This is a genomic window from Microbispora cellulosiformans (assembly GCF_008728085.1).
Classification (GTDB): domain Bacteria; phylum Actinomycetota; class Actinomycetes; order Streptosporangiales; family Streptosporangiaceae; genus Microbispora; species Microbispora amethystogenes.
Genome location: NZ_VYTZ01000008.1, coordinates 341,128 through 421,897, shown reverse-complemented (window position 1 = coordinate 421,897; position 80,770 = coordinate 341,128). Strand labels below are relative to the sequence as shown.

The 80,770-nt window shown below is 72.2% G+C and carries 80 protein-coding genes (1 of these 80 cut by a window edge); 40 read left to right on the top strand and 40 right to left on the bottom strand.

The features are described from left to right. The first annotated feature begins 310 nt into the window (after positions 1–310). The gene (locus tag F5972_RS24530; RefSeq protein ID WP_150936233.1) at positions 311–1,051 is read left to right on the top strand and encodes a hypothetical protein; all 741 of its coding nucleotides are present in this window, start codon (positions 311–313) and stop codon (positions 1,049–1,051) included. A 14-nt stretch (positions 1,052–1,065) separates the two neighbouring features. On the opposite strand, the gene F5972_RS24525 is transcribed toward F5972_RS24530, so the two are convergent. Next, positions 1,066–2,292 (bottom strand): glycoside hydrolase family 16 protein, encoded by a 1,227-nt coding sequence (locus F5972_RS24525; protein WP_150936231.1) that lies wholly within the window; start codon positions 2,290–2,292, stop codon positions 1,066–1,068. Between the two features lie 83 nt (positions 2,293–2,375). Beyond that, complete coding sequence (locus tag F5972_RS24520) at positions 2,376–3,152, bottom strand: NAD(P)H-binding protein (RefSeq protein WP_191910298.1); 777 nt, start codon at positions 3,150–3,152, stop codon at positions 2,376–2,378. Positions 3,153–3,225: 73 nt separating this feature from the next. Between F5972_RS24520 and F5972_RS24515 the strand changes: the two genes are divergently transcribed. The 4 genes from F5972_RS24515 (at position 3,226) to F5972_RS24500 (ending at position 7,134) form a co-directional block, all read left to right on the top strand. Continuing rightward, entirely contained in the window at positions 3,226–3,996 is a 771-nt protein-coding gene (locus tag F5972_RS24515) for an aminoglycoside 3'-phosphotransferase (RefSeq protein WP_150936229.1), read from the top strand. Positions 3,997–4,113: 117 nt separating this feature from the next. Further along, complete coding sequence (locus F5972_RS24510) at positions 4,114–5,841, top strand: PHP domain-containing protein (RefSeq protein WP_150936227.1); 1,728 nt, start codon at positions 4,114–4,116, stop codon at positions 5,839–5,841. Beyond that, positions 5,838–6,401, top strand: coding sequence for a hypothetical protein (locus F5972_RS24505; RefSeq protein ID WP_150936226.1), 564 nt, complete (start codon positions 5,838–5,840; stop codon positions 6,399–6,401). The genes F5972_RS24510 and F5972_RS24505 overlap by 4 nt, the downstream gene beginning before the upstream one ends. Before the next feature lie 88 nt (positions 6,402–6,489). Then, positions 6,490–7,134: a hypothetical protein gene (locus tag F5972_RS24500; protein WP_150936223.1), complete on the top strand. Its 645-nt coding sequence runs from the start codon at positions 6,490–6,492 to the stop codon at positions 7,132–7,134. 80 nt (positions 7,135–7,214) lie between these two features. Here the strand turns inward: F5972_RS24500 and F5972_RS24495 are convergent, their stop codons facing one another. From F5972_RS24495 to F5972_RS37455, 4 genes are all read right to left on the bottom strand, one after another. After that, complete coding sequence (locus tag F5972_RS24495) at positions 7,215–7,868, bottom strand: hypothetical protein (RefSeq protein ID WP_150936221.1); 654 nt, start codon at positions 7,866–7,868, stop codon at positions 7,215–7,217. 185 nt (positions 7,869–8,053) lie between these two features. After that, complete coding sequence (locus tag F5972_RS24490) at positions 8,054–10,618, bottom strand: ABC transporter permease (RefSeq protein ID WP_150936220.1); 2,565 nt, start codon at positions 10,616–10,618, stop codon at positions 8,054–8,056. A 30-nt stretch (positions 10,619–10,648) separates the two neighbouring features. Beyond that, positions 10,649–11,449 carry an ABC transporter ATP-binding protein gene (locus tag F5972_RS24485; protein WP_150936218.1) on the bottom strand — a complete coding sequence of 267 codons (801 nt, stop codon included), beginning with the start codon at positions 11,447–11,449 and terminating at the stop codon, positions 10,649–10,651. Between the two features lie 46 nt (positions 11,450–11,495). After that, positions 11,496–11,651 carry a hypothetical protein gene (locus F5972_RS37455; RefSeq protein ID WP_191910297.1) on the bottom strand — a complete coding sequence of 52 codons (156 nt, stop codon included), beginning with the start codon at positions 11,649–11,651 and terminating at the stop codon, positions 11,496–11,498. A gap of 203 nt (positions 11,652–11,854) precedes the next feature. Here F5972_RS37455 and F5972_RS24480 point away from each other — a divergent pair, with 203 nt between their 5' ends. Then, on the top strand, positions 11,855–12,109 hold the full coding sequence (locus tag F5972_RS24480) for a heavy-metal-associated domain-containing protein (protein ID WP_191910296.1): 255 nt from the start codon (positions 11,855–11,857) through the stop codon (positions 12,107–12,109). A gap of 16 nt (positions 12,110–12,125) precedes the next feature. Here F5972_RS24480 and F5972_RS24475 read toward each other — a convergent pair whose 3' ends face one another. Genes F5972_RS24475 through F5972_RS24465 form a run of 3 tightly spaced genes read right to left on the bottom strand, consistent with a single transcriptional unit; the run spans position 12,126 to position 16,507 of the window. Further along, positions 12,126–15,137, bottom strand: coding sequence for an AfsR/SARP family transcriptional regulator (locus F5972_RS24475; RefSeq protein ID WP_150936214.1), 3,012 nt, complete (start codon positions 15,135–15,137; stop codon positions 12,126–12,128). 42 nt (positions 15,138–15,179) lie between these two features. Next, positions 15,180–16,295, bottom strand: a complete 1,116-nt coding sequence (locus tag F5972_RS24470) for a flavin-containing monooxygenase (RefSeq protein ID WP_150936212.1) — start codon at positions 16,293–16,295, stop codon at positions 15,180–15,182. After that, a complete protein-coding gene (locus tag F5972_RS24465; RefSeq protein ID WP_150936210.1) occupies positions 16,292–16,507 on the bottom strand; it encodes a heavy-metal-associated domain-containing protein in 216 nt (71 codons plus the stop codon). Before F5972_RS24465 ends, F5972_RS24470 begins: the two co-directional genes overlap by 4 nt. A 227-nt stretch (positions 16,508–16,734) precedes the next feature. Here F5972_RS24465 and F5972_RS24460 point away from each other — a divergent pair, with 227 nt between their 5' ends. Then, a complete protein-coding gene (locus tag F5972_RS24460; protein ID WP_150936208.1) occupies positions 16,735–20,007 on the top strand; it encodes a heavy metal translocating P-type ATPase in 3,273 nt (1,090 codons plus the stop codon). Between the two features lie 213 nt (positions 20,008–20,220). On the opposite strand, the gene F5972_RS24455 is transcribed toward F5972_RS24460, so the two are convergent. The 5 genes from F5972_RS24455 to F5972_RS24435 all read right to left on the bottom strand — a co-directional run bounded on the left by F5972_RS24455 (position 20,221) and on the right by F5972_RS24435 (position 26,492). Next, on the bottom strand, positions 20,221–21,945 hold the full coding sequence (locus F5972_RS24455) for an HNH endonuclease signature motif containing protein (protein WP_191910295.1): 1,725 nt from the start codon (positions 21,943–21,945) through the stop codon (positions 20,221–20,223). A gap of 612 nt (positions 21,946–22,557) precedes the next feature. After that, positions 22,558–23,247 (bottom strand): hypothetical protein, encoded by a 690-nt coding sequence (locus F5972_RS24450; RefSeq protein ID WP_150936204.1) that lies wholly within the window; start codon positions 23,245–23,247, stop codon positions 22,558–22,560. 357 nt (positions 23,248–23,604) lie between these two features. Further along, positions 23,605–24,822: an AI-2E family transporter gene (locus tag F5972_RS24445; protein WP_225311810.1), complete on the bottom strand. Its 1,218-nt coding sequence runs from the start codon at positions 24,820–24,822 to the stop codon at positions 23,605–23,607. Between the two features lie 204 nt (positions 24,823–25,026). Continuing rightward, on the bottom strand, positions 25,027–25,992 hold the full coding sequence (locus tag F5972_RS24440; protein WP_191910294.1) for a YihY/virulence factor BrkB family protein: 966 nt from the start codon (positions 25,990–25,992) through the stop codon (positions 25,027–25,029). Positions 25,993–26,060: 68 nt separating this feature from the next. Then, complete coding sequence (locus F5972_RS24435) at positions 26,061–26,492, bottom strand: CBS domain-containing protein (protein ID WP_150936200.1); 432 nt, start codon at positions 26,490–26,492, stop codon at positions 26,061–26,063. A gap of 142 nt (positions 26,493–26,634) precedes the next feature. Here F5972_RS24435 and fbp point away from each other — a divergent pair, with 142 nt between their 5' ends. Together fbp and F5972_RS24425 are read left to right on the top strand one after the other, a co-directional pair. After that, positions 26,635–27,756, top strand: coding sequence for a fructose-1,6-bisphosphate aldolase/phosphatase (fbp, locus tag F5972_RS24430; RefSeq protein WP_150936198.1), 1,122 nt, complete (start codon positions 26,635–26,637; stop codon positions 27,754–27,756). A gap of 13 nt (positions 27,757–27,769) precedes the next feature. Further along, the gene (locus F5972_RS24425) at positions 27,770–27,988 is read left to right on the top strand and encodes a DUF1918 domain-containing protein (protein WP_225311815.1); all 219 of its coding nucleotides are present in this window, start codon (positions 27,770–27,772) and stop codon (positions 27,986–27,988) included. A 21-nt stretch (positions 27,989–28,009) separates the two neighbouring features. Here F5972_RS24425 and F5972_RS24420 read toward each other — a convergent pair whose 3' ends face one another. After that, positions 28,010–28,645: a phosphoribosyltransferase gene (locus F5972_RS24420; protein WP_225311809.1), complete on the bottom strand. Its 636-nt coding sequence runs from the start codon at positions 28,643–28,645 to the stop codon at positions 28,010–28,012. Positions 28,646–28,742: 97 nt separating this feature from the next. Here F5972_RS24420 and F5972_RS24415 point away from each other — a divergent pair, with 97 nt between their 5' ends. After that, positions 28,743–29,777: a LacI family DNA-binding transcriptional regulator gene (locus F5972_RS24415; protein ID WP_150936196.1), complete on the top strand. Its 1,035-nt coding sequence runs from the start codon at positions 28,743–28,745 to the stop codon at positions 29,775–29,777. Positions 29,778–29,782: 5 nt separating this feature from the next. Here the strand turns inward: F5972_RS24415 and F5972_RS24410 are convergent, their stop codons facing one another. After that, positions 29,783–30,781: a DUF418 domain-containing protein gene (locus tag F5972_RS24410; protein WP_150936194.1), complete on the bottom strand. Its 999-nt coding sequence runs from the start codon at positions 30,779–30,781 to the stop codon at positions 29,783–29,785. A 122-nt stretch (positions 30,782–30,903) separates the two neighbouring features. Between F5972_RS24410 and F5972_RS24405 the strand changes: the two genes are divergently transcribed. The 9 genes from F5972_RS24405 (at position 30,904) to hypE (ending at position 37,036) form a co-directional block, all read left to right on the top strand. After that, positions 30,904–32,133, top strand: coding sequence for a sensor histidine kinase (locus F5972_RS24405; protein ID WP_150936193.1), 1,230 nt, complete (start codon positions 30,904–30,906; stop codon positions 32,131–32,133). 35 nt (positions 32,134–32,168) lie between these two features. Beyond that, complete coding sequence (locus tag F5972_RS24400) at positions 32,169–32,792, top strand: response regulator (RefSeq protein ID WP_150936313.1); 624 nt, start codon at positions 32,169–32,171, stop codon at positions 32,790–32,792. A gap of 75 nt (positions 32,793–32,867) precedes the next feature. Continuing rightward, complete coding sequence (locus F5972_RS24395; RefSeq protein ID WP_150936191.1) at positions 32,868–33,140, top strand: GlsB/YeaQ/YmgE family stress response membrane protein; 273 nt, start codon at positions 32,868–32,870, stop codon at positions 33,138–33,140. A 145-nt stretch (positions 33,141–33,285) separates the two neighbouring features. Beyond that, positions 33,286–33,531 (top strand): HypC/HybG/HupF family hydrogenase formation chaperone, encoded by a 246-nt coding sequence (locus F5972_RS24390; RefSeq protein WP_150936189.1) that lies wholly within the window; start codon positions 33,286–33,288, stop codon positions 33,529–33,531. Next, positions 33,528–34,163 (top strand): hypothetical protein, encoded by a 636-nt coding sequence (locus F5972_RS24385; RefSeq protein ID WP_150936187.1) that lies wholly within the window; start codon positions 33,528–33,530, stop codon positions 34,161–34,163. Before F5972_RS24390 ends, F5972_RS24385 begins: the two co-directional genes overlap by 4 nt. A 5-nt stretch (positions 34,164–34,168) precedes the next feature. Further along, a complete protein-coding gene (locus F5972_RS24380; RefSeq protein ID WP_150936311.1) occupies positions 34,169–34,561 on the top strand; it encodes a hydrogenase maturation nickel metallochaperone HypA/HybF in 393 nt (130 codons plus the stop codon). Beyond that, entirely contained in the window at positions 34,509–34,790 is a 282-nt protein-coding gene (locus tag F5972_RS24375; RefSeq protein ID WP_150936185.1) for a HypC/HybG/HupF family hydrogenase formation chaperone, read from the top strand. The genes F5972_RS24380 and F5972_RS24375 overlap by 53 nt, the downstream gene beginning before the upstream one ends. After that, positions 34,791–35,942, top strand: coding sequence for a hydrogenase formation protein HypD (hypD, locus tag F5972_RS24370; protein ID WP_263641858.1), 1,152 nt, complete (start codon positions 34,791–34,793; stop codon positions 35,940–35,942). Next, entirely contained in the window at positions 35,939–37,036 is a 1,098-nt protein-coding gene (gene hypE, locus F5972_RS24365) for a hydrogenase expression/formation protein HypE (protein ID WP_318527628.1), read from the top strand. Before hypD ends, hypE begins: the two co-directional genes overlap by 4 nt. Before the next feature lie 10 nt (positions 37,037–37,046). On the opposite strand, the gene hypF is transcribed toward hypE, so the two are convergent. The 6 genes from hypF to F5972_RS24335 form a co-directional block, all read right to left on the bottom strand. Next, positions 37,047–39,410, bottom strand: a complete 2,364-nt coding sequence (gene hypF, locus F5972_RS24360) for a carbamoyltransferase HypF (protein ID WP_150936183.1) — start codon at positions 39,408–39,410, stop codon at positions 37,047–37,049. Positions 39,411–39,456: 46 nt separating this feature from the next. Continuing rightward, entirely contained in the window at positions 39,457–39,795 is a 339-nt protein-coding gene (locus F5972_RS24355; RefSeq protein WP_150936180.1) for an STAS domain-containing protein, read from the bottom strand. Beyond that, positions 39,795–40,907, bottom strand: a complete 1,113-nt coding sequence (locus F5972_RS24350; RefSeq protein WP_225311806.1) for a cobalamin B12-binding domain-containing protein — start codon at positions 40,905–40,907, stop codon at positions 39,795–39,797. Before F5972_RS24350 ends, F5972_RS24355 begins: the two co-directional genes overlap by 1 nt. 37 nt (positions 40,908–40,944) lie before the next feature. After that, on the bottom strand, positions 40,945–41,994 hold the full coding sequence (locus F5972_RS24345; RefSeq protein WP_150936178.1) for a cobalamin B12-binding domain-containing protein: 1,050 nt from the start codon (positions 41,992–41,994) through the stop codon (positions 40,945–40,947). Next, entirely contained in the window at positions 41,991–43,637 is a 1,647-nt protein-coding gene (locus F5972_RS24340) for a PP2C family protein-serine/threonine phosphatase (protein WP_150936176.1), read from the bottom strand. Before F5972_RS24340 ends, F5972_RS24345 begins: the two co-directional genes overlap by 4 nt. An 83-nt stretch (positions 43,638–43,720) precedes the next feature. Continuing rightward, the gene (locus F5972_RS24335; protein WP_150936174.1) at positions 43,721–44,635 is read right to left on the bottom strand and encodes an ROK family protein; all 915 of its coding nucleotides are present in this window, start codon (positions 44,633–44,635) and stop codon (positions 43,721–43,723) included. Between the two features lie 282 nt (positions 44,636–44,917). Here F5972_RS24335 and F5972_RS24330 point away from each other — a divergent pair, with 282 nt between their 5' ends. After that, on the top strand, positions 44,918–45,895 hold the full coding sequence (locus F5972_RS24330) for a sulfite exporter TauE/SafE family protein (protein ID WP_150936302.1): 978 nt from the start codon (positions 44,918–44,920) through the stop codon (positions 45,893–45,895). Between the two features lie 10 nt (positions 45,896–45,905). Here the strand turns inward: F5972_RS24330 and F5972_RS24325 are convergent, their stop codons facing one another. From F5972_RS24325 to F5972_RS24310, 4 genes are read right to left on the bottom strand one after another with little or no spacing between them, the layout of a single operon-like run. Then, positions 45,906–46,538 (bottom strand): TetR/AcrR family transcriptional regulator, encoded by a 633-nt coding sequence (locus tag F5972_RS24325; RefSeq protein ID WP_225311803.1) that lies wholly within the window; start codon positions 46,536–46,538, stop codon positions 45,906–45,908. Continuing rightward, complete coding sequence (locus tag F5972_RS24320; protein ID WP_150936172.1) at positions 46,502–47,311, bottom strand: SDR family NAD(P)-dependent oxidoreductase; 810 nt, start codon at positions 47,309–47,311, stop codon at positions 46,502–46,504. The genes F5972_RS24325 and F5972_RS24320 overlap by 37 nt, the downstream gene beginning before the upstream one ends. Positions 47,312–47,356: 45 nt before the next feature. Continuing rightward, positions 47,357–48,322: an LLM class F420-dependent oxidoreductase gene (locus tag F5972_RS24315; RefSeq protein ID WP_150936170.1), complete on the bottom strand. Its 966-nt coding sequence runs from the start codon at positions 48,320–48,322 to the stop codon at positions 47,357–47,359. A gap of 54 nt (positions 48,323–48,376) precedes the next feature. Then, positions 48,377–49,474 carry an NADH:flavin oxidoreductase/NADH oxidase gene (locus F5972_RS24310; protein ID WP_150936168.1) on the bottom strand — a complete coding sequence of 366 codons (1,098 nt, stop codon included), beginning with the start codon at positions 49,472–49,474 and terminating at the stop codon, positions 48,377–48,379. A 113-nt stretch (positions 49,475–49,587) separates the two neighbouring features. Here F5972_RS24310 and F5972_RS24305 point away from each other — a divergent pair, with 113 nt between their 5' ends. The 4 genes from F5972_RS24305 (at position 49,588) to F5972_RS24295 (ending at position 54,284) form a co-directional block, all read left to right on the top strand. Then, the gene (locus tag F5972_RS24305; protein WP_150936166.1) at positions 49,588–49,932 is read left to right on the top strand and encodes an ArsR/SmtB family transcription factor; all 345 of its coding nucleotides are present in this window, start codon (positions 49,588–49,590) and stop codon (positions 49,930–49,932) included. A gap of 92 nt (positions 49,933–50,024) precedes the next feature. Continuing rightward, on the top strand, positions 50,025–50,186 hold the full coding sequence (locus F5972_RS37450; protein ID WP_165900421.1) for a hypothetical protein: 162 nt from the start codon (positions 50,025–50,027) through the stop codon (positions 50,184–50,186). Positions 50,187–50,234: 48 nt separating this feature from the next. After that, a complete protein-coding gene (locus tag F5972_RS24300; protein WP_150936165.1) occupies positions 50,235–51,293 on the top strand; it encodes a sulfite oxidase in 1,059 nt (352 codons plus the stop codon). A 114-nt stretch (positions 51,294–51,407) separates the two neighbouring features. Next, a complete protein-coding gene (locus F5972_RS24295; RefSeq protein ID WP_150936163.1) occupies positions 51,408–54,284 on the top strand; it encodes a hypothetical protein in 2,877 nt (958 codons plus the stop codon). Between the two features lie 51 nt (positions 54,285–54,335). Here the strand turns inward: F5972_RS24295 and F5972_RS24290 are convergent, their stop codons facing one another. Further along, positions 54,336–55,325, bottom strand: a complete 990-nt coding sequence (locus tag F5972_RS24290; protein WP_150936161.1) for a zinc-binding dehydrogenase — start codon at positions 55,323–55,325, stop codon at positions 54,336–54,338. A 133-nt stretch (positions 55,326–55,458) separates the two neighbouring features. Between F5972_RS24290 and F5972_RS24285 the strand changes: the two genes are divergently transcribed. From F5972_RS24285 to F5972_RS24250, 8 genes are all read left to right on the top strand, one after another. Then, positions 55,459–56,049 carry an RNA polymerase sigma factor gene (locus F5972_RS24285; RefSeq protein WP_150936159.1) on the top strand — a complete coding sequence of 197 codons (591 nt, stop codon included), beginning with the start codon at positions 55,459–55,461 and terminating at the stop codon, positions 56,047–56,049. Then, the gene (locus F5972_RS24280) at positions 56,046–56,855 is read left to right on the top strand and encodes a zf-HC2 domain-containing protein (RefSeq protein ID WP_150936157.1); all 810 of its coding nucleotides are present in this window, start codon (positions 56,046–56,048) and stop codon (positions 56,853–56,855) included. The genes F5972_RS24285 and F5972_RS24280 overlap by 4 nt, the downstream gene beginning before the upstream one ends. Then, positions 56,852–57,739, top strand: coding sequence for an ATP-binding cassette domain-containing protein (locus F5972_RS24275; protein WP_150936154.1), 888 nt, complete (start codon positions 56,852–56,854; stop codon positions 57,737–57,739). The genes F5972_RS24280 and F5972_RS24275 overlap by 4 nt, the downstream gene beginning before the upstream one ends. Beyond that, positions 57,736–59,196, top strand: coding sequence for a hypothetical protein (locus tag F5972_RS24270; protein WP_150936152.1), 1,461 nt, complete (start codon positions 57,736–57,738; stop codon positions 59,194–59,196). The genes F5972_RS24275 and F5972_RS24270 overlap by 4 nt, the downstream gene beginning before the upstream one ends. Then, complete coding sequence (locus tag F5972_RS24265; RefSeq protein WP_150936150.1) at positions 59,193–59,897, top strand: hypothetical protein; 705 nt, start codon at positions 59,193–59,195, stop codon at positions 59,895–59,897. The genes F5972_RS24270 and F5972_RS24265 overlap by 4 nt, the downstream gene beginning before the upstream one ends. 46 nt (positions 59,898–59,943) lie before the next feature. Then, a complete protein-coding gene (locus F5972_RS24260) occupies positions 59,944–60,759 on the top strand; it encodes an SAM-dependent methyltransferase (protein WP_225311801.1) in 816 nt (271 codons plus the stop codon). A gap of 100 nt (positions 60,760–60,859) precedes the next feature. Beyond that, entirely contained in the window at positions 60,860–61,135 is a 276-nt protein-coding gene (locus F5972_RS24255) for an isoamylase early set domain-containing protein (RefSeq protein WP_150936145.1), read from the top strand. Positions 61,136–61,212: 77 nt separating this feature from the next. Beyond that, positions 61,213–62,394 carry a zinc-dependent alcohol dehydrogenase gene (locus F5972_RS24250; protein WP_150936143.1) on the top strand — a complete coding sequence of 394 codons (1,182 nt, stop codon included), beginning with the start codon at positions 61,213–61,215 and terminating at the stop codon, positions 62,392–62,394. Here the strand turns inward: F5972_RS24250 and F5972_RS24245 are convergent. The 6 genes from F5972_RS24245 to glnII form a co-directional block, all read right to left on the bottom strand. Continuing rightward, positions 62,384–63,211 carry a metal ABC transporter permease gene (locus F5972_RS24245; protein ID WP_150936141.1) on the bottom strand — a complete coding sequence of 276 codons (828 nt, stop codon included), beginning with the start codon at positions 63,209–63,211 and terminating at the stop codon, positions 62,384–62,386. The genes F5972_RS24250 and F5972_RS24245 overlap by 11 nt on opposite strands. Positions 63,212–63,287: 76 nt before the next feature. Further along, on the bottom strand, positions 63,288–64,187 hold the full coding sequence (locus F5972_RS24240) for a metal ABC transporter permease (protein ID WP_150936139.1): 900 nt from the start codon (positions 64,185–64,187) through the stop codon (positions 63,288–63,290). Between the two features lie 13 nt (positions 64,188–64,200). Further along, positions 64,201–64,962 carry a metal ABC transporter ATP-binding protein gene (locus F5972_RS24235; RefSeq protein WP_111697344.1) on the bottom strand — a complete coding sequence of 254 codons (762 nt, stop codon included), beginning with the start codon at positions 64,960–64,962 and terminating at the stop codon, positions 64,201–64,203. Continuing rightward, positions 64,959–65,900, bottom strand: a complete 942-nt coding sequence (locus tag F5972_RS24230) for a metal ABC transporter substrate-binding protein (RefSeq protein WP_150936137.1) — start codon at positions 65,898–65,900, stop codon at positions 64,959–64,961. Before F5972_RS24230 ends, F5972_RS24235 begins: the two co-directional genes overlap by 4 nt. 226 nt (positions 65,901–66,126) lie before the next feature. Then, on the bottom strand, positions 66,127–67,233 hold the full coding sequence (locus tag F5972_RS24225) for a glycerophosphodiester phosphodiesterase (protein ID WP_225311799.1): 1,107 nt from the start codon (positions 67,231–67,233) through the stop codon (positions 66,127–66,129). A 117-nt stretch (positions 67,234–67,350) separates the two neighbouring features. Further along, positions 67,351–68,364, bottom strand: a complete 1,014-nt coding sequence (gene glnII, locus F5972_RS24220) for a glutamine synthetase (protein ID WP_150936136.1) — start codon at positions 68,362–68,364, stop codon at positions 67,351–67,353. A gap of 222 nt (positions 68,365–68,586) precedes the next feature. Between glnII and F5972_RS24215 the strand changes: the two genes are divergently transcribed. Then, on the top strand, positions 68,587–69,168 hold the full coding sequence (locus tag F5972_RS24215) for a hypothetical protein (protein WP_150936134.1): 582 nt from the start codon (positions 68,587–68,589) through the stop codon (positions 69,166–69,168). A gap of 112 nt (positions 69,169–69,280) precedes the next feature. Here F5972_RS24215 and F5972_RS24210 read toward each other — a convergent pair whose 3' ends face one another. Beyond that, on the bottom strand, positions 69,281–70,081 hold the full coding sequence (locus F5972_RS24210; protein WP_150936132.1) for a DUF72 domain-containing protein: 801 nt from the start codon (positions 70,079–70,081) through the stop codon (positions 69,281–69,283). 318 nt (positions 70,082–70,399) lie between these two features. Between F5972_RS24210 and F5972_RS24205 the strand changes: the two genes are divergently transcribed. The 5 genes from F5972_RS24205 (at position 70,400) to F5972_RS24185 (ending at position 75,370) form a co-directional block, all read left to right on the top strand. Further along, complete coding sequence (locus tag F5972_RS24205; RefSeq protein ID WP_150936130.1) at positions 70,400–70,945, top strand: type 1 glutamine amidotransferase domain-containing protein; 546 nt, start codon at positions 70,400–70,402, stop codon at positions 70,943–70,945. Positions 70,946–71,036: 91 nt separating this feature from the next. After that, positions 71,037–71,915 carry a sugar kinase gene (locus tag F5972_RS24200; RefSeq protein WP_150936128.1) on the top strand — a complete coding sequence of 293 codons (879 nt, stop codon included), beginning with the start codon at positions 71,037–71,039 and terminating at the stop codon, positions 71,913–71,915. A 61-nt stretch (positions 71,916–71,976) separates the two neighbouring features. Next, complete coding sequence (locus tag F5972_RS24195) at positions 71,977–72,783, top strand: SAM-dependent methyltransferase (protein WP_225311797.1); 807 nt, start codon at positions 71,977–71,979, stop codon at positions 72,781–72,783. Between the two features lie 105 nt (positions 72,784–72,888). Next, positions 72,889–73,812, top strand: a complete 924-nt coding sequence (locus F5972_RS24190) for a phosphotransferase (RefSeq protein WP_150936126.1) — start codon at positions 72,889–72,891, stop codon at positions 73,810–73,812. 10 nt (positions 73,813–73,822) lie between these two features. Further along, positions 73,823–75,370 carry an amino acid permease gene (locus tag F5972_RS24185; RefSeq protein WP_150936124.1) on the top strand — a complete coding sequence of 516 codons (1,548 nt, stop codon included), beginning with the start codon at positions 73,823–73,825 and terminating at the stop codon, positions 75,368–75,370. A gap of 9 nt (positions 75,371–75,379) precedes the next feature. Here the strand turns inward: F5972_RS24185 and F5972_RS24180 are convergent, their stop codons facing one another. The 3 genes from F5972_RS24180 to F5972_RS24170 form a co-directional block, all read right to left on the bottom strand. Next, positions 75,380–75,844, bottom strand: a complete 465-nt coding sequence (locus F5972_RS24180) for a tetratricopeptide repeat protein (protein WP_150936121.1) — start codon at positions 75,842–75,844, stop codon at positions 75,380–75,382. Positions 75,845–75,926: 82 nt separating this feature from the next. Further along, the gene (gene lipB / locus F5972_RS24175) at positions 75,927–76,562 is read right to left on the bottom strand and encodes a lipoyl(octanoyl) transferase LipB (RefSeq protein WP_225311795.1); all 636 of its coding nucleotides are present in this window, start codon (positions 76,560–76,562) and stop codon (positions 75,927–75,929) included. 89 nt (positions 76,563–76,651) lie between these two features. Next, positions 76,652–76,867 (bottom strand): PspC domain-containing protein, encoded by a 216-nt coding sequence (locus tag F5972_RS24170; RefSeq protein ID WP_150936118.1) that lies wholly within the window; start codon positions 76,865–76,867, stop codon positions 76,652–76,654. Positions 76,868–77,050: 183 nt separating this feature from the next. Here F5972_RS24170 and F5972_RS24165 point away from each other — a divergent pair, with 183 nt between their 5' ends. Together F5972_RS24165 and rho are read left to right on the top strand one after the other, a co-directional pair. Then, positions 77,051–77,629, top strand: coding sequence for an LURP-one-related/scramblase family protein (locus F5972_RS24165; protein ID WP_150936117.1), 579 nt, complete (start codon positions 77,051–77,053; stop codon positions 77,627–77,629). A 259-nt stretch (positions 77,630–77,888) separates the two neighbouring features. Beyond that, positions 77,889–79,046 (top strand): transcription termination factor Rho, encoded by a 1,158-nt coding sequence (gene rho / locus F5972_RS24160; protein WP_404803077.1) that lies wholly within the window; start codon positions 77,889–77,891, stop codon positions 79,044–79,046. Here rho and F5972_RS24155 read toward each other — a convergent pair. The 3 genes in view from F5972_RS24155 to F5972_RS24145 are tightly spaced (each overlapping or abutting the next) and all read right to left on the bottom strand, a layout consistent with a single transcriptional unit that may run on beyond the window. Next, a complete protein-coding gene (locus F5972_RS24155) occupies positions 79,043–79,918 on the bottom strand; it encodes an aldehyde dehydrogenase family protein (RefSeq protein WP_150936113.1) in 876 nt (291 codons plus the stop codon). The genes rho and F5972_RS24155 overlap by 4 nt on opposite strands. Next, positions 79,911–80,150: a hypothetical protein gene (locus tag F5972_RS24150; protein WP_150936111.1), complete on the bottom strand. Its 240-nt coding sequence runs from the start codon at positions 80,148–80,150 to the stop codon at positions 79,911–79,913. The genes F5972_RS24155 and F5972_RS24150 overlap by 8 nt, the downstream gene beginning before the upstream one ends. After that, on the bottom strand, positions 80,140–80,770 hold the 3' portion of the coding sequence (locus F5972_RS24145; protein ID WP_150936109.1) for an aldehyde dehydrogenase family protein. Its footprint extends 797 nt past the window's final position; only the last 631 of its 1,428 coding nucleotides appear in the window; its start codon lies off the right edge, out of view; its stop codon occupies positions 80,140–80,142. The genes F5972_RS24150 and F5972_RS24145 overlap by 11 nt, the downstream gene beginning before the upstream one ends.

The window sequence follows — 80,770 nt, the reverse complement described above, 5'->3', positions numbered from 1 at the left end:
AACTCCTCGTCTCCACCGCCGACTCCGCCACCGAGATCGGCACCTCGAAGGTCAACGCCGACCTCGCCCTGCGCACCCCCGTCGACGTCGCCGCCGGCGAATACCACTCCACCCTCACCCTCTCCCTGTTCAACCAGACCTGACCCACCGCACGCCGTGGACGTCCGGAACGTGTGCGAGTCTGACTCCACGTTCCGGACGTCCATTTCTGCTCCCGGTGTCGCTTCCGGGTGGCGCTCCCCATTACGCTCCGCCTATTACTCCCCGCCTATTACTCTCAGCGGAGAACTTCGACCAGGAGGTGGCAGCAATGAGCCGGCGTAGCGAACCGACGGTGATCCGGCAGCCGGCCAGGAGCAACCGGGTGCTCGCGCCGGTGGCCGCGTTCGTGATCGGCGCTGTGGTGGCCGGTGGCGTGGTGTTCGCCGCGACCCGGCCCGACGCGACCGAGCAGGCGGTGAACCGGATCCGCGCCGAGGACGCCGTCCGCGACAAGGCGCAGATCAAGGAGCTGACCGAACTGGCCCGCACCACCCGCGACAAGCTCGTGCCCGTGCTGGAGGGGCTGGAGCGCGTGATGCCCGTGGAGGGCGACACCGCCTTCCCCGCCGCTGCCCCCTCTTCTGCCGCCCCTTCTGCCGCCGCCTCTGGCTCCGCCGAGGGCGGGAAACCCGAGAAGGCGACCGGCGCCGACATCGCGAACTGGCGGCAGGCGACCGCCGCCGCCGTCCAGTCGTTCGCCGACCCGCCCTCGGGCGAGACGTACACCAACCTGGCGAGGTCGGGCCTCGCCTCCGGCGTACGGCAGCTCGCCACCACCGTCGACAGCTACGTGGCCGCGCAGGCGCTCACGGGTCCGGCCCGTACGAACATGCTGGCCCTCGCCGCCCGGCAGCGCATGGATGCGATCTTCACCTGGTCGGTCGGCGCCACCGCCCTCGACGCGGTCAGCGTCGACGCGGGCAGCGGGCACCAGCACGTCTACCTGCCGGCCGCACCCGGCAGCGGGGCGCTCACGGCCGACGACGAGGAAGAGGGCCACGGGCACTGACGAGCCACTGACGCTCAGCCGCGGGTCCACTTCTGGTTGGACCCGCCGGTGCAGTCCCAGAGCTGCAGAAGGGCGCCGTTCGCGCTGCCCCGGTCCACGATGTCCACGCACCGGTTGGCCTGGATGTTGACGAGGTCTCCGGCCGGCGTGAGGGTGAAGCGCTGGGCTCCGGTGCCGTTGCACGTGTAGAGCTGGATCGGCGTGCCGTTGGCGGTGCCCGCCGCCGCGGCGTCCATGCACTTGCCCATCGCGCGCACGGTGCCGTCGCCGCCCACCGTCCACTGCTGCGCGACGGTGCCGTTGCAGTCGTACATCTGCAGCCGGGCGCCGTCGGCGGGATTGGCGCTCGGGATGTCCACGCAGCGGCCGTTCATGGCGGACCTGAGCGCGGTGCCGGTGCCGCTCCCGTCGTTGTTCCAGGCGGACACGCGGACGTAGTCGACCAGCATGGTCTGCGGGAACGCGGTGGTCGCGTCGGGGTTGCCCGGCCAGTAGCCGCCGACCGCGACGTTCAGGATCATGAAGAAGGGGTGGTCGAACACCCACTGGTTGCCGCGGATGTCGGCCGGTGTGACGCGGAAGTACTCCGCGCCGTCGAGGTACCAGACGATGAGGCCGGGCGACCAGTCGACCCGGTAGTTGTGGAAGCCGTCGCCCAGGGGCGCGCCGATCGTGCGGTTGCCCCCGACGCCGCCGCTGCCCGAGTAGCCGGGGCCGTGCACGGTGCCGTAGACCGTGTTCGGCGCGTTGCCGACGTTCTCCATGATGTCGATCTCACCGGTGTTCGGCCAGTTGCCGCCGCCGAGCATCCAGAAGGCCGGCCAGATGCCCTGACCCTTGGGAATCTTGATGCTCGCCTCGAAGCGGCCGTACGCCTGGCTGAACTTGTCTGCCGTCAGGATGCGGCCGGAGGTGTACTGGCAGGTGCCGTAGTGGCACTGGTAGCCGGCGGGGTTCTCCTTGCGGGCGGTGATGGCCAGGTGACCCTGCCCGTCCTGGTACACGTTCCGGGTGGAGTCGGTGTAGTACTCCAGCTCGTTGTTGCCCCAGCCGCCACCGCCGATGTCGAACTTCCACTTCGCCGGGTCGACGGCGCTGCCCGCCGCGCCGTTGAACTCGTCCGACCAGGTGACGGGGCCGATGGCGGCCTCGGCCCGCTCGGCGCCGGGAACGCCGCCCAGGGCGCCGGACAGGCCGGCGGCCAGGGCCGCCGCGATCAGGAGTAACCGGGGTCTGCGCATGGGGGTCTCCGGTCCGGGGGGTAGAGATTCGGAGCGTGGTTGCCGATGCAACACCCACTTCACAGCGCTGTCAATAGTAAAGTTTACTTTTTGTTGCGCTCGGTCAGGCTCTTCGCGGCGCGCGCGGCGACCGTCTCCGCGGGCCTGCCGAGCAGCCGTACGAGATCGCCGGTCTGCACTTCCAGCGCTCCCGCGCGTACCTGCGCGTTGATCCAGCTCATCGGCCCCGGACCGGCGTCGGGCACTTCCCGGTAGGGCACGCCGAGCGCCTCCGCGACCTCCGGATAGCTCCACAGCGGCCCGGTGAGGTCGTACGCCCGGCCGAGATGCCCCTCGCCGGTCAGGACGTTCGCCGCCGCCTCGGCGAGATCCGACCGGAACGCCGTGTTCAGCCCGCGGCCTCCGGTGCTGCTGGTGATCTCGCCGTCGTCGGCCCGCGGCACGAACGCGTCACTGTAGAAGGGGTGACGCAGGATCGTGTACGGCAGGCCGCTGCTGAGTATCGCCTGCTCGGTGGCGTGGTAGGCCTCCGTCATGCCGGTGGCGGCGACGCCGGCCCCGAGGAAGCTCGTGAACACGACGGCGCCGACCCCCACCTCCTTGGCCGCGGCCACGGCGTTCAGGTGCTGTCCGATCCTGCGCGCGGTGTCGAGTTCCGGCGAGGAGACGAGCAGCAGACGCGTGGCCCCGTCGAACGCCTCACGCAGGCTCGCCGGGTCGTCGTAGTCACCACGCCGGACCGGCACGCCCTCGGGTGCCCGGCCGGGGTCGCGTACCGCGGCCACCACCTCCGCACGGGTACGCAGGTGGTCGACGACGAGGCGGCCGAGCGCGCCGGAGGCAGCGGAGATCACGATCATGGGATGAGTCAACCGCTCGCCGGGACGAGGCCGCCACTGCTTTATGACCGATTCATGACCGAGAATGGCGGTCGTGAGCCGTCCCCCCATCGCCTCGGTTCCGGCCGGGCCCGTCGACGTGCCGCGCGTCGTCGCCGAACTCGCCGGGAGCGACGCCGTCACCCCCGTCTGGCGCAACGAGGTCGGCGGCCTCACGTTCCGGCTCGGCGGCACAGGCGAAGGCACGGGCGGCACGAGGTACGTCAAGTGGGCCGCCGCCGGCACACCCGAGATCGACCTGGCCGGCGAGGCGGAACGCCTGACCTGGGCACGACAGTGGACCGCCGTCCCGAAGGTGCTCGCGTACGGATCGGACGCGGACGGCGCCTGGCTCGTCACCGCCGCGCTTCCCGGCCGTTCGGCGGTGGATCCGCGCTGGACCGCCGATCCCGCCACCGCGGCGGCCGCGATCGGCCGGGGCCTGCGCCTGCTGCACGACGCGCTGCCGGTGGCCCGGTGCCCGTACGACTGGGGAGTGGAGCGCCGGCTCCGCCGAGCCGGCGAGCGCATCGGCCCGGCGGAGGCGCGGCGTCTCGGCCGCCCGCCCGCCCCCGACCGGCTCGTCGTCTGTCATGGAGACGCCTGCGCGCCCAACACCCTCCTGCACGACGACGGGACGTTCGCCGGGCACGTCGACCTCGGCTCGCTGGGCGTGGCCGACCGGTGGGCCGACCTCGCGGTCGCCGCCTGGAGCACCGAGTGGAACTACGGCCCGGGCCACGACGGCGAGGTGTACGACGCGTACGGCGTCGCCCCCGATCCGGAGCGCATCGCCTACTACCGCCTGCTGTGGGACCTCACCTGACCGGTAAAGCCGCGGCTCCCTGGACGGTCTCCGATGTTCACGCGAGGTTCAGCCGTTGCCGCGAGGGTGCATTCGGAGCCGGAGCGATCCCCCCGGCGGAACGAAAGGGCACCGCACATGAGCGAGGGGCACCCTCACCCCCATCCCCATCCCCACAGCCACGGGCACGACCACGGGCACGGGCACGATGCCGGGGAGATGGCGACGGTCGTGGACATGGACATCCCCGACGAGGCGCTTTCGCCGGGTGAGCTCTCGCGCCGTCAGATGTTCCGGCGGGCCGGACTGCTCGGCGCCGGCCTGACCGCCGCGACCGTGCTCGGCGCCCCCGGCACGGCCGCCGCGACCGGCGCCGGCCGTGACGACCGTGACGACCGGGAGCCGAAGGACGGCTTCCTGTGGCTCGCGGGTGACCACCACATCCACACGCAGTACAGCTCCGACGCCATGTACCGGGTCGTCGACCAGGTGCGGCACGCCAACGCGTACGGGCTCGACTGGATGGTCATCACCGACCACGGCAGCGTCACCCACGCCAAGATCGGCGTGGAGAAGGTCAACCCCGACATCGTCGCGGCGCGTCAGGCGGTCAGGGACACCCTCGTCTTCCAGGGCCTGGAGTGGAACATCCCGGCCGCCGAGCACGGCACGGTGTTCGTCGCCCCGGGACGTGGCGAGGTGGAGACCCTGAAGGAGTTCGAGAACTCCTTCGACGGCGCGGTGAAGGGCGCCACGGCGAGCACGCCGCAGAACGAGGCTCTCGCCGTCGCGGGGCTGAACTTCCTGTCCCAGGCCGTGAAGCGCCGCCGCGTGCCGGACGCGCTGTTCCTGGCCAACCACCCCGCGCGCAAGGGCATCGACTCGCCGCACGAGATCCGCGCCTGGCGCGACACGGCGCCGGAGATCGCGGTCGGCATGGAGGGCGCGCCGGGCCACCAGGCCGCCGGCATCCCCAAGCCCAACGGGCCCGGCTCCGGGCGGGGCTACTACGACAACAGCCCGAGCGCCGACTCCTTCCCCGGCTATCCGGCGGAGAGCTACAAGACCTTCGGCGGCTTCGACTGGATGACCGCGACCGTCGGCGGCCTGTGGGACAGCCTGCTCGCCGAGGGCAGGCCATGGTGGATCACCGCCAACTCGGACTCGCACACCGTCTACGGCGACGCCGGCGACCGCGGGCCGAACAGCGACTTCAACGCCAACGGCCGATACGAGGACCCGGTCTACAAGGGCGTGCCGAACCTGTCCAACGGCGACTTCTGGCCCGGCTACTACAGCCGCACCCACGTCGGCGCGACCTCCTTCGCGTACGGCGCGGTCATGGACGGCATCCGCCGGGGCCGCGTCTGGGTGGACCACGGCGGGCTGATCAGCGGCCTCGTCGTCCGCGCCCGGGCGCGCGGCAACGGCGGCGGCGTCACGCTCGGCGACACGCTGTCCGTCCGCCCCGGCACCAAGGTCGAGGTGTCCATCCAGATCACGCTGGCGAACCAGCCCAACTGGGCGCAGTTCATCCCCACGCTGGCCCGGGTGGACGTCATCCAGGGCGACGTGACCGGCCCGGTCTCCGACAAGGACGTCTTCACCACCCCGAAGACCAAGGTCGTCACGTCGTACGAGGTCGGGAAGAACAGCGGAACCGTCACCTTCACCTACCAGGTGGGGGCCGTCGACCACCCGGTCTACGTGCGGCTGCGCGGCACCGACGGCAACCGCGTCGCCCCCGGCCTCCTCGGCCCGTCGGTGGACCCGCACGGCCCGGCGATGGACGTGCTCGGCGACGCCGACCCCTGGAAGGACCTGTGGTTCTACAGCAACCCCGTCTGGATCGTGCCGCGCCGATGATCGTCGGTCTGGACAACGGCTCCCGTACGGTGGCACAGGCCGAGCATCTCCTCCACCAGGTGGTGGAGGCGCTCGGCCTGTCGTCCGGGATCGTCGGCTGCACCCACTTCGTCCGCACCGGTGACCTGCCGCACGTCGCCTGCTCGCTGACGCTGGCCGGGCACCTGGAGAGGTCCCGGCTCCCCGAGGGGGTGTCGGCCGCCCTCGGCGACAGCCGTACGGGGCCGGACGCGGAGGGCGCGGCGGTGGCGGCGGCCGAGCACGCGGCCCGTACGAGCGGGCGGGTCGTGCTGTTCCCCGGCGGCGACGACCTGCCGGGGACGCTCACGGTCGGCGAGCTGCTGGACCGGACGGCGATCGACCGGGTGGTCGTGCTCGCCCAGCCCGAGCCTCCGGCCGACGACGTGGTCCTGGTCACCAACGGCCATGTCCGCCCGGTCTGGCGGGACGGCCTGATGACCCTGCTCGCCATGCCTGCTTCGGGGCCGGTTCCGGGCGCCCGGATCGCGCCGGCCGAGGTGCCGGACCCGACCCCCTGCTGCGCCGACCACGTGTCGTGATCGGTTCGGTATCGAACCTCTAGTGGATTTTGGGCCGATTACGGTCAATGATCACTTGTACTCTTTTTCCTCGCTCTTTGAGGTACATGTGAGAAAGATCTTGCGAGTGGTCGCGGCCCAGATGTTCGCCGCCGCCTTCGTCGTCACCAGCCTGACCACCCCCGCGCACGCCGACACGACCGAGAGCGACGCCGACATCGCCCTCGAATGGCAGAGCGTGTACGACACCTACCACTTCACCGACGCCACCCCGCCCGCGTCCGGTTCCGGCCGGAGCCGGGTCGTCAACAGCATCTCCGTCGACATCGACTCGCCGATGCCGGCGACGTTCTACAAGTACTCGGACTTCAACAACCACATCGGCAAGAACCCGTTCCTGAAGCGTGTCGTCACGCACAAGGAGTGGAAGGCGACTTCCACGCTCTACCGCAACCTCACGGCGATCGAGGAGATCCCGTACGAGGGCATGATCGTGGTGAGCAAGACGCACGCGCAGCAGCGCCTCCACGCGGACGGGTTCTACTACGAGACCGACAGCTGGTCGCAGCCCAACGTGGTCACGCACCAGAAGATCGAGTTCACCCCGCTGCCCGGTGGGAAGACCCGGGTGACGGAGAACCTCGCCTTCGAGGCGGACGACTCGCTGATCGACTTCGTCGCGCTGAACGGCACCGCGGCTCACCAGCAGCTCCAGACGGCCCTGAAGCAGGCGATTGAGAGCGGCGAGCTCTGATCCGCCCCTGATCCGGCTCTGAACTGCGAGAACGGGTGTCCTCCCCGGTGGGAGGACGCCCGTTCCATGCCGTTCTGTACTCAGCGCCCGCTGTAGCCCCTGTCCTCGGCGCTCTGGAGGTTCTGGTTGATGGAGCAGCTGCGGGCCCCGCTTCCGCAGTTGCCGTTGATCGTGTTGGTGTAGACGCTGACGCTCGACACCTGCTGGACGCCGGAGTAGTCGACGGCGCTGTTGCCCGCCGGGGCGTTCACGTTGTGCCGTCCCGTGCTCAGCTGGTAGGGCGGGCTGTCCATCGTGGGGGCGCCGGCCGAGTTGACTCCGCCCGTCTGCTGACCACCACCGCCGTACCCCCTGCTGTAGCCGCCGCCGTGCGCTCCACCGTGCCCTTTTCCGTGCCTCATGCCGTGCTTCTTGGGATGCCCCTTGATGTGGCCGGGTTCCTCGGCATGTGGCACGCCGTCCGGATGAGCGGCCGGATGAGCGGCCGGATGAGCCGCGGCGGCCGCGCCGGCCGGGCGGCCCGCACCGGTCGGATGGGCCGAGCCGGACGAATGGCCGTCGTGACCAGGGCCGGGGCCGGGACCGGGATCGGCCGGGGCCACGAGAGCCGTTCGCGAGACCGGCTCCACGAGCTCGGGGACCAGGTGGCCGGAGCCGGTGACACCGGACATCGCGACACCGGACACTGCGACGAAGAGCACGGCGAGGGCGAGGGACCGGGCGTACTCCGCCACCGCCCGGAGCCTCCCTTTCCCTGCCCTCCCTCTGTCTGCCCTCCCTTTGCCTGCTCTGGCGTCGCCCATCCGGTCCACCCCCGCTCCGGCCGCTCCTGGGTACAAGCAGCGCATCCCGCTCATACCCTTCGCTCCCCGCCTGTTTCCCTCTCCGCGTAGCCAAGCGGCGGTCAGGATGTGGCGGGTCAGGATGCGGCGACCGCGGCGAGCACGTCGAGCCGGGCGGCGCGGCGGGCCGGCAGCAGCCCCGCCAGCAGCCCCGCCAAGGCGGCCACGGCCACAACGAGCAGAAGCTGACCGGCCGGCAGCATGAGCGTGGCCTCGCTGGTGCGGCCCAGCGCGGCGACCGTACCGGCCGCGAAGGCGACACCCAGGGCGACACCGGCGACGATCGCCAGCGCCGCGACGAGGACCGCCTCACCGCGGATCATCCAGCGGAGCTGGGCGCCGGTCATGCCGACCGCCCGCAGCAGCCCGATCTCCCGGGTCCGCTCGATGATCGACAGGGCGAGCGTGTTCGTGATGCCCATCAGCGCGATGAGGACGGTGAGCATCAGCAGCACGGTCACCAGCCCCAGAACCTGATCGATCATGAGAGTCCGCCCGGCCACCGCCGCCGCCTGGTCGCGCACCTGCGCGGTCGGCGAGTCCGCGAGGGCGCCCTCGATCGCCTTCCTGGCCTCGGCGTCGCTCACTCCGTCGGCCACCTTGACGAAGACGCTCGCGTCGACGTGCTCCTTGTAGTTCCGCTGGTAGGTGTCGAGCGAGACGATGTAACTGGTGGACAGGGCCTGGGCGTCGCGGTCCCGCAGCAGCCCGACGACCCGGAGACGCTGCGTCCCCGTACGGGAGAACGTCATCGCGATGCTGTCGCCGACCGTGAGGTTCCGCTCCTTGGCGACGTTCGCGGCCAGGACGATCCCGCCGCCCGCCGTGTTGTCCGAAAGGGCGTCCAGCCGTCCGGCGACCATGTGCAGCGAGGTGACGCGGGGCAGCGTGACCGGGTCGACCGCCGTCAGCGCCTCGGTCGTCTGCCCGTCCTTCCAGTGCCCGTAACGGATCCGCGAGGCCACCGCGACCTGCGGCAACTCACTCACGTGGTGGTAGGCGTGCTCGGGCAGGCCGCCGAGCATCTCGTTGCGCGCGCTCTCCACCACGTAGTCGGCGGAGACCGCCTCGGTGTACGACCGCGCGGCCGACTCCCTGATCGAGGCGCCCAGCACGGTGGTGAAGCTGATCAGCGCGAGACCGAACGCGAGGGCCAGGGCGGTCGCGGAGGTGCGCCGGGGCGCCCGCGCGGCCGACTCGCGCGCCAGCCGTCCGGGGACGCCGGTCACGGCGAGCGGCCGTCCGAGCAGCCGGACCATGCCCGGGGTGACCGCCGGCCCGAGCAGGGCCAGCCCCACGACGGCGCACACCGCCGCCCCGCCGAGCACGACGACCGAGCCCGGCCCGGCCAGGACGATCGCCGGCCCCGCCAGGCCGAGTGTGGTGAGGACCGCGCCGGCCACGGTGCGGATCGTGGTGCGGCCCCAGCCGGACCGCCCGGCGACGCCCTCGGCCGCCGTACGCCGCATGGCCTCGACCGGGGCCACCCGGGCGGCGCGGCGGGCCGGCCCCAGGGCCGACAGGACGGTGACGCCGACGCCGACCACGAGCGAGACGACCAGGGTCCGCGCGGTGACGTCGAGCCCGCCGCCCGGCAGCGTCATCCCGAACGCTCCGGCGAGGCGGCGCAGCCCGCTCGCCACGGCGATGCCGAGGCCGGTGCCCGCGACGGAGGCGAGCACGCCCACGAACAACGCCTCGCCCAGCACCGAGCGCATGACCTGGGCGCCGGTCGCCCCGGCCGCGCGCAGCACGGCGAGCTCCCGGGTGCGCTGGGTGACGACGATCGAGAAGGTGTTGGCGATGAGGAACGCGCCGACGAGCAGGGCCGCCGCCGCGAGGGCCAGCAGCATCACCTGCAGGTAGGAGACCTGGTTCTGCGCCGCGGCGGCGCTGCTCGCCGCGATGTCGCGGCTGGAGGAGACCTCGTACCGCGAGCCGAGCGCGGCGCTCACGGCGCCGCGCACCCGCTGGACGTCGGCGCCGTCGGCGGCGACGACGGCGACCTCGGAGACGTCCGTGCCGAGGGCGAGCAGCCGCTGCGCGGCCGGCCGTGCCACCAGCGCCACCGTGCTGTTCGGCAGCCCGTCGGCCTGCGCGAACCCGGCCAGTCCCACGACGCGCAGCCGGGCCGTCCGCTCGGCCCGCACGGTGACCTCGGCACCGATGCCGATGCGGTGCTGCCGGGCGGTCGCGGCGTCGACCACGACCTCTCCGTCGGCGGCCGGCGCACGCCCGGACCGCAGGGTGAACGGCCCGACGGGAGCGGGCTCCCAGGAGGCGAGCAGCGACGGCCCCGAGGGCACGATGGCCTTCCCCCCGGCTTCGAGCAGCCCCTGACCGCGTACGACGGGGGTGGCGGCGGCCACGCCGGGCACGGCCCTGATCCTCTCGACGATCTCGGCCGGCAGCGGGTCGCGTTCCACCTCCACGCCCATCGCCGAGTCGAACGCGACGGCCTCCCGGATCGTCAGGTCGACTCCCGCGGTGGCCGTACGGAACTGCTCGTCGAGCAGCCGCTGGGAGGTGTCGGTCAGCACCAGGCTGCCGGTGACGAAGGTGACGCCGAGCAGGACGGCGAGGAGGGTCAGCGCGAGCCTGCCCCGGCGTGCGAGGGTGTTGCGGATGATCAGACGCCACATGGCGATCACTTCTCCTTCACTTCTCCTTGTTCACTTCTCCGTGCCGGACCGCGCGGAGGAGCCGAGGCCGGCCATGCGCGAGAGGATCTCGGGGACGGTGGGGTCGGGCAGCTCGCCGACGACGCGGCCGTCGGCGAGGAAGACCACCCGGTCGGCGTACGCCGCGGCGGTCGCGTCGTGGGTGACCATGACGATGGTCTGGCCCAGCTCGTGGGCGGCGTGGCGAAGGAAGCCGAGCAGCGCCTCGCCCGCCCGCGAGTCGAGGTTGCCGGTCGGCTCGTCGGCGAACACGATCCGCGGCCGCGCGGCCAGCGCCCGCGCCACGGCGACCCGCTGCTGCTGCCCGCCGGACAGCTCGGCCGGGCGATGCAGCAGCCGGTCCGCCAGCCCGAGCATCTCGACCAGCTCGTCGATCCAGGCCTGGTCGGCGCGCCGCCCGGCGAGGGTCAGCGGCAGTTCGATGTTCTCGGCGGCGGTCAGCGTGGGCACCAGGTTGAAACTTTGGAACACGAAGCCGACATGCTCGCGGCGCAGCAGCGTGCGCTGCCGCTCGCTCAGCCCGGCCAGGTCGGTGTCCCCGATCAGCACCTGGCCCTCGTCCACGGTGTCGAGGCCCGCCAGGGCGTGCATCAGGGTCGACTTGCCCGACCCGGACGGCCCCATCACGGCGGTGAACCGCCCGGCGGGGATCGACAGGGTGGCGCCGTCGAGGGCGCGGACGGCGGTGTCGCCGCGGCCGTAGATCTTCACGACGTCCCGGGCCAGCGCGGCGACCGCGGTACGCGGGGATCTGTCGGTGAGAGTCTCGGTGAGAGTCTCGGTGAGGGTCATGGAAAGCTCCTGGGGTCTCAGGGTTCGCGGGGTCGGAGTGCGCGGGTCAGAGGAGGGTGAGCCAGCGGCGCCGGGCCCGGCGCGTGCCGGCGGGGACGGGCCTGGTGGCGGGGAAGGTTCTCCGGTGCTGTTCCGCCTCCTGCAGCAGCTCGTGGTGCCGCAGGTGGATCAGCTCGGGAAGGACGGGAAGAAGGGGGTTCACGGTGACCTCCGGTTCGGGCTGTTGTGCCGGGCTGTGTCCGGCTTCGGGGTGACAGCACGACAGTCCCGGTCCGGGCTGTCCGCGGGCTGGCCATGCGCTGGCCCGCGCCGGCCCGCGCCGGCCCTGCCGGACAGGCCGGAACGGAAAGGGCCGGACAGCGGGCGGACAGCGGACCGCCAGAGAAGGACGGCACGCTTTCCGGCATGGCAGACGAAAGCCGTCAGGGGGCGGCGGAGACGACGAGCATTCGGGTGCCGGCCCTGCTGTGCCGGACGTGTGTTCGCCTGCTCAGCAGGCACGTACGGGACGTTCCCGGCATCGCCTCGTTCGAGATCGACGCCGCCGGAGGGCTTCTGCGCGTACGCGGGTCAGTGGACTCCGGAGAGCTCCTGGCGACGCTCGCCTCGGCGGGGTTCGCGGGCGACCGGTGCCGTCACCTCCCGCCGGACGCGGGTTGACCGGAGTTAGCGCCGCTCAGGTCGTGAGCGCGGCGGCCGTAGACCGGGCGCGGGCGGCCTCGTCCGGCAGGCCCGCCGTCTCGGCGCAGGCGGCCAGGAACGACCACAGCCGGGCCCTGGCCCAGGGGAACTCGCCGTCCTTCAGCAGCGCCAGCGCGTCCCGGCACTCGCGGACGGCGGCCCCGGCGTCGCCGCGGGCGTACGCCATGCGAGCGCGGCCCCACGCCGCCCACGCCTGGCAGCGGGGGTTGTACGCCCGGCGCGCCACGTCCTGAGCCTGGGCGAGCAGCGCCGCGACGTCGTCGCCCTCGTCCAGGTCGAGCCGGGTGTGGGCGGTGTGCACGAGGGCGAAGGCCAGCCCGTGGAGAGACCCCTGGCCCCGCACCCAGTCGACCGACTCGCCGAGGACCGTCAGGGCCTCCTCCCGCCGCCCGGACTCACGCAGCGCGATGCCGAGATGCGCCAGGATCGCGCTGCCCATGATGCGGTCGCCGGCCGAATGGGACAGCTCGAGACAGAACCTCCACTCCCTGACCGCGGCCTCGAAGTCGCCCAGGCGCAGGGTCAGCAGCGAGTCGAGATACTGGGTCATGAACCGCCACCAGCCGTCGTCGGAGTCGCCGAGGTCGCGGCGGCTCTGCGCGACCATCGCGCGGCAGCGCTCGGGGTCCCCGCCGTACTGGCCGGCCCAGGCCACCACGAGCCGGGAGATCGCGGCGTTGGGCACGTCGCCGATCTCCTCGAAGACGGCGAGGCTCTTCTCCGCGGCGGCCACCGAGTGGGGCGTCGGATAGTAGACGTGGAGGAGGCCGATGCCCTGCAGCGCGCGGGCCCGTGCGCCGGTGGAGCCGCCGCCGGTCTCCAGCAGCGCGGTCAGCGCCCGCGTGCCCTCGTGACGCAGCCCGTAGTTCCAGAACCACAGGAGCGCGCAGGCCAGGCGGAACCCGCTCTCGGCGTCGCCGCTGTCGACGGCGTGGTCGACGGCGGCGCGGAAGTTGTCGTGCTCGTCGCTCAGGCGCGCGAAGACCGCGATGTCCCTGACCCGCCTGCCGTGCTCCTCGGCGTAGCGGGCGAAACAGGCGAGATGACGGTCGCGGCAGGTCCCGGTCTCACCGGCCTCCTCGAGACGGGCCCACGCGTAGTCGCGTACGGTGACGAGCAGCCGGAACCGCCCGGTGGCCGGCTCGGGCACCACGAGAGACCGGTCGACCAGCCGGAACAGCAGGTCGAGCACCTCGCCCCGGACGATGCCGTCGAAGGCGCACACCTCCTCGGCGGCGGCCGGCGTCCAGCCGCCCCGGAACACCGCGAGGCGGCGCAGCAGCCGCCGCTCGGCCTCCGGCAGCAGGTCGTGACTCCAGTCGAGCGTGGCGCGCAGCGTGCGGTGCCGGGCCTCGCCCGTACGCGGTCCCGCCGTCAGCAGGGAGAACCTGTCGGCCAGGCGGGCTTCGATGTCGGCCGGAGACAGCGCCTTCACCCGGGCGGCGGCCAGTTCGATGGCGAGCGGCATGCCGTCGAGGCGACGGCAGATGGACGCGACGACGGGCGCCGTCTCGGCGTCGAGGGTGAACGAGGGCCGTACGGCGCGGGCCCGCTCCACGAAGAGCCGCACCGCCGGCCCGGCGTTCTCCGGTTCGTCGGTGATCGGACCGGAGGGGACGGCGAGCGGACCCACCGCGACCTGGACCTCACCGGGGATCGCCAGCGCCTCCCGGCTGGTGGCCAGCACGCGCAGCCCGGGGCAGGCCGCGGCCAGCCGCTCCACGAGGGCGGCCACCTCGTCCACCACGTGCTCGCAGTTGTCGACCACCAGGAGCGGACGGCCGTCCCGCAGGTGCTCCTCCAGAGCGTCGGCCGGCGCCGCGCCCTGCGGTGCGACGCCCAGTTCGGCGGCGAATGCGCCGGCGACGTCCGTCCCGGGCTCCAGCGCCGCGAGGCGGACCAGCACCACCCGGTCGGCGAGCGTCTCGTCCACGTGGCGGGCGATCTCGTACGCGAGGGTCGTCTTGCCCATCCCGCCCGGGCCGGTCAGCGTCACGACCCGTGCCTCCGCCAGGCGTTCCAGCGTCGTCGCGATGTCGTCCTGACGGCCGATCACCGACGTCAACCGTCGTGTCAGTCGCTGCGGCAGCCGCTGGGTGAGCTGCGCGGGCGGTGGGCCGGCCGGTGAAGTGGCCGGGGGGACGGATGGCGGCATGGATGGCGGAGCGGCGGCGGACGGCACCTGCTGGCGGAGGATGGCCTCGGCGAGCGCCTGGAGCTCCGGCGACGGATCGATCCCGAGTTCGTCGGCGAGCCCCCGCCGCAGCGCCTGGTAGGCGGCCAGCGCCTCCGCCTGCCGCCCGCCGCGATAGAGCGCGAGCATCAGCAGGCGGTGCAGCCGTTCCCGCAGCGGGTGCCGCGCGACCAGGCGTTCGATGTCGGCGACGGCCTCGTTGTGGCCGCCGGACTCCAGCAGGAGCTCGTAACGGTCCTCGACCGCGCCCAGCCGCAGCTCCTCCAGCCGGGCGCTCTCGGTCGTCGCCCACGCGGTGGCGCCCACGTCGGCCAGCGCGGGCCCCCGCCACAGCCGCAGCGCCTCGTCCAGGCGGCCCAGGGCCGCGGTGACGTTCCCGGCGGCCGTCTCCTCACGGGCCGAGACGAGCAGCCGCTCGAACACGTGGACGTCGACGGACTCCGGCGGCACCGCCAGCCGGTATCCGGGCGCCTGCGTGACCAGGACGTCCCCGCCCAGGCCGGCGGCTGCGAGAGCGCGGCGCAGCTTCGACACCCGGATCTGCAGCGCGTTCGCCGCGTCCGCCGGCAGGTCCTCGCCCCACAACGCGTCGGTCAGGCTGTCCACCGGCACCACCCGGCCGCAGGACAGCGCCAGCCGGGCGAGCAGGGCCCGTACGGACGGCGGCAGCGCCGCTGTACTTGACTTGGGACCCGCCGCTGAACCCGCCGCGAGACTTGCCGTGGGACCTGCGCCGCCCACCCGCACCTCGGTCGGCCCGAGGACCGCGAACGTCACAGCCGTGTCCCGCATGTCACTCCTCTTGCCTCCCCGGACGGCGGAGATTGCCCAATATTACGGGGCGATGAGTGATTTGCCGGGTTGACCGGCCGACGTGGTCAGGCGGCCGGCCAGGGCGGCCGCGTCGCGGCCGATCCAGCCGAGGACGGACGAGCCGCGGGCGCTCTGCCAGGGCAGCCCGAGGAAGTGCAGCCCGGGCCATTCGGTGACGCCCTCCTGGTGCATCGGGGCGCCGCGCTCGTCCAGCACCGGCACGTGCAGCCAGGGATAGTGCGGGCGGAATCCGGTCGCCCACACGACCGCGCCCGGACGGAGGCGCCTCCCGCCCGCGAGGAGCACCTCCGGCCCTTCGGCCCCCACGACGCGCTCCATCCGTTCCACCCGGCGCATCAGCCGCTTCACGTCCGTACCGATGATCATGTCCGGCCGGCCTCTGAGGCGCCGCCCGAGCCGGCTGCCGGCGCGGACGTCCATGAACCCGAGCCGGGAGAACCACCAGAACAGGTCCCGGCCGAGCATCCGCTGGGGCAACGCCAGGCCCAGCGACGGCGCGGACAGCCGGACCCGCCGCCCGCTGCCGGCCAGTTCCTCGGCGATCTGCACGCCCGTATTGCCCGCCCCGACGACCAGGACCTCCCCCATGGGAAGCTGCTCCGGGCGGCGATAGGCGCTGCTGTGCAGCTGGACCACCTCCGGAGCGAGGCCGGAGGCGAAGGCGGGCGTCCGGGGCGTGTGGAACGCGCCCGCCGCGACCACCACCCGGGCCGCCGTGCAGGACCCGGCCGTGGTCTCGACCCGGAACCCGTCCCCGTGTCCTTCCCCGTGCCTTTCCCGGTGTCTTTCCCCGTACGGCCGTACGGCGGTGACCTGGTGTTCCAGACGGACCGGGAGGTCGAAGCGCCGCACGTACTCCTCCAGGTAGGCGGCGACCTCGTCCTTGCCGGGATGGCCGTCCGGGTCGCCCGGGAAGGGGAGACCCGGCAGCGCGTCGTACCGGCGCGGGGTGAACAGAGTGAGCGAGTCCCATCGGTGCCGCCAGGCGTCACCCACCCGCTTGTTCGCGTCGAGGATGGCGAACCGCAGGCCGGCCCGGCGCAGGTGGTAGCCCAGCGCCAGCCCGGCCTGCCCGCCGCCGACGATCAGCGTGTCGTACTCCGGGCGGGGGCTCATCGTGCCACCTCGCAATCCGCCACCTCGTACCCGGCCTCGGCGATGGCCTCGCGAACGGCGGCCGGGTCGGCGGCGCCCGTCACCAGCACGGTCTTGGCGGTGAAGTCGACGGCCACCGAGCCGACGCCCGGCACCTCGCCGACGGACTCCGCGATCGCCTTCACGCAGTGACCGCAACTGATGGTGGGGACGGACAACACAAGCTGGTTCATCGTTCACTCCTTCGGGTTCCGCGCCGCCGAGTGCGACCCGGACGTTTCGCACCCTCCCGTACGCCGCTGTCCGTCTCCTGTCCCCCGCTGCTGTCCTCCACTGTCCCCCGGTGCCGCCCGCGGACAGCGGCGGGAAAGCGCCGCGCGGGAGCGTACGAGTCGTTCACCCGAACTCACTCAGACTCACCCGAACTTCACTCGGACTCACTAATGGGAGGTGGGGAGCGATGACGACCGCGACGAGCGTCACGGTCTCCCGCGCGCTGGAGATCGGCGGGATGACATGCGCGTCCTGCGTACGCAGGGTGGAAAAGGCCCTCACACGCGTCGACGGCGTGACGACGGCCGAGGTGAACCTCGCCACCGAGGTCGCCACGGTCGCCTTCGACCCGGCGCGCGTCACGGTCGAGATGCTCGCGGAGTCGGTGGGCCGGGCCGGATACACGGCCGCCCCCGTACGCGAGACCCCGGAGCCGGGCGGGCGTGAGCCGGAACCGGAGGACGAACAGGACGCGGACGGGGAGGTCACCCGGCTGAAGCGCACCTGGCAGGTCACCCTCGCCGCCGGGCTGTCGATGATGGTGCTGATGTACGTGCCGCTGCCCATCGACGCGATGGACTGGCTGATGCCGCTGCTGCTGGTCGTCGCGACGATCGTGCAGTTCTGGGCGGGCCGCCCCTTCTACCGCGCCGCCTGGGCGGCGGGCCGGCACGGCGCGGTCAACATGCACACGCTCGTCGCCATGGGCACGACCGTGGCGTACGGCTACAGCGCGTTCGTCACCCTCTGGCCGGCCGCGGCGGAGCGGGCCGGGCTACCCCTGCACGTGTACTTCGAGATCTCCGTCGTCGTCATCGCACTCGTCCTCATGGGCCGGTGGATGGAGGCGCGGGCCAAGAAGCGGACCACCTCCGCCATCAGGGAGCTGCTCGGGCTGCGGCCGAAGACGGCGCGCGTCCTGCGCGGAGACGCCGAGGTCGAGGTGCCGGTCGAGGAGGTCGCCGTCGGCGACCTGATCCGGGTGCGCCCCGGCGACAAGATCGCCGTCGACGGCGTGGTGACCGCCGGCTCCACCACCGTGGACGAGAGCATGATCACCGGCGAGAGCATGCCCGTGCGCAGGGGCGAGGGCGACCCGCTGATCGGGTCCACCGTCAACCGCACCGGCTCGGTGGTGATGCGGGCCACCGCCGTGGGGCAGGATACGACGCTGGCACAGATCGTCCGGCTGGTGGAGGAGGCGCAGGGGTCCAAGGCGCCCCTGCAGCGGCTCGCCGACACCGTGTCCGGCTGGTTCGTGCCGGCCGTGATCGGCGTCGCCGTGCTCACCTTCGGCGTCTGGGCGCTCTTCGGCCCCGACCAGGGACGGCTCGCGTTCGGCATCGGCACCGCCATCGCCGTGCTCATCATCGCCTGCCCGTGCGCGCTCGGCCTGGCCACCCCCACCGCGATCATGGTGGGCACCGGCAAGGCCGCCGAGCTGGGCATCCTGATCTCCGGCGGCGACGCGCTCGAACAGGCCCGCCGCCTCACCACCGTCGTACTCGACAAGACCGGCACGCTCACCCGGGGCCGTCCGGGCGTGACCCACCTGGCCCCCGCGCTCGGATTCGACGCCGACGAGCTTCTGGCGTACGTCGCCGCGGCGGAGACCGGGTCCGAGCATCCCCTTGGCGAGGCGATCGTCTCCCGGGCCCGGGAGGCCGGGCTCAGCCTGCCGCAGGTGGAGCGTTTCGAGGCCGTGCCCGGCCACGGCGTGGAGGCCCGCGTGGGCGGCCGGAACGTGCTTGCGGGCAACATCGCGCTGATGCGGCGTCACGGCGTGCCGGCCGCCGAACCGGAGCCGGTCGCCGCCGAGACGGCTGCAGTGGTCGCCGCAGAGATCGCCGCGGAGGGCGCCACTCCCGTGCACGTCGCGCTCGACGGCCGCCTCGCCGGGGTGATCGGGGTGGCCGACACGATCCGGCCTGAGTCCCGTGAGGCCGTCGAACGGCTGCGCGCGCTCGGACTGGACGTGTGGATGCTGACCGGCGACAACCAGGTGACCGCCGACGTCGTCGCCCGGCAGGTCGGGATCGACCACGTCATCGCCGACGTACGGCCCGAGGACAAGGCCGCCCGCGTGGCCGCCCTGCGCGAGAGCGGCGCGGTCGTCGCGATGGTCGGCGACGGGATCAACGACGCCCCGGCGCTCGCGACGGCCGACCTCGGCATCGCCATCGGCACCGGCACCGACGTCGCCATCGCCGCCTCCGACATCACCCTCGTCGGCGGCGACCTGCGCGGGATCGTCTCGGCCATCGACTTGTCGCGCCGCACCGTGTCCACCATCAAGCAAGGGCTGACCTGGGCGTTCGCCTACAACGTGCTGCTGATCCCGGTCGCCGCCGGGGTGCTGTATCCCTTCAACGGGGTGCTCCTCGACCCCTCCCTCGCCGCCGCCGCGATGGCCATGAGCTCGGTCAGCGTGGTCACCAACGCCCTGCGCCTGCGCCGCTTCCGGCCCGGCATGTCCCGGTCGTGGGTTTCGCGGCTCGCCGACTGGAGCTACCTCCTGGGCATCGCCGCACTCGCCGTCGCCGTGGGTGCCGGCTTCACCGCCCTCAGCCGTACGGAGGCGGCGCAGCGCGGGATGAACGGCGTGCTCGCCTGGGTGCAGGACACCGGTATGCCGATGCGCCCGACCATGAGCGTGATGATGACGGCCGAGACCGAACCCGTTCCCGCGGAGGACGCCGGCGTCCGGATGGACGTCCAGGTCCCCCGTGACGTCGTGCCCGGCGTCCCCACCACCGTGCGCATCCGCGTCACGGACCCCGCCACCGGCCGCCCCGTCGACGACGTCGTACGCAGCCACGAGGCGTGGATCCACTTCGTCGTCACCCGGGCCGACCTGGGCACCTTCGCCCACGTCCACCCCGAGCCCACCGGCCGGGCCGGCGAGTTCTCCGTCCGGCTGACCTTCCCGACCGCCGGACGCTACCTCGTCAACGCCGAGTTCCGGCGTCAGGGCGAGATGACCGACGTCCTCAACCACCACGAGCTCACGATCGGCGACCCGGAGACCGCCCCGGCCGTACGGACCACCTCCCCGTCGCCGTCGCCGTCGCCGTCGCCTCGCGAGCAGGTCGTCGGCGGCCTGCGGGTCGCCCTGACCGGTGACGCCGAGGTAGGCGGCAGAAGCGACTTCACGTTCCGCTTCTCCGACGCCGTCACCGGCAGGCCCGTCTCCGGCCTGCGCCCCTACCTGGCCGCCGCCGGGCACATCGTGGTCATGCCGCTCGACGGCAGCGGCTTCGCCCACGAGCACGCCGAGGCCGAGGACGACCAGGGCCGCCCGGTCTTCGCCCTGCCGGGGCAGACCTTCGGGCCCGAGCTCGGCCTGCACGCCGAGTTCCCCCGCCCCGGCCTCTACCGCCTGTGGGGACAGTTCCGCGACGCGACCGGCCAAGTGCTCACCACCACCTTCACGGTCGAGGCCACGGTCGAGGCCCACTGAATCGACCGGCACAGACTCCAGCGCAGATCCCAGGAGAGAGCCCGAGGCAGGGCCGGGGCGACGACAGTTCGCCGTCCCGGCCCTGCCGCATGTCCCCTGCCGTATGAGCCCCTGCCGCATCTCCCCGCACGCCACGCTGAGCCGGCAGGGCGTCGCCGGGGTCTTCACCCCACGTTCGGCATCTGCGCGGTGTCCGCTCCTCACGCCCCGCCCCTACACCCGCAGCCGGGTGCTGTTGGGATTGCGGTAGGTGAAGGCCCAGCGGTCATCGGCGATCTTTCGGCGGGTGTAGCGGGTGGGGTGGCGGTAGCGGTCACGGTTGTGGAACTGACACGCCGGCCCCAGCAGCTTCAGATCAGTCAGCCCGCCGCTGCACCAGTCGTCGGCGTGATCGATCTGGCACATCGTCGCGGGCAACGGGCAGCCGTCCACCCAGCAGGTGGCGTACCGGGTGAAGATCGCCCGGCGCTGTGCGGGGGTGGCCAGGCGGACCTTGCGGCCCATGTCCAGGACCTGCCCGGCGGCGTCCATGACGATCCTCACCAAAGTGCTGGTGCGGGCCAGCCGGTGCACGCTGGAGACGGGCAGCAACTGCCCGGTCGCCAGGATCAGCCCCGGCAACCCCCGCAACCACACCCCCGGCGGACTGTTCACCCCCACCCCCGACCGAGCACCAGCGCTGCCGCCCCACGACGAACCACCGTCTTCAGCACCCGGCGAAGCATCGACTCCCACCCCCGCCCAGGCCTCACCTCCGAGCCGGGCGCCACCTCCCGGCCAAGCGCTGCCACCCGCCCATCGCGGGGTTTCGGCTCCCGCCTCCCGTGGGCTGCAGCATCCCCCATCTGGCGGGCCGTCGCCCTCTCCATCCAGCGGGGCGGTGCGCTCCGCTCGTGGCCAAGCATCGGTATCCGCTTGTGGCGGAACGTCGGCTCCCGCACCCGGCCAGGCGCTGCCGCCGTGCTCGGCAACCGGCGGAGCGTCCGGGTCCGTGCCCCACGGGGCATCGGTTCCCGCACCAGTCGTCCCGCCCTGCGTCTCAGCCGACGCGGAGGCATGTGGGTAGTCCCCCTCCTCACTGTCACGAGTAGGACAGCCGCCGCCAGAGCGGTCCCGGCCAGGGCGGCCGGGAGCACGGCGCTCCCCCGGGCGGTCCCCGCCGGGGCGGCCGTGGGCACGGCGGTCCCCGGGACAGTCCTCGCTGTCGGTGCTCGTGGAGTCGATGTCTGGCGGGTCGGCGGGGAGGGATTCGGCGTTGACGAGCACCAGAAGCTCGGTGGCGATCCTGTTCTCCAGGAACGCGATCAGCGCGTCCGCGTTCCGCACGCTCAGGGTGCGGTCATCGCCCTCAGCTTTCGGCTTGGCGTAGACGTCGAGCCAGTGCTGCAGCCGCGCGGCGGCCTCCACCGGCAGGTAGAACTCCCCCTCCACAGCGCCGTTCCTGCGCCGGCGTACCCGGAAGAACCGGCGGTCGAAGTCGGCCTGCTCATCCTTCTCATGCCCATCGGGGTCCAGCACCGCCCGCAGATATCTCCCCGCCTTGGCCACCTCCGCCGCACCCGCCGATCTCGCCAGCTCCAGCAAGATCCCCTCAGCCGTCTTCGCCTGGTCGTCGGTCAACCCGGAAGTGGCCGTGCAGATCGCCTCCACAATGCCCTCGGGCAAGCTGCCCTCCGCGAACAGGCGGCGCACCTCGTGCAGGCGGACCAGCTCCATGCCCATCGTCAGCAACCGGCCGGCTCCCGCAGGCGTCATCCCCCCAGCGGAACGCAGCCACAGCTTGGTGGAGGCATGCCCATGGCTCTTCGCCTCCCCAGCCCGGTGGACACGGCCGACCCGGGCGGCCAACGCCGAAGTGATGCGGTCGCGGGCCGACAGCAACTCCTCGGCCTCGGCCAGACACACCTCAGGTGCCTCGGGCACTGGAACGAGCGCCACCGCCCGCGCCGCCTCAGCAACCGCCGCCACCGCCACCCACGACGACCCTGTGCCGAAAGCACCACCACAAGCACCGCTGAATGCATCTCCGGTGTGATGGGCGGCGGCGGGAGAACCGGCTCCGGGGTCGGGAACATCGGCATCGCCAAGAGCCCCATCAGAGGAAGGGTCGCTTGTGATTCCGTCGCTGATGGGGTCATCAACGGCAGCGGTACCGGCACGAGACGTGAATGCCCGAACGAAAGTGAGATGCGCCGGGGTGCCGAATCGAATCGCGTCCTCTCGTGCGTCGGGATCGACGATCGGCACGTATTCACGGGCAAGCGCACCCTCAGGAGACCAAAGGGGCGAGCGGGAGATAAGCCGTTCCCACCAGCCGCCATCGCCGTCATCGTTCGAACGATGAGGGTGTGCAGGGTAAGAGTTGAACAGATCCATCACACCTCCCCATCAATTCGAAAGCCTGTATTAATTCTCCCATGGCAACACGCCGTGAACACCCTCGCGCCGGGAATAGTTGGGGCTACAGCGCGAATTTCCTATTCGCCACTTATGTGAAATTCACCCCCTCACCCCTTATGTACAAATGGGGAAGAGACTGCGAACTCAGGCTCAGGGGACGGTGGCCAGGAGATCGGCCAGGGCGTGGACCGCTCTGGAGATGCCGACGGCGGCGAGGCCGGCACCCACGAGGTTGAGGCAGATGGACAGCACACAGCCCTGGCCCCCGCGCAGCGGGCGGGGAATCGGGTTCTGCGGCTCCAGGCCGTACCACAGGGACCGCGGCTCCAGCAGGAGGAACAGGATCGCGCCCACCCCACCCACCCAGAAGAGCCAGAACCAGGCCCATCTGTTGCCCCAGCGCGGCTGACCCGCGCCGAGCATGGTGAGGAGAGTGACGAGCCACGCTGCGCCGACGATCCAGGGCGCGCCGGGGAACGGCACCTGGAAGGCCCATGGTGAGCGCGAGTTGTTCTGGTCGCCGGCCCAGCGCCAGACGACTGACACGCGCTGGTCGCCGGTCTCGGTTTCGCGCGCGAGATCACGGCGGACGCGGGCCGCGTCCGTGCCCCGATCGACCTCGTACCACAGCAGAGGGCCGACCGACCACCGTAACCGCAGCGGACCGCCGTTGATAACGATCACGGAGGTGACCTGATCCGCACGCAACGCCGCCTCGAACTCGGCGGCCGTGCTCTCGCGCGGGAAAGTGCTCAGAACGGTCAGAAAAGCGCCCCAGAGCAGGATGACAAGCAGTACGACGCGTATCCACAGGCCCGCGATCCGGAAGGGAACCCGCATGACCGGCGCTCTTTCCTACGGATGCACGTCCCTCCGATCGTCGAGACCCGTACGGACGTCACTACCGGACTACAGCGGCCGTTTCACCCACTGTGGGACGCGGCCCGACGCGGAGGGTGGCGACGGCGCCACGGCGACGTGCCGTCGAATGTCCGCCCATGCGCTGTTCACAGACACCGGCTCGCGAACGCGACGTGCCACCACCGGCGCGTACCCCTGACAGTCCGAAACGACAGTCGCGAAATCCGCCCATGCCGACCCATGCCGACCCATGCCGAAAGCGTACGTGTTCATCGCCCGGAGCGCGTACGCCCGTTCGGAGCAGATATGAAACGAAGACAAAGCAGATATGACTCGCTACAGCCGATCCTGGCGGGGCATCACGACCTCGCGGGCGATAAGAAGCAGTGCGGCCGCCAGGGGGATTCCGAGCAGCGCGCCGACGATGCCGAGCAACGCGCCGCCGAGCAGCGCCCCGACGATGGTCGCCACGGGCGGTACGTCGACCGACGACTTGAACACCTTCGGGGAGATCCAGTAGTTCTCCACCTGCTGGTAGATGATGAAGAACACGGTGCAGGCGACGCCCACCTGGACCGACACGAGGAAGCCCACCCCCGAGGCCACCACCGCGCCGATGACCGCGCCGGCCAGCGGGATCAGGTCGGTGACCGCGACGAAGATGGCCAGCGCCAGCGCGTACGGCACCTTCAACATGGACAGGAACAGGAACGTCACCACTCCGGCGATCAACGAGATGATCAGGTTCCCGGCGACGTAGCCGCCGATCTGGTTGATGATCTCGTCGCCGAGCAGCCGGACCCGCGTACGGCGCGAGCGCGGCACGAACCGGTAGGCCGTCTCCTTGATGGAGTTGAGGGACCCGAGGAAGTAGAGCGTCAGTATCAGCAGGGTGAACCCGCTGAACAGGGCGCTGATCAGGATGCTCGCCACCCCGAGGAGGCCGCCGAACATCTGGGTGGCCAGCTTGTCGCCGGTCACGTACTGCTGGAGTTTGGCCAGGACCTGGTAACGCTCGTCCACCGAGCGGATCAGCGGGTGGTTCTGCAGTTGCTGCACATACTCCGGCAGGTGACCGAAGAACCCGGTGGTCTGCTCGGTCAGCGGCGGCACGACCGCAAGGCCGAAGGCGACGAAGAACGCGATCACCGACCCGAACACGATCGTGATCGCGACGCGGCGGGACAGGTTCCGGCGCTGGAGGGCCTCGACCGCGGGATTGAGGCCGATGGCCAGGAACAACGAGACCACGATCAGCACGAGCGCCGAGCCCGCGCTGGCGATCGCCTGCACCAGCAGCCAGGCGGTGAGCACGCCGAGGGCGCCGGTCAGGCCGAACATGAACGGGTTGCTCCGCAGCGGGCGCCCGGGCATGCCGAACGGCCGGTCGAGGGGCGTCATCGCGACCCCGTCACCCGCCCGGTCGTCCGTACCCGTCTCCGGACCCGCGTCGGTAGCGACGCCTGCACGCGTGTCCCGGACCGTCTCGCCGCCGGTCCCGCCACCGGCGTCGGCATCGGTGTCGGCATCGGTGTCGGCATCTGTGCCAGCCACCGGCCGGTCGGGAGACGTCGGAGAGTCGGCCGGCTCCAGTGTCCCTTCACTCTGACCAGGGAGTGAGGGGAAGACGCTGGAGATGCCGCTGGAGATGTCACTGCCTGGGGAACGACCGGTGTCGGACACGCCTCCCCTACTGCCCAAACAATCTACGATTTATCGTGACAAATGCCGTGCAGCGCACCCTCATCCCGGCGCGCGTCAGGGACGGTCAAGGGGCGATCCGGGAGCGTCTGGGGTGCTGGGGCTCTCGGGGGCACTGCGGGTCTCGGGGGCACTGGGGGTCTCGGGGGCACTGGGGGCACGGCCCGGGGCACGCGCGGCGTTCGCCTCTCGCGCGTGGCGTGCGATGGCGCCGTTGATCTCCGCGCCGAACAGCACGACCAGCGAGGAGAGATACAGCCAGAGCATGAGCACGACCACCGCACCCAGGGCGCCGTACGTCTGGTCGAAGCGGCCGAAGCCGCCGACGAAGACCGACAGGCCCACCGAGACCAGCAGCAGGGCCGGTATGGCGAGTCCCAGGCCCCACCCGACCGACCGCCACCCGGGTTCGAGCCGGGCGCCGGGGACGTACCGGTAGAGCAGCGCCAGCCCCGCGCCGAAGAGCAGGACGAGCGTCACCCAGCGCCCGGCCGAAACGGCCGCGCGAGCCGCCGCGCCGAGCCCCAGGTGACCCAGCACCACCGGGAACGCGGCCACGAGCGCCAGCAGGACGGAGGTCCCCGCGATGGCGGCGACCGTGAGCAGCAGGGCCGTCAGCCGGGTACGGAGGAAGCCGCGGTCCCGCCGGCTGCCGTAGACCGCGTCGACGGCCCGGACGAGCGCCTGTACGGCACGGGACGACGCCCACAGCAGCGCGACCAGGCTGAGCGCCAGTGGCGCGCCGAAACCCCGGTGCCCGGCGCGCACCGCGTTGGTGAGCTGGGAGACGAGCAGCCGGGCGACGTCCGGGGGCAGCGGCCGGGTGAACGACGCCAGTTGCCCGGCCACCTGCCGGGGGTCGGCCACCAGTCCGTAGACCGCCACCACGACCATCAGCATCGGAAAGATCGACAGCGTTCCCCAGAACGCGATGCCGGCGGCCAGCAGGGACAGGCGCTCGCGGGACGCCTCCTCCCGAACCCGCCGGATGATCGCCGGCCACTGCCCGGTCGGCGGCCGCACCCGTCCCATGATCACGGCGCCCCGGCGAGATCCCGGCCGAACGGAGCGAACTCCGCCACAAGCCGCATCTAGTCGCTCTGCCGCTGCGGCTCGCTGATCTCCTTGACCACGGGCGTGAGCAGGTCGGCGGTGAGCTGGTGCATCTGGAGGAGCAGGTCGTCGATGGTCAGCATGCCGACCACCCCCGCCTCGTCCGCCACCGGCAGCCTGCGGAAGGAGTGACGACGGAAGGTGTCGAACGCCACCTCCACCTCGTCGCCGGGCCGCACCACGACGGGACGCTCCGACATCACCCGGCCGACGGGCGTGTCCCCGTCCCCGTCGCGGGCGAGCACGCGAAGGGTGAGGTCGCGGTCGGTCACGACGCCCGTGACGCCCTGTCCCTCCGAGACGACGACGCACCCGACGCCCGAATAGTCCATGTGCCGCGCGACGTCCCGCACCGGGGTGACCGGCGGGACGACCACCACGGGCGTGGACATCACATCTCTGATCTTCATGGCCGGCACTCCCCCCGCGCCCGCCCAGGGCCCTGTCTTCAGCTCACTCCTACCCGCCGTACGGAAGTCCCGTCCTATTTGTGACCTAGTGCTCTTTTTATTCCCAAAAATCCAGATAAGGGTGTATTTGGAGGTGATGACCATGATCACGCTGAGCGTCATCAAGGCCGACACCGGAGGCTTCGTCGGCCACTCCGCCGTGCATCCCCGGTTGGTCGCCGAGGCCAGGCGGGAGATCGAGCGGGCCAAGTCCTCCGGGCTGCTCGTCGACGGCGCCGTCGAAAGCTGCGGCGACGACATCTCGCTCATCATGACCCACACGTACGGCCCGGAGGCGGGGCTGATCCACTCCTTCGCCTGGGACACCTTCCAGGCGACCACCCACATCGCCAAGGATCTCGGCCTGTACGGCGCCGGGCAGGACCTGCTGTCGGACGCCTTCTCCGGCAACCTGCGCGGCATGGGCCCGGGCTACGCGGAGCTGGAGTTCGAGGAGCGGCCGTCCGAGCCCGTGTTGTGCTTCCTCGCGGACAAGACCGAGCCGGGGGCGTGGAACCTGCCGCTCTACAAGATGTTCGCCGATCCGTCCAACACCGCCGGCCTGGTGATCGACGAGAAGATGCACGCCGGGTTCGCGTTCGAGGTGTTCGACCTGTACGAGGACCGCCGCATCGTCTTCGACTGCCCGGCCGACCTGTACGACATGCTCATGTACATCGGCGCCCCGGCCCGCTACGTGGTCCACGGCGTACGGTCCAAGACGCTGGGCACGACCGCGGCGGCGACCAGCACCCAGCGGCTGTCGCTGATCGCGGGGAAGTACGTCGGCAAGGACGATCCGGTCATGATCGTACGCTGCCAGTCGGGCCTGCCGGCCGTCGGCGAGGCGCTGGAGCCGTTCGCGTTCGCGTACTCGGTGGCGGGGTGCATGCGCGGCTCGCACCACGCGCCGTTCATGCCGGTGCCCGTCGGGCAGGCGCACCCGTCCCGCTTCGACGGCCCACCCCGGGTGGTCGCGCTGGGCTTCCAGATCAAGGACGGCAGGCTGGTCGGCCCGCGCGACATGTTCGACGACCCGGCCTTCGACGGCGCGCGGCGGCAGGCGAACGAGGTGATGGACTACCTGCGCCGCCACGGCCCCTTCGAGCCGCACCGGCTGCCGCTGGAAGACCTGGAATACACCACGATGGCCTCTCTCACCAAGCGCCTGGCGCACCGCTGGACGCCGATCACGACGGAGGTCGCCACACCGGCAGGGTTGTGATGAGAGGGTCGTGATGAACATGAAGGCGGCGGTCGGCGACCGGCTGGTCGTCGAAAGCGTCCAGCGGGGCGGGACGGGCCGCGTGGGGATCGTGATGGCGCTCTACCACACCGACGGCTCGCCGCCCTACCTCGTGCGCTGGCTGGACGAGGAGCGGGAGACGCTGTGCTTCTACCCGGGCCCCGACGCCCGGATCGAGCACTTCCTGGAGTGGCGCCCGGAGAGCCCATAAGAGCACTGAGCCCGTGAAGCATCACGTCCGGTGCAGGCACTCCATGACGTCCTCGTCGCTCGTCTGGGTGAAGTCCTCGTACCACGCGCCGATGGCGTAGAAGTGGTCCGGGGTGTCCAGGCAGACGATCTCGTCGGCGTCCCCGCGCAGGCTCGCGATCGTCTCGGGCGCGCCCACCGGCACCGCCAGCACCACCCTGGACGCGCCGTGCGCGCGGGCGACCTGGCAGGCGGCGCGGGCCGTCCCGCCCGTCGCGATCCCGTCGTCCACCACGATCACCGTACGGCCGGCCAGGTCGACGGGCTCGCGGCCGCGCCGGAACCGGCCGGCCCGGCGCTCCAGTTCGGCCCGCTCCCGGCGTTCCACGGCCGCCATCTCGTCGTCGGTGAGCCGGGCGAGCCGTACGACGTCGGGGTTGACCACCCGCACGCCGCCCTCGCCGATGGCGCCGAACCCCAGCTCGGGCTGGTACGGCACACCCAGCTTGCGGACGAGGATCACGTCCAGGGGCGCGTCGAGGGCCCGGGCTACCTGGAGCGCCACGGGCACCCCGCCGCGGGGCAGCCCGACGACGACCACGTCACCCTGGATGTCACCGGAGTCACGGAGCTCACGCAGGCGCTCGCCGAGGAGGAGCCCGGCGTCACGACGATCCACGAACACGACATTCACCCCCAAAGCCGACGGTACGCGTCCACGACGGGCAGGGAGAGCCCCGGGTGAGACCTGATCGCCTGTCCTGCATACTGGGGCGGTGACCGCGACCGACCGGGCCCCCGGCGGGGAGCTTCCCCGGCACCGGCCGACTCTGGCCGAGATCGCCAATCTGGCGGGAGTGTCTCCGCCGACCGTGTCGAGGGTGCTCAACGGGCAGGCCGGGGTTGCCCTGGCCACCCGGCAGCGGGTGGAGGCGGTGCTGCGGGAGCACGGCTACCGGCGGCGCGACAGCGAGCCCGCCGCGATCCTGGAACTGGTCTTCCACGCCCTGGAGAGCCTGTGGGCGCTGGAGATCATTCAGGGTGTCGAGCAGGTCGCACGGGAGCGCGGGCTGGCCGTGGTGCTGACCGAGATGCAGGGCAGGCTCACCCCCGGCAGGGCCTGGACCGAACAGGTGCTCGCCCGCCGTCCCACCGGGGTCGTGGCGGTCTTCTCCGAGCTCACCGTGCAGCAGCAGTCCCAGCTCGCCACCCGTTCGATCCCCCTGGTCGTGCTGGACCCGACCGGCGAGCCGCTGCACCAGACGCCGTCCGTCGGGGCCACCAACTGGAGCGGCGGGATGGCCGCCACCCGGCACCTGCTCGACCTCGGCCATCACCGCGTCGCCATGCTGAGCGGGCCCACCCAGTGGCCGTGCTGCCGGGCCCGGCTCGACGGTTTCCGGGCCGCGATGGACGCGGCGGGCGTGTACGTGGACCCCGCCCTCGTGCGGATCAGCACCCTCTATGTGGAGGGCGGCTTACGCGACGGCGCCGAACTGCTGCGCCTGCCCGACCCGCCGACCGCCGTCTTCTGCTCCAACGACCTGCAGGCCCTCGGCGTGTACGAGGCCGCCAGGCGGGCCGGGCTGCGCGTCCCCGAGGACCTCAGCGTGATCGGGTTCGACGACCTGTCGTTCACCCAGTGGGCCGGGCCGCCCATGACGACCGTACGGCAGCCGCTCGTGCAGATGGGGGCCACCGCCGCGCGGATGGTCCTCCGGCTCGCCGACGGCGAGCCGCTCGAACAGCACCGCGTCGAACTCGCCACCACCCTCGTCGTACGGGAGAGCACCGCGCCGCCGCGCACCTGATTCCTTCACGGCCGGCGGCCCCAGGTGGCCCACCGCCACAGCCACTCCAGCGGGCCGTACCGGTGTGTGCGCAGCCAGAGCACGGACCACAGCCACTGGACAGCGAGGATGACGGCCGAGGTCGCCACAACTCTGGCCGAGGACCAGGCCTCCGGCGAGCACCCGCAGAGGCGGGCGGCCAGCAGGACGAGGACGGTCGCGGTCAGGTAGTTGGTCAGCGCCATCCGGCCGAGTGGCGCGAAGACGGCCCGCAGCGCCGGCCGGAGCGGCGTCCGCAGCAGCACGAGCAGGGCGCAGACGTAGACCCCCGCGAGCAGCAGCCCGGAGAGGGCGAGTGCCCGCCCGAAGCCGGGGTCGCCGCCCTCCTGACCGGTCGACCACCACAGCGCGGGCGCCGCCGCGACCGCGAAGGCCGGCCCGAGCAGCGCCGGAACCCGGGTGGACCGCTCGATCCGGGCCGTGACGCCGTATCGGGTCAGTGCGGAGCCCAGCAGGAACAACCCGGCGACCAGGGTGAACCTCTCCCCGCCGAGAAAGAGCGACACCGCGACGAGCACGGGGGCGAGCCCGGCGACCACCCGGCGCGGGAGCCAGGTCGAGGGCAGCAGGATCACCAGGCCGACGACGGCGTACGTGCTCAGGATGTCACCGGGCCAGAGCAGGAGGAAATGCGCCAGCCCGGCCGCGAGCAGCACGAGGAGCCTGCGCAGCAGGATCACCCTCGGCCGTGCCACCCGGGCGGCGGCCGACTCCAGCAGCAGCGAGAAGCCGACGCCGAACAGCAGCGAGAAGATCGGGAAGAAGCGCTGCTCGACGAGCAGGCCCATCCAGGCGTCGTCGGGGGTCGCCGGCTCGGCCGCCCGCCAGAGGTCCCCGGTGTGGGCGATGGGTTTGACGTTGGCGAGCAGGATCCCGCACAGCGCGAAGCCGCGCACCACGTCGAGCGCCGTGATGCGCTCACGTCCCGTGGCGTGTTCCGTGGGAGTTGTCGTAGGAGCTTCCATGAAAGCCGCATCCTGCGCGGCCCCGTACGGCTCCGGCATCGGCCGCAAGCGGGAATCGGGCGGCACGGGACCATACTTTCGGCCGGTTCTGCGCGGGCCGCCGATCTCATAGCCTCGGGCCTGTGTTCTTCCAACCCGGGGAGTACGAAGCCGGAAGGTACGGAGGCGGCGGGCGTGCCTGGAGATGGGCGGCCGACGCCCTGCTGGCCGCCGTGTTCGTCGTGGTCCTGGTCTTCTGGGCCTCCCTTATCGCCGGCAGCTGGGGTGGCGGCTACTGGCGGTTCGACTGCGCCGCGGGCGCCGCGGTCTGCGCCGTCGCCCTGGCCCGGCGGCGCGACCGGGCGTGGGCGGCGGTGGCGGGCCTGGCCGTGGCGGCGACCGCCGTCCTGGCCGCCAGGTTCGCCGGCCTGCCCGCCGAGCCCGGCCCCGGGATGGCCCTCGGCCTGGCCGTGCTGGTCGCCTCGGCGGTCAGGAACCTGCCGGTCCGTACGGCCTGCGGCGTGGCGGCCGGTGGCCTGGCCGTGGCCGTCGGCAGCCTGCTGACCGCGCACACGTTCGCCGCCGGGGTGCCGTCGGTCACCGCGATGAACCTCGCGACCTGGGCCGCCGGCGTCGCGGCCGGGCTGTCCCCGCGCCTGCTCGACGCCCGCAGGCGAGCCGTCGCGGAGGCGGTGCGCCAGGCCGAACGGCTGGCGCTGGCCCGGGAGTTGCACGACGTCGTCGCCCACCACGTCACCGGCATCGTGGTGCAGGCGCAGGCCGCCCGGCTCGTCGCGAGCCGGAGCCCCGAGAAGGCGGGCGACGCCCTGGGCCAGATCGAGACGGCCGGGTCCGACGCGCTGGCCGCGATGCGACGCGTCGTCGGCCTGCTGCGCGTCGCCGAGGGTGGGGCGGGCGGCTCCCGCGACGGCGCGGCCCTCACCGGGCCCGAAAGGCTCGGCGACCTGGTCGGGCGGTTCGAGGCCGGGGGCCGCCCGGTGCGCCTGCGACTGCCGCGCGAGGAGGAGACGGCGGCGTGGCCGCCCGAGGTGGCCTCCACGGTCTACCGGGTGGTGCAGGAGGCGCTGACCAACATCGCTCGCCACGCGCCGCGGGCCCGTGCGGTCACGGTCAGCGTCGAACGGGACCGGGACGTCGTCGTCGTGGAGGTCGCCGACGACGCGCCAGGGCCAGGCGGAGCGTCTCTTGGGGGATCGCGGAGTGGATACGGCCTGCTCGGGATGCGCGAGCGGGTCGAGGCGCTCGGCGGCACGCTGCGGGCCGGGCCGCGCCCCGGATCCGGCTGGTCGGTGCTCGCCACCCTGCCCGTACCCCACCATGAACCCCGCCCGGAACCCCGGCGCGACCGGTGAAGACGATCAAAGTCCTGCTGGCCGACGACCAGGCGATGGTCCGCGGCGGCCTGCGGCTGATCCTGGAGGACCAGCCCGACATCGAGGTGGTCGCCGAGGCGGCCGACGGCGCCGAGGCCGTCGAACTGGCCCGGCGGCTGCGACCGGATGTGTGCCTGGTCGACGTGCGGATGCCCCGGCTCGACGGCATCGAGGTCACCCGCCTCCTGGCCGGCCCGGGAGTCCCCGAGCCGTTCAAGGTGGTCGTGGTCACGACCTTCGACCTGGACGAGTACGTGTACGGCGCGCTGCGGGCGGGCGCGGTGGGCTTCGTGCTGAAGGACTGCGGCCCCGCCCTGCTGGTGGAGGCCGTGCGGGCCGCGCGGGCCGGGGACGCCCTCGTCTCCCCCTCCGTCACCCTGCGGCTGCTGCGCCACCTCACCACCCACTGGACCACTCATCCGGCCGCCCGGCTGGATCACCCCCTCTCGAACCGGGAGATCGAGGTCGTCCGGGCCGTCGCGCGGGGCCGTACCAACCAGGAGATCGCCGCTGAGCTGTTCATCTCGCTCAGCACGGTCAAGACCCACGTGTCGGGCATCCAGGCCAAGCTCGGGGTGCGCAACCGCGTCCAGATCGCCGCATGGGCCTGGGAGAACCACTTTATGGGTCGCACGTGACACAACCACCCAAAATGTGTCAAATCACCTGAAACGGGCAGAAGGGGGACAGCAGAACTAGAGGAGGGTGGCAGCATGGCCGTAAGCGGCATCATCTCCGCCATAATCATCGGACTCATCATCGGCGCCCTCGGCCGGCTGGTCGTGCCCGGGCGTCAGGCCATCCCGATCTGGCTGACCATGGTGATCGGCATTATCGCCGCCCTCATCGGCACGGCGATAGCCCGAGGTCTCGGAGTGGCGACCACCCCCGGCATCGACTGGCTGGAACTGATCATCCAGGTGGCCCTGGCGGCTCTGGGGGTCGCCGCCGCCGTGGCCGTCTTCCGCCGCAGAAGCGTCGGATAGGCTCACCCGGCGTCTTCTCCGACGGCCCCGGCACACGCCGGGGCCGTCGGCGCGTTCCGGGACTTCACCGACCTTTACGCAATCACCGACTTCCTTTGATTTCCCCCGCCCCTGGGCGGCGTACGGTCGTTTCTCGGGGGTCGACATGAACTGCGGTGAAGAGACGTGTGTCACCTGCTCGGACGAGGCGGTCGCGGTCACCGTCGTACGACTCCTCGACGCCGGCCTCGCACTCGCCGACACCGGCCGCGGCCGGGAGGTGGTGAGCGTCGCCCTGGTGGACGTCCGGCCGGGCGACGTCGTGCTGGTCCACGCCAAGGAGGCCATCGCCGTGGTCCCCGGTGGTCTGGAGTCCGGTGGTCTGGTCTCCGGTGAATGGAGGCGCTCGTGAAAGAGGCGGGCCCGATGACGGCGCCGGTGGAGCACCGCATGCGCTGGGAGTTCGGCGTGCTCGTGCCGCCGGGCTTCCCCGGCGAGCCGTCGGCCGGTGTGACCGAGTGCCTCCTCGAGGCGGACCCGGACGCGACGATCGACCTGCGCCTGCGGTTCCTGCACGTCAGGTGCAGGACGGTGGAGCGGGAGGAGGACGACGGCTACTGGCCGGTGCCAAAGCTCACCGTCGCCGGGCACGACTACCTCGGCTTCGACGAGGCCGTCGAGCGGGAGACCCGGGCCGTCCTGCCCCTGACGGGCGGGCGGCGCACAGTCGAGGTTCACGTGCCCGGAGGCCGGGAGATCGAGCCGATCATCGCCGCGAGCGGTGAGCGTACGGGCCGCGTCATCTGCGAGCACCAGCCGATCCACGCGGAGATGCGGGTCTCCGCCGAGTGGCTGCCCGGCCCGTACGGTCTGGTCAGGCTGAGGGTCGAGGTGCACAACACGGCCCGCTGGGAGCGTGCGGACGCGCCGCGCGAGGAGGCCCTGCGGCACTCGCTGGTCGCGGCCCACCTGCTGATCGGCGTCAGCGGAGGAGCGTTCGGCGCGGCCCCCGCCGGCGAAGGCCCGCAGGTTCGGGGGACGTGACGGCGATGCACGAGTTCGGGATCGCCGAGGCCGTTCTCGACGCCGTGGAGCACCGCGCGAAGGGCAGGCGGGTGCGCCGGGCCCGGGTGCGGGCGGGCGCCCTGCTCCGCATCTCCCCCAACGTCCTGGCGCAGGCGTTCAGCCTCGCCGCCACCGGCACGGTGGCCGAGGGGGCGAGGCTCGACCTGGTCGTCGAGCCCGTCCGGCTCATCTGCCGGGGCTGCGGGCACTCCGCCCTGTGCGACGACCCGATGACGATCTGCGGCAGGTGCGGGGGCATCGACATCGACACCGAGGGCGGGGACCGCCTCGTCCTGGAGTCCGTCCACGTCGTGGAGGCGGCCCATGTGCCTGGGAATTCCGGGCGAGATCGTGGAGATCCCGTCCGATCGGACTGACCTCGCCAAGGTCGACGTGAGCGGGGTCCGCCGGGCCGTCAACATCGACCTGCTCGACGGTCAGCCGCTGCGGCCCGGCGACTGGGTCCTCATCCACGTCGGTTTCGCCCTGTCGAAGATCGACGAGGACGAGGCCAGGGCCGCGCTGGAGTTCCTGGAGGGCATCGGCCAGGCGTACGAGGACGAACTCGCGGCGCTGCGCGACTCGGGCCCAGAGCCGGAGGGGTGAATGATGCGCTTCGTCGACGAGTACCGCGACGCGGACAAGGCACGGGCGCTGTCCGCGGCGATCGCGGGCCTGTGCGAGCCGGGGCGGACCTACACGTTCATGGAGGTGTGCGGCGGCCACACGCACACCATCTACAAGCACGGACTGGAGGACCACCTGCCCGAGTCGGTCACGCTGGTGCACGGCCCCGGCTGCCCGGTGTGCGTGATCCCGATGGGCCGGGTGGACGACGCGATCCACATCGCCGAGCGGCCCGGCGTCGTCATGACCTCGTTCGGGGACATGACGCGGGTGCCCGGCGGCCGGGGGTCGTTCCTCGACGCCGCCGCCCGGGGCGCCGACATCCGCATGGTCTATTCCCCGCTGGACGCGCTGAAGATCGCCCGGCGCAACCCGGACCGGCAGGTGGTCTTCATGGCCATCGGGTTCGAGACCACCACGCCGTCGACCGCCGTGACCGTGCTGCGGGCGGCGGCCGAGGGCCTGCGCAACTTCTCGGTCATGTGCAACCACGTCATGATCATCCCGGCGATCACGGCGATCCTGGACTCCCCCGGCCTCCGTCTCGACGGGTTCGTCGGGCCCGGCCACGTGTCCACGGTCATCGGCTGCCGGCCGTACGGATTCGTCGCCCGCGACTACGGCAAGCCGCTGGTGGTGGCGGGCTTCGAGCCGCTCGACATCCTCCAGGCGATCCACATGCTGCTGCTCCAGATCGCCGAAGGGAGGTCGGAGGTCGAGAACCAGTACGCCAGGGTCGTGCCGTGGGCGGGCAACCCCAGGGCGCTGAGGGCTATCGACGAGGTGATGGAGCCGCGGCCTCGCTTCGAGTGGCGCGGCCTCGGGTTCATCCCCCGCTCCGCCCTGCGCATCCGGGAGAAGTACGCGGCGTACGACGCGGAGCGGCGGTTCGACGTGCCCGGCGGCCGGGTGGCCGACCCCAAGGCGTGCCAGTGCGGCGAGGTCCTCAAGGGCGCGCTCAAGCCGTGGGAGTGCAAGGTGTTCGGCACGGCCTGCACCCCCGAGACGCCGATCGGCACCTGCATGGTGTCGTCCGAGGGCGCCTGCGCGGCCTACTACAACTTCGGCCGCTTCTCGCGGCGGCGGGTGCGGGAGGCGTCGAGGGAGGCACCGAGGGAGGCACCGAGGTGACGAGCCGTGAGGAGCAGGTGCTCGAACGCATCGACCGGGCGCGGCGGCGGAAGGCCCGGGTGCGTGAGGAGCACATCACGATGGCCCACGGCGCGGGCGGCAGGGCGACGCAGACCCTGATCGAGGCGGTCTTCCTCGACGCGTTCCGCAACCCGCTGCTTGAACCGCTGGAGGACGGCGCGGTGATCCAGGTGCCGGCCTTCACGGCACCGGGCGGGGCCTGCGCCCGGCTCGCGTTCACCACCGACTCCTACGTGGTCTCGCCGCTGTTCTTCCCCGGCGGCGACATCGGCGACCTCGCGGTCAACGGGACGGTCAACGACCTGGCCGTGTGCGGGGCGAGGCCGCTGTATCTCTCCGCCGGGTTCGTACTGGAGGAGGGTTTCCCGGTCGAGGACCTGCGGCGGGTCGCCGCCTCGATGGCCCGGGCCGCCGCCGCGGCGGGCGTGGCGATCGTGACCGGGGACACCAAGGTGGTGCAGCGCGGCAAGGCCGACGGCTGCTACGTCACCACCGCCGGAGTGGGCCTGCTGGACCGGGACACGCGACTCGGCGTCGCGCGCGCCCGTCCCGGCGACGCCGTGCTCGTGTCCGGCCCGATCGGGGAACACGGCGTGACGATCATGCTGGCCCGGGGCGAGCTGGACATCGAGGCCGACGTCACGTCGGACACCGCCCCCCTGAACGGGCTGATCACCGCACTTCTCCAGGCCACGGGGGCCGTACGGTGCCTGCGGGACGCGACCCGGGGCGGCGTCGCGACGATCCTCAACGAGATCGCGCGCGCCTCGGGCGTCGCCGTCGTGGTCGACGAGGACGCCGTTCCGGTCCGCCCGGACGTACGCGGGGCCTGCGAACTGCTCGGGATCGACCCGCTCTACGTCGCCTGCGAGGGCCGGGTCGTCGTGGTCGTGGCCGGGGAGGCGGCGGAGGAGGCGCTCGCCGCCCTGCGCGGCCATCCGCTCGGCGCGGGCGCCGCGATCATCGGCCGCGTCGCGGCCGATCCCCCGGGCCTGGTGCTGCTCAGGACCGCCTTCGGCGGCACCCGAATCGTCGACGTACTGGTCGGCGACCCACTGCCGAGGATCTGCTAGCCGGAATCTGTTAGCCGGGATTTGCCAGCCGGTCGCGGGCGGCGGCGACTGCGGCCTGGCCGAGGCTGACGCCGCCGTCGTTCGGGGGGACGCGATGGTGGGTCAGCACGGTGAAGCGGCGTTCCTCCAGCAGGGTGACGGCCCGGTCGAGCAGGAGCAGGTTCTGGAAGACGCCGCCGGAGAGCGCCACCGCCGACAGGCCGGTGATCTCCCGCAGGTGGTCGCAGCCGTCGGCGACGACGTGGGCCAGCGTGTTGTGGAAGCGCGCGGCCACCACCTCACGCGGGGTGCCCGACCGAAGGTCGTCGGCCGCCGCGCGGACCAGGTCCACGCCCGGCACCGTGAACGACGCCGTGAACGACGCCGTGAACGGCCCTTCACCTGAGGTGAGGCGGCACGCGTAGGCGTCGTCCACCCGGAGATCGGCGATCTGCTCCAGTTCGACGGCCGCCTGACCCTCGTAGGTGATCTCGTCGCGCGTGCCCACGAGCGCGGCGACCGCGTCGAACAACCGGCCCGCGCTGGACGTGCGCGGCGCGTTCACGCCGCGCCGGGCCATCGCGGTCACCACCGCCCACCGGCCGGCGTTCCGGCGTACGACGCCGAGGTCGCCGGGGACGTCGCCCTCGTAGGCGAGGTCGAGGTAGGCCGCCGCCATCCGCCAGGGCTGCCGGATCGCCGCCGCGCCTCCCGGCATCGGCACCGTCGCGAGGTGACCGGCCCGCTCGAACCCGGCGAGATCGGCGACGAGGAACTCCCCGCCCCACAGCGTGCCGTCGAGGCCGTACCCGAGGCCGTCGAAGGCCACCCCGATCACCGGCCCGGCGACGCCGTTGTCGGCCAGGCAGGACGCGACGTGGGCGTGGTGGTGCTGCACGCCGACCAGGTCCGCGTCCCGTTCGAGGATCCAGTCGAGGGCGTACTTCGTGGACAGGTAGTCGGGGTGCAGGTCGTGGGCGATCACCTCGGGCGCGACGTCGAACAGCCGCATGAAGTGGGCGACGCCCTCGGTGAACGACCTGAGGGTCTCGTGGTTCTCCAGGTCGCCGATGTGCTGGGACACGAAGGCCCGGTCGTCCCTGGCCAGGCAGAAGGTGTGCTTGAGCTCCGCGCCGCAGGCGAGCACTGGCCGTGGCGCGCCCCCGGCGAGCGGCAGCGGGTGGGGCGCGTAGCCCCGGGAACGCCTGATCGGCAGCGCCCGCCCCCGGAAGACGCGCACGACCGAGTCGTCCGTACGGACGTGGATGGGCCGGTCGTGGGTCAGGAAGGCGTCGGCGACGCCGCCGAGCCGTTCCCGGACCTCCTCGTCCCGGTGGACGATCGGCTCGTCGGAGACGTTTCCGCTGGTCAGCACGATCGGCTCGGCCAGCGCACGGAGCAGCAGGTGGTGCAGCGGGGTGTAGGGCAGCAGCACGCCCAGCCACCGGTTCCCCGGGGCCACAGAAGGGGCCACAGACGGTGATATAGACGGCGCCACCTCGGCGGCCGGCAGGCGGCGCAGCAGCACGACGGGGCGGGCGGGGCCGGTGAGCAGGCGTTCCTCGGCGGCGCTCACCTCGCACAGCTGCCGCGCCTCGGCGAGGCCGCCCGCCATCACCGCGAAGGGCTTGTCCTCGCGGTGCTTGCGCGCCCGCAGCGCCGCGACCGCGGTCTCGTCCCCCGCGAGCGCCGCCAGGTGGAAGCCGCCGAGTCCCTTCACCGCCAGCACCCGGCCGCGCCGGAGCAGCCGTACGGCCTCCTCCAGCGGGTCTCCCCTCTCCTCTCCGCCGCCGGGGAGCAGCAGCCGCAGCCGGGGCCCGCAGACTGGGCAGCACACCGGCTGGGCGTGGAAGCGCCGGTCGGCGGGGTCGTGGTACTCCCGGGCGCAGTCCGGGCACATGCGGAAGCCCGCCATCGTGGTGTTCGCCCGGTCGTAGGGCACCTCGCGGACGATCGTGAAGCGCGGGCCGCAGCAGGTGCAGTTGGTAAAGGCGTAGCCGTACCGGCGGCCGGCCGGGTCGGCGACGTCGCGCAGGCACGCGTCACAGGTCGCCACGTCGGGAGAGACGAGCGCGCGCCGGTCCGCCCAAGTGAGACCCCGGGTGAGCTCCGGGGCGGGACTCGGCGCGATGACGAAGTCACGACGGCCGGTCACAGAGGCCGGGCCGGTACTGATCCGCTCGATCACCGCGAGCGGCGGCGGATCCGAGGCCAGCGCGGCCAGGAACGCCTCGACGAGCGCGCCGCCGCCCTCGACCTCGATGAACACCCCGCGTTCGTCGTTGCCGACCAGCCCGGCGAGGCCCAGCCGCGTGGCGAGGCCGTACACGAAGGGCCGGAAGCCGACCCCCTGCACGACCCCCTCGACCCGGACGGCGACGGCACGCCTGCTCACGGGCCCATTGTCTCAGGCCGCTGTCTCAGGACACGGCTGACACTGCTCAGTCGGAAGCCTGCTCCGGCAGGTCGAAGACGTCGTCGAGGGAGATGACCTGCAGCAGATGGCGCAGGTAGGTGGTCAGCGCGACGATCCGGAAGGCCGCCCCGCGTTCCTCGGCCCCCCGGTAGAGGTTCATCACGACCGCGATGCCCGAGGAGTCGACGAACCTCAGCCCGGCCAGGTCGAGCTCGATCACCCGCGGGTTGTCCGCGAGCACCTTGTCCGCCTCTTCGGCCGCCTCGTCCACGGTGGTGTAGTCGAGCTCGCCGGTCAGCACCAGGCGCGCGGTGCCGGGCTCGGGAGTGACGTACTCGACCAGTAACGGCGGCGTGTCCTGCATCAAGGGCTCGTCTCTTCGGGTTCGGGGTGATCGGGGGCGCCACGGGCCGCGCCCGCCGCTCTCATGCCCTCGGCGAGAAACGCCCGGGTCCGAGGGCAGTCTGTCAGCTCACCGCGCAGAACGGCCAATCCGAGCACGACGGACTCGCCCGGCACCCCGCGCGCCGCCAGTACCGCGCAGGTCCAGGTGACGAAGTCCGTGAAAACCGACATCTCGCCGAGATACAGCGCGGCGCCGAGGAAGTCGGCGATGTGCCCCAGATCCTCCGCCGTCTGCTCCAGTTGCCACGGGTCGTAGTCCCGCATCGGCGGGTAGGAGGCGGCGAGCAGCTCCAGCGCCCGTGGCAGCAGCTCGCCCCGGCGCCGGGCGAGGCAGGCGTACTCGTCGTCGGGCGGCAACTCGGCGCCGTTCCCCGTCGCGAACATCAGCGGCCCGTTGTCGAGCAGGTCGGCCGCGACATCGGCGGCCGGGGCCCAGACGTCCGCGCCGATCAGGCGGGCGATCCGGTCGTCGGCGCCGAACGCGGCGCCGCCCGCCAGGACGGGGAAGCCGGCGGTCCGGCAGGCGGCGACGGCCCGGTGCGCGCGGGGCAGCCACACGGGCAGCGTGCAGCCGAGCGCGACCAGTTCGGGGTTCACTCGCCCGACCCACTCGACCAGATGGGGGGTGGGCACGCTGGCGCCCAGGAAGTCGACCCGCCATCCGTGCAGGCGCAGCACCTCGGCCAGGAGGCGGGTGGGCAGGGAGTGCTGCTCCCTCTCGACGCAGGCGACCACGACGCGCCCGCGGGCGGGAGGCGGGGTCACCCTCCGGGCGACGGCGGCGACGACCCGCTCGCTGACCGCGGACGCCGCGTGTTCCTGGGCCACGGACCACCGGTTGGCCGCCCACAGCCGGCCGACCCGGCGCTGGGCCGGCGCGATCACCCGCAGCAGCACGTCCTGGGCGGACACGCCCTCGTCGAGCATCCCGAAGACCAGGTCGACCGCGCCGAACTCGTCGGCCTCCTCGATCTGCCGCAGATAACCGACGATCTCGCTGGTGAAACCCGCCGTCGCCACCGGGGCGCTCACCATCGCCCGGCCACCGGCCGAAGGGGGAGCTGTGGGCATCTTCCCATGTCACGCCCCCTCGGCCAAGTCGTCTCTCTCACGTTACCCGTGCGGGTGAGTCGCCGGACGGGCGGGCGGCGGTCGCCGCCTCGATGCCCTCGGCCAGCAGCGCGCGGGCGCGCGGGCAGTCGGCCAGCACGTCGCGGAAGAGCCGCAGGCCGAGCACCACCGACGCGGCGGGCACCTTCCGGGCCGTCAGCACCTCACAGGTCCACGTGACGAAGTCGGTGAACAGGCTCGTGTCGTGGACGTACAGCGCGGCGGCGAGGAAGTCGGCGATGTGCCCGAGATCCTCCGCGGTGTGCTCAAGCTGCCGCTCGCTGTATCCGCCCATCGGGGCGTACGACTCCCTGAGCAGGTCGAGCACCCTGGCCAGCACGTCGGCGCGGTGCCGGGTCAGGTATCCGTACTCCTCGTCGCCCAGGTGGATCTCCCCGTCGCTGCCGGCGGCGAACGACGGCAGCCCGGCGGCGAGCCGGTCGGCCGCCGCGTCGGCGGTGGGCGCCCACGCGTCCGCGCCCAGCAGGCGGGCGAAGCGGCCGTCGGCGCCGAACGCGGCCCCGCCCGCGAGCACCGGGACGCCGACGGCGCGGCAGGCGGCGATGGTGGCGTGCGCCCGGGGCAGCCGGATCGCGATCATGCAGCCGAGCGCCACCACGTCGGGGCCGGTCTGGTGCAGGTGCGTGATCAGGTGCGGGCCCGGCACGCTGGCCCCCAGGAAGTCGACCCGCCATCCCCGCAGCCGCAGCACCTCGGCCAGCATGCGGGTGGGGAGGGCGTGGTACTCCCCGTCGGCGCAGGCCACCGTCACCCGGCCGCGCGTCGGGGTGGGCCGCACCCGCCCGGCGATCGCCGCGACGGCCCGCTCGCTGACCGCGGTGGCGCCGTGCTCGCGGGCCACCGACCAGTCGTTGGCCGCCCACAGCTCACCCACCCTGCGCTGGCCGGCGGCGACGACCCGCAGCAGCACGTCCTCGGCGGGGACGCCCTCGTCGATCAGGCCCACGACGAGATCGATCGCCCCGTACTCGTCGGCCTCGCCGATCAGCTTCAGGTAGCGCTCCACCGCGCTCTCGACACCGATCATCCCGTCGTCTCCGCCCACACCCTCGTGGCACCTGTCGTGGCGCCCGTCGTCGTGCCGGTCTCCGCTTCCTGGCCACCCGCCCGTACGGCGAGGAGGGCGCGGTCATCCTGCTGGCCGCCCGCGAGCCACTCGCTGCTGATCTGCTCCAGCCGCTCCACCAGCGCGTCGACCGGCATGCCGCGACAGGTCGCCAGGGCGTCCTTGAGCCGTTCCTCGCCGAACATCTCGCGCCCGGTCGGGCCGCCGAAGGCCTCGGTGATGCCGTCGCTGTACAGCAGGCACACCTCGCCGGGGGCCAGGTCGACCGTGGCCGGCCGCAGCACGGTCTTCTTGAGCGCGCCGAGGAGGGAGCCGCGGGCGGGCACCTCCTCCACCGTGCCGTCCCGGCGCAGGACGAGCGGCGCCGGATGGCCCGCCACGGCCAGATCCACCAGCACGTGCTCGCCGGGGGCCTCGCGGAGCGCCGCGAGGACCAGCGTGACGTAGGAGTTCGGCGCCGGGGAGGCGAGCAGCGACCGGTTCAGCAGCTGGAGCAGCCGGACGGGGCGGCTTTCCAGCAGCAGCAGCGCGCGCAGGCTCTGCCTGACCTGACCGGCCAGTACGGCCGCGCGGGCGCCCTTGCCGCAGACGTCGCCCAGGATGATCAGAGGCGGCCGTTCCACGATGCCGGACTCGATGCCGTGACCGGCTCCGGTCTCGGGCAGGTAGACGTCGTAGAAGTCGCCGCCCACGGCGCCGGCCTGCTGGGACGACCGGAGCCTCCCGCCGAGGCGCATGCCCTCGACCTCGGGCAGGTCGGGCGGCAGCAGGCCGTCGATCAGGATGGTGTTGACCGCGCTCTGCTCCCGGAAGAGCATGGCCGCCGAGAGCGCCGCGCCCGCCCGTGACGCGAGGTCGCGCGCCATCGCCAGGGCCTCCTCGTCGAACGGAGGCCGGCCGGCGCGGCGGACCAGCGCCATCGCCCCGGCGGGCACGCTGTTGCCGGGCAGCGGGAACACGAGCAGGTCACCGGCCGGGCCGAACCCGTCAGGCAGCAGCCAGTCCGGCACGGCGCCCACGTCCTGCCGTCCGCCCGAGCCGTGTGTCAGGCCCGCGAGCGCGTCGGCCAGGCCGGGCACCTGCAGCGCGGTCGCGAGCGGCAGGACGCCCTCCTCCGGCCCGGAGTGCCCGGCGACGGCCCGGACCCACTCGACCCGGCGGTTCGTCGCCGGCGGCAGCACCACGACCGCCACGTCGCACAGGAACTCGGCGCCCAGATCGACGGCGGCCCGGGCGCATCGGCGCGGGTGGAGCGACGCGAACAGGCGGCGCGCGGCCTCCAGCAGGAACTCGGTGCGGCGCGGCAGGGACGGCGCCTCGCTCAGGTAGAGGGCGCGATGGTCGCCGACCGCCTCCGTCCGCACCCGGATCACCCGGCCGCCGTACGTCACGGTGTTCGATCCAGCCGGGCAGAGCTCTGGGGGGACCGGCCCGCCTGGGACGATCTCCGGCGCCATCCGGACCGCCGCCGCGTTGGCCAGCAGCACGACGCCGCCGGCGTCGCACAGCACGATTCCCTCGTCGCTGCCGGCCAGCAGCGCCGCCATGTCGCCGGGCGTCGCCCGCGCGGCTCCCGCGTTCGCGGAGCCGGTGGCGCCTCTCACCCGTGCGTTCTCTTCAATGGCCTCGGTCCTCGGATCGTCGTCTTTGCCAGACTACCTTCGGCCACGACGGCTCGATCCCCGGGCTAGAGGCTGTCCTGGAGCAGGACCAGGGCGGCGGCGCCGAACAGCCCGGCGTCGCGGCCCAGCGAGGTCGGGTCCACCCGCAGGCGGCGCAGGAAGCCGAGCCCCGTGTTCCGCTCGATCGCCTGCCTGAGCGGGTCGAACAGGATCGGCCCCGCCGCGGCCACGCCCCCTCCGATGACGACGTGATCGAGGTCGAACAGGGCGGACGCCGTGAGGACCGCGGTGGCCAGCGCGCCCGCCGCCCGCCGGAAGGCGTGGACGGCGGTGGGATGACCCGCGCGGGCGTCGGCGGCCAGGGCGCGGGCGTCCGCGCCGGTCCAGCCGTTCGCGGCGGCCCAGCGGACCATGCCGGGCCCGCTGGCGACGGTCTCGACGCATCCCACGCCGCCGCAGGGGCACGGGTCGCCGCCGGGATCGACGGTGATGTGACCGATGTGGCCGGCGTTGCCGGTCGGGCCGACGTACGGCACGCCGTCCAGCACGAACCCGCCGCCCACACCGGTGGACACGACCATGCCGAGCATCGCCCGGCTCCGCCCGGCCGGATCTCCGGTGAGACCCCGCCACCACTCGCCGAGCGCCATGCACTGGGCGTCGCCCGCGAGCCGTACGGGACGGCCGGGCAGTGTCTCGCCGAGCGCGTCGACCAGCGGGAAGTCACGCCAGGCGGGGATGTTCACCGGGCTGACCGTGCCGCGCCGGGGGTCGAGCGGCCCGGCGGAGCCGATCCCGATCCCGTCGAGGCGGCCGGGCGCCACCCGCTCGGTGATCCGGCGCACGACCTCCGACAGCGTCCGGCCGGCCGACTCGGGGCCGCGCAGCGGCACCTCGGCCCGGGCCAGCATCTCCCCGTCGGGCGCGACCGCCGCGGCGGCGAACTTCGTGCCGCCGATGTCCACCGCGAGCACGGTCATCGCCGCGTCCCCGGACTCTCCACCACGGCCACTCCCGCCACTTAACCGGATAAGGCCCCGCAACGGTAGTCGCTTGACGACTGTCGCGTCAACGCTCCGTCACCGGTGTCCGGGGGACCTCCGGCGAACCGGTTCAGCGGTAAATGTTCGACCCCGCCGACATCCGCGGGGCGGGGGCGGGAAGGGCCGCGAGAGGACCCGGCCGGGCGAGCAGAAGGGAACGAAGCCTTTCCATAATTCCGATCGATTTGGTAGGGTTCGTAGGTGCATTTCGACTACACCATGGCGATCGGCTCCTTCCTGGTCGCCGTCGTCGTCGGCCTGACGGGGATGGGCGGGGGCGCCCTCATGACGCCCATGCTCGTGACGTTCTTCGGCGTGCCGCCCCTCGCCGCCGTCTCCAGCGACCTCGTCGCCGCCGCCGTCATGAAGCCGGTGGGCAGCTTCGTGCACCTGCGCCGGGGCACGGTCAACCTGAGGCTCGTCGCCTGGCTGTGCGCGGGCTCGGTCCCGGCCGCGTTCTGCGGCGTGCTCATCGCCCGCGCCCTCGGCACCGGCGAGGGCGTGCAGAGCGTGATCCAGAAGGGTCTCGGCATCGCGCTGCTCATCGCCGCGGCGGGCCTGGCCGTCCGCGGCTACCTCGCGATGCGCGACCGCGCCGAGGGCCGCACCCCCGAGACCGGCCGCCGCACCGCCGCCCCCGGCGAGCCGGCCGCGACCGAGATGCCGTCGGTCGCCGTACGGCCGGTGCCGACCGCGCTGGTCGGGGCCGTCGGCGGGCTCGTCGTCGGCATCACCTCCGTCGGCTCGGGATCGCTGATCATCGTGGCCCTGCTGGCGCTCTACCCCGCGCTGAAGGCCAACCAGCTCGTCGGGACCGACCTGGTCCAGGCCGTGCCTCTGGTCATGTCGGCCGCGCTCGGCCACCTGCTCTTCGGCGAGTTCACGCTGTCGGTCACGGTCGCGCTGCTGGCGGGCTCGATCCCGGGGGTCTACCTCGGCTCGCGGATCTCCTCCCGCGCCCCCGGCGGCCTGATCCGCCGCGCCCTGGCCTTCGTGCTGCTCGCCTCGGCGCTGAAGATGTTCGGCGTCGGCAACGCGCAGACCGTCTGGGCGCTGCTCGCCGTGCTGCTGCTCGCCCCGGCCTTCTGGATGGTGCTGCGGGTGCGCTGCGGCCTGCCTCCGCTGCCCTGGACCCGTACGGCGGACTCCTCCGGCAGTGACACTGGCAGGGATCCCGACCGGGTCGCCGCCCAGTAGGAACCGCTGCTCAGGGCACGGGCGGGTGGCGGCGCAGGGACTGCCAGACGGGCTCGGGCAGCAGCCGGGCGGCCTCGTCGAGGTCCGCCTCCGGCGCGCCGGCGATCCACCGCCGCGTGACCTCGGCCACCGGGCCGATCAGCAGCATCTCGATCACCGGCACGGGCAGGTCGGCGATCGCCCCCGACGCGACGTGCGGGCGCAGCCACGCCACCAGCGCGTCCATGCGCGGCGTCTTCGCGACGGCCGCCGCCCCGGTCTCCACGTGCCCGAGGTACGGCGAGGCGTGGACGAACCTCGCCTTGGCCGGGTGCTCCCGTACGAAGCCGAGGTAGGCGACGACGATCGCGCGCACCCCCGCGCGGGGGTCGTCCACGCCCTCCACGGCCTCGACCAGCGCGTCGAGCAGGTCGGCCAGGCACGCGGAGTAGAGCGCGGTCGCGAGGCCGGGGAAGCTGCCGAAGTGGTGATAGAGGCTGCCGACGCTGATCCCGCCACGGTCGGTGACCGCCCGCATCGTGAAGCCCTGCGGGCCTTCGTCGGCGTACACCGCGAGCGCGGTGTCGAGCAGCCGCCGCGCCGTCTCCTCGCCGCGCCGCTGCCGGGTCACGCCGTCCCGGTCAGGGCCGCGGCCTGCCTCCACAGCGTCTCCGCGACCGCGGCGTCCCGCGCGACGGGGGCGAGCGGGGTCTCCTCGTCGATCTCGAAGTAGCGGCCGGTGCCGCCGGAGGCGTCGAGGGCGAGGCGCACGACGGGCCGCGCGCCGGCCTCCGGGGTGTCCCAGGTGCGCTTGACCGCCTTGAGCACCAGCCCGAGCGGGCCGCCCCTGGCCCCGAGGCCGGTCCGGATCACGCCCGGGTGGACCGCGTCGATCGTCACCCCGGCATCCTGCCACCGCCGGGCGAACAGCGGCACCGTCATGAGGTTGCACAGCTTGGTGTCCGCGTACGTGCGGATGGGGTGGAAGTCCAGGCCGGTCGCGGTGCGGCCGGGATCGGACCGGCCCTTGACGTACAGGCCCGCGCTGACCTGGACCACCCGCGTGCCGCTCTCGCGCAGCCGCTCCTCCAGCAGGTGGTTGAGCAGGAACGGCGCGAGGTGGTTGACCGCGAACGCGCGCTCCACACCGTCCGCGGTGATCTCGCGGCGGGCCGGCCAGACGCCCGCGTTGTGCACCAGCACGTCGAGGCGCGGGCAGGCGTCCAGCACGGCGCGGGCCGCCTCCCGCACCGACGCGGTCTCGCCCAGGTCGGCGACGACCAGCAGGGCGTCACCTGGCAGGGCCGCCCGCGCCGCCTCTCCCCGTACGGGATCCCGGGCGACGATCACGACCCGGTACCCCTCGCCCGCGAGGCGGGCCGCGACCGCCTGCCCGATGCCCCGGGAACCCCCGGTGACCACTGCCGTACGCGTCATGCGAGCGACTCTAATTAGAGAAACTCTCTAGAGCAACTCTCTAATTCAGAGTGACCGCAGCGCGGGCAGCAGTTCCTTCTCCGACCACTCGAAGAACTCCCGCTGGCGCTCCCGGCCGACCTGGACGAGCGCGAGGTGGGTGAACCCGGCCTCGGTGTACTGCCGCACCGCCTCGACCACGGCGTCCACGTCGGCGCCGCAGGGCACCTTCTCCGCAACGTCCTCCGGCCGTACGGTCTCGGTCGCGGCGGCGAAGTTCACCGGGGCGGGCAGCTCGGACATGACCTTCCACCCCGTCACCGCCCAGCGCCACATCCGGTGCGCCCGCTCGACGGCGGCGTCCTTGTCGGGGTCGTAGCAGACGGCGAGCTGGCCGTACACCGGCTTGCCCTCGCCGCCCGACGCGGCGAACTTCTCCACCAGCGAGCCGTCCGGGTCGGTCGCGATGAGGCCGTCGCCGAGCTCGGCCGCGATGTCCGCCGACTGCCCGCCGGACGCCGCGACCGCGATCGGCACCGGGCGCTCCGGAAGATCGAAGACCCGGGCGGAGTCGATGTCGAAGTACTCGCCCCGGTAGTTGCGGTAGCCGCCCTGGAAGAGCTCCCTGATGACCTCGATGGCCTCGCGGAACATCTCGTGCCGGGTGTTGACCGGCGGCCACCCGTGCCCCACGACGTGCTCGTTCAGGTTCTCGCCCGCCCCGAGCCCGAGCGTGAACCGCCCGTCGCTGAGCACTCCCACGGTGGCCGCCTTCTGCGCCACCACCGCGGGGTGGTAGCGCATGATCGGGCAGGTGACGTAGGTCATCAGCGGCAGCCGTTCGGTGGCCTGCGCCACCGCGCCGAGCACGGACCAGGCGTACGGGGAGTGCCCCATCTCGTCCAGCCAGGGGAAGTAGTGGTCGGAGATGACGGCGTAGTCGAAACCGGCCCGCTCGGCCGTGACCGCGTCCTCCACCAGCTCCTTCGCCGGGCTCTGCTCGCACATGAGGGTGAAACCGATCTCTGCCATACCGCGACCCCTACCCAGGTCCGCCCAGGTCAGACGAGCCGCTCAGAGGGCCGGTCAGACGGCGCGGTGGTACTGGTCGGGCCAGTGGCCGGCGGCGCCCAGCTCCCGGGCCGCGCGGTTCGGCCAATAGGGGTCGCGCAGCAGCGCGCGGCCGAGCATCACCGCGTCGGCCTGCCCGGACGCCACGATCTCCTCCGCCTGGCGCGGCTCGGTGACGAGCCCGACGGTCGAGGCGCGCAGGTCGGTCTCGGCCCGCACCCGGGCCGCGAACGGCACCTGGTAGCCGGGGCCGGTCGCGATGCGCGCCCGCGGCGCGTTGCCGCCGGACGACACGTCCAGCAGGTCGACGCCGTGGGAGAGCAGTTCCTTGGCCAGCCGCACGGTGTCGTCCGCCGTCCAGCCCTCGCGGGGGTCCTCGGGGTTCTCGCTGAGCCAGTCGGTCGCCGAGACGCGGAAGAACACCGGGAGCTCCTCGGGCCACTCCGCGCGCACCGCGTCGACCACCTCCAGGGCGAGGCGGGCGCGGTTCTCGAAGGAGCCGCCGTACGCGTCGGTGCGGTGGTTGGAGAACGGCGACAGGAACTGGTGGATCAGGTAGCCGTGGGCGCCGTGGACCTCCGCGACCTTGAAGCCCGCCGCGAGCGCCCGGCGCGCCGCCGCCGCGAAGTCGCCGACGAGCCGCCGGATGTCCTCCTCGCCCAGCTCGTGGGGCACCGGGTGGCCCTCGTCGAACGGGATCGCGCTCGGCGCGACCGGCTGCCAGCCGTGCTCCTCCGGGCCGACCGGCCCGCCGCCGCGCCACGTGCGGTCCGTCGACGCCTTGCGGCCGGCGTGGGCGAGCTGGACGCCGGGCACCGCGCCGTGCTCGGTCAGGAACCGGGTGATCCGGCCGAACGCCTCCTGCTGGCGCTCGTTCCACAGGCCCAGGTCGGCGGGGCTGATCCGGCCCTCGGGCGACACAGCGGTGGCCTCGGTCATGACCAGGCCGGCCCCGCCCACCGCCCTCGACCCGAGGTGGGTGAGATGCCAGTCGGTGGGCACGCCCTGCTCCGGGCCCTCCACCGCCGCGGAGTACTGGCACATGGGCGACATCCAGGCACGGTTGGGGATGGTCAGGTTCCGCAGGGCCAGGGGCTCGAACAACGCGCTCACGGCCGCGCTCCTCTCGTCGTCGTCGGGATGCTAGTACGATATCCGTCGTAGTACGCCATCTGTCAAACTACGAAGGTCTTCGTACAATGAGGGGTTCACGAAGGGAGCCACCGATGTCGTCCGCCACCCCTCAACCCCGGACACTCGACCATCCGGACCTAGCCGAGATCCGGCTCGAAGACGTGCTGCACGCCCTCTCCGACCCCGCCCGCCTGCAGGTGGTGCACTACCTCGCGCACGGAGACGAGGCGTCCTGCTCGGCGATCGACCTCGCCGTCAGCAAGTCGACCAGCACCCACCACTTCCGGGTGCTGCGCGAGGCGGGGGTGATCAGGCAGGTCTACCGGGGCACCGCCAAGATGAGCTGCCTGCGCCGGGAGGACCTCGACACCCTCTTCCCCGGCCTGCTGGAGGCCGTGCTGCGCGCGTACGAGACGCGGTGCGTCCGGCGCGCGTAACCGTCCAATCCGCCTTGACCAGTTACTGGCTTTACGTTACCTTTGTAACTGCCTAAGAAAATAAAGACAGTTACAACGGCGATGGGGCGGCAATGATGTTCTACGACTACTCCCTGGCCACCGAGAGGGTCACCGAACTGCACCGCGCGGCGGACCACGCCCGCGTCGCGAGCCGCATGGCCGCGGCCCGGCGCTGGTCGCGCCTCGCGTCCTGGGCCGAGCGCCAGGCCCGGCGGGCGGGCGACCTGGGCTGAGCGATATGGGCTGACGCCTGGGCGCCGACAGTGTGTGAGGAGGCGTGGATGCGGGTGCGCGACGTCCCGGGCACGGCGGTGGTGAAACCGACTCCCCTCGCCCTGATGGAGGACGCGGGCACCGGCCTCGACTACGGCACCCGGCCCGACCGGCTGCCCGGCCTGCTCACCCCGTGCGACCGGTTCTTCGTCCGCAACCACGCGCCGACCCCCCGTCTCGACCCCCGCGCCTGGACGCTGCGCGTCGAGGGCGCCGGCGTCCGGCGAGCCGTCGACTACACCTACGACGACCTGTGGCACCGGTTCCCGCTCGTGTCGGTCGTCCGTACGCTGGAGTGCGCCGGCAACCGGCGCGCCCTGTTCGCCGCCGAGTGCGGGCTCCGCTTCGACGGGGTCCAGTGGGGCCGCGGCGCGATCGGTACCGCCGAGTGGACCGGCGTCCCGCTGCGCGACCTGCTCGAACCCGCCGGGCTCACCGGCGCCGCCGTCGAGGTCATGCCCGAAGGGCTCGACGAGGGCCGCGCACGCCGCCCGATGCCCCTCGCCAAGGCCCTCGCTCCCGACACCCTGCTCGCGCTCGCCATGAACGGCGAGATCCTGCCGCCGGACCACGGCTTCCCTGCCCGCGTGGTGGTCTCGGGCTGGCTCGGCGCCGCCGCGATCAAGTGGGTGGGCCGGATCGAGGTCTCCGACCGGCCGCTGCGCGTGCCGTGGAACACCGACGACTACGTGCTCGTGACACCCGGCGAGACCGCCCTGCCCATCACCTCCACTCCCGTCGCGAGCCTGGTCGAACTGCCCTGGCCGGCCCGGCTGGGGCCCGGCCCGCGCCTGGTCCGCGGCCGGGCGTACGCCGGCGAGGACCGGGTGGCGGCGGTCGACTACCGGATCGACGACGGCCCCTGGAGGCCGGCCGCACTCGACGGGCCGGACCTCCCCGGCGTCTGGACCCGTTGGCGCTTCGCCTGGGACCCCGCCCCCGGGGCACACGTGGTGCGCGTGCGCGCCACCGACGAGCACGGCCGCTCCCAGCCGGACGCCACCCCCTGGAACGCTCTCGGCTACTGCCACAACTCGGTGCTCCCCCACCCCGTTCTCGTGGCCTGAGCCGATTTCGAAACAGGGAGCCCGGACCATTGACGTGGACCGTTCCAGGGTCAAGCATGGGCGACGCCGCCTCAGTCATACGTACGTCCGCATGCATGAGCTCCTGGAGGAACCATGTCGAGCATGTCGAGCGAGTCGTCCACGGAGGCGGCATTACCGAAGACCTGGCAGGCGTTCGTCGCCAAGCCCGGCGAGACCACCGCCAAGGCTGTGGCCAAGGAGCTGGGCGAGGAGACGAACCCCACGGTGCTCGGGTCGTTACGGCTCATGGCCAAGACACTGGCCCAGCGCCCGGTGAACGAGCGCAGCACGATGTCCCGCCTGATCGCCGCGCAGCTCACGGGCGACGTCGCCTTCGCGTTCATGAAAGCGACCGCCGCGGTCCGGCTCGCCCATCTGGTGGGTGAGGCGCCGAAGGAACAGCCGGTGCCGCAGCACGACGACCCGCACGGTGACGACCTGGTCTACACCCTCGATCTCCTGCCGCCGGAGAAGCCCAAGAAGCTGCCCGAGAAGACCGAGAAGGGCCGCGACTGGCAGACGCTCGACGCGCTCGACCTCGCCCCCGGGGGCACGGGTCCGGGCAAGGTCACCGTCGACCTGGTCAAGCTCGCGCAGCGCGTCGACGACGTACGCGACGCCTCTTCGATGGGTCACCTGCGGGAGGCGCTGAAGCTCGTCAACACCATCTCCGGCGGCAGGTTCGCGTACTCGAAGGATCGCCGCGGCGAGATCGGCAAGAAGGTGCCGGTGAAGGGAACGACGCAGGAGCACATCGTCGAGCAGATCGGCTTCCGCGCCGCGCCGAGCCAGCGCGACGCACCCGCCGGCCTGTCGGCGCAGAACGATCTCGTGGCCTCCTACTGGCGCACGAACTTCCGCGAGAAGGTGACCGGCTTCGTGAAGAAGCTGCAGGTCAGCCTGACGTTCGGCCCGGGCGACATCCTGGTCAACAGCCCGCGCGTGCTGCACAGGCTCCAGATGGTGCTGCCCCCGAAGGTGTGGGCCGATCTCTCGGTCAAACCGCTCGTCGGGACCTCGGGCATCAGCGTGCTGAGCGGCGCCGGCAAGCACAGCGGAGTCGGGTGGGACAAACTCCTGTACGAGCTCGGCGCGACTCCCTCCGCCTACCAGCTCTACGAGCTCATGGACAGGGAGAAGACGTCGCCCGAGCCGGACTTCACGGTCGACACACACGCCGACCTCGTGCAACTCATCACCTCCGGCCGGTTCTCCCTGCTGCAGGAGATCGCGCGGGCGACGAGGGAGATCGCGCCGGTGTGCGCGATGGTCGAGCATCTTGTGCTGGGCCTCACCGACAAGCTCGGCCCCGACCGCTACGACGCGCTGACCGCCAACGCCCTGCGCTCGCTGAGTCAGCTCATCGACATCGTCGTGGCGAACGAGATCAACCCCACGGTGGCGATGCGCGCCGCCGACCTGGTCATGGACGAGATCGCCATTGTCGTCGCCGTGGCCAAGTACTACCACGGGACCGACTACCGGAACACGATGCGGGCGATCCTGCGGAAGCGGGCGCCGAGCATCGCGGCGAAGTTCGACGATGAGATCGAGGTCGAGAGCCAGCTCATGACGAGCGGCATGGACGCCATCGCCACCGCGCTCTACATCGCGTTGTCGTCGCGGGGCCACGAGGAGGTCACGCGGTCGACCGAGATGATCGACTACTACGAGACCGGGGAGCTGCTCGACCGGCTCAAGAAGGGTGAGAGGGCGACGCCGCGCAAGGACGTCCTGGTGGCGGCGCTGAACCCGAGCACGCCCGCCTTCGCGCCATCCCCGGCCGCACTTGTGGAGGACGTGCTGCGGAGCGTGCGGACGCACAAGAGGGGCGACACGCCGTTCGCGCTGATCCTCGACACCACCATCGAGATCGCCCCGGAAACCGGCGGCAGGACCCAGATCGAGATCGTGCTCGACGGCCTCAAGGAGGCGGTCGCCGCCGGCGCGCTGGAGGTCTTCCTTTGCAAGAGCTTCCAGAAGTACGCCTCGTTCGGCACCGGCAAGGTGGCTGCCGGTGATCTCACGATGCTGTCGGCGAAGGACAATCCCAAGTCCGTGTTGGCGCGGGCCGAGGCGATGCTGCAGGACATCGAGCTCGATCTCGCCGGGCACGACGAGGCGCAACTCGTGGTGCACATGCTCAAGCATGGACACCGCGACGAGCTGGCGCTGATGCGCAGCTCCGCCGGGAACGCCGAGTTCGTGGACCGGTTCTGCTGGCCCATCGACAAATCGGACCTCCGGCAGGGCACGCCGTACGTGGAGGGCATCCCCCTGATCCTGCGCACGACGCCCACCGGCGACGCCGACGCGCTGTTCCAGAGGCTCGCCCTCATCGACAAGCGCGACAGCTTCTCGTTCCTGCGCACGTCCTACGTCGGCGGGATCCCGAGCGCCGGCGGCGTTCCGGGGAAGTACGTGCGCATCAACACCGGCCACGAGTCGAAAGCTGCGATGGTCGAGTACTTCTACGCGTTCGGCCACCTGGCGACCAGCACGCCCCCCGGTGCGACGGAGCCGAGCACGACGCGGGTCCGTCTCGACCCGCTGACGATCGACTCGGTGCACGCGCATCTCAAAGCGCTGGACGTCGCCAAGGAGAGCGATTCGCAGATCACGCGGTACCTGAACAACATCAAGGCCTCGTACTGCGCTTTCGCGCTCCAGGTCGTCGCGGACAAGGCCACCGTGATGCCGCTGCTCGCCTACTTCTTCGCGGAGTCGACCGACGGCGTCACGATCGAGACCCAGCGCTATCTCGCCGCCGAACTGCTGACGTTCACACGAAACCAGGGGGAGGTCGGTTCGAACCCCGTCGTCCTCACGGCGCTGTACAACGCCGCGGTGGTCCTGCCCGCCTGGCGGCGCACTCCCCTCGCCCGGGGGCTCTGGTCCGCGCTCGGCACGATCGGCACATCGGAGGAGGCGACGCGGCTGCGCGACTTCCTCGATCGGGCCCGCCAATGATCGCGGCGAAGGCCGCCGTCTGATCGTCTCCCGCTTGAGCGCACGGCGCTTTCAGGGGACCAGGACCACCTTGCCGATGGTGGCACGGGTCTCCAGCGCCGTGTGCGCGGCGGCGGCGTCCTTGAGCGCGAAGCTCTGTACGAGCGGCGTCAGCTCGCCCGACGCGGCGGCGGCGAGCGCCCGCTCCTCCAGGCCCTGTAGGCCGCCCGGCCGCCGCAGCACCCGCGGGCCGACGGCCACGGACGCGGTGATGCCGCGCGCGTAGAGATCCTCGGTGGTCAGCCTGGTCGGCCCGCCCGCCGCGTCGGCCCAGCCGAACAGCACGAGCCTGCCGCCGACGCCGAGCAGTTCCAGGGCCTGCCGGCCGAGGTCCCCGCCGACGCCGTCCAGTGCCAGCGTGACCTCCCGCTCGCCGAGGGCGGCCCGGACCCTCTCGGGCCAGCCAGGGGCGGTGTAGTCCACGGCGTGAGCGGCGCCCAGGCCGAGCACCCGGTGCGTCTTCGCCGCGCCTCCGGCCAGCCCGACGACGGTGGCCCCGGCCCGCAGCGCCGCCTGGACGAGCAGGCTGCCGATGCCACCCGCCGCCGCCGTCACCAGGACGACGTCGTCCGCCCGGATGTCCGCCACGTCGAGGATCCCCATGGCGGTCCGGCCGGTGCCGATCATCGCCACCGCCTCGCCGAAGCCCAGGCCGTCCGGGATCTCGTGGATCGCGGCCGCGTCCCGTACGGCCAGCTCGGCGTAACCGCCGGGGGCCATGCCGAGGTGGGCGACCACCCGCCTGCCGACCAGGGCGGGATCGGTCTCCGGCCCGGTCGCGTCGACGATCCCGGCGACCTCGCGGCCGGGAATCGTCGGCAGATCGGGCACCGGGATCGGGCCCCCGCCGTACTTCCCGGCCCGCAGCACGGTGTCGACCAGGTGGACCCCGGCCGCCCGTACGGCGATGCGGACCTGGCCGGGACCGGGCTCGGGATCGGCGACCTCCTCGTGGACGAGGTTGCCGGCAGGGCCGAAGGCGTGCAGTCGGACCGCGTACATGCGGCTGTCTCCCCTCCGCGGACATCTGAGCAGGTCCGTTATAGATCGCTTTCGCCCCCCGGCGACATCGGACGATGGTCCTAGGTCGTCGTGCGGGTGAACCGATCGGCGCGCGTCGCGCGATAGACCGGGCATGCGTCCGATCCCCGTCTGGCCTCCCTGGAGACGCCCGCACCCGCCGCCCGTGGGTCCGCACAGCGACGACCACGACCTGATCGCGGCCGTGGCGGCGGAACGCGTGGAGGCCCTGCGACTGCTCCACGACAGGCACGCGCCGTGGCTGCGCGCCCGCCTGCTGCGCCGGTGCGCCGATCCCGACCTCGTGGACGACGCGATACAGGACACGTTCGTCGCGGTCTGGCGCGCGGCGGGGCGCTACTCGCCGCAGGGCGAAGACGCCGCGGGATGGCTCTGGACGATCGCGGCACGGCGTCTGTCGTCCGCTCTGCGCCGGCCCGCCGGCCGGTGGATCGGCGCCGCCGCCGTCCTCGACACCGACGCCCGGGTCGCCTCCGCCGAGGAGGCCGTGCTGCTCGGCGTCGAGCACGGCGACCTCGGCGGGGCCCTGTCCCGCCTGTCCCCTGAGCTTCGCGCCGTGATCCAGGCGACCGTCCTCGACGGCCTGACCGTACGGGAGGCCTCCCGGCTGCTCGGCATCCCGGAAGGCACCGTGAAGACCCGGCTCATGCGGGCCAGAGCCCGGTTGCGAGAGGAGCTGGCATGACCGACGGCGACTGGCACATCCCGCCCGGCCTGCTGGAACGCTATCTGGAGGGCGCGCTCGACCCCGTGAACGTCATGTCCCTGGAGGCGCACCTCGTCCGGTGCGACCGGTGCCGCACGGCGGTGCCCGCCGACGAAGCCTGGCTCGCCGCATCGTGGCGCGGGGTGTCCGCCGAGATCGCCCGGCCCCGGCCGTCGCCCGCCGAGCGGGCGCTGCGCCGCGCCGGGGTCCCCGAGCACCTGGCCAAGCTGCTCGTCGCGACGCCCGCGCTCAGCCGGGCGTGGGCGGCCTCGGTCGCGGTGGCGCTCGCGTTCGCGGTGACGGCGGCGCACCTCACGGACGAGGGCTTCCTGGTGTTCCTCACCCTGGCCCCCGTGCTGCCCACGGCGGGGATCGCCCTGGCCTACGGCCGGTGGGCCGACCCCGCGTACGAGACGTACGCGGCCACACCCATGGCGGGAGCGCCCCTGCTGCTGGTGCGCTCCGTCGCCGTGCTCCTCACCGCCGTCGCGCTGACCACACTGGCCGTGCCGCTGCTGCCCGCCGCGACGGCGGCCTGGCTGCTCCCCGCTCTGGCGCTGAGCACGGGCTGCCTGGCGCTGGCCACGCGGGTGCCGCTGCCCGTCGCCGCCGCGGTCCTCGCCGGTGGATGGCCGCTGGCCGTGACGGCCGTCGGCCTGGCGACGGACGACCGGGCGCTCCCGTTCCGGCCCGCCGCGCAGGTGCTCTACGGCGGCGTCGCGGCGCTGCTCGCCCTCGCCCTGTACGTCAGGCGTCATCGCCTCGACCCCGCGGAGCCCCGATGACCGATCCCGCCGTCACCGTTCCCCTCGTCACCGTTCCCCTTGTCACCGTGCGCGGCCTGCGCAAGCGGTACGGCCGTGCCCTCGTGCTCGACGACCTGGACGTCACGTTCGGCGCCGGCGTGACGGGCCTGCTCGGCCGGAACGGCGCGGGCAAGACGACCCTGCTGCGCTGCCTGGCCACGACGCTGGCACCCGACGCGGGGGAGATACGCGCCCTCGGGTTCGATCCGGCGACGCGTTCCGGCCGCTCCGGCGTGCGCCGCCGGCTCGGCTATCTCCCCCAGGATCCCGGGTTCTACCCGCACTTCACGGCCTTCGAGACGCTCGACTACGTCGCGATCCTCAAGGAGATGACCGACCGGCGCGAGCGCCACCGGGAGGTGTGGCGGGTGCTCTCGGAGGTCGGCCTCGACGACCGGGCCCGCACGAAGGTGCGCAAGCTGTCGGGTGGCATGCGGCAGCGGCTCGCCCTCGCCCAGGCCCTGCTCCGCGAGCCCGGCCTGCTCGTCCTGGACGAGCCCACGGTCGGTCTCGACCCGGAACAGCGGCTGCGGCTGCGCGCCCTGGTCTCCCGGCTGGGCGAGAACCGTACGGTCCTGCTGTCCACGCACCAGACCGAGGACGTCGCGGCGCTGTGCGAACGGGTGCTGGTGATGGACGCCGGGCGGATCCTGTTCGACGGCACCCCCGCCGGGCTCGCCGCCGTCGCCACCGGGCGGGTGAGCCTGGGCGACGACCGGCCGGGGCCCGGCTCGCTCTTCTGGCGTACGGCCGACGGGCGCTACCGCACGATCGGCGAGGCCCCCGCCGGGGCCGTCGCGGCCGATCCGACCGTGGAGGACGGCTACCTCCTCCTCGTCGGCCGTACGGAGGGGGCGGCATGAGTCTGGTGAGGTTCGAGGCGGGCCGCCTGCTACGCAGCCCGCTGGTCTGGGGGGCCGCGGTGCTCATGGTCGCGCTGCGCGTGTGGCAGACCTGGTCGCGGGCGCCCGCGTGGCCCGAGGTGACGATCGACACCGCGTACGGAAGCCTGCTGGTGGGGGCGGGCGCCTCGCTGGCGGCGAACCTCGCCGTCGGCCGCGAACGGCGGCACGGCGTGCCGGAGACGATCGCCGCGCTGCCGGTCCGGGCTCCGGCCAGGACCCGGGCGCTGCTGGTCGCCGCTCCGGCGGTCGCCGCCCTGGTGGCCTGCGCGGCGGTGGCGCTCCACCTGCTGAGCCTGCTGCCCGCGCACCCGGCCGGACGGTTCGACGCCTGGGAGGCGCTGACCGGGCCGGCCGGGGCGGCGATCGGCGCCGTGCTCGGCGTCGCCGCGGGCCGCTGGCTGCCCGGACCGGCCGCCGGGCCGATCGTGCTGTTCGCGGTCGCGGCGCCTCTGGAGCTGTCTCGGGGAGGCGGCTCGTGGGCCGGGCTCCTCCCGGTGATCCTCCACCACGACCTGCCCGTGGAGATCAACCCACGGCCGTCGGGAGCCCATCTCGTCTATCTCCTCGCCCTGGTGCCGCTGATCGCCGCGCTGGCGATGAGCCGTCACGGAGCGCGCCCCCGGCGTCTGCTCGTGGCGCTGGCCGGGCTGGCGGTCGCGGTGCCCACGGGGGCCACCGCGGCCGGCGGCACGCACGACGCGGTCCCCGCGGAAAGACTGGCGCGGTGGATGACTCCCGCGGCGCAGCGCTGCCGGGTCGTCGAGGAGGTGCGCTACTGCGCCTATCCGGGCTACGAGCCGTGGATCCCCCTCTGGACCCGGGCCGTACGACCCGTGGTCGCCGCGCTCCCGCCCGCCGGGCGGAGCCGGGTGCCCGAGATCCGGCAGAGGGTCGGCGACGTCTCGGCCGGTCAGGGCCGGGGAACGATGATGAAGCCCACATGGCCGCATCCCACCGGCCCGTTCTTCCTCTGGGGCCGCAACGGGACGGAGCCGCTGTCCCGGGCCTGGCTCGCCGGGCAGGTGGCGGCCCGGGTGACCGGCCTGCCGGAGCCGGACTACTGGCACCTGCCGGTCGGCGACCCGCTGTTCCACGCCGGCGGCCTCTCCTTCAGCCGGGGCACGCCCGGATGCGCCGGGTGGCGGCAGGCCCGCACGCTCGTGGCCCTGTGGCTGGGCGGCCAGGCGGGGCCGGTGCGCACGGCCGCCTCGTCCTGGGCCGAGACGACGGACTCCGAGCGGCCCGCCGCCGAAAGGCTGTACCGCTACGCGGAGCGGCTGATGGAGCGCCCGGACACCCGGGCTCGCGTCCAGGCCCACTGGGCGACGCTCACCGACCCCGAGACCACGGTCGAGCAGGCGCTCCCGCTGCTCGGCCTGACCCCCGACACCGACGACCGGAAGGACTGCTCGTGATCCGCATGGTGATGCTCCTCCTCCGCCCGCTTCTGCGGGCCGTCCGCTGGGCTCCGCTCGCCTGGGCGGCACTGGCCTCCGCCGCCGTGGTCGTCCTCGCCGCCCTCACCCGGGGGGCGGTGGTGAGCTGCGACGCCGTGGTCCTGGCGCGGCTGTCCGCCGGGGTGCTGGGCGCGACGGCCGGTTTCGGGCTCGTCGACCCCATGGCGTACGACATGCTCTCGGCGCCGGTGCCCCGGTGGCTGCGGATGTGGTTGCGTACGGCGCTCGCGGCCGGGGCGGCGCTGGGCGCCTGGGGGACGACCCTGGCGCTGATCGTCGCGTTCCTGCCCCAGAACGCCCCTCTGCTCGCCGGCGACCTGGCGCTGGAGGCCGCGACCTGCGTGCTCACCGGACTGTCCGGCGCGGCGGTCGCCGTACGCCTGCGTCCCCGGCACGGCCGCGCGGCGGCTCTCGCGGGTGCGGCGGCCCAGTTCGCCCTGCTGTCGGTCACGCTCTTCCTGACGGCCGAGTTGTGGCTGTGGCCGTTGCAGGACGACCCCCAGTGGCCGGTGGCCCACCGGCTGTGGCTCGTCCTGCTCCCCCTGCCGGCGGTGTGCCTGGCGCTGGCCAACCGGGACGCGGCGGCGAGGTGGCGGATCGGTTTTGTTCACCGAGTCGATGTCGGTATTCGTTGGGTTTTTCCCGGGCGGGCTCTATGATCGCTGCGAGTCACCTTCGCTTACCGCCGGTCAGGGAGACAGACACGTGGCCGATGACGCGCCGCCGCCGGGCATCGACGCGAGTGTCCCCAACCCCGCCCGCATGTACGACTACTTCCTCGGCGGGAAGAACAACTACGCGGCCGACCGGGAGGCGGCGGAGCGGGTCCTGCGGGTCGCGCCCGAGGCCCGCGTGCTGGCCCGCCGCAACCGCGCCTTCCTGCGCCGCGCCGTACGCCATCTGGTGACCGAGGCCGGCATCCGGCAGTTCGTGGACATCGGCACCGGGCTGCCCGCCCAGGGCGGGGTTCACGAGGTGGCCCACGAACTGGATCCCACGGTGCGGGTGGCGTACGTCGACCACGACCCGGTCGTGCTCGCGCACGCCAGGGCCCTGCTGTCCGGCGCCGGCTCCACCGTCACCGTACGGGGCGACCTGCGGCGGCCCGAGGAGATCCTCGCCGATCCCGGGCTGCGCTCGCTGATCGACCTGTCGCAGCCGGTCGCGATCCTGCTCGTGGCCGTGGTGCACTTCCTGTCCAGGGACGACAAGCCGGCCGAGCTCGTGGCCCGGCTGCGGGACGCCGTCGTCCCCGGGAGTCACCTCGTGCTGTCCCACGTCACGGACGAGGAGCGGGGCGGCGCGGCACGGGAGGGGGCGGCGGTCTACCGGGGTTCCGACGCGGGCATCACCCTGCGGAACCGCGAGGAGATCCAGGGCCTGTTCGACGGTTTCGACCTCCTCGATCCCGGCCTCGTCCCGCTGGACGACTGGCGGCCCGGCGACGAGAATCCGCTCCTACGGCAGGCCCGGCGCAACCTGCCCACCTGGTTCCTCTGCGGGGTCGGCCGAATTCCCTGAAAAAGCCGTGAATATTGTGTTACGTCCTTCCTGTACTGGTTTCTTCCTTTAGGTGCGGTACGCGACAATATGCGTCATCGCATTGGATGGGAGGAGACGCATGCTGAAGCGCAACAGACTGTTCGGCCCGAAGACCCGGGTGACCTTCGCACTGCCCGTCGACCAGCCCCTGGGGACGGTCAGCGTGGTCGGCGACTTCAACGACTGGCTGCCCGGCCGCCACGAACTGCTGCGGCGCAGGAACGGCACCCGTACCGTGTCGGTGATCCTCCCGCCCGGCGCGCACCGGTTCCGCTACCTCGCGACGGGCGGCGTGTGGTTCGACGACGAGAGCGCCGACCACGTGGACGAGCGCGGCAGCGTGCTCCACCTCTGATAAGGGCCGTTTCCTCTTCCATAACTCGGGCATACGGGAACGATCGTGACACCCAGGCCCTTCTGGAAGGGGAAACCATGAAGGCACTCACCTGGCACGGCAAGCGCGACGTGCGGGTGGAGGAGGTTCCGGACCCGGCGATCAAGGAACCGACCGACGCGATCATCCGTGTCACCACGACCGCCATCTGCGGCTCCGACCTCCACCTTTACGAGGTGCTCGGCCCGTTCATCGGGGAGGGCGACGTCCTCGGCCACGAGCCGATGGGGATCGTCGAGGAGGTCGGCGCGGGGGTCACCCACATCGCCCCCGGCGACCGCGTCGTGATCCCGTTCAACATCTCGTGCGGCCACTGCTACATGTGCGACCGGGCGTTGTTCGCCCAGTGTGAGACCACCCAGGTCCGCGAGTACGACACCGGCGCCGCGCTGTTCGGCTACACCAAGCTGTACGGCGAGGTGCCCGGCGGCCAGGCGGAGTATCTCCGCGTGCCGCAGGCCCACTTCGGGCCGATCAAGGTGCCGGAGGGGCCGCCGGACGAGAGGTTCGTCTACCTCTCCGACGTGCTGCCCACCTCGTGGCAGGCGGTCGAGTGGGCGGAGATCCCCGACGGCGGCAGCGTCACGGTCTTCGGCCTCGGCCCGATCGGGCAGATGTCGGCCCGCATCGCGCGCCACCGCGGCTACCGGGTGATCGCCGTGGACCTCGTGCCCGAGCGTCTGGAGATGGCCCGCAGGCACGGCATCGAGGTGATCGACGCGGGCGACACCGACAATGTGCCCGAGGCGGTCCGGTCGATGACCGGCGGCCGGGGCACCGACTCGGTCATCGACGCGGTCGGCATGGAGGCGCACGGCTACACCGTCGGCAAGTTCGCCCAGACGGTCACCGGGATGCTGCCCGACAAGGCGGCCGCCGCGATGATGACCCGGGCCGGCCTCGACCGGCTCGCCGCCCTGCAGGACGCCATCGAGACCGTGCGGCGCGGCGGCACGATCTCGATCAGCGGCGTGTACGGCGGGATGACCGACCCCATGCCGATGCTGCGGATGTTCGACAAGGGGATCGCGCTGCGGATGGGCCAGGCCCACGTCAAGCGGTGGATCGACGACCTCATGCCGCTCGTGACCGACGACGCCGACCCGCTGGGGGTCGAGGACCTGGCGACCCACCGCCTGCCGCTCGACCAGGCGCCGCACGGCTACGAGATCTTCCAGAAGAAGGAGGACGGCGCCATCAAGGTCCTGCTCACGCCCTGACCGGCACGGCCCGTCTCGTCCGTCCGCGTACGGCGGTCGCGAGGAAGACCGCCCCGAACACCAGGCCGACGAGCAGGGCGATCGACGCCCCGGTCGCGACGTTCCACACCGTGGAGACCCACACTCCCGCCAGCGCGCAGGCGACCCCGATCGCCGCGGCGATCGGGAACAGCAGCGCGATCCTGTCGCTGAGCAGGCGGGCCGTCGCGGCCGGGCCGACGATCAGCGCGACGGCGAGGATCGTCCCGAGGGCGGGCACGGTGGCGACGACGGTCACCTCGACGACCGCCAGCAGGGCGAAGTCGAGCAGAACAGTGGGCAGCCCGAGCGCCGCGGCGCCCACCGGGTCGAAGGCCGCGAGCAGCAGTTCCTTGCCCACCAGGGCCAGCAGGAGCAGCACGCCCACGGTGACGGCGACGGTCGCCGCGAGGTCGCCCGTGCTCACCGCGAGGACGTCGCCCACCGTGTACGCCGCGAGGTCGCGGGTGAACCCGTCCTGCGACGACACCAGCACGACCCCCAGCGCGAAGCCGCCCGACAGGGCGATGCCGGTCGCCGTGGTGAAGTCCTGCCCGCGGCCCCGGCTGAAGACCAGGACGGCGGCGACCACCAGCAGCCCGAACAGCCCCCCGCCGAGATAGAGGTTCACCCCGAGCATGGCGGCGACCACGATGCCCGGGAACGTCGCGTGGGTGAGGGCCATCGTGAAGAACGGCAGCCGCCGGGCGACGACGAACACCCCGGTCACCCCGCCGAGCACGCCGACCAGGACCGCCTCGACGAGGGCCCGGTGGACGGTGGAGTCGAGCCAGCTCATGCCACCCCCTCGCCTGGCGGCTCGGGGTTGCATTCGCAAATCGTGCTGTGTTTATTGATTCGCTCGCTCCACTCACTCATGCCGCCTCCAGGACGTCGAGTTCCTCGGACGCGACGCGGCGCCGGGCCTGACCGAGCTTCGCACGCCGGCGGGCGAACGCGGCACCGTGGGCCAGGCCGTACAACCCGACCAGGACGAGCACCACGGTCGCCCCGGAGGCGAGCCGGAGGCCGTACCCGATCGACGCCTCGTAGCTCGCGACCAGCCCGAGCCATCCGGCGGCGGCGCCGAGGAGCGCGGCGAGCGGCACGATGACCACGAGCCGGTCCGACAGGGCGCGGGCCGCCGCGGCCGGCACGACCAGCAGCGCGATCACGAGGATCGTGCCGACCGCCTTGACGGCGGCCACGACGACCAGGGCGACCGCGACGTTGACCACGAGGTCGAGCAGGCCGACGCGGACCCCGGCCGCGCGGGCGCCCACGGGGTCGAAGGCCCGCAGCAGCAGCGGCCGCCGCAGCACCGCCAGCAGCGCCACGACCAGCACCGTCACGACGGCGGTCTGCACGAGCTGCTCCTCGGTGACGGTGAGCACCCGGCCGAACAGGAACGCGGTGAGGTCGGAGGTGAACCCCGTCTGCCGCGACACCAGCAGGACGCCGACCGCGAACAGCGTGGTCAGCAGCACGGCGAGCGCGGCGTCCTCGCTCACCCTGCGGCGGGCGGTCAGCAGCGTGAGCAGGACCGCCGTGACGACCCCGGCGGCGAGCGCGCCCCAGAAGACGCCGCCGTCCCCCGCCATGATGTGGCCGATGACCACCCCGGGGAAGACGGTGTGCGTCAGGGTGTCACTGACGAAGGCCAGCCGGCGCAGCAGCACCAGCACGCCGACGGTGCCCGCGAGCGCGCCGAGGACGACCAGCTCGGCCAGCGCCCGCGCCATGAACGGAAGCTGGAACGGCTCGAAGAAGATCATGACCGCGCCGCCCTCACGTCTGGGTGACGATCACGCGGTCGCCGCGCAGTTCGAGCGCGTGCCCGCCGTACGTCGCGCGCAGCCGCTCGGGGGTCAGCACGTCGCCGGTCGGGCCGAAGCCGAACTGGTGCCGGTTGAGCAGGCACACCTCGTCGCAGGCGAGGTGCGCGATGGCGAGGTCGTGGGTGCTGACGACGACCGAGGCGCCCTGCTCCTTGAGCGAGCCGATCGCCTCCAGCAGCGCGTGCTGGCTGACCGCGTCGACGCCGTTGAACGGCTCGTCGAGCAGCAGCATCCGGGGCCCGGCGGCGATGGCCCGGGCCAGCAGCACCCGCTGGCGCTGCCCGCCCGACAACGTGCCGAACCGGTCGCGGGCCCGCGCGGCCAGGCCGACCCGCTCCAGCGCCCCGGCGACCTCGGCCCGGTCGGCGGCCGACGGTCGGCGCAGCCAGCCGATCCGGCGGTAGCGGCCCATCATCACCACCTGCTCGACCGACACCGGGAAGTCGGGGTCGAGCGTGTCGGCCTGCGGCACGTACGCGACGTCGCGGCGGGCCTGCGCCGGGGTGGTGCCCAGCACCTCGATCCGGCCGCGGACGACCGGGACCAGCCCGAGCAGCGCCTTGATCAGCGTCGACTTGCCCGCGCCGTTCGGGCCGATCAGCGCCACGGCCTCGCCCTCGTGGACGACGCCGTCCAGTTCCTCCAGCACCGGGACGTCGCCGTAGGCCACGCTCGCCCGGTCGATCACCAGGGTCGGCGCCCGCTCACTCATGTGGACGTCCCCCTCAACGCGTTGACGATGGTGTCGGTATTGTGCTCCTCCATCTGGAGATAGGTCGCACCGGCCGACCCCTCGGGGCCGAGCGAGTCGCCGTACAACGCGTCCTCGCCGGCCACGACGGTCACCCCGGCCTCGCGGCCGATCGCCTCGGCGGTCTTGGGCGGCAGCGACGCCTCCGAGAAGATCGCCGCCGTCCCGGTCGCCCTGATCTCGGCGACGAGATCGGCGACCTGCTTGGCCGACAGTTCGGCGGAGGTGTCGAAGCTCGGGATGATCGACCCGACGAAGGTCAGCTTGTAGCGGTCGAGGTAGTAGCCGAAGGCGTCGTGGTTCGTCACCAGCTTGCGCCGGTCGGCCGGGATCGAGCCGATCTTCCGGGCGATGTCGGCGTCGAGCGCGTCCAGCTTCGCGTCGTACGCCGCCAGGTTGGCCTGGTAGGCGGCGGCGTCGCCCGGATCGGCGGCGGCGAACGCCCTGCCGATCGTGGCGGCCATCGTCTTGACGTTCAGCGGGTTGTGCCAGATGTGCGGATCGCTCTCGCCCTCCTCCGCGTCGCCCCCGCGGACGGGCACGCCCTGCGAGGCGTCGACCACCGGGCCGTCGAAGCCGGCGGCCCGGATCGTGTCGTCGAGCCACTTCTCCAGGCCCACGCCGTTCTTCACGAGCACGTCGGCCTCCGCGATGGCCCGCATGTCGGCGGGCGACGGCTCGTAGTCGTGCGGATCGACGTTCGGCCGGAGCAGCTGGTGGACGGTGACCCGGTCACCGCCGAGGTTGCGGGCGAAGTCGGCGACCTGGGTGGTGGTCGCGACCACCTTCAGTGGCAGCGACGGGTCATCGGGGGTCGAGGGCTCCGCGCCGCCGCACCCCGCGGCGAACAGGACGAGCAGCGCGGCGGACGACAGGGTTCGGGCAAGCGGCGAGAGCACGACAGATCCTCAAGTCGGCGTATCAGGGGAGACTTCCCATTCAACTGTCCCGCAAATGAAAATCATTGTCAAACCGGCGTGTTTCCCACTCACCATCGGGGCGCTCACACCCGCCCGGTCGTGCCCGGAGGCGCGCCAGGGACACAGCCTCGTCGCTCGTTCCTCGCTCCTCAGTCCAGACCGGCGGCGCGCCCCTCCGGATCGCTCGGTGTTTCTCGCTTCGCGTCTATCGGCGGGCGCGGGCGGCGAGGACGGCGCGGGCCGTGCCCGGGTTGTCGGCGAAGACGCCGTCGACGCCGAGGTCGAGCAGGCGTGACAGCCAGCCCGTCACGTCGCCGGTCGTGCGCGGGTACGCCGGGTTCGCCGGGTCCCCGAGCCGGAAGTCGGCCGGAAGCTGGGAGTTCTCGTCGCGAAGCGTCCACACGTGCACGTCCAGCCCCGCCCGGTGGGCGTCGCGCACGAGCGTCGTCGGCGCGAGCAGGCGGCCGTCGGGGCCCGTCGGGACCACCCGCGAGGTCGCCGCGCCGATCCCGTCGGCGTACGACGCGATGTCCTTGAGGCCCGCGGGCGTCACCATCCGGTCGTAGGTGAGCGGGTCGCCCGCCGCCACCCGGTCGTACGGCGCGCCGGACCCGTTGACCAGCTGGATCAGCGGCAGGCGGGTCTTCCCGCGCAGCTCGCGCAGGTTGGCCGTCTCGAACGACTGGATGAACACCGGGTCGCGCCGGTCACGCCAGCCGTGCCGGCCGAGCACCTCCAGCAGCGGCTCCTCCAGCGACAGCCCGACGGAGTCGAAGTAGGTGGGGTGCTTGGTCTCCGGGTAGACGCCCACGCCGCGCCGCTGGGCCAGCTCCACGACCTCGTCGAATGTCGGGATCTGGGCCAGGCCGTCCAGGGCCGCGTTGTCGGGGCGCAGGTCGGGGATGCGCTCGGTGGCCCGCAGCGTGCGCAGTTCGGCCAGCGTGAAGTCCTCGGTGAACCAGCCGGTGACCGGCACGCCGTCGATGGTCTTGGTGGTGCGGCGGGCGGCGAACTCGGGGTGGTTCTCCACGTCGGTGGTCCCCGAGATCTCGTTCTCGTGCCGGGCCACCAGGACGTGGTCCCTGGTGGAGACGAGGTCGGGCTCGATGTAGTCGGCCCCGAGCGCGATCGCCGTCTCGTACGACAGCAGCGTGTGCTCCGGCCGCAGGGCGCTGGCGCCCCGGTGCCCTATGACGAGGGGTTGACGCTCCCGCCCCGCGGCGGCGGGTTCCGGCTGGTGTGACACAGCGGCCACGGTACCCGCGACGAGGACGGACAGGACGACGACGGCGGATCTGCGGATCATGGTCATGTCCCGGACGCTAGACGTGGCAGGCGTACCGGACGTGACCTTCCCGTGCCTTCCCCGGGAAACGCGTACGGCTCCCGGGTGACCCGGGAGCCGTACGGAGGAGCGTGATGAGGAGGATCAGATCTGGCCGGCCTTCTCCAGGGCGGAGCAGCAGGTGTCGGTGATCAGGCGGGTGACCAGGTAGGGGTCGACGTTGGCGTTGGGGCGCCGGTCCTCGATGTAGCCGCACTTGTCGACCTCGACCTGCCACGGGATGCGGACCGAGGCGCCGCGGTCGGAGACGCCGTAGCTGAACTTGTCCCACGGAGCGGTCTCGTGGTGGCCGGTCAGCCGGTCCTCGATGCCGTGGCCGTAGTGCTTGACGTGCTCCACCGCGTTGTCGGCCAGGGCCTCGCAGGCGGTGATGATCGGCTCGTAGCCCTCACGCATAGCCTTGGTGGAGAAGTTGGTGTGCGCGCCGGCGCCGTTCCAGTCGCCCTTGACCGGCTTGGGGTCGAGCGTCGCGGCGACGTCGAACTCCTCGGCGGTGCGGTAGAGCAGCCAGCGGGCGACCCACATGTGGTCGCCGACCTCCAGCGGACCCCCCGGGCCCACCTGGAACTCCCACTGGCCGGGCATGACCTCGGCGTTGATGCCGGAGATCTTCAGGCCGGCGGCGAGGCAGCGGTCGAGGTGCAGCTCGACGATGTCGCGGCCGAAGACCTCGTCGGCGCCGACGCCGCAGTAGTAGCCGCCCTGCGGGGCCGGGAAGCCGCCCAGCGGGAAGCCGAGCGGGCGGCCCTCCTTGAAGAAGGTGTACTCCTGCTCGATGCCGAACCAGGGCTCCTGCGCCGCGAACCGCTCGTCCACCTCGGCGAGCGCGGCGCGGGTGTTGGTGGCGTGCGGGGTCATGTCGGTGTGCAGGACCTCGCACATGACCAGAACGTGGTCGCCGCCGCGGATCGGGTCCGGGCAGACGAAGACGGGCTTGAGCACCAGGTCGGAGGAGTGACCGGTGGCCTGGTTGGTGCTGGACCCGTCGAAGCCCCACAGCCCCGGCTCGGCGCCGTCGGCGAGGACCTTCGTCTTGGAACGGAGCTTCGCGGTCGGCTCCGTGCCGTCGATCCAGATGTACTCGGCCTTGTAGGTCACGTCGATCCCTTTCGAAGCGAGGCGGCCTGGCGTTCGTCCGCCACGCTTGAGAGTGCCGTTCTGGCATTTCGTAACCTTTGCCCGTTTGTAACCAGGGTGTTAACGCGTGTTCTTTGCTTGACAAACCGCTGCCCCGTTGTGACCGGAAGCACATGATCCGCGCCTTTGCGGGCAGACGGAGACCGTCCACGAATCGCACACCGCACCAGGGAGTGAGGGCAGATGGTCTTACTGGGCCTGCTTCTGGTTTTGATCGCGGCGGCGGCGGTGATCGAGGTGTCGGTCAACGACACCGCGAACACCCTGCCGGTCACGATCCTTGACCGCACCTTCAACCTCAGCCCGTTCGAGTTCTTCATCGCCGGCGTGGTGACCGCCGCCGTGTTCGTCGTCGGTCTGATGCTCATCACCGGCGGCCTGCGCCGCGGGGCCGTCAGGCGTCGCAAGGCGCGCGAGGCGCGCCTCGCCGAGCGGGACCGCGTGTCCCGCCTGGAGGCCGAGAAGCGCGAGCTGGAGCGCCGTCTCCAGTCGTCTCCCGCCACCGAGGCCGAGGCCGAGCGGGACGGCGTCGCTCCGGTCACCGCGGCCTACCCCAAGGTCGACCGGGACCGGGACGGCGTCGACGACAGGGTCGAGGACCGTGCCGCCGAGCGCGCTGCCGACCGTGCCGAGATCCGCGCCGAGGACCGGGCGCGGGACAGGGCGGGGGACACCGCACCACACCACTACTCCGTGCCCCGGCAGTCGTCGCCGGACCAGCTGGTCGCGGGTGGCCGGCACGCGAGCGACGACCGGCGCGCCTGACCGGCGTGCCCGACCAGGCGTGAGCGGCCGGAGTGGCCGGGCAGGCGTGATCGGGCAGGCGTGATCGGGCACGGTGCCCGGGCGGCGGCACGCCCCCTCAGCGGAAACACACCTATGAGGGGGCGGGCTGCAGCCGGTTCCGCTGCCGGTGGGCCTCGCCGCCCAGACCCGCCGGAGGCCGCACCCTGGTCACCTCCCGCCCCTGCGTGCAGGCGATCTCCGCGAACGTGACGGCGTTGCGTACGGCGGCGCCGCCCGGGTCGTTGTTGAAGTAGACGTAGGCGTCCGGCACGTCGCCCAGCCGGTCGACCCAGCTGCGCAGCGCACGCCGCCCGTACGCCGGCCAGGGGTCGGCCCGGCCCTCGTGGAAGCGCAGGTAGACCCAGCTCGTGGTGCGCCACAGGGGCCCCGCCGGCCGTCCGAGCCGGTCGGCCCAGCACAGGGCGGCCCCGAACTCCGTCAGCAGGTCGCGGATCTCGGCGGTCCACCACGAGGCGTGCCGCGGCTCCACCGCGACCCGCACCGAGGACGGGAACCGGGCCAGGCAGGCCCGCAGCCGTACGGCGTCGGCCTGCAGGGTCGGCGGCAACTGGAGCAGGATGGGCCCCAGCTTGGGGCCGAGGCCCTCGGCCACGCCCATCAGCCGCTCCACCGGCTCCTCCGGGTCCTTCAGCCGCTTGATGTGGGTGAGGAAGCGGCTGGCCTTGACCGCCATGACGAAGTCCGGCGGGGTGCGCTCCCGCCACGACTCGAACGTCTCCCGCTTCGGCAGCCGGTAGAACGCGTTGTTGTTCTCGACCGTGGCGAAGATCTCGCCGTACCTCTCCAGCCACAGCCGCTGCGGCACTCCCCCGTAGACGAGGTCACGCCAGTCGGCGTACTGCCATCCGGAGGTCCCCACCAGCACGGGCATGTCCGGTTCCTACCCCGCGAACGGCATAGATCGCAGATCACCGGGCACGCGTCGTCAAGACCGAGCGGAAAGCACCGAGCGAAGCGGGAAACACCGAGCGAGCCGGAGGGGCGCGCCGCCGATCTGGACTGAGGAGCGAGGGACGAGCGACGAGGGAAGATGGCGGATGTGAGCGCCCCGACGAGCGAAGCGGGAAACACCGAGCGAGCCGGAGGGGCGCGCCGCCGATCTGGACTGAGGAGCGAGGGACGAGCGACGAGGGAAGATGGCGGATGTGAGCGCCCCGACGAGCGAAGCGGGAAACACAGAAGGAGCATGATGATTCAGGGCAGGACGATCGCATTTCTCGTGGCCCCAGAGGGGATCGAGCAGGTCGAGCTCACCGAGCCGTGGAAGGCCGTCGAACAGGCGGGCGGCACGCCGAAGCTGATCTCCACCGAGCGGGGCCGGGTGCAGGCGTTCAACCACCTCGACAAGGCCGACACCTTCCCCGTGGACGCGGTGGCGGGGGACGTCTCGGCGTCCGACTTCGACGGGCTGGTCCTCCCCGGCGGAGTCGCCAACCCCGACTTCCTGCGCATGCAGCCGGAGGCCGTACGGTTCGTCAAGGAGTTCTTCGAGGCGGGCAAGCCCGTCGCGGCCATCTGCCACGCGCCGTGGACGCTGGTGGAGGCCGACGTGGTGCGCGAGCGCACGCTCACCTCGTGGCCGAGCCTGCGGACCGACCTGCGCAACGCCGGGGCGACCTGGGTGGACAAGGAGGTCGTGGTCTGCACCGGCGGCCCGAACACGCTGGTGACCAGCCGCAAGCCGGACGACCTCAAGGCGTTCTGCCAGGCCGCCGTGGAAGCGTTCGGCGGCTGAGCCCGCGCACGGCGCGGATCGTTCCAGAAGCACTTTCCGAGCGGATCACGGTCTGCCATGCTTTTCCGGTGCTACCCCGTGGACACACTGCATGACCGAGGTCTTCACGCTCGGAGAGGCGCTGGCCGTCGTCTCGGCCGACCGGCTGCGCCATGACATGGGCACCCGCCTCGACGTGGAGGGACCCGAGCTGACGACGGCGGTCGGCCTGGCCCGGCTCGACCACTCGGTGGGCTGGCTTGGCCGGGTCAGCGCCGACGAACTCGGCGTCCGCACGCTGACCGTCCTGCGCGGCGAGGGCGTGGACGTCTCGGCCGTACGGGTCGACCCGACGGCCTCCACCGGTCTCGTCGTACGCCAGCGGCGCATCGGCCGGTCGTCGCACGCGGCGTACTACCGCGGCGGGTCGGCGGGCTCGCGCCTGACCACCGGCGACGTGCCCGGGGAGGCCGTCCAGTCGGCCCGGATCCTCCACGTCACCGGCGTCACCGTCGGGCTGAGCGGCTACGCCTACAGCGCCGTCCACCACGCGGCGAAACTCGCCAAGGACGCCGGCGTGCTCGTCTCCGTCGACGTCAACCACCGCCCGCACCTGTGGGACAGCGTGGAGGACGCGCGGCAGGGCCTGACCGAGCTGGCCGCCTGCGCCGACGTGCTCTTCGCGACCCAGGACGAGCTCGGGCTCGTGGAGCCGGCGCTCGCGTCGGTCCCCGAGCTGGTCGTGACCCGGGGCGCCAAGGGCGCCAGCGCCACCGTGGAGGGCCTGCGTTACGACACCCAGGCCGCCCCCGTGACGTCCGTCGACCCCGCCGAGGTCGGCGGCGCGTTCGTGGCCGGCTATCTCAGCGCGATCCTCGACGAACTCCACCCCTCCGACCGGCTCAAGCGCGGCATCTCCGTGGCCGCCTTCGCCGTGGCCAGCCCCAGCTCGTGGCAGGGCCTCCCCACCCGCGGCGAGCTTCCGCCGTAAAGGTCCGCAATATCCTGATCAAGCCCGGTACCATCCGTGATGTACGACGAGGAGGGGTGCCGTGGACGAGCAGAGGGCACCGGCGGGCGTTGATCCGTTCGCACCCAGCGTCGCCCGGATGTACGACTACTACCTGGGCGGCAAGGACAACTTCGCGGTGGACCGCGAGGCCGCCCAGAAGATCATCGAGATCCTGCCCAACCTTCCGGACATCGCCCGGGAGAACCGCGAGTTCCTGGTCCGGACCGTGGCGTACCTCTCCCGGCAGGGCATCCGGCAGTTCCTCGACATCGGCGCCGGGCTTCCCACGCAGCGCAACGTCCACCAGGTCGCCCAGGAACTGGCTCCCGAGTCACGTGTCGTCTACGTGGACAACGACCCCATCGTCCTGGTCCACGCCCGGGCGATCCTCGCCGAGAACGAGCGGGTGATCGCGGTCGGCGCGGACATGCGGGATCCCGAGGCGCTCCTGGCCGATCCGGAGGTCACCGCGCACCTCGACTTCTCCGAGCCGCTCGCCGTCCTCCTGCTCGGGGTGCTGCACTTCGTCCCCGACGACGACGAGGCCCTGAAGATCGTCTCAGCGCTCCGGGCCCCGCTGGCGCCGGGCGGCTACCTGGTGGTCTCGCACGGCTCGCTCGGCGAACTGAGCGAGGGCCAGGAGGAGGAGGGCCGCAAGGTCTTCAGCCGCACCTCCGTCCCCGGCACCACCTCCCGGTCGCGGGACCAGGTCCTCGCCTTCTTCGACGGCCTCGACCTGGTCGACCCGGGGGTGGTGCCGCTGCAGGACTGGCGGCCCGACGCCGAGTACCTATCCGTACGGGAGGGCAAGGCCGGCGCGCTCGGCGGCGTCGGCCGCGTGCGCTGATCACCTCGCCGCGAGGCGCGGGACGTTGCGACATTGGTACCGTCCCGTAACACCCCGCCCGGAGAATCAGAGCAATGGTCTGAAGGCAGACCAAAGGAGCCGGGCATGCCAGATCCTGTCGGTGACGTGCGTGATGTCGTCACGGGCTGGGCCGGACGGCCGCTGACCTTCACCCCGATCACGGGCGGGCTCAGCCACCACGTCGCCAGGATCGACAGCGCGGACGGCGACCGCTGGATCCTGCGGGTGCTCGATCCGCGCATCACCGAGGCGGGTCTCGGCATCCCGCTCGACCAGGAGATCGCCAACACGGTCGCCGCGGCGGCGGCCGGGGTCGGCCCCCGGGTCGTGCACGTGCTGCCGGGCGCCCTCGTGCTGGAGTACGTCGAGGGCGTCACCCTCGACGTCCCGGCCGTGGCGGCGCGGATCGAGGAGGTGGCGGCCGCCTGCCGCCGCCTGCACGCCGGGCTCCGGTTCGCCAACGACTTCTCCATCTTCGGCACGCTCCGCGACTACCTGGCCCGGTGCCGGGCCCACGACCTGGCGCTGCCGGCCGGGTTCGAGGACGTGCTGCCGCTGGCGCACGACATCGAGGCGGCGTTCGCCCGCCGCCCGCTGCCGTCCGTCCCCTGCCACAACGACCTGATCTGCGGCAACCTGATCGCCACGAGCGGCGGCGTCCGCATCGTGGACTACCAGCTCTCCGGCAACAACGACCCCTGCTTCGAACTGGGCGACATCGCCGCCGAGGCCGGTTTCGACCCCGGCCAGGTCGTACGGCTCACCCGGGCCTACTTCGGCGACGACGAGCACGTCCCCCGCGTACGACTGAACCTGATCATGGCCAACCTCACTTGGGCACTGTGGTTCGTCGTCCACCGGGGGCTGGTCCGCGACCGCGCCCTGCCCGCCCTGGACTACGACGCGGAGGCGGCCGAGAAGTTCGCCCGCGCCGTACGGGACCTGGCGGACCCCTGCTTCGGCCGGCTGATCGACGGGGTCAGCGGCCGGATATCCCGCACCGGTTAGAGGAGGCCTCATGGCGCACACCCTCGACGACGACGCCCAACGACTCGCGGAACTCGGCTACAAGCAGGAACTGGCCCGCACCTGGAGCGGGTTCTCCAACTTCGCGATCTCCTTCTCCATCATCTCGATCCTGGCCGGCTGCTTCACCACCTTCAGCCAGGCCTGGAACAACGGCGGGCCCCTGGCGATCTCCGTCGGCTGGCCGCTGATCTCGGCGTTCATCCTGATCATCGGCTTCTGCATGGCCGAGCTGGTCTCCGCGTACCCCACGGCCGGCGGCATCTACTGGTGGGCCGCCAAGCTCGGCAGGCCGGTCCACGGCTGGTTCACCGGCTGGCTGAACCTGATCGGGCTGATCGCGGTCACCGCGTCGGTCGACTACGGCTGCGCGACGTTCCTCAACATCGTGGTCGGGCGGTTCAGCGACTCCTGGGCGAACGGCAACGCGCTGCATCAGACCTTCCTGCTGTTCGCGATCGTCCTGGTGCTGCACGCGCTGATCAACATCTTCAGCCACCGGCTGATCTCGCTGCTGCAGAACATCTCGGTGTGGTGGCACGTGTTCGGCGCGGCGGCCGTCGTGCTGATCCTGGTCTTCGGCCCGTCGAAGCACCAGAGCGTGGGCTTCCTGTTCGAGACGTTCAACCACTCCGGCTTCGGCAGCGGGGACTCCGGGCCCGCCTTCTGGCTGTACGTGCTGCCGCTGGGCTTCCTGCTCACGCAGTACACGATCACCGGCTTCGACGCCTGCGCGCACGTGTCGGAGGAGACGCACGGCGCGGCCCGCGCGGCGGCCAAGGGCCTGTGGCAGTCGATCTTCTACTCCGCGATCGGCGGCTGGATCCTGCTGCTGGCCTTCCTGTTCGCCGCGACGAACGTGGACGCCGTCGACTCCGAGGGCGGCTTCGTCGGGGCCATCTTCACCTCGTCGCTGTCGTCCACCCTCGCCACGGTCGTCTTCGGCATCTCCACGATCGGGCAGTTCTTCTGCGGGATGAGCTGCGTGACCTCGATGTCCCGGATGACGTACGCGTTCTCCCGGGACGGCGCGGTGCCGGGCTGGCGGCTGTGGTCGAAGGTCGACCGCAACCGCACGCCGGTCAACGCGATCATCGGCGGCTGCGCCGTCGCGCTGCTGATCACGCTGCCCGCGTTGTACGCCCCCGAGGGCTCCGCGACGCCGGTGGCGTTCCTGGCCGTGGTGTCCATCGCGGTCATCGGGCTCTACCTCGCGTTCCTCATCCCGATCTGGCTGCGGCTGCGCGCGGGCGACGCCTTCCAGACCGGCCCGTGGACGCTGGGCCGCAAGTACAAGGTGCTCTGCTGGATCGCGGTGATCGAGATCGCGATCATCTCGGTCTACTTCGTGCTGCCCATCTCACCCGCGGGCGTGCCCGGCAACGCCGATTTCACCTGGACGTCGGTCAACTACGCCCCCCTCGCCGTGGGCGCCGTGCTCGTCGGCATCGCCCTGTGGTGGCGCCTGTCGGCCAGGAACTGGTTCACCGGCCCCCGCCGCACCGTCGACGACGTGGACCAGCCCGAACCGGTCGCCTGATCCCGGCTTTCAGGTGGGCTCATCCAGCTGTTCGGCCAGCCGGTCCAGGCCGCCCCTGATGAGCCGCCCGTATCCGTCGTCGCCGAGCGCGCCGATCTCGGCCCGCGCCTTCTGGAGATGCTCCCGGGCGCGGCCGAGATCGCCCAGCTTGCGGTAGCACTCGGCCAGGTTCAGGTGCAGCGACGGATACAGGCCGGCCACCGAGAGCGGCACGCCGGCCTCGGCCACCCGCTCGTCGGTGACGAGATCGGCGGCGGCCAGCGCGCGCAGATCCCACATCAGCTCCTGCCGTACGTCGTCCTGCACGTCGGCCATCGAGTGGGCGAGGACGCAGACGTGCAGCGGGTCGCCCTGCTCACCGCCGATGTCATCCCAGATCTGCGCGAACAGGTCGCGAGCGGCGTCACGCTGACCCTGGCCGTGATGCAACTCCACCGCCTGACCGATCCGGGTCATCGTCGGGTCGGTGGTCATGGGCAGCGCCTCCCGCCGTCGCGAATGATCGCGGTCAGCGTAGCGGCCGGGGCTTGCGGCCGCAGGTCACGAGGGCCGGAGCTCAGGAGGATTCGAAGGCGGTGGCGACGGCTCGGCGGGTCTCCTCCATGGAGGCCCGGCCGAGCTCGTGGGCGATCGACGTCATCTCCACGTCCGGCATGCCGCAGGGGATCGCGAGGTTCCACGGCGTGAGGTCGCCCTCCACGTTGAGGGCGAAGCCGTGGCTCGTGACCGACCGGCTCGCCCGCATGCCGATTGACACGATCTTGCGGCCGGTGTCCCTGGTCCACACGCCCGTAAGCAGTTCCGACCCTGGCGGGGTGTCGCGCCGCTCGGCGGGAACGCCGAGCGCGGCCAGCGCCTCCACCAGGCGCAGCTCGACCTCGCGGATGTAGTCGACCACGCCCTCGCCGGTGCCCAGCTTCACGACCAGGTAGCCCACGAGCTGCCCGGGGCCGTGGTAGGTGAGCTGGCCGCCGCGGCCGGTCGGCACCACGGGGATGCCGGCCGCCGGGTCGGGGAGGTGGGACTCCAGGGTGCGCTTGCCGACGGTGAAGACCGGCGGATGACTCAGCAGCCACAGTGTGTCGGGCCGCGCGTCGTCCTGCCGTTCCTCGACCAGGGCGGCCATGCGTTCCATGGCCTTCTCATAGTCGACCAGGTCGTCCTGGATCAGCGTCAGGGGCCGTCGCCGCATCATCGCTCACCTCTCCCGATGTGAGCATATTCCGATGTGAGCATTATTCCGATGTGAGCCATAGACGCGTCCGCGCGGCCCCGCTCCGCCTACCTGCGACCGTACGAGTAGTCGTGGCCCGGCGCTGACGCGGCCGGGGCCTTGGGGAAGATGATCCACATGATGATGTAGGCCACGAACTGGGGGCCGGGCAGGAGGCAGGACAACAGGAACAACACGCGGATGACGGTCGGCGAGGTGCCCCACCGCTCCGCGAGCCCCCCGCAGACGCCGGCGATCATCTTGTGCTGTCTCGATCGGTACATCGTCGGTTCCTTTCGTCACCCGGTACAACGGACCGTTCGACAGGTCACGTTCCGCCAGGGACCCTGATAAAACCCTGACTCTCCCTGAGCCGTCCCTGATTTGGCGATTCGGGGGTCCGCGCCGGTGATCTTCTCGTGGAAGGGGGCATATAGGGAGCCAAAAGACCGTCGTGGGAGTTAAACATGGACATAGCGACTCTGCAGGGGCAGACCCGGCTGTACCTGCGGCAGAAGATCACCATGATGGTGAACAGGTACGTCGTCCATGTGGCCGGTCCCGGCGGTTCCGAGGGCGAGCTCGTGGGCTTCGCCGAGCAGAAGCGGCTGGCGCTCAAGGAGCAGGTGACGCTCTACACCGACGAGTCGCGTGAGACGGTCCTCGCCGGTTTCAAGGCGCGCAAGGTGCTCGACATCGCCGGCGAGTACGACGTCGTGGACCACACCGGAGCCTCGATCGGCACCTTCCGGAAGAACTTCGGCCAGTCGCTGCTCCGCTCGACCTGGCACCTCCAGCAGCCCGGCCTGCCGACGCTGACCGGGCACGAGCGGAACTTCGTGGTCGCCCTGCTCCGCCGCTTCGCCGACTCGCTGGAGTGGCTGCCGTACCACTTCGACTTCAGCATCGGCGCCTCGATCGCGTTCTCGGTCGACCGCCGCTGGGGCCTGCGCGACCGGTACGCCATCGAGATCCACGACCCGCGCCTCGACCGCCGCCTGGTCATCGCCATGGCGGTGGCCCTCGACGCGCTCCAGGCCAGGTGAGGGAATCCCCGGAGCGGCAGCGACTGTTATAGTCGGCGGGTAGCCGTATGGTTCTGGCTCCGTTCGAGCCCATACGCGCTCCGCACATCTTCCGCCGGCCACCAGCCGGCACCAGACCTCCCGCGCGATCCGTGATCTGACGGGCGACTCTCCGTCCTACCGGGCGCGGCGTCCCACGATCCGCTTCCAGCGGACAACCCCATGATTCGTGCGTGTGAGTCCCGCGAGGACTCCGCACACCTCCACACCGAGGAGTCCTGTGACCCCCACCACTCTCACCGTTCCCAAGCCGCGCGTCTCCGCCCGTACGCGGCGGGCGCCGGCCGGGGACGGCCCCGCGACCGTCGCCACCGAGGTCGGCGGCCTGCTCGACTTCGCCGGCCGGAACGCCGTGATCCGGTCCCGCGGCTACCTGCCCGGGCCGAAGGACGTGGCCGTCCCGGCCGCGCTCGTGGCGCGGTACGGCCTGCGCCGCGGCGACCTCGTCAGAGGCGCCGGGGAGAACGGCCGGCTCGCCTCCGTCGTCTCGCTGAACGGCGCCCCGGTCGACACCGGTGCGTCCCGGCCCGACTTCGCCGACCTCGTGCCGATCCATCCCGACGAGCGGCTGCGCCTGGAGACGACGCCGAACGTCCTGGCCACCCGCGTCATCGACCTGTTCGCCCCGGTCGGCAAGGGCCAGCGCGGCCTGATCGTCGCCCCGCCGAAGGCCGGTAAGACGATGTTCCTCAAGGCCGTCGCGAACGCGATCACGGCCAACCACCCCGAATGCCACCTCATGGTCGTCCTGGTGGACGAGCGGCCCGAGGAGGTCACCGACATGCGCGAGTCGGTCCGGGCCGAGGTGGTCGCCTCGACCTTCGACCGCCCGCCGCTGGACCACATCCTGGCGGCCGAGCTGGCCGTCGAGCGGGCCAAGCGGCTGGTGGAGACCGGCCGGGACGTGGTCGTGCTCATCGACTCGATCACCCGCCTCGGCCGGGCGTACAACATGGCCGCGCCGAGCGGCGGGCGGGTGCTCACCGGCGGCATGGACGCGCGGGCCCTGCACCAGCCCAAGAAGGTGCTCGGCGCCGCCCGCAACATTCAGGACGGCGGATCGCTGACGATCCTCGCGACCACGCTGGTCGAGACGGGCTCGAAGATGGACGACAACCTCTTCGAGGAGTTCAAGAGCACCGGCAACATGGAGCTCAAGCTGAGCCGGAGCCTCGCCGACCGCCGCGTCTTCCCCGCCGTCGACGTCGTCGCGTCCGGCACCCGCCGGGAGGAACTGCTGCTCGACGCCGCCGAACTGCCGCTGATCTGGCGGCTGCGGCGGGCGTTGCAGGACCAGGAGTCGTTCGAGCGCTTCCTCGGCTCGCTGAAGAACACCGGCTCGAACGCCGAACTCCTCCTGGCCCTGTCGAGGGGTTAGACCCCGATGGGGTGCCAGACGGTCTTGGTCTCCAGGAACGCCGACATCCGCTCGATGCCGGGGTCGGCGAGCCAGTCCACGCGGCCGGCCGGGGGCCGGAGCACCCGCTTGAGGTTCTCGGCGGCGAGTTCCTCGCACGTGACGGCCAGTTCGGGGTCCGCGCCCGTCAGGTCGATGCCGTTGACGTCCATGTGGCCCGCGAGCCAGGGAGCGATCTCGGCGGCCGAGCCGGTGAGGATGTTCACCACCCCGCCCGGCAGGTCGGAGGTCGCCAGCACCTCGGCCAGCGTGATCGCCGGCAGCGGCGCCCGCTCCGAGGCCACGACCACGCACGTGTTCCCGGTCACGATCACCGGCGCGATCACGCTGACCAGGCCCAGCAGCGGGCCCATCGGCGGGGCGACCACGGCCACCACGCCGGTCGGCTCCGGGCTCGACAGGTTGAAGTACGGCCCGGCGACGGGGTTGGCCGACCCCAGGACCGCACCGATCTTGTCGGACCAGCCCGCGTACCAGACCAGCCGGTCGACCGCCGCGTCCACCAGCTCGCCGGCCTTCTTCGCTGAGACGCCGTCGGCGTCGACGACCTCGGCGACGAACTGCGCGCGCCGGCCCTCCAGCATCTCGGCGACCCGGTACAGGATCTGGCCCCTGTTGTACGCCGTGGCGCCCGACCACTTGGAGAACGCCTTCCTGGCGGCCGAGACGGCGTCCCTGGCGTCCTTGCGCGAGGCCCTGGCGGCGTTGGCGAGGAAGTCTCCCTTGGAGGAGGTCACGGCATACGACCTTCCGCTCTCCGAACGCGGGAACGCGCCGCCGACGAACAGCTTGTACGTCTTGCGCACGGCCAGCCGCGCGGCCTGCTCACTCATCGAAGGTTCCAATCTCGAGCGGACGGGCGGGCTGGTAGGTCTGGCCGCACCGGCACACGCCGCCGCGGTGCGCGAACCACCCGTGCCGTACGGCGAAGCGGCGGGAACGGCGGCCCCGGGAGAAGCCCTCTCCGGCTCCCGCGTAGGCCCGGCGGGCCAGGCGGCGGCGACGTCCGTCGTCACAGCGGGCGTGCGGCCGGGCCTCGTGACGGTCGCATCGGTCATACCGCAAGGTAGGCCTCCAGACCGTGCCGCCCGCCCTCGCGGCCGTACCCCGACTCCTTGAAGCCGCCGAACGGCGAGGCGGGATCGAACCGGTTGAACGTGTTGGACCAGACGACGCCCGCCCGCAGCCGGGACGCCGCCCACAGCATGAGCGAGCCCTTCTCGGTCCACACGCCCGCCGACAACCCGTACGGCGTGTTGTTGGCCTTCTCCACCGCCTCGGCGGGGGTGCGGAACGTCAGCACCGACAGCACAGGACCGAAGATCTCCTCACGGGCGATCCGGTGCGACTGGGCGACGCCGGTGAACAGGGTCGGCGGGAACCAGTACCCGCGGTCCGGGATCGGGCAGGAGGGCGACCAGCGCTCGGCGCCCTCCGCCTCCCCGGCCTCCGACAGCTCGCGGATCTTGGCGAGCTGCTCGGCCGAGTTGATCGCGCCGATGTCGGTGTTCTTGTCCAGCGGGTCGCCGAGCCTGAGCGTGCCGAGACGCCGCTTGAGCGCCTCCAGCAGGTCGGCGGCGACCGACTCCTGCACCAGCAGCCGCGACCCGGCGCAGCAGACGTGGCCCTGGTTGAAGAAGATGCCGTTGACGACCCCCTCGACGGCCTGGTCGATCGGGGCGTCC

Bases quoted from the DNA above. Each gene is read 5' to 3' on its own strand.
- F5972_RS24520 (WP_191910298.1), bottom strand. From the start codon at position 3,152: ATGATCGTGATCTCCGCTGCCTCCGGCGCGCTCGGCCGCCTCGTCGTC.
- F5972_RS24295 (WP_150936163.1), top strand. From the start codon at position 51,408: ATGTCGAGCATGTCGAGCGAGTCGTCCACGGAGGCGGCATTACCGAAG.
- F5972_RS24315 (WP_150936170.1), bottom strand. From the start codon at position 48,322: ATGGCAGAGATCGGTTTCACCCTCATGTGCGAGCAGAGCCCGGCGAAG.
- F5972_RS24250 (WP_150936143.1), top strand. From the start codon at position 61,213: ATGAAGGCACTCACCTGGCACGGCAAGCGCGACGTGCGGGTGGAGGAG.
- F5972_RS24435 (WP_150936200.1), bottom strand. From the start codon at position 26,492: ATGAAGATCAGAGATGTGATGTCCACGCCCGTGGTGGTCGTCCCGCCG.
- F5972_RS24380 (WP_150936311.1), top strand. From the start codon at position 34,169: ATGCACGAGTTCGGGATCGCCGAGGCCGTTCTCGACGCCGTGGAGCAC.
- F5972_RS24425 (WP_225311815.1), top strand. From the start codon at position 27,770: ATGAACATGAAGGCGGCGGTCGGCGACCGGCTGGTCGTCGAAAGCGTC.
- F5972_RS24490 (WP_150936220.1), bottom strand. From the start codon at position 10,618: ATGTGGCGTCTGATCATCCGCAACACCCTCGCACGCCGGGGCAGGCTC.
- F5972_RS24185 (WP_150936124.1), top strand. From the start codon at position 73,823: ATGGCGCACACCCTCGACGACGACGCCCAACGACTCGCGGAACTCGGC.
- F5972_RS24200 (WP_150936128.1), top strand. From the start codon at position 71,037: ATGACCGAGGTCTTCACGCTCGGAGAGGCGCTGGCCGTCGTCTCGGCC.
- F5972_RS24465 (WP_150936210.1), bottom strand. From the start codon at position 16,507: ATGAACCAGCTTGTGTTGTCCGTCCCCACCATCAGTTGCGGTCACTGC.
- F5972_RS24235 (WP_111697344.1), bottom strand. From the start codon at position 64,962: ATGAGTGAGCGGGCGCCGACCCTGGTGATCGACCGGGCGAGCGTGGCC.
- F5972_RS24190 (WP_150936126.1), top strand. From the start codon at position 72,889: ATGCCAGATCCTGTCGGTGACGTGCGTGATGTCGTCACGGGCTGGGCC.
- F5972_RS24460 (WP_150936208.1), top strand. From the start codon at position 16,735: ATGACGACCGCGACGAGCGTCACGGTCTCCCGCGCGCTGGAGATCGGC.
- F5972_RS24510 (WP_150936227.1), top strand. From the start codon at position 4,114: ATGAGCGAGGGGCACCCTCACCCCCATCCCCATCCCCACAGCCACGGG.
- F5972_RS24155 (WP_150936113.1), bottom strand. From the start codon at position 79,918: ATGAGTGAGCAGGCCGCGCGGCTGGCCGTGCGCAAGACGTACAAGCTG.
- F5972_RS24300 (WP_150936165.1), top strand. From the start codon at position 50,235: ATGCGGGTGCGCGACGTCCCGGGCACGGCGGTGGTGAAACCGACTCCC.
- F5972_RS24330 (WP_150936302.1), top strand. From the start codon at position 44,918: ATGGCGATCGGCTCCTTCCTGGTCGCCGTCGTCGTCGGCCTGACGGGG.
- F5972_RS24375 (WP_150936185.1), top strand. From the start codon at position 34,509: ATGTGCCTGGGAATTCCGGGCGAGATCGTGGAGATCCCGTCCGATCGG.
- F5972_RS24335 (WP_150936174.1), bottom strand. From the start codon at position 44,635: ATGACCGTGCTCGCGGTGGACATCGGCGGCACGAAGTTCGCCGCCGCG.
- F5972_RS24320 (WP_150936172.1), bottom strand. From the start codon at position 47,311: ATGACGCGTACGGCAGTGGTCACCGGGGGTTCCCGGGGCATCGGGCAG.
- F5972_RS24450 (WP_150936204.1), bottom strand. From the start codon at position 23,247: ATGCGGGTTCCCTTCCGGATCGCGGGCCTGTGGATACGCGTCGTACTG.
- F5972_RS24285 (WP_150936159.1), top strand. From the start codon at position 55,459: ATGCGTCCGATCCCCGTCTGGCCTCCCTGGAGACGCCCGCACCCGCCG.
- F5972_RS24280 (WP_150936157.1), top strand. From the start codon at position 56,046: ATGACCGACGGCGACTGGCACATCCCGCCCGGCCTGCTGGAACGCTAT.
- F5972_RS24410 (WP_150936194.1), bottom strand. From the start codon at position 30,781: ATGGAAGCTCCTACGACAACTCCCACGGAACACGCCACGGGACGTGAG.
- F5972_RS24215 (WP_150936134.1), top strand. From the start codon at position 68,587: ATGGTCTTACTGGGCCTGCTTCTGGTTTTGATCGCGGCGGCGGCGGTG.
- F5972_RS24485 (WP_150936218.1), bottom strand. From the start codon at position 11,449: ATGACCCTCACCGAGACTCTCACCGAGACTCTCACCGACAGATCCCCG.
- F5972_RS24240 (WP_150936139.1), bottom strand. From the start codon at position 64,187: ATGATCTTCTTCGAGCCGTTCCAGCTTCCGTTCATGGCGCGGGCGCTG.
- F5972_RS24255 (WP_150936145.1), top strand. From the start codon at position 60,860: ATGCTGAAGCGCAACAGACTGTTCGGCCCGAAGACCCGGGTGACCTTC.
- F5972_RS24225 (WP_225311799.1), bottom strand. From the start codon at position 67,233: ATGACCATGATCCGCAGATCCGCCGTCGTCGTCCTGTCCGTCCTCGTC.
- F5972_RS37450 (WP_165900421.1), top strand. From the start codon at position 50,025: ATGATGTTCTACGACTACTCCCTGGCCACCGAGAGGGTCACCGAACTG.
- F5972_RS24395 (WP_150936191.1), top strand. From the start codon at position 32,868: ATGGCCGTAAGCGGCATCATCTCCGCCATAATCATCGGACTCATCATC.
- F5972_RS24390 (WP_150936189.1), top strand. From the start codon at position 33,286: ATGAACTGCGGTGAAGAGACGTGTGTCACCTGCTCGGACGAGGCGGTC.
- F5972_RS24165 (WP_150936117.1), top strand. From the start codon at position 77,051: ATGGACATAGCGACTCTGCAGGGGCAGACCCGGCTGTACCTGCGGCAG.
- F5972_RS24290 (WP_150936161.1), bottom strand. From the start codon at position 55,325: ATGTACGCGGTCCGACTGCACGCCTTCGGCCCTGCCGGCAACCTCGTC.
- F5972_RS24180 (WP_150936121.1), bottom strand. From the start codon at position 75,844: ATGACCACCGACCCGACGATGACCCGGATCGGTCAGGCGGTGGAGTTG.
- F5972_RS24245 (WP_150936141.1), bottom strand. From the start codon at position 63,211: ATGAGCTGGCTCGACTCCACCGTCCACCGGGCCCTCGTCGAGGCGGTC.
- F5972_RS24525 (WP_150936231.1), bottom strand. From the start codon at position 2,292: ATGCGCAGACCCCGGTTACTCCTGATCGCGGCGGCCCTGGCCGCCGGC.
- F5972_RS24275 (WP_150936154.1), top strand. From the start codon at position 56,852: ATGACCGATCCCGCCGTCACCGTTCCCCTCGTCACCGTTCCCCTTGTC.
- F5972_RS24530 (WP_150936233.1), top strand. From the start codon at position 311: ATGAGCCGGCGTAGCGAACCGACGGTGATCCGGCAGCCGGCCAGGAGC.
- F5972_RS24355 (WP_150936180.1), bottom strand. From the start codon at position 39,795: ATGCAGGACACGCCGCCGTTACTGGTCGAGTACGTCACTCCCGAGCCC.
- F5972_RS24475 (WP_150936214.1), bottom strand. From the start codon at position 15,137: ATGCGGGACACGGCTGTGACGTTCGCGGTCCTCGGGCCGACCGAGGTG.
- F5972_RS24305 (WP_150936166.1), top strand. From the start codon at position 49,588: ATGTCGTCCGCCACCCCTCAACCCCGGACACTCGACCATCCGGACCTA.
- F5972_RS24350 (WP_225311806.1), bottom strand. From the start codon at position 40,907: ATGCCCACAGCTCCCCCTTCGGCCGGTGGCCGGGCGATGGTGAGCGCC.
- lipB (WP_225311795.1), bottom strand. From the start codon at position 76,562: ATGCGGCGACGGCCCCTGACGCTGATCCAGGACGACCTGGTCGACTAT.
- F5972_RS24480 (WP_191910296.1), top strand. From the start codon at position 11,855: ATGGCAGACGAAAGCCGTCAGGGGGCGGCGGAGACGACGAGCATTCGG.
- F5972_RS24470 (WP_150936212.1), bottom strand. From the start codon at position 16,295: ATGAGCCCCCGCCCGGAGTACGACACGCTGATCGTCGGCGGCGGGCAG.
- F5972_RS24345 (WP_150936178.1), bottom strand. From the start codon at position 41,994: ATGATCGGTGTCGAGAGCGCGGTGGAGCGCTACCTGAAGCTGATCGGC.
- F5972_RS24505 (WP_150936226.1), top strand. From the start codon at position 5,838: ATGATCGTCGGTCTGGACAACGGCTCCCGTACGGTGGCACAGGCCGAG.
- fbp (WP_150936198.1), top strand. From the start codon at position 26,635: ATGATCACGCTGAGCGTCATCAAGGCCGACACCGGAGGCTTCGTCGGC.
- F5972_RS24205 (WP_150936130.1), top strand. From the start codon at position 70,400: ATGATTCAGGGCAGGACGATCGCATTTCTCGTGGCCCCAGAGGGGATC.
- F5972_RS24270 (WP_150936152.1), top strand. From the start codon at position 57,736: ATGAGTCTGGTGAGGTTCGAGGCGGGCCGCCTGCTACGCAGCCCGCTG.
- hypD (WP_263641858.1), top strand. From the start codon at position 34,791: ATGATGCGCTTCGTCGACGAGTACCGCGACGCGGACAAGGCACGGGCG.
- F5972_RS24400 (WP_150936313.1), top strand. From the start codon at position 32,169: ATGGTCCGCGGCGGCCTGCGGCTGATCCTGGAGGACCAGCCCGACATC.
- F5972_RS24170 (WP_150936118.1), bottom strand. From the start codon at position 76,867: ATGTACCGATCGAGACAGCACAAGATGATCGCCGGCGTCTGCGGGGGG.
- F5972_RS24210 (WP_150936132.1), bottom strand. From the start codon at position 70,081: ATGCCCGTGCTGGTGGGGACCTCCGGATGGCAGTACGCCGACTGGCGT.